The sequence below is a fragment of the Brevibacillus sp. MER 51 genome (genome assembly GCF_023714195.1).
Classification (GTDB): domain Bacteria; phylum Bacillota; class Bacilli; order Brevibacillales; family Brevibacillaceae; genus Brevibacillus.
Map to the genome: position 1 here is coordinate 1 of NZ_JAMAUS010000010.1, position 115,343 is coordinate 115,343.

Sequence of the window (115,343 nt, forward strand, 5' to 3'; positions counted from 1 at the left end):
AGCGCAAGCTGGTAAGACCCCTCATAGACGATGAGGTTGATAGGTTCGGTGTGGAAGCGCGGTAACGCGTGGAGCTGACGAATACTAATCGGTCGAGGACTTATCCACACATTCTTAGCAATCATGCGTATTCAGTTTTGAAGGAACAAACCTTCTATATGGAGCTGTGGTGAAGTTGGAGTTCACGCCGGTCTGTCACACCGGAGGTCGCGGGTTCGAGTCCCGTCAGCTCCGCCATTCTTACTCAAGAATGGCGAACAAAGTATGTGGCTCGGTAGCTCAGTCGGTAGAGCAGAGGACTGAAAATCCTCGTGTCGGCGGTTCGATTCCGTCCCGAGCCACCATGTACGAGCCATTAGCTCAGTTGGTAGAGCATCTGACTTTTAATCAGAGGGTCGAAGGTTCGAGTCCTTCATGGCTCACCAGTTTTTCAATCGGACAAAATATGAATAATTGATAAGATATGCGGACGTAGCTCAATTGGTAGAGCGTCGCCTTGCCAAGGCGAAGGTCGAGGGTTCGAGACCCTTCGTCCGCTCCATTTTTGTTCGTAAACACCACTTGCTATGGGCCAGTGGTGTTTCTTGCTTTATCCGCTGAACACTTTAAAAGACGAGTCAGCTTGTAGGGTGCCGATGCTTCTGGTACGATACTTGGAGTGTAAGCTCCTACGATGTTGGAGGTTTTATGAAACATAACAAAAGTATTTTGAAGAAAACGACCGTCGTTGACTTTAAGCAAGATGCTGCTTTTTTTGTTGACCGGGGAATGCGCTGTTTGAATCGGTACGACTATGATAAAGCATTGCGTTCATTTCGCCGAGCAGTTGAAATGGAGCCGACGAATGCAGAATGCCACTGCCATTTGGCTAGTGCCCTAGCTGAAACCGGACAGTTTGAAGCGTCGAATGAGGTCCTCTATGAAGTCATAGAAAAATGGGACCCATCCATGACAGAAGTGTATTTCTACATGGCGAACAACTATGCCAACTTAGAAGATTACCATATGGCAGAAGAAATGGCTGTTCGTTATTTACAAGAGGATAGTACTGGACCGTATCGGGAAGATGCCGAAGAGCTCCTCGACTATATTTACTTTGAGCTGGACATGCCACCGCGACACTTCCTCCCAAGTGAAAAAGAGGACGTATACAGCAAGCACGAACGAGCTCGTCGCAGCCTGGAAGAGGGACGTTTCCTGGAGGCATTGGATACCTTAAAGGAAATCGTCGAGGCAGATCCTGAGTTTTTGCCGGCGTGGAACAATTTATCTCTCGCTTACTATTATGCTGGAGAATTCCAGAAGGCGATGGAGACAATCGAACAAACGCTGGATAAGGAAGAGGGAAACCTGCATGCACTGTGCAATTTGGCGGTTTTGCTCTCCCATCACAATCAAACGGTAGAGCTGTTGAGCTTGATTGATATGTTGAAAAAGGTCGTTCCGTTCCATCCGGAAAATACCTACAAGCTCGCAACAACAATGGGAGTGCTCGGCCAGCATGACGAAGCGTATTTCCATTACCAGCGAATGCTGCGAAATGGAAGGCCACATGAAGCATGCACGTATCACTATGCTGCGATCTCGGCTTATTTGAGTGGGAAAAAGGATCAAGCGCTGCGCTGGTGGCAAAAAGCCAAGCAGTTAGATCCAGAAGCAGGTATCGCAGATCAATACATTCAAATGGTAAAAAACGAACAAGAAGGGGAGACTATAAAACCGATCCCCTACCAATACAATACGACCCAACGTGATGTTTCTTGGGAAAAGGCTTCGTTCACGGGAGTGGAAGATTTTAAAACAGACCCGATGATCCGTGCTTCCCTCCTCTGGGCATTGCAGCATGGACGTGATGAAGTGAAATTCGCGGTGCTGCAAACATTGTCGCTGATCGGAGACGATGAAGCTGAAACCGCGGTCCGTCAATTTTATTACCAGACAGATAACCAACAGCTGCAAAAGTTGGCTTTGCTGGCTTTGGCCGATATGGGTGCAGACATGCCGGAAGGAACTCCGGATGGATCGAATGGTTCACCGACGGCGGAAGAGCAAAAGAGCAGTATAGAAGAAGGCATAAGCCGTTATTTGCTCGCGCAGGGCAAGCAAGAGGCTGGAGAATGGTGCCTCGATGTATGGCGTAAGCATCATGAACATGCCCAAAGTCAGGTACAAGTGCGAAAAGAAGTAGCGTGGGTCGCAGCATTAGAATATGTATACGGAACGATAACGAAAGAAAAACAGTCACAAGCCCTTCTAGCTCAAAAATATGGCATTTCTGCCGCAACCTTGGCAAAGTGCGTCAAAGTTTTGTCGACACTTGATTTTAAATAGATTATTACTTTATAATTAATTTAAATAAGGAAACAGAACTGTGTGAGATGAGGAGGCAACAAGCATGAGCGACCAAAAAATTTATGATGTCATTATCGCCGGAGCTGGCCCTGCTGGAATGACGGCTGCTGTATATACATCCCGTGCGAACATGAGCACATTGATGCTGGAGAGAGGAATTCCAGGCGGTCAAATGGCGAACACGGAAGATATCGAGAACTACCCAGGTTTCACTTCCATTCTTGGCCCTGATCTCTCTACAAAAATGTTTGAGCATGCACAACAATTCGGTGCAGAGTATGCATATGGTGAGATCAAGGAAATCCGCGATGAAGAGCCGTACAAACGCGTTATCACGGGTGACAAGGAATACTTGACCAAATCTGTTATTGTGGCAACTGGTGCAGAGCATCGTTTGCTCGGTGTACAAGGCGAAAAAGAATTGTCCGGCCGTGGTGTTTCTTACTGCGCGGTATGCGATGGTGCATTTTTCCGCAATAAAGAGCTGGTGGTTGTTGGTGGGGGAGACTCCGCAGTAGAAGAGGCAGTGTTCCTTACTCGCTTCGCTTCCAAAGTGACAATCGTACACCGTCGTGATCAGTTCCGTGCACAGAAAATCTTGCAAAAACGCGCTTTCGATAACGAAAAAATCGAAGTAATCTGGGATACAGAACTAAAAGAGATCCGTGGCGAAGGCAAAGTACAAGCGGTTCTCTTGCAAAACACCAAAACAGGTGAAGAAAGAGAATATCCAGCAGATGGGGTGTTCATCTATGTAGGTATGGACCCATTGACTGCAAGCGTGCGCCCACTGGGCATCACCAACGACGCAGGCTACGTACTGACAGACGAAAAAATGAACACCAAAGTAAAAGGTATTTTTGCAGCAGGAGATGTACGCGAAAAAATGCTGCGTCAAGTCGTGACAGCTACTGGAGACGGTTCGATCGCGGCTCAATCTGCTCAGCATTATGTTGAAGAGCTAAATGAAAAGCTGAAGGAACAAAATGTCACAATCTCTTAACCTGCTTGTAACATGGGTGAAATAATTCAAGAGTAATCTATAGACAATGAATTGACCCCCTTATCTATATAAACAATTGTTGCGTGGCTGGCATTCAGTCACGCATTTTTTTTCTAAATTTGCTTGTACTCCTGTAGAAGACGTCATTGGAAAAACAGGGGAAGCGTTTCAAAAAGGTGCGAATAAGGTCGACAATATGGTATGCTATTGTCAGAATCGTAGGAGGCGAGTTGCGTGACGGAATTGGGAAACGACAAGGCCATGAATCTCCTGATTATTACCGGAATGTCAGGTGCGGGAAAGACAGTTGCTGTACAAAGCTTGGAGGACCTAGGCTTTTTTTGTGTAGACAACCTACCCCCTGTACTGATTCCCAAATTTGCTGAGTTGGTTAAACAGTCTGGTGGGAGTATTGAGCGAGTCGCATTGGTGATTGACTTGCGAGGGCGTGAGTTTTTTGAAAATCTAGCCGTAACCATGGAAAGCCTCAATCAAATGAATGGATTATCTTACCATATCCTTTATCTGGATGCGAACGATCAGACATTGGTTTCTCGCTATAAGGAAACACGCCGCAGACATCCGCTTTCTCCGAACGGTTCGCCTTTGGAAGGAATCCACGCCGAGCGCCGTTTGTTGGAGGAAATGAAGGGCTGGGCGCATCAGATTATCGATACGAGTCAAATGAAGCCAGTTCAGCTTCGAGAAAAAATCATCAACCAATACGGTCAACAAGGATCACCACTTACGATTAATGTATTATCGTTTGGTTTCAAATACGGCGCACCGATAGACGCTGACTTGATGTTCGATGTCCGTTTTTTGCCCAACCCGCATTATGTGGAGGAATTGCGTCCGAAAACAGGATGTGATCCAGACGTGGCAGAGTATGTGATGAAGCACAAGGACACAAAAGAATTCTTAGAAAAGCTTACGGACTTTTTGGGGTACACCCTGCCGCATTACCAGCGGGAAGGAAAAAGTCAACTTGTGATAGGAATCGGATGTACCGGTGGCAAGCATCGCTCGGTCGCCATTGCAGAACATTTGGGAGAAACCTTTGGCAAAGATTTTTCTGTCCGTGTCAGTCATCGAGACATGGAAAAGAACAAATGAGCATAAGATGGCAGGAAAGACTGAAGCGTATATAAAAAGCCACCTGTGGTATATGTATTAGAAATAATGAGGTGACATATGCCTACTAAGGGAGTCGGGAGGCTACAGTCAAGGCCATTACGAGTAGTCGTTATTGGGGGAGGAACGGGTCTGTCCGTCCTTCTACGCGGTTTGAAGCACGAGCCGGTGCATATCACAGCGATTGTTACGGTAGCAGACGATGGGGGAAGCTCTGGACGTTTGCGAGAAGAAATGGATATGCTTCCACCTGGCGACATTCGAAACGTCTTGACTGCTCTGGCCGATACAGAGCCGTTGATGGAAAAAGTCATGCAATATCGTTTTTCCACAGGCACGGGATTAGCAGGGCATAATTTGGGAAATCTATTACTTGCAGCGATGAACGAAATCACTGGAGATTTTGTCACCGCAGTCAAAACATTAAGCGGAGTTTTGGCAGTGCGTGGAGATGTATTGCCAGCTTCCACGCAATCGATTCAGTTGAAAGCGGAAATGACAGATGGATCTCTCGTAATCGGAGAATCCCAAATACCGTTGACTGGCAAAGAAATCAAGCGGGTGTTTCTTGATCCAGAGGACGCTGTTCCTCTGAGTGAAGCCCTGATGGCGATTGCCGACGCGGATGCCATTTTGATTGGGCCTGGCAGCTTGTACACGAGCATCCTGCCCAATTTATTAGTACGCGGGCTATTTGAAGCGATTACACACGCACAAGCCCCGAAAATCTACATTTGTAACGTCATGACACAACCGGGGGAGACAGACGGTTTTTCTGCATCCAAGCACGTGAATGTCATGTATGAACATGTAGATAGACCATTTCTGGATACGATCATTGTCAATTCAGCCGAGCTGCCTGCCCATGTATTGGACAAATACGCGGAAAAAGGAGCAGCTCCCGTCCGATGTGACCTAAAAAGATTGCGCCAACTCGGTCTCCACGTGGTGGCGAAGCCGTTAGTCACATTTGAGGATGGATACCTACGTCATGATGCACATGCTGTCAGCAAGCAGGTTGTGTCACTCGTCAAACGAAGACGGAAGGTGCTGAAGATAGAGAAGGAGTAGTGAAGTCGATGTCATTCGCCGCGCATACCAAAAAAGAACTTACCATGACGGAGGGTGCCGATTGCTGCAGCAAGGCAGAGCTCTCAGCCTTGATTCGAATGAATGGAAGTCTGCAGTTTGGAGCCGGACGACTGGTGCTGGATGTGACGACAGAGAACGCGGCGATTGCCCGACGCATTTACACGTTGATCAAGAGGTTGTTTCAGATACACGCTGAATTGCTGGTTCGCAAAAAAATGCGTTTGAAAAAGAACAACGTCTACATTGTGCGTATTCCGAATAAGGCCAATGAGATCTTGCAAAACTTGGGCATCATGGATGAAAGCCTGTCGTTTATCCCGGGAATCGCTCCTGAGATCGTGAAGAAGTCCTGCTGCCGCGCTGCTTATTTGCGGGGGGCTTTTTTGGCGGGGGGATCTGTGAATCATCCAGAGGCATCCAGCTATCATCTGGAGATTTTCACTTCCTATCAGGATTTTTGCGAAGCGTTGACCAAAATCGCCAATCGATATAAACTAAATGCCAAGTGCATCGAGCGGAAAAAAGGGTATGTTCTCTATATTAAAGAAGGCGAAAAGATTACAGAGTTTTTGAGCTTGATAGGGGCTCATCAGGCGCTTCTGTATTTCGAGGACGTCCGAATCGTAAAGGACATGCGGAACTCCGTAAACCGTTTACACAATTGTGAAATCGCCAACATAAACAAAACAGTGAATGCAGCTACCAGACAAATGGAGAATATCCAGCTCATCGATCAAGAGATGGGATTGGAGAATTTGCCAAAACGTCTGCGCGAGGTCGCGGAGCTTCGAGTGGCTCATCCTGACATCAATTTGAAAGAATTGGGCGAGATGGTGCCAAGCGGAGTAGTAAGCAAATCGGGCATTAACCACCGCTTGCGAAAAATTAACGAAATCGCTGACAAAATACGAGAAAAACAAAATATTTCGATGTAGATGCATGTTATACTAAAGGATAATAGTCTACAAGTAAGGAGGTCCATTCATGGTTCAACAGCAGGTCGTGGTTCAGTTAAAGACCGGTTTGCAAGCTCGTCCAGCAGCCTTTTTCGTACAGGAGGCTAACCGTTTTGCATCGGAAGTATTCGTAGAAAAAGGCAACAAGAAGGTCAATGCGAAAAGCATCATGGGTATCATGAGCCTCGCAATCAGCTCTGGAACGGAAATTACTATTTTGGCAGAAGGGCCGGATGCCTCCCAGGCAGTCACCAGCCTTACGAATCTGGTAAGCAAGGAAGAATAGAGTCACGAGAGACACTTTTCCCGTAAAGGGAGGTGTCTTTTTTTGTTGGTCGTCTTGATGAAAATGTATCAATTTACTTCGGGCAGGGCATTTCTAACCATGTAGATTGCATGAAGGAGGAAATGAGACATGAGTAACCGTGATAAGTGTTACGAAGGCCGCGATTGTTATGACATGGACATTGATCGAATGGTGAACGAGGGACTGGGGGGCGGAGTTGTTTCCGACCAAAATGGCCTGATTGAAGAAACGACTGTAGACACGATGACAGGTGATACTTCAGCCAAGCAAGCTCTTGACGATGATCAATAGAGGGAGTCAGTCACATATGAATGTAACGAGAGCACAAGCCATCATGAAATCCGACGACCACATCAAGGTAGAGTACGAAGGACAAGCCGTTTGGATCGATGCTGTAGACGAAAAAACGTCAACAGCACGTGTGCATGAGGAAAAAAATCCAGGACATAGCCGAACAGTCTATGTCAGTCAGTTAATGGAAGTATCACAATGATCCATGAAAAAAGCCGAGCAAACCAAGGGGAAGCCTCTTGGGGTTTGCTCGGCATACAAAAAACACTCGGCCTGAAATCCAGGCACGAGTGCTTCTTTTTTTACTACCTATCTCTTATTTTTTCGAAGACGGTTCGGAAGTGATGACCTTGTCAATCAATCCATACTCTACTGCTTCAGCGGCAGAGAGGAAGTTGTCACGATCGGTATCCTTTTGGATGCGCTCCAAAGGCTGTCCTGTGCGTTCAGCCAAGATGGTGTTCAGGTGATCACGCATCTTCAAAATACGTTTTGCGGCAATCTCAATGTCGCTCGCTTGTCCTTGTGCACCACCCAATGGTTGGTGGATCATGACTTCACTGTTTGGCAGAGCAAAACGCTTGCCTTTTGCCCCAGCAGCCAGCAGGAATGCTCCCATGGAAGCAGCCATTCCGATACAAATGGTGGATACATCAGGCTTGATGAAGTGCATAGTATCGTAAATTGCCATACCAGCAGTAATAGAACCGCCTGGGCTGTTTATGTACAAGTGAATGTCTTTCTCCGGATCTTCCGCCTGAAGGAACAACAACTGTGCCACAACGATATTGGCTACGGTGTCGTTGATTGGGGTTCCCAGAAAGATGATGCGGTCTTTGAGCAGGCGGGAATAAATGTCGTAAGCACGTTCCCCGCGGTTCGTCTGTTCAATGACGGTTGGAATTAAATTCATATGCATCTAGTCTTCCTCCTCTCTTTGTAACAATATCATACACAAAAGGTCAATGAAGGTCAAACACATAAGTGCGCTCCCTCACTACCATGTTTGCCAATTTCCCTCTGTCTAAACCTACTCGAAAAAGAAAACATTCATTCCTTGGAATTCTCATCGGCCTCGGTTAAATCGACGGCGAGTTTCAGCGTGGCTTTCATCTTTTTCCCCTTGATGATCGTATATTCATCGACTTGTTTGGCTTGCAGCTGATTGATGGCTTCCGCCAGCTCCTGTTGATCTTTGTATGGTTCAATGGTCAATAAGCATTCTTCGTCACTGGCCTCTTGATAGATGAGAAAAAAACGTTCCCCTGCCATGGCAAGCCTCACTTTCGAAAGTTATCCACAATGTTATGCACAGGTTGTGCACAAAAACATTTGTTCGTGGGATATTTATTTTTTTCCTAGTCTTGTCATGTTTGGCGAGAGAATTACATAGGAAATGTATGGGATAAAAAAGAAGGAAAAAGTTGATTCGTGTCGAACCTTACAAAATTGGAATTCATTTCATGATATTTGAGGGGTGTTTATTATGCTTCGCAAGTTTTCGACAATGATGCTGACAGCGGCTCTTCTAACAGGAAGTGTAGCGGCAACGGCTGCTTTCGCCCAAACTGCTCCTGCTCCTGTACAGCAACAAAAAATCAAAGTTCAGCTAAACGGCAAGGAGTTCCCATTCCCACAAGAAATCGTTACTGAAAATGGTGTTGCGTATGTAAATGCGAGCACATTGGCGATTGCTTTGGGTGGTAGTGCAGCATGGGATAGCACGACAAAATCTCTGTTGGTTGCCAAAGACAACAAGTACGCTCTGCGTATGTACGAAAACCAAAACTTTGCTTATAAAAACGGCAAAGAAACCAGTGTAGCAAATCCGCCACGTCCAGTGACCGGAGCAGTGCTCGTGCCTCTCGTATTCATTGCCCAAGAATTGGGTGCAAAAGTAGAATACGATGCAAAAACGCTCACTTACAAGCTGAGCATTCCAATTAATTCCTAATAATCAATGGGATACTTCCCATCAAGATAGCCACTTCTATGCGTAGAAGTGGCTATTTTCCTCAATAATACGCGTATACGCCTCTATTAGCAGACAGCGATAGAGGTTTTTTTGATTGATTCTTCTTTTAATCATTTCTATTGCAAATTTTCTAAAATATCCTACAATAAGATTGTGATTCATAGTTTGCTCATAAATAAAGAGGGGGATGTTTTGCAATGAAAAAACAGAAATCATTGTCGATACTGGCTGCAACATTTGCTCTGAGCACATTGCTCGCGGGCTGCGGCGGAGGTGCGGGGACTGGTGGACAAAGCGCGACACCACAGCCAAGCAATAATAGCGGAGGAAGCACGGGCGGTGCAAGTGGCGCTACTGAGAAGCTCGTCGTTGCTGTAGTTGGTCCGATGTCTGGGCAGTACTCCGATTACGGAAGCACAGCAAAAGCTGGTGCTGAATATGCATTGAAAGAAAAGGCAGAGGCATTCAAAGCACTTGGCTTTGACGTTCAATTGTCTGCGCAAGACGACCAAGCTGACCCAAAACAAGGGGTAGCAGTCGCACAAATGTTGATTTCCAATCCTGATGTAATCGGAGTAGTTGGCCATGCTACAACAGGTGCTTCCATCACAGCAGCAGCGCAATACGAGCAAGAGAAGCTCGTGATGGTATCTCCTTCGGCAACGGGATCAGATTTGACTGAGCAAGGCAAGAAGATCGTACACCGCATTTGTGCGCGTGATGATCAACAAGGCTCCAAGGCTGCTATTTTTGCCAAAAATCAGTTGAATGTAAAAACGGCATTCGTTATGCATGACAAGGCTGCTTATGGACAAGGTCTTGCGGAAGAAGTGAAAAAGCAATTTGAAAAAGACGGCGTACAAGTTCTCGGCTATGAAGGGGTAACAGCAGGCGAGAAGGATTATAGTGCGATTATCACCCAAATCCTCGCGAAAAACCCAGAGATGATTTACTTCGGTGGATACTACTCTGATGCAGGAATCATCGTGAAGCAAGCACGTGAAAAAGGATTCAAAGGTGTCTTCATGGGTGGCGATGGCTATGACTCCGCTGACATGGTGAAAATTGCTGGTGCGGAAAATGCCAATAATGTAGTCTTTACTTCTACTGTTGGCGATATTGGTGCTACCGAAGACGGCAAGAAATGGATTACAGACTTCGAGAGCGCGACTGGCAACAAAGTAGGGATCTTCACTTCGTTTGGTTATGATTCCATGGGTGTTATGCTGAACGGTTTGGAAGAAGCGATCAAAGCAAACGGCGGCAAAAAGCCAACTCGTGAACAAGTGCTGGAAGCTGTTCACAAAACCAAAGATTACAAAGGCAAATTCGTTAACGTAACATTCAATGAAAAAGGCGACAACGACTTTGCTTCCGTATACGTGTACAAGTATGAGGATGGCAAGAAAGTATTTATGGGTGAAGCGAAGTAATCTTCATTATGAACAAGCCATTTGGGACATACTACGTTTGGCATGAATACCAGAATGAAAAGGAAGGGATTCTGATGTCAAACAATCGAAATACGAAGAATGGCGGCAATCAAGGACACAGCAGCAAGACGCAGGGCACCCAAAAGCAAAAGTCCGAAAGAGATCGTAACCTGAATAAACAGGATCCACAATAACAATGACAAAAGCCCACCCGTTTTAGCCAAAGGAGCTCAACGGGAGGGCTTTTGCTTGTTAAATACCTTGCTTGCTAGGCAAACGTTTTTCGGGATGACCGTAGCCCTGATGCTGTCTGCTTCGCAGGTTTTTCGCCTGGGATTCGCGAATTTTGGCCACGAACTCACCCGTGCTCATTTTGGAGAAATCCATAGGGCACCTCCACTGATGATGAGATGTACACCCTTCTAGGATGACCCAATTTGGCCCTGTACAATCGGCAGTGTTATTTCTACCACTGTACCTTCGTGCTCTCTGCTTTTAATTTCCAGGCTGCCATTGTGGTCTTTCATGATTTTGCTGCTGATCATGAGGCCGAGGCCAGTTCCGTTTTCTTTTGTTGTGAAAAAGGGGGCGCCCAGCTTGTGAATCATTTCTTCAGAGATTCCACAGCCAGTATCTGTGAGTGTAATGAGTACTTGATGATTGTCTTTTAAGGCGGTGGCAATATGAATCTCACCATGTCCGTCAATCGCTTCGATGGCATTTTTAATGATGTTGATAAAGACCTGCTTGAGCTGATTTTCTTCTCCCGCAATGATCGGATGGTAAGCAAATGCGGTACGGAAATCGATGTTTTTCAAATTGGCTTCCGACCTCAAAAGTACCAATACGTTTTCCAGCAATGGGATGAGCGGAAGAGGCTTGATTTGAATGCTATGTGGCTTTGCCAAGACAAGCAATTCACTCACAATAAAATTGATCCGGTCCAGTTCAGAGAGCATGATATCGGCGTATTGCTGGTTATCTTTCATGCTCGGATAAAGAAATTGGATAAAGCCCTTTAAAGATGTGAGCGGATTGCGAATCTCATGGGCGATTCCAGCAGCCAGCTCGCCAATCACAGACAGCTTCTCAGCCTTTCGTAATAGTTCCTCGTTATGCCGCCGTTCTGTAATATCCCGCGATACGATGATAAAGCCATCACAATCTCCCGTTTTCGTCAGGATGGGGGCACCCTTTGATTCGAGAACGATCCATTTGTTATTTTTCGTCTGGAAACGGAATTCGCATATCTTTGGTTCTTTGGTCGCCAGCAAATGATGAAAGTGGTCAATAACAGTTTTGCGATCTTCTGGATGAATCTCGGCAAAGGTAAGCTGACGGCAATGTTCACTCGTTTCGATTACGCGTGAATGCGAAGGAGAGAGATAGAGGATATCCCCGTTTTTGTCCGTAATCAGAATCAGATCATCTGTGTATTCTGAGATGATTTTGTTCGTATTCTCGCTTTTAAACAAGGCGGCCTCTGAGTATTTGCGTTCTGTGACATTTCGCGAGACTAACATAATGTTTTGGACGTCTCCTACCGCGCTTAAAATGGGGATACCGCGTGTTTCAAAGGAGACTTCGTTTCCATTCTTATCCATAGAGCGTGTCTCGAAATGAACGGGTTGCTTCGTTGCCATGATCTCTTGAAATTTGTCCCGGAACATAGGGATATCCTCTGGATGTGTGAGCTGTAGATTGTTAGGGGAAGTAACCTCGGCTGGAACAAATCCCAATTGCTCGATAGATGGAGATGCATAGATGCGTCGCATGGATAAATCATAAATCGTCACGATATCCTGAGTATGATCGATGAGAAGACGATATTTGGCTTCAGTTTGACGCAAGGCCTCTTCAATTTTTTTGCGGTCCGAAATGTCACGGGTAATGCAGGAAGCACCAATAATTTTTCCCGTTTCGTCTTTAATTGGAGCAGCCGACAGAATGACATCCATCTTCGTGCCATCTTTTCGCTGCCTGATGGTTTCATAATTCGTTAGTAAGACACCCATGCTCCTGACTGCATCAAATAACTGTTTGGTCTCGCTCTTGTACTCGTCTGGAATAAAGCAGAGCGGTGAAGCGTAAATCTCCTCCATGGACCAACCGTAGTATTGCTCAAAAGCATGATTCACCAAGACGATATTGTTATCGAGATCACTAATGGAGATGGCATCCGTCGTAAAGTGGAAAAATGCTTTTAATATTTGATCGGGAAACAAAACTTGCGTGATTTCCTTTTTTGAACGTTTCTTTTTCCATAAGAAAGGGGTATTAAGCTTGTTCATCAGATTTCCCCCGCATAGTCTATCTAGTATTTGAATGAGATAGTATTGTCGTAACTATTCGAGATATAGGAGCCATTTTCCTATCAAAATTTGGAATAGTTTGTTATTCTATAATGAATTGGTCATGCATGAAGGTTCTGACTCGCATGGAAATCAGCTATAATGAGAGTTAGAAAAAAGTCGGGGGTGTATGCATGACAACGGGTTTTATCGTTGCGTTGGTGCTCATTTTTATCGTCGTCATCGGTGCGACGATTTTGGTTACAAACAAAGCTTATTCGCGTAAACCTGAACAAATAGATCCGATCCTGCCCAGTAAGGATACTGCTGGAAATAAGGAACTCGATCAATAATGCCAGCAGGCAAAAGAAAAGGAGTGGTTATCTCAACCACTCCTGCTTTTTTGACGGTATCGGAAAGTAAATAGCCTACAGTTTGGAGAAGCGTTCCACGATGTCATCAACAAGCAGTTCAGCAGAAAGGATGCCGCCGCCTACGTTCCAGATCACTTCGTCAACTTGGAATGCCTTATTGTTTTTCGCGACATTCAGTTTTTGATAGAGCGGATCTTTCATCCATTCCTCTGTGTATTTATTGGCAGATCCATCACCGGAATAATCGCCGATCCAGTAAAACATGACGTCGCCATCCATTTCAGCCATGAGTTCTTTTGGAATGTCTTTTTTGAACTCATCGATGTCTTGGGAGGCTGGTCGAGCAAAACCGAGCTGGCTCAGAACAACGCCAGAGAAAGTGTCTTTCAAGTAGAGACGAGTTTTACCAGCTACGAAACGAACGACAGAGACTTTCATCTTCGTCTTGTCACCCAGTTTTCCTTTTGCATCCTCAATCTTCTTATCAAAATCAGCCATCAGCTTGTCGCCTTCAGCTTTTTTATTCAACGCTTCGGAGTATAGGGCAAAGTTGATTTTCCATCTGCCTACGAGATCCTCGGAGAAGACGGTTGGAGCAATCGCAGAAAGCTGAGTGTATACTTTTTCTTGCCCTTGGCGTCCTTTTGTTCCCAGAATCAGATCTGGCTTCAGGCTGGCGATCAGCTCAACGTTTGGTTGGTTCTCATCACCCAATTCAACTGCATCCTTCATTTTTTCTTTAATATGTGGATGCCATGGGTCACCAGATTTGCCGAGGCCACTCATGACAGCCCCAACTGGCGTAATCCCTAACGCGAGAACAGCCTCTGTGCTTTCACTGGTGAGAGTGATGACACGTTGAGGAGTCCCTTTTATTTTTGTTGACCCCATAAAGTGTTTTACTTCTCTCTCTTCAGACGCTGCCGGTGCTGATGTATTTGTTGACGCGGCTGGTGTAGAAGAAGATGAGTCGGATGAAGGCGTTGCCTGTCCTCCGCAACCTGTTACGAGCATGACAGCGGAAAGCATAGCCCCGAGCATCAAACGCAGGGAAGTTTTGCGCATGATGGAAAATCCCCCTTTTAACTGATAATGATTATCATTTTTCTTCACTACTGTATATGCATATATGACAATGTGTCAATATATTTTTTGGAATCAGAGGAAAAGTATAGATATTTATGTGCTGAATTTTCCAGTAGTGATAATAAAAATCAATATCATTGACTAGCCCTATCCTCAAGCTTAAACTGATTAGTGGGAGAAACTTACATACATAGGTGGCGAATAAACAGAATAGGTAGAATGCATACGGAAAGAAGGGACCAGGCGTGAATGTGATTTTGTCCAGCCGACTGCAAAAGACTACTGTACTCATAGCAGGACTCGTCGTCCTGGCAGTCGTGATGGTAGCTAGTATCCTTTTCGGAATCAATCGGTATTCGCTCACTACTGCAGTAGGGGCATATACTCAATTTTCCGGTTCGGAGGAACACTTGATTATTACGACTTCCCGAATGCCGCGTACACTGACAGCGGTAGCGGTAGGGAGCAGTCTCGCTGTAGCAGGTGTTTTGTTGCAGGCGTTGACTCGCAACCCTTTGGCTTCACCATCTCTTATCGGTGTGAACGCTGGAGCTGCAGCAGCCATAGTGACGACGATTGCTGTATTTGGCTCGCAATTCCCCGTGTCGCAGATGATGTGGGCGGGCTTTATCGGAGCGGGGGTGACGGCTCTGCTCGTATACGGGTTGGCTTCCGCTGGGCGGGGAGGCATGACTCCGATTAAGCTGACACTTTCGGGTGCAGCGGTTGCCGCTTTTGCTTCGTCTGTGACTTCTCTGTTTATGCTGCTGCAAGAAAAGACGATGACAGAGGCCTTTTACTGGTTAGTTGGTTCTGTGGAGGGAAGACAGCTTGATCATTTTTTTATGATCATTCCTTATTTGCTCGTAGGCTGGTTAGGCGCTATGCTACTGACCGGCTCGTTAAACTTGATGGTACTCGGTGACGATGTAGCGACTGGATTGGGCCAAAAGATTATCTTGGTAAAAGCTACAGCAATATTGATCGTGGTACTTTTGGCAGGTGGGAGTGTCGCGCTCGCCGGACCGATTGCATTTGTAGGCATCATCATACCGCATCTTTGTCGTTTTTTAGTCGGCCTTGATCATCGCTGGTTGATTCCCTATTCGATTGTCTTCGGCGGAGCTTTTCTGGTTTGCGCTGATTTGCTTTCACGCCTTGTGTTGATGCCTATGCGTTTGGAAGTACCGGTAGGCGTAGCAACCGCCATGATCGGAGTGGCTTTTATTATCCCGCTGGTCAGGAGGAGAGCGTATGCATAGATATGTAGTCATACGGACCAAAAAGCCAGCGCTTTCTTTTCATGTAGATAAGCGGGCGTTAGGAATTAATTTCATTCTATTTATCCTGTTATCTGCTCTGATTGTATTGAGTATTGGCTTAGGAAGCTTGCATATTCCGGTGTGGGATGTCATCAAAGCTTTTGTGGGAGCGGGCAGTGAACAGAATGAATTGATCGTGCTCGATTGGCGATTGCCTCGCGTTGTCGTTTCAGTCATGGTGGGGGCTTCCCTGGCAGTATCGGGGGCCATCTTGCAGTCCTTGGTGCGAAATCCGTTAGCTTCGCCTGATTTAATCGGGACTACAGCGGGAGCGACGGCAGCAGCAGTAGCATTTATCACCTTCGCAAAAGATGTGAGTGTGCAATGGATGCCATTGGTGGCCTTGATCGGTGGATTGGTAACCGCGACGCTTACGTATCTCACTGCGTGGAAGGAGGGAGTCTCCCCTTTTCGTCTCGCACTTGTGGGGGTATGTATCTCAGCAGGCATGGGGGCATTAACGATTTTTTTTATGGTGATTACCCAAACCCATAAAGCCTCAAATGCACTCGGGTGGATGACAGGAACCGTGTATGGTATGTCTTGGGTAAATGTGATAACGTTGCTTCCGTGGACCGTATTGTTTCTCGGCGCTACGATTTTACAAATCCGTTATTTGAATGCCCAGGAGCTCGGTGATGATATCGCCAAAGGCATTGGTGTAGCGATTGATAAGAAGCGTTTGCTCTTGATTGCGATCAGTGTGGCATTGGCAGGTGCTGCGGTCGGTGTGGCAGGGGGAATCAGTTTTATTGGGTTGATGGCCCCACACATAGCTCGTAGGCTAGTAGGCTCTGCATATGGCTATTTGCTGCCGGCTTCCGCTGTTTTGGGCGGGATGCTCGTCGTCTTGGCTGATTTAATTGGGAGAACGGTATTTTTACCGCATGATTTGCCAGCAGGGATTTTTACCGCAGCGATTGGAGCTCCGTTTTTTGTTTATCTTTTGTATAAAACGAGGAATCATCAGTAGGAAATTGAAGAGTGATTATCGAGAGTTTAGTGAGAACCCTGAAGAAGAGGAATGCTTCAGGGGTTTTTTGTGCTCACTATCTGTCAATTTATAACAAAATATTACAAGATTCGAATTTACAATACGCTTTAAATATGGTAAAGATTAGTATATATTGCATTTATAATAATTAATGGGATTATTCGTTAACGGATACTTTGCTCATGGGAACCCCTAGTATACGGAGAAAAACAAGAGCGATAATATCAGTCATCATTCGATAAATATAGACTTCATTCTAGCGAAGTCATCAAATAATTACAAAAAATTACAAAGCATATATTTACAATTTTTAGATAAAATGGTAAAACATAATAGTACTACTATCACAGCTTTTGGAGGGATTTATTCGTGAAAAAAGTCGTAGCAAGTCTATTGAGCCTGTCACTCGTATTATCTGCCTCTGTATCTGTACTGGCTGCAGAGCCTGTAAAAATCTCGAAATCATCTCAAAAAGCTGCGGCGGCAAACGATCCTTATGAGCCAAATGATGATCCTGCATTTGCTTCTTATATAAACTCAAATACTTCATATTCGGCAGAGATTGGTCATGTTGAAGATAAGGATATTTTTAAATTTTATGCAAAACCAGGCGAACTGAAATTTTTACTTAACAGCTTAACTGTGGAAAAAGGGCAATTTTGGGTTATTCTACACAAAATTGATGAGCCTGGTTCAGGAACACAGGACTTTTTCGCTGTAAACGGAAATGTTAACTTTACGACTAATATCACTAAAGAAGGAACATATGCGATTTACATATTTGACAAGCGTGTTATGGTAGAAAACCCAAAACCAATTAAACCAGTCCCTTATGCGTTTAAAGCCATTTTTAATCAATAAGATCACTGACTATTTCTACTAGTATATCTGGAGGTATTATTCATGAAAAAAGTCGTAGCTAGCTTATTGACTCTGACAATGGCATTATCACTCTCAGTATCTGCATTTGCAGCAGAACCTGCGAAAAATGTTAATGCTTCTCAGAAAACTGCTTCCACAAATGATCCATATGAACCCAATGATGATCCAGCGTTTGCTACTTATATCAATTCGAATGTTACCTATAATGGTGTGATTTCTCACAACAAAGATTTTGACTGGTTTAATTTTTATGCGAAACCGGGTGAATTCAATTTCGCTTTAAGTAAATTATCTTCACCGCCGGGCGAATTCAACATAATGGTAATTAAACAAGGCGGAGGGATAGTCCATACTTATTGGTCTAAACCAGGGAATGTTAATTTCACATTTAATATTCCGGAAGAAGGAAGTTACAGTATCAACATTAATAGCGCTAAAAAATTTGAATCAACCCCAATTGCCCCAGCACCCTACGCATTCAAAGCCATTTTTAATCAGTAGGATCAATTGGCTACTTGCAGACTATACAGGGTAGCACAACTCTCCATTTTTTTCGAATTTAACGGAAAAATGCAGCCCGTTCTCCATTAGGAGGCGGGCTGCATTTCATTACATAAATTATATTTTAAAGCAGAGGCTCTCGCATCGAGCCTGTCAATTGAAAGGCAAGTCGCCCCATCTCTTTACAGGACTCTTAACGAAGCTATTTGGAACAGCCGGGTAATCTTGGCAGCAAACTTGATGGTGAAGGATATCGAGAAGATCTTTACGGATATCAACTAATAGAAGAGATAGACAAATAAAAAAGGCTGGAAGCATCCAGCCTTTTGGTTAGCAATTATGGTACGCCTGAAGGGAATCGAACCCCCGCACATGGTTCCGGAGACCATTGCTCTATCCACTGAGCTACAGGCGTATAGTGTTTTTTAATGACACTATTTCATTATATGACAGCGAACAGGCAAAATGCAAACTAAAAAACGTGGTTTTAGTGGATTTTTTCATGAATATGAACTCAGTCCATATCTAAAATAGGTAGCAGCATGAGAGAAGGGGCTTTTTTATATGGCCGTGTTCAAAAATGGTCTTTACTGATTATGGGGATCGTGATTCTCGCGTTGGTCATGACGGTAAGCGTACTGTATGGATTGCAAAACTTCCCTCCATCAATAGCCATTGAGGCCTACACTCAGTTCAATGGGAGCACGGAACATCTTATTATTAAAGATACGAGAGTGCCTCGGGCAATTACGGCTGCATTTGTTGGAGGAGGCTTGGCTGTAGGGGGAGTTCTTCTACAAGCACTCATCCGTAACCCGTTAGCTTCCCCATCTGTTTTGGGTATCAATTGGGGAGCGGCTTTGTACATAATCCGATGTTCTCTTTTCATGTGGAAAAACGGACGATGGGCATCTTGGTTCTTTCGGCTATTCTGCTGGTGACTGCTGTAATGATTAGTATCAATGTGGTGTGGGAGCCGCGGCAGGAGGAATCCTAAAGTGACCCTAACCACAAGGGTCACATTTTTGTGCTGGTGTATCATAATTTGGCAGGAAAATTGCATGAGAGAACGAATATAATGAAAATAAAGAGTCATCGAGCAGCATGAGCATGTGCGAAGGAGGCGAGCTTCATGAACATGGGATTGGGGTTATTTCAAGAACAAACACTGAAATTAGTGATGACGCCGGAATTACGCCAAGCGATTACCATATTGCAGTATTCAGCTATTGATCTCATCTCCTATTTGCAGGATCAGGCCAATGAAAATCCTGTTTTCGACCTTGAAGTGGCTGGAGAAGTCGCTTCTGCAAAAGCAGAGAAACCAGCTCCTGAGATTGACTGGAAAGAAATTGTGGGCAATCGCGCGACAGGTGAGTACGGTTCGTCGAAAAATGAAAGCACTTACAATCCGCTGGATTACGTCCAGCAAGGTGCGGAGACGCTGTACGAACATCTGGAGCGTCAACTCGGCTATGTAAAAGGATTCTCGTCGCTGCAAAAACAGATTGCTCTCTTTTTGATCGGGAATCTGGATGAGAAGGGGTATTTGGAAATAACATTGGAGGAAGCGAGTGCGCGCCTAGGCGCTGAAATGCTGGAGATTGAGGACGTGTTGTCCGTTTTGCAGCATTTTGATCCAGTAGGCGTAGCTTCACGCAGCCTGGAAGAATGTCTTTTGCTACAGCTTGAGCATTTGGCACTCGATGATGAAAAGATCGTGCAGGTCGTTCGTAATCATCTGCAAGATTTGGCGGACAATCGCTATCAGCGGATTGCAGACAAAATCGGATGTACACCTCAAGAGGTACAGGCGATGGCAGACCTGATACGTACGCTGAATCCGCGTCCAGGGGCGGCCTTTTCTTCAGTAGAGACAAGATATGTCATTCCAGATGTGACGGTAGAGAAGGTCGGGAATGATTATGTAGTATTGGTCAATGATGTCGCAGCACCGCGGCTGAAAATCAACAGCTTCTATGAAAAAATGCTGAGCCAGCAAAAAAGTCAGGATGAAGCTAAGCAGTTCATTCACGATAAGCTGAATGCCGCCATGTGGCTAGCAAAAAGTCTGGAGCAGCGCCGCCTGACGCTCATGCGTGTAACACAGGCCATTCTCGATATGCAACGGGAGTTTTTTGATCGGGGGATACATTATTTAAAGCCCATGACACAAAAGGAAATTGCAGAGCGGGTCGGCCTGCACGAATCGACGATCAGTCGGGCAACCAGCAATAAATACGTTCAGACACCGCGCGGAATCTTTGAGCTGAAGTATTTCTTTACGTCAGCACTCTCTACTTCCAGCGGGGAAGCGACCTCTTCTGAGAGTGTTAAGCGCAGAATCAAAGCACTGATCGAGCAAGAAGATCGGAAGTCTCCGTTATCAGATCAAAAGCTGGGTGAGATGCTGCTTACAGAGGGGATTGAAATCTCCCGCCGCACGGTTGCCAAGTACCGGGAGGAAATGCTGATCCCATCGTCGGCCAAACGAAAGAGGTTTTAATGAGAATGAATGAAAAAACGTTTGAAATTGTCTTGTATGGACGAAATAAATGTCATTTGTGCGACGAGGTGGAGCTCTACATCCGCAGTCTGGCGGAGGAGTTCCCCCTTCGTATGCGCGTAGTTGATATTGAAAGTGATCCGGTCTTGCATGAAGAAATGATGTTCGTCATACCAGTAGTCGAGATAGATGGAGAGATCGTATTTCGTTCTATTACACATGTAGTGACTCTCGAGGAACTGCGAAACGAATTACAGAGACGTGCCGCTCGGTCATGAGTGGCACTTTTTTATAGGGGCTTTTGGGGAACTTGCAAGATATGGTTAAATATGATACATTCAAGTTGTAGAAAGTGATCTTTTTTTTGCACCAAGCGGGACATAAAATGTATATACAGGGACATAAAGCGTCCCGATCAAACAACTTTTAACCAAGGAAGAAGGTAAAATGCGACGTTTACTGGAACTGCAACAAAAATTGTTGCCTGACTTGATTCAGGTTTTGCGTCAGCGGTACATGTTGCTCCGATCCATCTATCATTTGCAGCCGATTGGCAGAAGAGGTCTAGCTCAAGCCATGGATACCACTGAACGTATTTTGCGGGCAGAAGTGGAACTGCTGAAAGAAACGGGGCTCCTGCATGTAACGGCTGCGGGAATGAGCCTGAGTGAAGAAGGACAACAAGTCTTGGACGACATGGAACCTCTCGTCGGAGAGCTATTCGGCCTTACTGACTTGGCAGAGCGCCTGCAAAAAAAGCTGGGCATAGCAGAAGTCATTGTGGTGCAGGGCAATGCAGACCTATCGCCTTGGGTAAAGGAAGAGCTTGGACGGGTAGGGGCAAGGGTCCTCAAACAGGTCGTGCAAGAAGGAGACATTGTAGCGGTAACAGGTGGTTCATCGATCGCCAGTGTAGCAAGTCATTTGACGCCTTCTGCTTCGTTCAAAAACGTTCAGTTTGTCCCTGCTCGCGGTGGACTGGGAGAACGCGTAGAGCTGCAAGCGAATACGCTCGCTTCCGCCATGGCAGCGAAAACAGGTGCTTCTTATCGGCTTCTTCACGTACCGGATCGACTTCATCCAGAAGCCTTGCAGACATTGGTCAAAGAGCCGCAGGTACAAGATGTGCTATCGCTCTTGGGAGAGACTCGAATCGTTTTGCATGGAATCGGGGATGCCGTCACGATGGCGAAAAGGCGGAATTATTCGGAGGAAGAGCTCGCAGAATTAGTGGAGACGGGGGCTGTTTCAGAAGCATTCGGCTACTACTTTAATGAAGCGGGAGAAACGGTCCACAGAATGCCGACAATTGGTTTACAGCTAGAGGAAGTGCACAAGGCAGAAACTGTGCTCTCCATTGCGGGGGGCGAAAGCAAGGCAAAAGCGATTCTTTCCTTTGCCAAGCAATCGTGTCAGAATGTACTCATTACGGACGAAGGAGCAGCTTACACGCTGTTGTCCGCACGATTGTAACGGAAGGAAGTCGGTCGCATGTCTATCACATCGGTAACACCCATCTTGGCAATGATCGCTGGAATCATTTTGAGCCTATCGCTCGGTTTTCCGATCGCATGGGGGATTGTTTTTGCGATCTTGGTCACACTGGTTAGTGTAAAAAGATTGGGTTATCCGTGGAAGCAGCAGTTCGTGTTTGGCTGGGAAGGTGTCCAAAAGGCAAAGCCCGTCCTTACGATTCTGTTTTTAGTAGGACTCTTGATTCCGCTACTAATGATGGGAGGAACTATTCCCGCCATCATTTATTACGGATTATCGATTGTGAATGTCGAGTATTTGTTCGTTCTTTCTTTTCTGTTGACCGCAGGCGTCAGTTATTTATTGGGTACATCAATCGGTACGCTGAGTACGATTGGGCTATCCCTGATGGGGATTGCACACGCAGCGGGGATATCACCTGCGATCGTAGGAGGTGCGCTCATCTCTGGAGCGATGGTGGGGGAGCGCTTCTCGCCGATATCCAGCAGTCGATTACTGGTGCTTTCCAATGTCGGTTTGACAGAAGAGCAGGAAAGAAGATTACGGCATCCTGCTTTGCTTACGGTAGCGATTTGCGCGTTACTTTTCCTGATCCTTGATCTATTTCGACCTCAGGCGAACTCGACGGATACCATTCAAATGTACCAAGAGCTGTTGGTCAGTCATTTTTCTGTACATTGGCTGCTCATGCTGCCTCTCGTGGTGTTAATTGCTTCTTTTGCACTGAGAGTAAAAGCGGTGAAGGCATTGTTTTTCGGTATCGGAGCCAGTGCGATTCTAGTCGGGATCAATGGGAATTTGGATGTGAAGACGTTTTTTACATCGATGCTAGTTGGATTTGAGCTTCATTCAGGAACGCCGCTGGATCAACTGGTCCATGGGGGCGGGATGTTCGCCATCTTCAGTGTTCTGGCGTTAATCATTCTCGCAGGCTTTTTAAACGGCATTTTGAACAGAGCCAATTTATTAACCCCCATCGTAGACAAAATGATGGGCCATACAAAAAATAAGACGGTATTGGTAGCGAAAGCAGCGGCATTGTCGTTGTTGGTGGTTATCATCAGCTGTAATCAAACCATTCCGATTCTGGTTCTCGGTTCGACTCTTCTCGGACGGTTCTCCCAATGGGAGGGAGGGCGCGAGCTGTTGGGCAAGACAATGCTTGACTCCACAGTTGTCATGCCTGTACTGATTCCGTGGAACGGTCTATCGATGATGATGGCACTCACGTTAAGTGTTTCGACAATCCAGACGTTGCCCTTTGTGTTTTTTCCAATCTTATTACCGATTGTTACGATATTATCAACCCGCTGGTTTTCGCCAGAGGGCAGGTTTCTCGCAATGAAGAATAAAGCTAGCTAATGAGCAGGAGGTATACATTATGGTAAAAGTAGGTATTAACGGATTTGGTCGTATTGGTCGTAACGTATTTCGTGCAGCACTGAACAATCCGAATGTAGAAATCGTGGCGGTCAATGACCTGACAGATGCACACACACTGGCACACCTTTTGAAATATGACTCTGTTCATGGTGTTCTGAACGTGAGCGTTGAAGCTTCCGGAAACACGCTCATCGTTGACGGCAAAGAAATCAAGGTATTGGCAGAGCGCGATCCAGCTCAACTGAAGTGGGCAGATTACGGTGTTGAAATCGTAGTGGAATCGACTGGACGCTTTACAAAGCGCGAAGATGCAGCGAAGCACCTGGAAGGTGGCGCGAAAAAAGTCATCATCTCCGCTCCAGCAACAAATGAAGACATTACAGTCGTAATCGGCGTAAACGAAGACAAGTACGATCCGGCACAACACACAGTGATCTCCAACGCGTCCTGCACAACAAACTGCTTGGCGCCATTCGCAAAAGTTCTGAACGACAAATTCGGCATCGTACGCGGTTTGATGACAACCGTTCACTCTTACACCAACGACCAGCAAATTCTCGACCTGCCGCACAAAGATTTGCGCCGTGCCCGTGCAGCTGCGGAGAACATCATTCCAACCTCTACAGGAGCGGCAAAAGCGGTAGCACTCGTACTGCCTGAGCTGAAAGGCAAGCTGAACGGTTTCGCGATGCGCGTACCAACTCCAAACGTATCCGTAGTGGATCTGGTAGTTGAGTTGAAGGCAGACGCAACTGTTGAAGAAATCAACAACGCCCTGAAGGAAGCGGCAGAAGGCCCACTCAAAGGCATTCTCGGCTACTCCGAAGAGCCGCTCGTATCCTCTGATTACAATGGAAACCCTGCATCCTCCACAATCGATGCTTTGTCTACAATGGTACTCGAAGGAAACATGGTGAAAGTCGTTTCCTGGTACGATAACGAGTGGGGTTACTCCAATCGTGTCGTAGACTTGTGTCATTATGTTGCACAGCGCGGCTTCTAACACGTAAAATAGAACTGTTGTGGAAAAAAGGGAGAGCAATCTCCCTTTTCCCATATCTTTTTTCCGAATAAAAAGCCAATGATTTGGGAGGATCGTTCATGAACAAGAAATCTATCCGCGATGTTGAGCTGGCAGGCAAGCGCGTATTCTGCCGTGTTGACTTTAACGTGCCGATGCAGGACGGGGTAATCACCGACGATACACGCATTCGTGCTGCTGTACCAACCATCCGTTTCATGATGGAGGCAGGAGCCAAAGTAATCCTGGCGAGCCATTTTGGTCGTCCTAAAGGCCAAGTAGTGGAAGAGATGCGTCTTACTCCTGTCGCAGCCCATCTGTCCTCGCTCTTGGGCAAGAACGTGCGTAAGCTGGAGGATTGCCAAGGTGCTGACGTAGAAGCGGCAGTAGAACGGATGGAGTCTGGCGACGTCATTCTGTTGGAAAACGTACGCTTCCATGCGGGAGAAGAAAAGAACGATCCAGAACTGGCAAAAAGCTTTGCGGCTTTGGCTGATCTGTTTGTCAATGATGCATTCGGAACAGCTCACCGGGCACATGCTTCTACAGCGGGAATCGCTGAGTACATACCAGCAGTTGCGGGCTTGTTGATGGAAAAGGAAATTCGCTTTATGGGCGGAGCCTTGTCCAATCCGGAGCGTCCGTTTACAGCGATTGTCGGCGGTGCAAAAGTAAAAGATAAAATTGCTGTCATTGAAAATTTGTTGACCAAAGTCGATCACCTGATTATCGGCGGCGGTATGGCGAATACATTCCTCAAAGCACAAGGTTATGGCATTGGTGCTTCGCTGTGTGAAGACGACAAGCTGGACCTCGCACGTACATTGATGGATCAGGCAAAAGAGCGCGGCGTTCAATTGCTGATGCCAGTTGATGTTGTGGTAGCTGACCGTTTTGCGGCAGATGCGGAAAAGCAGGTCGTGGCAATCGATGCGATTCCAGAGGGCTGGATGGCACTCGATATCGGTCCAAAAACAGTGGAACAATACCACGGCGTCATTGTAGATTCGAAAACGGTTGTATGGAACGGTCCGATGGGCGTATTTGAAATGGATGCTTTTGCAGGCGGCACGATTGGTGTAGCCAAGGCGATGGCAGCATGCAGCGGAACGACGATCATCGGTGGCGGCGATTCCGTAGCAGCTGTGGAAAAAGCAGGCGTAGCTGAGCAGATGACACACATTTCTACAGGCGGCGGAGCGTCCCTGGAATTCATGGAAGGCAAGGAACTGCCAGGCGTAGCTGTGTTGGCAGATAACCAATAAGAGCGAAGAGGGGGAGTTTGCATGCGAACACCAATTATCGCGGGGAACTGGAAAATGTTCAAGACGATGGCCGAGGCAAGAGCGTTTGCGCAGGAAGCCAAGGCTGGCAATAATACTTCCGGAGTACAAAAAGTCATTTGCGCACCTTTTACAGCGTTGGCTGCACTTAAAGAAGAGCTGGCGGGCACGGATATTGCCATTGGCGCGCAAAACATGCATTTTGAAGAGCAAGGTGCTTTTACAGGCGAAATCAGCGCGTCCATGCTAAAAGAAATCGGCGTGGAGTACGTGATCCTTGGTCACTCTGAGCGCCGTCAATATTTCAACGAAACAGATGAGACGGTGAACAAAAAGGTTGTAGCCGCATTAGCAGCAGGTCTCGTACCGATTGTGTGCGTAGGCGAGAGTTTGGAGCAGCGGGAAGCGGGCGAGACAGCTGACGTAGTCCGTACGCAGACTGAAGGTGCTTTTGCCGGAGTGGATGCTGCACAAGTGGCGGATACGGTTATTGCATACGAGCCGATCTGGGCGATTGGCACAGGCAAGTCTTCCACGGCAGAGGATGCCAATGAAACGATTGCAATTATTCGTAGCGTAATCGGTGAACGCTTCGGACAAGCGACAGCTGAGAAAGTGCGCATTCAATACGGCGGAAGCGTTAAGCCGGAAAACATCGCAAGCTACATGGCACAGCCGGATATCGACGGAGCATTGGTTGGTGGAGCGAGTCTCGTAGCGGACAGTTACCTGCAGCTTGTGGCAGGAGCTACGTCGCGATAGGAGGAGAAAGCAATGACACAAAGACCAAAACCGGTTGCCCTATTGATTGTGGATGGTTTTGCTCTGCGGAACGAGACGTATGGTAACGCAGTAGCACAAGCCAGCAAGCCGAATTTTGACCGTTACTGGAACCAATACCCTCATGCGACCCTGGAGGCAAGTGGGCTGGCTGTTGGACTGCCAGAAGGACAGATGGGGAATTCCGAGGTTGGCCATCTCAATATCGGGGCAGGGCGTGTTGTTTATCAGGATTTGACGCGCATTACCAAGTCGATTCAAGAAGGCGCTTTTTTTGAGAACGAAACGCTGATCGCTGCTTTCCGGCACGCGAAGCAAAACGGCAAACAGCTCCACCTGTTCGGGCTTCTGTCCGATGGTGGTGTACACAGTCACATTGACCACCTGTTTGCAATGCTCGAGTTGGCGAAAAAGCAGGACTTTGCGGATGTGTTCATCCACGGTTTTCTCGATGGCCGCGATGTATCGCCTGACAGTGCAGTGGGTTATATCGAACAACTGCAAGCCAAAATTGCAGAGATCGGCGTTGGCCGAATTGCTACCGTACAAGGTCGCTACTATGCGATGGATCGTGACAAACGCTGGGAGCGCGTAGAGAAGGCGTATCGTGCCATGGTGTACGCAGATGCTCCTGCTTATCGTGATCCAATTCAGGCGGTTAAGGAATCCTATGAAAAGTCCATTATGGATGAATTCGTCATGCCAACCGTGATTCTCGATGAAGACGGAAAACCAGTGACGACCGTTCAAAGCGGCGATTCGATTATTTTTTATAATTTCCGCCCGGATCGTGCCATTCAAATGTCGCAGGCATTCACGAATGAAGATTTCCGTGGATTTGACCGCGGAGATAAGCGCCCGCGTGATCTGCATTTTGTGTGCCTGACGCATTTTTCCGAGACGGTTAATGGGTACGTCGCTTACAAGCCTTCCAATCTGGACAACACATTGGGAGAGGTGCTTTCCCAGCATGGCTTGAAGCAGCTGCGCATTGCCGAGACGGAGAAATACCCGCATGTGACGTTCTTCTTCAGTGGCGGGCGTGAAAAGGAGTTTCCAGGCGAGACGCGTATCCTGATTCCTTCGCCAAAAGTGGCGACGTACGACTTGCAGCCGGAGATGAGTGCTCCAGAGCTGACAGACGCTGTTGTCGCTGAGATCGAGGCAGACAATTTTGACGCGATCATCCTGAACTTTGCCAACTGCGACATGGTTGGTCATTCCGGTATGATGGAGCCAACGATCAAAGCAGTCGAGACAGTGGATGCATGCTTGGGCCGAGTCGTCGATGCAATCGTAGCAAAAGGTGGCGTAGCCGTCATCACAGCTGACCACGGAAACGCGGATCTGATGCTGGATGAAGCGGGACGTCCGATTACTTCACACAGTACGTATCCGGTGCCTGTAATCGTGACAAAAGACGGGGCTACTCTGCGCGAAAACGGTATTTTGGCCGACTTGTCGCCAACGCTTTTGGAGCTTTTGGGGGTAGCACAACCGGTTGAAATGACAGGCAAATCGTTACTTGCAAAATAGGCTTCACTGGGACACACTGTAAGGGTAGCTTGACGTTTAACTCGAAATAGATTGTAAGTGCATTTGAAAAAAGGAGATGGACGAGAAATGGCAATGATTACTGACATTTATGCACGCGAAATTATGGACTCCCGCGGTAATCCAACTGTGGAAGTAGAAGTATACCTCGAAGATGGCTCGATGGGTCGCGCAGATGTTCCATCTGGTGCGTCTACAGGTGCGTATGAAGCAGTGGAGCTTCGCGACGGTGACAAATCCCGTTACTTGGGTAAAGGTGTTCTGAAAGCCGTAGAAAACGTGAATGACATCATTGCTCCTGAACTGATCGGCATGGATGCCCTGGATCAAGTTGGCATTGATATGGCGATGATTCAGCTCGACGGCACGCCAAACAAAGGCAAGCTGGGCGCAAACGCGATTCTCGGCGTGTCTATGGCAGTGGCACGTGCGGCTGCAGAATCTCTCGGCGTTCCTCTCTACAACTACCTCGGCGGCTTCAACGCGAGAATGTTGCCAGTTCCTATGATGAACATCCTGAACGGTGGTAAGCACGCAGACAACACCGTAGACATTCAGGAATTCATGGTCATGCCAGTAGGTGCTACATCCTTCAAGGAAGCGCTGCGCACAGGTGCGGAAATTTTCCACTCCCTGAAAAAGGTACTGGGTGAAAAAGGTCTGAGCACAGCAGTAGGAGATGAGGGCGGTTTCGCTCCAAACCTGAAATCCAACGAAGAAGCGATCACAACCATTTTGGATGCGATCAAGGCAGCAGGCTATGAGCCAGGCAAAGACGTGTTCCTCGCGCTGGACGTAGCAGCTACAGAAATGTTCAAAGACGGCAAATACCACTTCGAAGGCGAAGGCGTTGTGAAAACAACAGAAGAAATGATCGCGTTCTACGAAGACCTCGTAAACAAATACCCGATCATCTCCATCGAAGACGGTCTGTCTGAAGACGACTGGGATGGCTGGAAAGCGCTGACTGACAAGTTGGGCAGCAAAGTTCAGCTGGTTGGTGACGATTTGTTCGTAACGAACACCGAGCGTCTGGCTCGCGGAATCGAGACCTCTACAGGTAACTCCATTTTGGTAAAAGTAAACCAAATCGGTACGCTGACAGAAACCTTCGAAGCAATCGAAATGGCGAAGCTGGCTGGCTATACTGCGGTGATTTCCCACCGTTCCGGTGAAACCGAAGACTCTACAATCTCTGATATCGCAGTGGCTACAAATGCAGGTCAAATCAAGACTGGTGCGCCTTCCCGCACGGACCGCGTAGCGAAGTACAACCAATTGCTGCGTATTGAAGACGAACTGGCTGATACAGCTCGTTTTGGCGGTCGTTCTGCATTCTACAACCTGAAGAAATAAGCTCGTATGATTGATAGATAAAAAGTGCACGCGGCAGTCCAGGACGCAAAAAAGTCCGGGACTGCCGCTGTTCTTTTTATAGGATTAAAGAAACATGCCACCGGACGCCTCGATTCGTTGCGCGTTTACCCAGCCCATTTCGTTGGTGCACAATGACGCGACAAGACCACCAATATCATCAGCTCTCCCAACACGGCCTAACGCTGTTTGCGAGCCAATAAAGTCATGTATATCCTGATTATCCCGTACTGCCCCTCCCTGAAAGTCCGTAGCAATCGCTCCCGGGGCGATCGTATTAACCCGGATACCCCGTTTTCCCCATTCCTTTGCCATATATCTCGTCAATACTTCGACGGCACCTTTCATGGCGGCGTATGCTCCATAGCCGTCAAGGGCAAACCGGGTCAATCCAGTCGAAATATTAATGATTCGTCCATCATCAGAAATACGGGGCAATAATTTCTGTGTTAAGAAAAATACGCCTTTGAGGTGCACGTTTACCAAACTGTCAAACTGTTCCTCAGTAGTATCCGAAAGTGGAGCGTTCACTCCAAAACCAGCGTTGTTAATCAGAACATCGAAATGCTCTGTACTCCATTTTTCTTTCAGTACATCGGCAAGGCGGGATGCGAACCTTTCAAAAGTGGATACGTCACCCGCATCAAGTTGGAGGGCGGCAGCTTTTTGACCATTCTCCTCAATTTCTTTGATTACCAATTCCGCTTCTTCCTTGCGAGAATGATACGTCAGGATGACATCAAATCCTTTTCGAGATAGCGCGATAGCTGAATTTCTCCCTAGCCCGCGACTACCACCCGTTACCAGCACGATCTTTTGAGTTTTTTTCATAGCGATTTATCCCCTTTATGTTTTGGTTGGACCACTTGAATGGTAGTAAACATGTGATCTATAGTGAGCATAAAGGTTAAAGTTTACTTTAAGTCAAGGGGGAGTGAAAAGTATGTTTTACACGATTAAGCAGGTGGCTGACCGATTCGGCCTACCCGCTCATACATTGCGTTACTATGACAAAGAAGGCCTGCTACCCTTTGTCTCAAGAGACAAAAACGGCAACCGTCTCTTTAGCGAATTGGATCTCAATTGGATAGCCTTAATCTGCTGCCTCAAAAATACCGGTATGCCCATTAAAGAAATTAAAGAATACAGTGATTGGTGTAAGCAAGGTAGTCAAAAGTTGGAGGAGAGAAAAGCACTCCTAATCGCTCATCGTGAACAAGTGGAAAAGCAAATCGAGGAATTCCAGAAAAACCTTGCACTCATCGATACGAAGATAGCAACCTACGAAGATCCCGAAATGGTTAAAAAAATGGACGAGCAAGCGACATTGGCTTTGCAGCAACCTTCCCGTTAGCTTCATGAAGGACGTTTTTGCTTACAAAAAAAAAAGACTGCCCATACCACTCGATGGACAGTCTTTTTTTGTTTGGAGCTTATGACATAGCGAATGCTTTTTGTTCGGTCTGCACAGTGCCCAGACGGCTTTTACTGTACGGGATGCACATAGGAGTTCCGTACAGGGGGTCTTGCGTAATTTGGCAATCCATATCGAAAACCGTACGGACAAGGTCGGTCGTCAGCACTTCGTTTGGAGACCCTTCTGCCACGACGGTCTGATTGTGAACGGCAACGATATGATGGGCATAGCGGCAAGCGAGATTCAAATCGTGGAGAACCATGACGATGGTGCGCTGTTCCGTTTGATTCAGTTCAAACAACAGGTCCAAAATCTCAATCTGATGCGACATATCCAAATAAGTCGTAGGCTCATCCAGCAAAATGGTTTCGGTTCCTTGGGCGAGCGTCATCGCAATCCAGGCGCGCTGACGTTGGCCGCCAGAGAGACTGTCGACGGCACGGTTAGCCATATCCGTGAGTTGAGTAGCTGCCAATGCTTTGTTGACCATCTGCTCGTCTTCTTCTGACCATTGCTGTAGCCAGTTTTGATAAGGATAGCGTCCTTGTTTGACCAATTGCAGAATCGTCAATCCTTCTGGTGCAGATGGGCCTTGAGGAAGGATGGCAAGACGCTTCGCTACCTCTTTGGTAGAGCGTTTCGCGATCGATTCTCCTTCAAGCAGGATGGCGCCTTCCTTTGGTTTGAGTAAACGTGCCAGAGAGCGTAGCAACGTCGATTTGCCGCTGCCATTACTTCCAATGAAAACGGTGATTTTTCCACGCGGGATGTTTAAGTCTAATGCTTCAATGATGTTGCGTTCTCCGTACGATAACGTAAGCTGTTGGGTTTCCAAAGCTTGCATATGGTCTGGACTCCTTTCAAACGCATAGGAAGTTTAAAAATATATTCAGGGTCGCATGTGGCTGGGGTGGGGAGAAGAATATTTCCAGTCTAGGTTCCAGGCTCCGTCCCACTGGAAGTGTGCACTGTCCGCTTCCGAAGGGATTCGCGGGGAAACGCAAAAGTGGTAGCCGCTTCGTCGTATGGGCACGGTTGCGTTTCTTTTGCCCGCGAATCCCTTCTCCGCTCGGTAGGACTCCACAAGTCGCTACGTCTGGAAATATTCTTCTCTGGCGTTACTGATGACGTTCTTCAATCTTTAAAAACATGGTTAACATGGAAAGCTTGTAGAGGAAACAGGAGAAATAAGCGAAGATCTTTGGGACGCCGACCGAGACGCAATGAAAAAAAGAGAAACGCGCTTTTAGCGTCCACCTCTGCGACACAACGCGAAATGGCAACTTTGGACGCGGGTTTCGCTTTTTTTCATGGAGTCGGGCAGTCCAACCCACAGCGGGTGGGACAAGAATCTGAGCGTTTTCTCCTGTTTCCTCCCCACCACTACAGCGGGACTAAGCTCTTTCCTAGCGATTTCGGTTTTTGTACAGCAAGTAGATGAAAAACGGAGCGCCGATGGCAGAGGTGAATACTCCTACAGGCACTTCGATTGGTGAAAAAGCCATGCGTGCAATCAAATCCGCAAGCAATACGATTATGGCACCCAAGAAAGCCGAGAGTGTCATGGCACCGCCAAAGGACGGACCAATCATTTGTTTGGCAATGTGTGGGGCCAGCAAAGCCACAAAGCTGATATCTCCTCCAACAGAGACGGCTGTTCCCGTCAATGCCGCGCAAATCATCAGTAGGAGGAAACGATCCAATTGCAAGGAACTGCCGAGACTCGTTGCCAGATCATCGCCGAGCTGTTGAATGTTCACGCGTCTAGCAAGGAAGCCGGCTACGAGAATCAGTCCGACGACCCACGGCAAAATCATGAATACGTCGTTCCAGTCAACGCCGTAGATGCTGCCAGTCAGCCAGAGTAATGCCTTATTTTGCAGCAAAAACGGACTGAACATGATCAGCATGGTGACGATGGCACCCGCTGCGATTTTGATTCCCACACCGATCATGACGAGACGTAGCGGCGTGACGCCTTTTTTCCAAGAGAGGGCGTACAACAGGAATGTCGTCAATGTTGCCCCCAAAAAAGCGATGGGAGGAAGCCACTTGATGCTCGCTGTTTCAAATAAGATCAAAAAGCCGACTGCAAAAACAGATGCTCCACCCGATACCCCAAGAATATCCGGGGAAGCCAACGGGTTGCGGACGAGCCCCTGCATGATGGCACCAGCGACGGCAAGTGCAGCACCTACCAGAATGGCAATGACGATGCGAGGCAGTCGAAATTGCTCCACAATCAAAGCATTCTCTTCTGAACCGATTCCCAACAAAACTTTTACCACATCGAGCGAGGCGATTTTCATTTCACCCATTCCGAGACTGACAACCGCTACTGCGATGACGACCATCAAGGAGAGAAGCGAAAACAAGATCGTCCTTTTATGTAGCTGAAACGATGAAAAGCGCTTGCCGATGCGAAGAGACAGGTAGTCTTTCATTATTTATCCAGCCCCTTGCGTGCGACATAGATGAAGAACGGAATCCCGATCAGGGCTGTCATTACTCCAATAGGAACCTCAGCAGGCATTGCAATATAGCGAGCGCCGATGTCTGCTAACAGCAGCAGGATGGACCCAAGCAGACCGCTGTACAAAAGTACCCAGCGTGTATCGATTCCGACGAGATAGCGGGCCAGATGCGGAGTGACCAAACCGACAAAACCAATAGGTCCAGCAACAGCAACTGCGCAACCGGATAAGAGAACAATGACGATTCCGACACTGAATTTGACCAATAATGTACGTTGTCCGAGACCTTTTGCAACGTCATCACCCATTAACAACGTTTGAATCGGGCGTGCGAGGACAAAAGCAGCGATCCAGGCGATAATCATATAAGGAAAGACAGTGGCTAAGTACTCCAGCTTTCTGCCTCCGACTGACCCTGCCAGCCAGAAAAGCACCTCGTCCGTAGCCTTTTCATTCAGGACCATCATGCCGTGTCGGATCGAAGAAGCCAAGGCGGTGATAGCTGCACCCGCTAGGACCAGCTTCACAGGCGAAAGTCCATCTCTGCCGAATGAACCGAGCATGTAGACGATCAAACCTGCTACAGCGGCCCCTAAAAAGGAAATCCATGTAAACTGGGTCAAGGAGCTGATCCCGACAAATGTAACGGCGAACACAACAAAAAGAGAAGCACCTGCATTAAGGCCGAACAGTTCAACATCTGCAACAGGGTTTCTCGTCAAGGATTGAAGCAGCGTTCCGGCCAAACCGAGGCAAAAACCGACCGTAAGCGCATTGAGCACACGCGGTACTCGCACTTCTTTAATGACGATGTGTTCATTGGAGCCGTTAAAATTCGTATAGGCATCAATCGCAGTTTGCCAGCTCGTGTCAATGACGCCAAAGATGAGGCTGGCATAACTGAGGTAAGTCAGAAGGAGAAGGGCGAATACCAGTCCCAGAATTTTACGAAAGTTGCTAGCTAAAAAAGTATTCATGATGGCTACATCCTTATTTCTTAGATGGTTTCATAGTTAAGTGTAGAGCTACATAAAGGAAGTGTCAATGACGTTGATAGTCATTATCATTTTGTGATTGACTTTTGACAAGCAGGGGAGTAGGATAGACTCTGTCATTGATATGAATTCTCATTATAGAAAAGGGAAAGGGGTCCTTTCATCATGTTTTCTCGTACATATCGGACCGTAGGCGGTAAAGCTTTTTTTGCTGTCTTAATGGCGCTCTTACTGGTTGTTACCGGTTGTGGTACTCCGCAAGCAAGCGAACAAAAGCCGGCAGAACAAAAGCCTGCTGACCAAGCAACAGGCAATTCCGAGGGTTCCGGCCAAAGCTACACAGTGAAACACGCGATGGGCGAAACAACCATTAAAGGTACGCCAGAACGCATCGTCATGTTGACTAACCAAGGTACTGAAACTCTGATGGCTCTCGGTGTGAAGCCGGTAGGGGCTGTAGGTGCAGCTAATGATCCAACACAATTCTACGATTTCACCAAGTCTTTCCTTGAGGGTACAAAATCCGTAGGTACAGAAGGACAACCTAACCTGGAAGCAATCGCGGCACTGAAACCTGACTTGATTCTGGGTATGAAATTCCGTCATGAAAAAATTTATCAACAATTGACTGCAATTGCTCCAACCGTATTCGTGGAAGAGCCACGCGGCGACTGGAAAGAAAACTTCTCTTTGTTCGCGGAAGCAGTAAACAAAAAGGCTGAGGGTGAAAAAATCCTCGCTGATTGGAACAAACGCGTAGAAGAGTTTAAAGCAAAAGCGGGCGACAAGCTGAACACAAAAGTATCTGTTGTACGTTTCATGCCTGGCAAAGTTCGCATCTACTACAAAAACACCTTCACTGGCGCGATTTTCAAAGACCTTGGCCTGGCACGTCCAGCTGCCCAAGACAAAGACGATTTCGCAGCAGAAGTAACCAAAGAGCGCATTCCGGAAATGGACGGCGACATCATGTTCTACTTTACGTACGAAACAGGCAAAGGCGAGGCTTCCAAGCTGGAGCAAGAGTGGACAAACGATTCACTCTGGAAAAACCTGAACGTCGTGAAAGCGGGCAAAGCATTCAAAGTGGATGACACCATCTGGAATACTTCCGGTGGCGTAATCGCAGCGAATAAAGTGTTGGATGAGCTGGAAGGCTACATCATCGGTAAATAATGAAAAAAGACGGGACTGATGCTCCCGTCTTTTTTGTGTGGTTATCCCGCCATGTTGTTGAATGTTCCTCGTGGGTAGTAAATGTTTACGTGATCGATGAAGATAGTGTTTGGGTCATCGGTCATGATGCCTGAGAAAATAAATTTCAATTCGTAATCAGGGGTTACCTTGTAGGTGTAGATGGTTTGGCCGCCCGTTGTGGTTTTGCTAGCTGGCTCCCCAAGTGTTTCACGCACCTCGGCAAGTGTAATTGCTTGCAGGCGTTGGTCATAGGAACGAATATCAACGATTTGCATTCCTTTGTTAAAGGCGAAGACTAGGTTGAGATCCCGGTACGTATTGTATGTGATGCCATTGACGAAGGAGACGACATCCGGTTTGCCCAACTGTTTTTCTGCGTCATCGAATACATCTTTTTCAACACGGTACTGACTGCCGAAGGTCTGGCCATTTTTGGCAAGGTCTCGCACGCTCTGCAAAATCTCGACATTGTTCGCGTACAGCATCAGATTTTTGTTTCCTTGGGGGTAATACAGTTGGTATTCAACCAGCGCCAAATCTAAATCTAGCTTTTCAGTTCCTTTAAAAATCAATTTCACCTGATAGCTGCTAGTAACATCGTACGTGTAAATAATCAGATTGCCAAACTCGCTGATCCGGGCTGGCTTTCCCCAGCTCTTTTCAACAGCAGACATGCTGACTTGCATCAAGCGGGAATCTCTATTGCGAATGTCTACGATCTGCATCCCTTTGTTGTAACCGAACACGACCTTATGCTTCCGATAGGCGGAGTAGATCAGACCATTTGCTTCATAGGTTTTTTCAGGCTTGCCCCATTCCTTTTCTACTTCCTCCAGCATTGTTTTCTCCAGTAAGAAGGGGAGAGAAAGTACTTTGCCTTTTTCAGCATCTGAGCGAATTTGTGACAAGAGCTCCTCTGAATGCGGAATAGGCTGTGTTGTCACGCTGTTGTTTGGACCTGGTCCCGGAGAAGCGGTAGGAGAGCCAGGAGCAATAGGCGAAACAGTGTCTGGCAATGTACTCTGTTGTTGGTTCGCAAGGAGTGAGGCACCCAGCCAGACGGTCACAGCAAGTACGCAGCAGAGGGCCAATCCCTTTCCAATCGTAGCGAAACCACGTAAGGAAGCTGTCCTTCCAGATTTGCTCACATTTGTTTGGCGAATTGCAGAAACGATCTCGTGCTTTTTTTCTCCGCTCATTTTCATATCCGGCATCCCTTTCAATTTCTCTAGTAAATCATGGTCTGAATTAGATCGCATCGCCAATCATCTCCTTTTTCTCACGCTCAAGTATTTCCCTGACGGCTTTCATGGCGCGGTGCAGTGTCACGTTTACTTTGTTTTCGGACCACCCCAGTATTTCAGCCGTCTCCTTGGAGGACAGCCCTTTGACTCCACGCAAAATGAGCACCTCGCGAAATGCGGGTTTTACTTCTCGGATTGCATGGTAAAGTGCTTGCTGCTCCTCATGTACGTGCAAAATTTCCTCCGGTGTTTTTTCTTCCGTCTCTACATTCGCCAGCCATTTATCTGGCAGCCAATTACGCAGACGTTGCTTTCGTTTATGATCGATGGCGGTATTTCTGGCAATCGTCAATAGCCATGTTTTCGGTTGCGATCTGCCTTCGAATGCATCCAGAGACCGAAGCGCTTTTAAAAAGACATCCTGAACGAGGTCTTCCACATCGCGGGTTCCTGTGTAGTAAATAAGAAATTTGTAAATATCATCGCCATAGCGCAGGAACCATTGCTCCATTAAACCGTTTTTGTCCATAGCTGAACCACCTTTTGTACGTTCTACATGTAATTTGACGACTCAGGGTGCATTTCATTACAAAAACAAAAAAACTGCCGGAAGCTGTGTCCGACAGTGCTTGTATTTAAGGGTGGAGCATGGAATCTCGTGTAAACCAGAGCTGATAGCTGAGCATGCTGATCAGAACTGCCGAAATGGCCGCTGAGGAGCTAAAGCTGAGCATAATGAGGATTTGGTAGCGAACGGCCTCGATGGGACTGGCACCCGCGACGATCATTCCGGTCATCATCCCTGGCAATTGGACGAGTCCGATTGTTTTCATCGTGTCAAAGGTGGGGATCATGCTCGCTTTGACGGCTCGCTTCAACACCACATGCACGGCTTGGCGTGTAGTCGCTCCCAGACAAAGCAGAGTTTCGATTTCCCCGCGAGAGGCTTCTACTTCTCTGTTCATATGCGTGAGAAAAAGGCTCATGACGATCATGGAGCTGCCAATAATCATGCCGCTCATCGGGATGAGGTACTGCGGCGTAGGAGAAACAAGCCCGAGTACAACCAACAGTCCCATAGTGATGACCTCTGTTATTGCAATTGATATAGAGATCCGCCAAAAGATCCCCGATAAATGCTTGGCTCTGCTGGCAGCGTTCCACGAAGCGACCAAGATCATCATGAGAATGATCAATAATATAAACCAGACACTATCAGCAGCAAAGACAAAATGTAGGACGTAGCCGATCCCGAGCAATTGAACGGTAGAGCGGATGGTGCCAATCAAAATGTCTTTTTCCAAGCCGAGCTTCTGCCAAACGGAGAGCAGGAGGGCAATGAAAACAAAGGCATAGGCAAAGAGTAGCCACATGTATGAATCCGTAAGCGTATGCGTCATCGCTGCACCTCACTGAGGGCAGCGTGGACATTCCCATCTTGCAAAAATTCACGAGCTTCCACGGATTGGGGCGAGTGGAAAAACGCTTCAGATTCAGCGTCTTCTGCGAGCTGGTGGTTCGCCATAAACCAAATGCGCTTGCAAGCGACTCGTGCTTCTTCTAAATCATGCGTGATCCAAATTAAGGTCGTGCCCGTTTGGTGGTGCAAATCGACGAGGAGCCGTTCAGCAGCCTGCTTGCTCTTCGTATCGAGTGAAGCGGTAACCTCATCCAGCAGCAGGACAGGTGGCTGAAGCAACAGGGTACGAACGAGAGCGAGCCGTTGTTTTTCACCGCCGGAGAGTTGAGCCGCTGGTTTTGACCAATCAATCTCTTCCATATATAACTGTTCCATCAAGGCTGAGGCGAGCTTCTTATCAAAAGGACGCTGATGTAGGGTACTTACTGTCCGCAGATTGTCTTCCACGCTGCCTGGCAGCATAACGGCCTGCTGAGCCACATAACTGATTTTCATTCGCCAAGCTTTCGCGTCCCACAGTGTCATTTCTTTATTCTCTAAGAAAACTGTACCGGAGTCAGGCGGTAGAAGACGACCCAAAATACGAAGCAAGGTGCTTTTTCCCTGCCCCGATTTCCCCAGAATGCCAATAATCGTAGGCTCCATAATGCTAGTGTTTACGTCACGGAACAACCATGTACGTGCAGGGGAGTGGATTTGTTTCCCCAAAGCTTCAATCTTGATGATCATATGAAAAGCCTCCCCATTAACGCGGAAAACACCGAAGAGGAAAAGTCTTCGGTGTTTCTTTCTTACAGGCTATCTATGTACTTATTTCTTCTCCGACAGCCACTGTGAAACCGCTTGAATTTCTGGTTGTTTCTTCAGCATTCCAGGGGGCATGCCGCCTTTACCTTCTTTGATGATTTTAGCAATGTCGTCAGCGCTAAGCGTCGCTCCAATTTTTGTCAGGTTTGGACCTGCAATGCCTTCGAGATTTTGACCATGACAGGAAGCGCAATTTTGTTTAAATACAGCAGCAGCGTCAATTTGTGCAGTTGGTGCGCCGCCACCATTTGCTTCTTCGCCATGTTTTGGTGGGAAAATGATTGATCCTACAAGTGCAATGAGAAAAACAAGAAACAAGATACCAAACGAAGTAAAAAAGGCCTTCGCGGAATCAATTACATCGTTTTGATTCATGTCTTTTTTGTTGGACCCAGCCATCTGACAAAGACCTCCCAAAGCAAATTATAAAGTTTCATGGTAATTTTACGGCAAAAGTTTGACAATATCAAGGCGACTACCCAACAAGACAAAGAAAGTACACAATTTGCCATTTTTTCGTAAAAACACGTTGCTCTTATTCTACCTTATAACGGTCAATATTATTTGAAAGAATTTCTCTTATAATGGAAGGGATAGCGGGTTGCTGTTACCAGACAAGTGTGATAAAGTTGTTGTATTGGTTTTTTCCGCCTTGGAAATACGTTTTGAGGTGAATGAAGATGGCATTGGCTGCGAAAATTTTACTTGTGATCGCAAGTATTGGCTTAATTATCGTCGTGTTGCTGCAATCGGGAAAAAGTGCCGGCCTTTCCGGAGCGATTGGTGGCGGCGCAGAGCAACTGATGGGCAAACAAAAAGCCCGCGGGATTGACGCACTTTTAGGGAAACTGACCGTTGTATTTGCGGTTGGCTTCATGATTTTTGCGATTTTGCTCGGGTATTTCTTGAAAACAGGAGCGTAATAGACGAACGGCCGAAAGACAGCGAGTGCAACTTGCTGTCTTTTTCTCTATTCCGATTGCGATATGCGGGAACGGTGAATACTACATAATAGGATGGTCATGGAGAAACGCGGGAATGCCACGCGAAAAAGGAGGTTTGTGAATGGAAGATCAAGAAAAAATACTCGCGTTTATGCGAGAGCAAGCATACCACCCGATGACGGTGAGGGAACTGGAAGAAGCATTTGGAATCAAGGATTCTGCCACGTTCAAGGAGCTTGTGAAAACACTGAATGCACTGGAAGCGAGCGGAGAGGTGATCCGCACCAGAGCGAATCGGTATGGTGTGCCTGAAAAAATGAATCTGGTGCGTGGACGTCTGCAAAGTCATCCGAAGGGCTTCGGATTTGTAATCCCGGAAACACAGGGCGCGGAGGACGTATACGTTCATGCGAATGATATGAACGGTGCGCTGCATGGGGATACCGTATTGGTCCGTGTGGAAAAGGAAGCGGGCGGCAATCGTCTGGAAGGACAAATTATTCGCATCGTCGAGCGGGGAATGAAGCAGGTCGTAGGGACGTTCAAGGACGAGACGTATTACGCGTTTGTCATTCCCGACGAAAAGCGGCTCGGCAAGGATATTTTTATCCCAAAAGAAGCCTATAACGGTGCTGTAGATGGTCACAAGGTAGTCGTCAACATCGTTCGTTACCCAGAGGGGCGAGTGAATCCTGAGGGTGAGGTCGTCGAGATTCTCGGCCATAAGAACGATCCGGGCGTCGATATTCTGTCGATCATCCGCAAGTTCAACTTGCCAGAAGCTTTTCCAGATGACGTGTTAGCAGAGGCTGAGGCTGCACCAGATGAGATTTCCGAGGAGGAGATCAGCGGTCGTCGTGACTTGCGTGAGCGGATGATGGTTACGATCGACGGTGCAGATGCCAAAGACTTGGACGATGCCGTTTCCCTGGAGAGGCTGCCAAATGGAAACCTGAGACTCGGCGTGCATATCGCTGACGTCAGCTACTATGTTCGTGAAAAGTCCCAGCTGGACAATGAGGCGTATCGTCGCGGTACCAGTGTCTACTTAGTTGACCGCGTGATCCCGATGCTGCCACATCGCTTGTCCAACGGCATATGCAGTCTCAATCCGCAGGTAGACCGATTGACGATTTCCTGCGATATGGAGATGGATGCGAACGGAAACACCGTCAAGTACGACATCTTTTTGAGTGTAATTCGTACAGATGAGCGCATGACGTATGCAGATGTACGCAGTATTTTGGAAGACAAGGACGAAGCTTTGATTGAGAAGTACAGCAGACTCGTCCCGATGTTCGAGGATATGAAAGAGCTGGCCTTGAAGCTGCGTAAAAAACGGATGCAGCGCGGCGCTATTGATTTCGATTTCCGCGAAGCGAAAATTTACGTCGATGAAGAAGGAACCCCTACGGAAATCGGATTCCGCACGCGATCGATTGCGGAGCAGATTATCGAGGAGTTTATGCTCGCTGCCAACGAAACAGTGGCCGAGCATTTCCACTGGATGAAGCAGCCGTTCATGTACCGGATTCACGAAGATCCGAATGCTGAAAAACTCATGGCCTTCATGGAGTTCATCACGAATTTTGGCTACTCAATCCGCGGGAAGGGCAATTCTGTCCATCCACGTGCGTTGCAGCAGTTGCTGGAAGAGGTAAAGGGAACGCCGGAAGAAATTATTATCAGCACCGTCATGCTGCGTTCCATGAAGCAAGCGCGCTACGACGCGGAAAGTCTGGGGCATTACGGCTTGTCTACGGAGTTTTATACCCATTTCACTTCGCCGATTCGCCGTTATCCCGACTTAATCGTCCACCGTCGCATTCGCGAATGGATCGAGCTGGGGGATCAAATATCGGAAAAACGTCTGGGGTACTGGGCAGAGCAAATGCCAGTAATCGCGGAGCATGCGTCACAGCGTGAACGGTTGGCTGTCGATGCCGAGCGTGAAACAGACGATCTGAAAAAAGCGGAGTTCATGCTTGAGCGAGTGGGAGAAGAATTCGAAGGCGTCATTTCCAGCGTCACTTCGTTTGGGATTTTCGTCGAGCTGCCTAACACGATTGAAGGCTTGGTGCACGTCAGCTTTTTGACCGACGACTACTATCATTACCATGAGAAAATGTTTGCGCTGGTTGGTGAGCGTACAGGCAAGCAGTATCGGATCGGGGATGTCGTCGAGGTACGTGTAGCCAATGTAAACGTGGATGAACGCACCATCGACTTCGAAATCGTCGGGATGCCGAAGGCTGGATTCCGCGGCAGCCGTGAGCGTACGCCTCGCGTAATAGATGGTCGAGGTGGAGATCGTAAGCCCACACGTGGCAAACAAGATCGTTCACGTACAGGCCGTCCAGATCGTCCAGGCAAACCAGATCGTCAAAAGGACAAAAAGCATCCAGCGGAAATCCGTCAAAAATACAAGGATCGCCGCAAAACGGAAGGGAACAAACCTCCTCGCCGTGCTGGATCGGGCAAAGCATCGAGCGGTGAAGAAGTGCTGCCAATCGGTGCAGGAGAAGGAGATACCCCAGCGAAACGCCAGAAGGGATTCTGGGAGGATCTCGTCAAGTCGAAGAAAAAGAACCGCAAAAATGTAGCCAGTCAGGCGAAACGGAAACGCCGTTAAACAGTTGTTTAAACCCCGAAAAGTACGCGGAACGATCCGTCTCCCTTTTCGGGGTTGGCTATTTACCGGGTAAATGACTTGCCACAATGGGCAAAATTTGCTAGACTAACTGGTACGAAACGCAGTACGTACAAGTGAGGTGATCTCCATGTCAAAAGATAAGACCGGAACCAAGACAATCGCCCAAAACCGAAAAGCGCGCCACGATTACCACATCGAGCAAGTATACGAGGCAGGCATTGAGCTGACCGGTACGGAGATCAAGTCCGTGCGTGCAGCGCGTGTCCAGCTCAAAGACAGCTTCGCTCGTGTGCAGAATGGCGAATTGCTACTGTACAATGTGCATATTAGTCCGTATGAGCAGGGAAATCGTTTTAACCATGAGCCAGAGCGGACTCGCAAGCTGCTGATGCGTCGCTTGGAAATCCTCAAGCTCAATGGTCTGATTCGCGAAAGAGGGTACTCGCTGGTCCCGCTCAGCATTTATTTGAAGGGCGGTTGGGCCAAGGTCGAGCTCGCACTTGTCAAAGGGAAAAAGAACTACGACAAGCGTGAAGACCTCAAGAAAAAAGAGTCTGCGCGTGATATCGAGCGTGCTCTGCGTGAACGCCAAAAAGGTTGATTGGATTGCACTGGCAGGCTTGGCAGCAATCAACGTTGAGTTTTGGTTGTCGCCTGTGCTATATTTAATAAGCAACAACAAGCCAATACACTGTTTAATATAGTCTAGGTGTGGATTTAATGGCTCTTCACCTAGACTTTTTCTCACCTACCTGGGGGCGTTCTGGATTCGACGGGGATGGTAGAGCATGAGAAGCGAGCCGGGGGGCTGCGGACCTCGTCAACAACGCGGAACGCCATTAACTGGCAACAAACAACTTTCTCTCGCTGCTTAATAACCAGTGAGGCGCTACCATTCCATCGCCCATGTGGCATGACTAGCGCTCAACTTTAGTGGGATACGCCGGAGGCTTCCGCCTGGAGCCGAAGGAAGAAGATCAATCAGGCTAGGTAACGGGTCAGCGCGTCACTCCGCGAATCCGGTACCGAAATTTAAATGAGTGACTGCGCTCGGAGATGCTCATGTATCGCTGTTTTCGGACGGGGGTTCGAATCCCCCCGCCTCCACCAATAATAACCTATTACATAAAATAAAGCTCAACACACTCTACTCTTCAGTTATGAAGATAAGAGTGTGTTTTTTAGTATTATTAGGGTTTACTTTCTTAAAGAACTCTAAGTACGGAAGTCAACGTACATAAAAACATTTGGCAATTATAACCTTGTTTTGGTAATTTGTAATAGTAAGTATTTAGCAGGATATAAATTTAAACCGTGGAGGATATAATAAATTATGGTTAGAGATGTTCGAGCTAGATTCATAGCTGCAAAGGTTAATATAAATAGAAATATATTTAGTGCGAATAAAGAAAGATTAATCTCATTAATTCCAGATGCTATAACGCCTAGTCATCAGTACCAAAAAGGTTCGTGGACGTGGAAATTTGCGGATATAAATCCGTTCGTTGAAAATAATGTTGAGTATATTTTCGCTAATTTGGTTAAATCAAGGTATCAAGGAATTGACGTATTAGACGGTGATAAAACTACTAGATATGAGATACCTAAGCCAGTCGCAAATAAAGCAAAGTTCTTATATGATTCCAAGCACGAAATACTAATATTTGAGGAAACAGCAGATATACGTAGGGATGATTTTCTTCAAGTTTTTGAACAACTAATATATGCTGGCAATATTGAAATTGGCCAAATTATTGTGAAACTAATTCCAATTAAGGAAGAAATATTTAGAGAGATAATGTCGATGGAGTTTATATCAAAGGTTGAATTTGAGTTTATACCACCTAATTTTATTGAAAAGAAGACCTATAAAAAAATCAGTGAAATTATCAAAGACGAGAATGCAACACGTATGAAAGTTTCTTTGGAAAATAAAGATGGTTTGAATAAAAATGGTGACCTAATAAATCAAGGAATTGCAATGGTTTCTAATGCGTATGGTGATGTTAAGGCTTATGGATACGATTATCTTCCTAGTAGGTCAAAAAAACTACGTGGAAAAAGGAAACCAAGAAATTTCAATTCAAAAAATTCGATTCATATGAAAAAAATAAAGACAGAGGATGAAAAGTCTTTAATTGAGAAACTCAAGGAATTTGCATCTGAAATGGTAAGTATTATATGGTGATGGAGGTGTAACTAAGATGAGAAGGAGGGAAGAGCGAGTTTCAACAAATAATACGAACTTTTTTTCTCTTTTTAGAGTCGTAGGACTTCGGAATTTTGTCTGGAAGAATTACGGGTTTTACTTTGCATTATGTGTAACAATAATTTTTGGTTGGGTTATTAACCATACTGACAAACTGAAAATTAATGATATCGCAGAGTATTTTGGAGATCCAATTGCGTCTATTTCTGCAACATTACTAGGTATAATTATTGCTGGATTTGCAATTATTTTAGCGGTAGCAAATGGTAAGATACTAAATTTATTATTAGAAGATAGCACGTTACAAAAGTTGTTGTACCCTTTTTGGTTTATCTCATTTTTTTGGGCACTATCTACATTTTTATCAATAGTTATTGTATTTCTGTCTAATCTTGTTAGTGAAAATATAATGAAGTACGTATTTTGTGCAGAAGTTTTTATTTTTACTTATTCACTATGTGGTACAGTTATTTTGATAGGTAATACTGTTGTTCTAACTCTACATCTTGCAGAACTAGAACCACCCGAAGAGAATTAAACATGACTGACTTCCCGTTTCTTAAACATTTTCGAAGTTACATAATTTTAGAATGTAGTGAACAGTTGGCAGAGAGTATATCCTCTGCCAACTGTTATTTTTGTTGTAGCTCTAAATCTATGATTTCAAATATCAAGTGTGCACTAGCATATGGAGAGATTTATTATAATGAATAATTCTGATTGAGATTGAATAACTTTAATTTCTTTTTGACATGTGCAATTGATTTTATTCTACTATACCACTTGTAGTGTAAATTATGGGACTATTGGCATGACTCCTATTTTTTGCTAGTCTTATAGTACGGTATTTTGAATAGGACAGTTTAATAAGGAATAAATCCCATAATTTAAATGACAAAGGGTCGAATAGCTTGGACTGATGCGGTTGTCCATAATCATGAAGAATTAGTATTAATAAAGAATTAGGTTTTTCTATAATAAAAATGAATATTAAAGGTGAGTTAAATGACATTAACAATAAGACAGTCCCAAAAGGTAAAAAATGCATTTGAGTCAATTTTAAGAGCAGATTATATTTCATTGGATCAATTAGACCAACTTCATAATTTGGAGAAATATTATGTTGATTTTTACAATAATGTGAGTAGCTTATTACAAAAACAAGATAATTTTATAAATGGACGAAGAGGTTCAGGAAAAACTGCTTTATTAATAAGAGGTTATTATGAGTGTTTAAAAACATTATCTCCAAGTAACGCGGGTGATGAGAGTCTCTATTTTAGTGAAGAGAAAGTTTTACCTATTTACATTGATTTGAGTAAATCAAGAGAAATTTTTAATCAAGAATTGGAAGATAATGTAGTAGAAATCAATTTTGTTAGACAAATAATAGAATTACTTAGGAAACAATTAGAGGTGATATTCGGAGAAAATTTATACCAGTTTAAAAAGGGGAACTTACCCTTGAATGATTTGGAATATATTGAGAACATCCTTATTACTGGAATGAATAATAATTCTTCTTTAGAGACCTCAAGGAGGGCAAACAATCTATCTGAAACAGATTATAAGCCAGTTAATGTTCAGTACTTTCTTAGTAAAATTAACGAAATTCGCTTAAGAGCTAAAATAGATAGAATTTATGTTTTTATTGATGAATTTTCTGATTTGTCCACAAAAGAACAAGAAAGTTTTTCAATTTTGTTTAAAAAATTCCTTGGATCAAAGGTTAACATGTTTTTTAAAATTGGTGTGATTACTGATCGCTACAATTTTGGTGAAAAAGTTATTATTGGTCGTGATATATTTCCCATTTCACTTGACCTTAATGATTTTGTAGAACGATATGGTGGAATAGTTACAGCTATAAAGAAAATGCAAGATTTCGTTCAGTTGATAGTTGAAAAAAGAATTGAAATATTTTGTCCAGAGTTAAAATATGGGGATATTTTTAAAATTACTAAAGGCACCCTTTATAATAGGTTAGCGAGGCAATCTCTTGGGGTGCCACGGACGTTAGGTCTCATTTTACAGCATGCATGGAATCAATCACAAAGTGGAGTTGAATCTGATAAGAGGATTGGAATACAAGAGATTAATTATGGAATTAGAAGCGTGAGAAGAATGTATTTTAAACAATTCGAAGGAGGAATTAGAAAAAGATTAATTCCTTACTTATACATGGGGATGTGGAATGACATTCTTAGCAAGGCACTTTCAGAAAAAGAAAAATATCCTGATAGACCAGCTAGTCACTTGTTAGTTGATCCAATAAGAAAAGAATATCTAAATGTCTTCTGTGAAAATTTTTTACTTCATATATTAGAAGAAGATAGAGCTTCTAAGTATGGTGGAAAATATGTTCTTTATTCATTAGATTATAGTATATGCATGGAGCAAAATATAAAATATGCTGAAGATAAAGATGAGTTCACAGCTTTTAGATTTGTTTATGATACGGTATTAAATGAATATGACGGGTATTTTATTAAAGAAAAAACAAGAAGTTTTAAATGTAACTCTTGTGGGAAAATTTATGATGAGGAAGAGGTGGCGAGGTTTAAAGTTAAACGTTGTTTTGAAGATGATACACAATTAGAAGAATTAGTATTAAGAGAGAAGCCAAAAACAGAAGGGAATTATACTGAAGTTGAGATAAAAATTTTAGGATTGATAAGTGCTTTATCAGAAGAAGAAGCTATGAGTGCATCAGATATAGCTGATGCTGTAGGTTGCAGTAGACAAAAGGTTTCTTCTTGGGGAACAAGAGTGCTGTTAAGAAATAACTTAATAAATGTAATAGATGCAGGAGATAAAAACTATTATTACGGGGTAGAAGATAAGAACGATGTAGGAACTACAGAAGCAATAGAAGCTACAGAAGACTCCATTGACTAAAGGAAGAGAGTGTGTAAATAATGGACCAAGAAAGAACGAGTCTAATACCATATTTAAAAGATTTAAAAGTTTTAATAGAACAAAGTCAATGGGATTATGTCCAAAAAGTCCACTCTTCCTACAATGATTATTTAGCAGAATACAATGACATACTCATGAAATTAAGGGATCTAGGGCATTTTTGCGAACTAGACATTATTATTGAAGTTCCAAGTGGCCAAAGAGCTTCAGGAAGAGGGGCTCCTGCAGAAGTTGCTAAACATCAAGAGGTTATAACAAAAGCAAAGAAATTAAGTCATAGATTAGAAGATGAGGTAGGGATCTACCAAACTGAAAATGACACAAAATTAATCTTAAAGAATTTATTTGAAAAATTTCACAATGTAGCTCGACAGTTAAGAGGTAGGTACAATAATAGACCAACCTTAGATATAAATGATGAGTATGATGTTCAGGATTTATTGCACGCACTACTTAAAATTTACTTTGACGATGTTCGACCTGAGGAATGGACACCCAGTTATGCAGGTGGGTCAAAGAGGATGGATTTCCTATTAAAGAATGAGAAGATTGTAATTGAAGTGAAAAAAACAAGAAAAAATTTAACTGATAAAGAAGTTGGGGAGCAACTTATTATAGACATAGCTTCATATAATAACCATCCCGATTGTGAATATTTAATTTGTTTCGTTTATGATCCGGAGGGTAAAATTGTAAATCCTAAAGGTTTGGAAAATGATTTATCAAAAACTTCTTCTGAAGGTTTGCACGTGGATGTATATATATATCCCAAATAATATTTTTAAAATTTCCTAGTTTATGGGTAGGGAATTTTACTGGTAAAATAATGATATAGGTGCGATCACAGATAAAAAATGTGTTTTAGTTATTGTTTTTAAAACTCAATCAAGATAATGTTCGGGTCTGTCAAGATTTTTGTGTAAACTCAATCAACCGATATATGAAGAGGTTTCATCCCCCTAATTGGGACATCTTTTTCGGAGCCAACAGGGTCAAGGGCGTAAGGCGAAGCGAACCCTTGATACGTTGGTGTAGAAAAAGACAATCCCTTCGGGGATGAAGCCTTTCTTTATTTGTTAACGGATGTGCGGGCGTACGCGATCCTCAAAGAAAACAGATAGCTTCATGAGAATCTGTCCCCAATTGTGGACTCGTCCAGTCCATTTTCGTAAGACATCCATGGTTACGAGATATAGCATCTTTAGAAGGGAATCGTCCGTGGGAAAAATGGCTTTTCCCTTCGTCACTTTTCGAAGTTGACGATGGTAACTTTCAATAACGTTAGTCGTGTAGATCAGCTTTCGAATCTCTGGCGGATATTTAAAGAAGGTTGCAATCTCATCCCAGTTCGTCCGCCAGGAGCGAACCATCAAAGGATATTTACTCCCCCAAGTTTGCTCAAACTGATCGAGCTCTTCCAGAGCAGCTTGCTCCGTTGGAGCCTTGTAAATAGGTTTTAATTCTGCTGTAACTTTCTTTAAATCCTTATAAGAGACATATTTAATAGAGTTACGGATTTGATGGATGACGCACTTCTGAATCTCTGTCTTTGGATAACATGCTGAAATAGCCTCCGTAAAGCCTCGGAGGTTATCGACACTCGTAATGAGAATATCCTGGACACCCCGGTTTTTCAGTTCATTGAGTACATGGAGCCAGAATTTAGCCGATTCGTTCTCGCCAATCCAGATGCCAAGGACATCTTTATGACCGTCAAGGTCAATTCCAATGACCATATAGGCAGCTTTGTTGACGATAGCCCCGTCCTGTCTTACTTTAAAATGGATCGCGTCTAAGAAAACAACGGCATAGACCGATTGCAAGGGGCGATTTTGCCACTCTTTAATTAGCGGAACGATCTTGTTTGTAACATTAGAAATGAGTGTTGGTGAGACGTCGATGCCATAGAATTGTTGCAGATGGTCTTGAATATCACGTGTTGATACGCCCTTCGCATACATTGCGAGGATTTGATCTTCGATCCCTGTTACATTGGATTGATGCTTCTTTACGATGGCAGGCTCAAATTCACCCTCCCGATCACGAGGGACTTGAATGCCAACTTCGCCATACTCGGAGCGAACCGTTTTTTTGCTATAACCGTTACGGCTATTGGTTGTCCGCTTGTTTTTCATGTCATGCTTTTCATATCCAATAGAGGACTCCATTTCTGCTTCAAGCATTTCTTGGATCGTTTCAGCAAACAAATCCTTTAAGGCTGATTGTACATCATCCACAGATTTCATGTTTTTCTCTTTGATCCACTGATTGATCTGCTCTTTTGACATCATAAAAATCTCCCAACCTTTCTAAGACTAATTGTAGTGTAGAGGTTGAGAGTTTACACAGAATATTTTACAGACTCTAATGTTCTATTTTCCGTTTCCACCAAAATACAATATTTGAATACCATTCAATTAGTGGTATTATTCCTTCATGGTTGAGTGTTAGATAGTCATAATAAGGAAATGACACTGTTTGGAAAAGACACCTGATGAGAGACTGCTGCAAAAGTGGTCATTACTCGAGAATCTAAGTTTTTAAGGGGGCATATGTAAGCGAAACGAGTCCGTTTCTAGAGGCTCGTTTTTCTTTGGCTTTTTTACTTTGAAAAGTGTAGTGCTTGAGATGTGACCCCGTTAGCACTTCAAGATGCAGGCTCTTTCCCTTATGCTAAACTAAAAGAATACTCCCAAAACCAAAGGAGCACCACCATGTCTTCCACTCTACGTAACCTACTAACCATGCTCCTCCTCGGAGCCGCAGGTGGCTTAACGATTTTCTTCCTAGACATAGAACCTACCCCAATCATATGGATCACCTTTTTCATAATCGCTTTCGTCCTTCTCATCGGCAAAGACCTGTACATTTTTAAATTCAGCACCAACATGAAAACAGTTGAACGCTACGTCAAACATTCAAAACAACCCTACTATCGTTTCTTGTACGCCTATCTACACGACAACGAGGCGGAAGCCGAGAAAGAACTAGCCAAAATTACATCCGATAAACTTCGCGCCTACATCACCATAGTGGTAGAACTCCATCGCGGCAACTACGATCTAGTAGAAAAAGCACTCGGCAAGATTGATTCAATCGAGCATCGCCACTATTACTCCGCACATTTAGCATTACTAAAAAACAACCAAGATGCCTACATCCAACACCGCTCCTCGATCAAAAACCGTATCTACCAGTTGTTACTCAATGCTGAAGTGGCTTATCACCAAGGAAACATGGCAGAAGCAGAACAATACGGTCAACTAGCCATTGCCAAATCCAAGGGCGTACAAAAATATTTGCTGATCAAGACACTTGAAAAAAGCAAACGCAGTCTGCATCGGAACTCTTACTTCTAGGTTACTTTCCACGTTAGTTTGCTGATTCCTGGGTGAAAAGCCGTGTCTGACGAATACCGATCTACAAAAAGGACTGTCCCGATTCAACGATCGAGACAGTCCTTCTTTGCTCTACCACTCCAAGCTCATGTTGCGTGACCAAGCAAGCCTATTTCTTCAATATAACCCACTCCACAATAACAAAATTAAGAATAAGCCCAGCCCAAATGTTTACATTCAATACCTCTGCAATGACCGTTTCCATCCCATGCGGAAGTGAAAAACCGTGTAGTATAAAATACAGAAGGAGTAATACTGGCACCAACAGACGCGCGCTTACGGCAACCAGTGTCATTCCAAAACTGCGAATCATCCATTTTCGGTGTTCCTCATATTGCCTGTTGATGGCGGTACGGTACCCTTTCCAGCAAGTGAACAGCCAAGCCAAAGATAAGATCAGGAAGCTTGTTGCCTTCATGAAATCTTCTGCATAAAAGATACTCGCTAAAGAGAGGAGTCCGCTGATAAACACACTGTACACATAAACTCTCCCAAGAAAACGATGTATCCTTGGGTTCTTCAGGCGAATTCGATCGACAAACTGGAAAAAGCCAGTGAGAAGAGCAATGAAAGCAGAAACGATATGAGCAACTAATAAAGGATACTGAACAGTGCCGGGAATAATCGTGATTCGACTGTTTGCAGGATCAAAGGTTAAATAAGGAAACATAAATGGAACGATAACCACTAGAGATATAAGAAATAACACCCACCAAATTTTTGGGAGTCTCATGCCTTCTTCCTCCCTACATTATGAGCATGTTTTACGGTGGTGAGAGAGCCCCAAAAGAGAAATAAGGCAATAACCGGGTGAAGCGCAGAGAGGAGTCCTAAGTGAGAGGAATAAATAACGGTAAGGAACTGCGCAACGATCATGAGGTATAATCCGAGACAAATCCAACGTAGATGTACGGGCAGCTTTCCAAGGAAAGAGAGAACCAACATGCCGACTGGAAGCAGTGCAAAATATTGAGCCAAGGTTCTATGCATTTCCCAATGTTCTCCGTTGACGAACAGCCCAAGACCTGCCAGTGATACCTGAACAATAAGGAAAGCAAAAAACACCCATGCGAGGACAAGAAACATGTACCTCACTATTTTTACACGAGGAGGGGGAAGGGGGATCTTTTTATTCATCTCAAGCATGTAAAAACCGCTCCCATCTGAATCATTTGTCTTACCCCCATCCTAAACGCAAGTTCAAAACAAACCCTAAACGATTTCTAAAAAAAGGATAAAATCTGAATGCCATTGCGGGATATGTATACGTTACATAAAAAAACAAAGACCAGCATAGGAAATATCACCGGTCTTTGACTCATCGTCAGCTATTAATTGGGTTCTAATACAAAGTAATAGGGTTTGGAAAGAAGATTGTGCAAATGGTCGCGTACTTCCACGTTAGGCAATCGGTTTAATGCTTCGCTAATTTCTCGTTTCATATCCGCGTACTGGCTTTCATGCTGCTCTCTCGGGCCTTCTTTTTGTTTCTCCTCGTGAATGACTCTAGCTAAGCGATTTGCTATCTGAAATAGCTCTTGATTGGTCTCACCGTAACCAGATTCATCGGTGCTTGCCAAATAGCCGCGCATTTCTGCCAAACGAGACAGGGTATCACGCCAGTTCCAAACTTGAATATTCTTTTCCCTCGTCTGCGAGCATATCTCATCGAACGGATTTTTTGATAACAAATCCTCTAATGTCCCCCATGAATCTGGCCGCATAGATTCTTCGAGTTTTTGCAGACAGTACGCATCAGGAGAGCGTAACTCTACCACTTCACGAAACGCTGGAATCGAGTTTCGTCGATAGCTTTTGATTCCCCACAAGCTATGTACCTGCAATGCCGTAGCAAATGACTTGCAGTGAGTATCGAGCTCTTCTAAACGTTCCTGATCTAGTTTATGACTAGCAAGAATCCTCGCTTTCACCTCATTATCAGGGATGTTTTCATTAGCTTCGCCTAATTGCATACTTCTTTTGATGTACGTTCGAACTGTGTCTTTTGGTATCGATCTATCTTCTTGAGCACCAAGAATTCCAAAGCGATAAGAGATAAATTCCTCGAAACCTTTACTGCTTCCGAATCCATCATCGATGGCATGCAAATCTGGTTGGACTTCCATCATTTCAGCGAGCACTTGTTCCTCGAGTCCGTAAATGCATGCCTCGATATGTGTCCAGTAGCTTCTACATTCCTCTACGCTCCCTAGCACACGTTGATAGACGTCATGGAAGAAGAGGATATGAGCAATTTCGTGGAAGTAATTTTGAAAAGGAAACTTGATGTGCGTTCCCTCCAAATACGATCCTGCATTTTGATAAATCCGTCCATGCTCCGGTCGGAATAATGTGGGTAGCGTCGAATGTAAATCTAAGTATAATCCAATCCCCTCATTGTAACTATGTGCCCAAACAGCTAAATAGGTTGGGCTTAACAACAAAGCGATGGAGTGATTGGTAATTTGAACGGGCAAGTTGAAATAGCCGCCGTTTATTTGAGGCTGTAAGCTCAACCAGGTCATCCCAACTGCTAGAGCCTGGTATAAAGGGAATTCACCTTCCGCAGATGCATCTCTACAATAATGTTGAAATTGACGTATAGTGCTTACAATTCCATCGTTCTTAAATCCGTAATTACCCTCGAATCGCTCAAGTCCCTCAACAAAATCCTCTGTTGATACCGTTAAAAATACGTTAATTCCATCCACCCAAAGATCGGAACCGATCTCTGATTCTAGCCATGCATCTGCGTCCTCGGCAAGCTCTCTCAACTGATGATATCTTTCCAACAAATGCGCTTGACTCATTATCTGCACCATCCCGTCATGTTTGCTTACTGCATGGAAAGCGAGAACTTTCTACAAAAAATTCAAGAGCACACGAGGTGCTCTTGAACAATTGATTACTTTTTACACGCAAGTGTCATAATTGGATGGAAAAGCAATTTCATTTCTTGAACGTTTTGATTGTTAGAAAGTTGTGCTTTCACTACCTTTTTCATGGGCAATCCCGTCCTTCCTAACTTTTATCATTTTATGGAAAGCATGCATGCCTTTTGGCTCTCTTACAAGCAAACATCAACAACTACGCGCCATTTCAACGCTTTCATTTCTTGCACTTGTTTATTCTTGTTTACTGCTACTTTTACGACTTTTTTCATGTGTTTACACCTCCTTTCCAGAGTAATGGAACTAATAGGTTTGAATGTAATTATAAGGAAAATTGCCAATGTATTTCAAGTTAAGAAAAATAAATATTTTCTGAAATATTTTTAAAGTTTTTGGTGCTTTCTAGGGAAGGTACTTCCAGATGCGATATATGGGTGCTTGTAGTAAACTGTATCAGGGATGTAAATTTGTTTTTTACTCGGAGTGTCTTTCTCTTGCGAGCGGTGCTTTGAGTTATCATGTGTTTGAAAAGAATGTTTATTTGGAGTATAGTATCAGAATGAATAAATGAGGGTTGGGTTAGCAGCCATCTGCATGAGCATGTAAGAATGAGAGATAGAGAATAATTAGGAGGATTGTTGTGTCACAGAAAGCACCAGTTTCTTTTGTAGTTACGATCGGATTCATGTTATTTGCTTTGTTTTTTGGAGCGGGTAATTTAATTTTTCCACCAATGCTTGGCCAATTAGCAGGAACAAATGTATGGATAGCCAATGCAGGTTTTTTGGTTACAGGGGTTGGGTTGCCTTTGCTAGCAATCACAGCCTTTGTTTATTCGGGAGTAGACGACTTGCGTTCCTTAGCCAGTCGCGTGCATCCCGTATTCGGAATGGTATTCACCGTTGTTCTGTATCTAGCAATCGGTCCGTTTTTTGCGATACCTAGATCAGGCAATGTATCGTTTGATATTGGGATAAAGCCTTTCCTATCAGAACAGGCAGGTTCGGCACCGCTGATTCTATTTACCATCGTGTTTTTCACAATTGCCTGCTTCTTATCGCTCAATCCTATGAAAATTATCCATGTAGTCGGAAAAATCTTAACTCCAATTAAATTGACATTTATCGGAATTATTGCAGTAACGGCTATTCTTTATCCAATTGGAGCCCTTCAAGCCCCGCAAGCAGATTACACATCCCATGTATTTTTCAAGGGTTTTCAAGAAGGGTATTTAACATTGGATGCGCTTGTCGCTTTTGTTTTTGGAATGATCATTGTGAATGCGATTAAAGAAAAAGGGGTTACTGCCAAAAAACAAGTTTTGGCTACGTGTGCTAAAGCAACAATGATAGCCGGTTTACTTCTCGCTCTTTTCTATACCGCACTTTCCTTTATGGGTGCCTCTAGTGTAGAAAAGTTGGGCCACTTAGAAAATGGCGCTGAGGTTTTGGCGAAAGTTTCGAATTACTACTTTGGTTCTTATGGTGCCATTTTATTGGGATTAATGATTACAGTGGCATGCTTGACTACAAGCGTAGGGCTTATTACAGCCTGCTCTTCATTTTTTCATTCCTTGTTTCCAAAGATCTCTTACAAAAAATTCGCGGTTATTTTGTCTGTTTTCAGTACACTCGTTGCCAATATTGGATTAACGCAACTCATTAAGGTTTCCGTTCCGATCTTAATGACGATGTATCCGATTGCGATCTCGTTACTCTTCATGACGTTTCTGCACAAAGCATTCAAGGGCCGGCCAGAAGTGTATCAAGGAAGTTTACTTTTGACTTTTCTGATTAGTCTGTTTGATGGCTTAAAGGCTGCTGGACTCGAAAACAGTTTTGCCCATCATTTTTTTACTCAGTACCTTCCAATGTATGACGTAGGTTTGGGCTGGCTGCTGCCTTCTCTAATAGGTGGGGTTTGCGGATACATGATCAGTGTTTTCCGGAAGAATATGTACCACGTTCAAAAACAAAAAGAGGCATGAAAATAGCTTTTCACAGATGCCACTTAGAAGAGTATTTACAAACCCGTCCCTTCCCATATAGGAGACGGGTTTTGTTCATAATGAAGGTGCTTTTTCTATAGTTAAAAATATTTGTGCTTTTCGAAAGTTTGTTGATTGGATTTACCCATTTTATGGTATTCTATTTTTTGCGACGGATGTCATATATATGGGGTGCATAGGGATGATAGGGCACACGACAGGGAAAGAAAGGACGATATTTGACCATACCGGAAATAGGATCAAGACAGAAGATCGAGAGATTCGAATTCTTGCCAAATATGAGGAACCGCTGGTTGTCGTGTTAGGAAATGTGCTTAGTGATCACGAATGCGATGAGCTAATCGAACATTCTCGAGAACGATTGCGACGCTCAAAAATAGGCGAAGATCGTTCAGTCAATTCTATTCGGACGAGCAGCGGGGTGTTCTGCGAGCAGACGGAGACGATTACAAGGATCGAGAAGCGAATCTCTCAAATATCTGTTTTCCCAACGAAAGGCATGGCTGTCTACTTTGAATATTTTTACAGGAATCAGGAATTAAACGAGTTCACTTTGCATGCAGGTGCACAAGTGATCCATGGGGAAAAGTGGGTTGCAACGATGTGGATGAGAAGACAAAGCTTTCGGGTCTCCTAGATAATGTTGTAATACAAACCACCACCTGACAAAGGTGGATTTTTTATGGCCCCAATCCAAGATCGTTGCTTGAACTTTCTTGTATACTTGAAAGTAATATTATCAAGTGTTAGACTATTTTTTATTTATTGCCTAACAGCTATATGCCAAATACAAGGGGGCATCCAATGCCTGTCTTACTAAAAAGAGCAAACCGCCCGAAAAAGATTAGTCTAGTGACACTTTTAACAGGACTAGTCTCTTTATCCGTTGTCTTGACTGTCACCATCCTCCTTATCTCATTCTATCAATCCAAAAAACAGGCACTGATTAACACGACTTTGACCTTAAATCATACGAGTGCAATCAAAATGAGTCATACCCTAGATGCTTTGATTAAATCCATGCGCAGTAGCTTACAGTATTCGGCAAGCATCTTTTCCAATCGGAACGAGATGAATGCGGATGAGGTATATTCCAAGCTTGAGTTGATCCGTCGTACAAACAACTATTTTAATTCGGTTACCGTGGTAGATGAAACGGGGCGTGTTCAAAGTGTGTCTCCCGGATCTATTGGTACAGTAGGAAGCTATGTTAAAACGGAAACGGCGAAAACGGCATTAGCTTTAAAAAAGCCATACATTTCCAAGCCTTACGTAACATCAAGTACGAAGCGACTCATTGTATTGATGAGCGAACCCATATTTGATAAAGATGGGATTTACCGGGGGGTTATCGGGGGAACGATTTATCTTCACGAGGATAACATTTTGAATACGATCTTTGGAAGTAATCCAACAGACGAACTAGGTTCCTCTTTTTACATCGTAGGATCTGATGGTCATTTGTTGTTCCACCGTGATCCAAACCGGATCGGAGAGGATATCAGTGCCAATCCAGCCGTACGCAAGCTGATTCAAGGGAAAAGCGGCTATGAACAGATCGTCAACTTGAGGGGACAGACGGTATTAGCCGCTTACGTAAAGGTTCCGGCGAATGACTGGGGTGTCGTTGTCGTGTCACCTATCAGTGTTGTTCAAGAACAATTAAATCGTGATATTCAATCCGTGTTGTTGTATACGTTGCCTCCCTTTTTATTATTAATGTTAGTTGTGATCGGGCTTGCCCGCAAAGTGGCGAAACCTTTCGTATCCTTGGCCAATCTTGTGAGTAAGGCCGGGAGAGAAGAGGTGGAACTCTCTGAGGGTAGCCAGCATTGGAATCGGGAGGCCGAGCTGTTATCTCGTGCCATTCACTTTGCCTTGAGCGATATCAAAAAGCAGACGGAGCAATTGGCCCATGATGCTCGAACAGATCCTTTGACAGGGCTAACGAACCGAAGGACGCTCGAGGAAACCATGCAAAAATGGATGGCGGAGCAAATCCCTTTTTCTATTATGATGATGGACCTTGATCGATTTAAAGCTATTAATGACACATATGGCCATCCGGCTGGAGATGAAGTATTGAGGCATTTTGCGAAAATCATTTCTTCCTCAATTCGGCCTGACGATGTCAGCTGTCGCTTTGGGGGTGAGGAATTTGTTGTCCTTGTTTCCCATGCTGGCTTGGAGGAGGCCTATCAGGTGGCCGAACGAATACGTCAAGCCTTAGAAACAAGTACAAACCCAATCGGACAGCGGCTAACCGTGTCACTAGGCATTGCGCACTATCCTTCTCATGCTGTTACTGCTGAAGATCTGCTACATGTAGCAGACGAGGCTATGTACAAGGCGAAGAGATCAGGTAGAAATCAAACGATGATAGCGGAAGCGGAGTAATCTATGTTAGAGCGAAGAGGCGAGAGATCGCCTCTTTCTTTTTGAAAATAAATCACGTGTCAGGTGCTAAAAAAGCAAATTCGGAGATATATTATCTCGCTTTTTACATATGCATGTAGCAAATGGATAAATAAGGAAAAATTTTGTTCAAAAATGTGAAGCACATGATTCTTGTATCTCACTTTGAAAGAGGGGGATTGACATGGAGAATGTTGTCACATGGGAACAGTATGAGAGGGCAAAACGCTTGCATCCCACCAATTATTATGACGCCGTATTCAATGCTTTTGTCAGGCCGCGGTGGATTAGCGGGAGTCAGTTCTGGTACATCCGTGAAATACGTCTGGAAAAGGGTACTGGGAGGCAATATGTGATCGTAGATGCTGAACAGAATACGAGTCAGCCAGCATTCGATCACGAACGACTAGCTGTCTGTTTGTCAGATAGTGCAGGCAAAACGTATGATGCAGAAACATTGCCACTTGGGGAACTTATGTTTACCCAGAGTGGATCGGCATTCCAGTTTGAGGTGGGCGGTACTGTTTGGAGCTGTGATTTACAGGAATACAACTGCAAGCCCTTACATCATTTTAAAAAGCCGTCGATGGATGAACTGCCGTCTCCAGATGGAAAATGGGTGGCGTTCGTATATGATCACAACTTGTATGTTCGTTCACTCGAAACCGGAAGGCGTATCAGGCTAACCCATGACGGCAAGGCATACTATGATTACGGAACCCAACCTGAATGTCGGCTCTCGACAGTGGCGGAGCGATTGAATGGCAGTAAGTCTCCTCCAGTGGTGATTTGGTCACCCGATTCCAAGATGCTGCTGACCCACCGTCTTGACCAAAGAAAGGTGCGCGAGATGCACCTGATCCAATCTGTTCCGAAAGGGGAAGGAGTCAGACCGGTACTGCACTCGTACCGTTATCCACTCGTTGGCGATCAACACGTACCTTTGGCTGAGCTGGTCATCTGTCATCTGGAAAGGCGAACCACAGTCCGGATTGAAAGCGAGCCTTTACTGGCATGTCCAGTCTCACCCCTCACTCCGGGGATGCAAATGGCTGGATGGTCATCCGACAGTAAACAGATCTATATCACCCGGATGTCCCGTGATGCCCGCTCTGTCGATTTTTCCGTAGCGGATGCTTGCTCCGGTGAGGTTTGCACGTTACTGCGGGAAGAAAGCGATACGTTTTTGAACCAAGACCTGCATAATCTCGGAGCTTCCAATCCGAATATTCGATTATTGGCCGACGGTTCGTTCATCTGGCATTCAGAGCGTGATGGATGGAGCCACCTCTACCATTGCGATGGCAAAACAGGAGAGATTCGCAATCCGATCACATCGGGTCCCTGGACGGTACGTAGGCTGATGGCAGTGGACGAGCAGCAGGGATGGGTGTATATCACCGGAGGAGGGCTAGAAGAGGGGCGCGATCCTTACTATCAACATCTGTATCGTGTTCGCCTGGATGGAACTGGTCTGTCGTTGCTGACGCCAGAGGATGCAGAGCATGATGTTGTGTTTTCTCCCACTATGAAGTATTTCGTCGATACATTTTCGCGAGTTGATTTACCGCCTGTTACTGTTCTCCGTTCGGTAGATGGTAGCTTGATTCGCGAATTGGAGTACGCTGATGTGGAAATGCTGCTCGAGATGGGGTACCAATTTCCAGAAAGGATTACCGTCAAAGCACGAGACGGCGTTACCGATCTTTATGGGGTGATGCTGCGCCCATTCCCGTTTGATCCTTCCCGCAAATATCCGGTTGTCGATTACATTTACGGGGGACCACAGATCATCAATACACCAAAAGCTTTCGCACTCGATCCCGGCCGAAGCCATGATCCGCTGGGGGGTGGGCAATCATTGGCGCAATTGGGCTTTGTCGTATTGATCCTGGATGGAATGGGAACACCTTATCGTTCGAAAGCGTTCCATGACATCTCAGACGGAAAATTGGAGGAAGCAGGAGGCTTACTTGACCATGTAACAGCGGTTAGGGAATTGGCAGAGCGCTACCCATTTGTGGATGTTGACCGGGTAGGTATCTGGGGATCGTCAGGGGGAGGTTACGCTTCGACAAGGGCCATGCTCTCATTTCCTGACTGTTACAAGGTTGCTGTTTCCGCGAGTGGGAATCATGATCAACGGCTGTATATAGCAGCATGGGCAGAGCGTTATCAAGGGCTGTATGATCCAGTCTTGTACAGAGATCAAGACAATGCTCGTCTAGCAGCGAATCTGGTAGGAAAGCTCTTGTTGGTGAGTGGGGATATGGATGAAAATGTGCATCCTTCCCAAACAATTCGAATGGCGGATGCATTGATTAAAGCGGATAAAGATTTTGACATGTTGATTTTGCCCAACCGACATCACGGATTTTCTTTGGAACCGTACTTTATCCGCAGAAAATGGGAGTATTTTGTACGGCACTTGATGAGAGCAGAACCTCCATGGGGGAATCAGGTAGCCAACAAAAAGGCCAGTGAGGAATAAAAACTGAAAAATGTTTTCTGAGTACCGGGAAGAAGCCACCTGATGAAGGTGGCTTCTGTGTTCTGTCGCTATTTTACCTCGCGAAAACTTGCACTGACCTTTTGCAGTTCTTGCTTGAGGGACTCGAACCTTTTTTCTTCTGTCCAAGCCATGATTTGATGAAAATGCGTAGGCGTTTCGACCAATGTCACAATATAAGCGACCTTAATGCCGTCTACTTCGCCTTTGGCATTGAATTGGGTGGCCACCTGATTGTCGACTACCGTACGAATCTGTTTATCAATGGATACATTTTCTACTGCCTCTTGAAGGTTCGCTTCAATGGCTTGGGCATAATCTTGAAGCGTGAATGAACTATCTAGATCCTGTTTCGATTCTGACAGGACCAATACATACTTTTCGCTAAAACGATTGGAGATTTCTATATCTGCTTCATCGTGAAGGGTGGAATCCTTGCTCCAATCCGAAGGGGCTGTTATTTGAAACTTTTTATCCTTGCTAAAGAAAATTTCTTCGGAAGGCGTTCTTGAAGCGAGACTGATTATCCCAAAAATCATGCCAATGATGGATAAAACGGCTACGATGGAAAAGACAACAGCGAGTACGGTTGTTTGCTTTTTGCTGACGTTGTTCAGATCCTTCACTTTCACGACGTATGTATTCGCTGCCAGATCGCCTAACCGTTGTCTTTTGTCGGAAGCCAACACACAGATACCGGCCGGCAACCCGCCTAGAAGAAATACATTTGCTTCGAATAGACGAATGAGGGAACGGATAAATGATTTCCATAACCCCGGTGGCCGTCCTTCCTCATTGACAGCAATGATGCGGAACGTAAATTTTCCGATCGTATATCCGGTAAGTCCTTCTAACAGTACATAATAAGAACATAGGATAATGGCGGCTAGGATGAAGAAATAGAGACTGTTGGCGTCTTTGGTGATGGAAACCCCAAGCGAGAGAAAGCCGGTTAGAAAACAAGCGAGAAGAATATAATCAAGAACATGGGCTCCCCATCTCGTAAAAAAAATCGTCGCCCTGTCATACGATTTCGATAAATCTCCCATGTTTTTTGGTGGCTCTTGCTGGGCGAGAGGAGAAAACTCTGTCGGTACCGATGATGATGGTGGTTGTTGCTCCAATTTTGTGCACCTCCTGAAGAAATGTAAACATGTTACATTTAACCATTTTGAAAATTGTATTGTCAATTGTTGACGGTTAGAATGGAAAAAGATGAGCAAGGTGTGGCTATCCCATTCCAGGGAGAGGAGAATCGCATATGGAAATCAACCAAATACCCGAGCAATTGCCATTGATCAAACATTCCAAAGACCTCTGGGGCTCTTTTGCATACAGCAAATGTAAGGATGCATACGGTTATGACAAAAACGGGCTGAAAAGATACGCCTTGATCGTTCAGCTTCAATACGATCAGACTGTGACGGAAGCAGACAAGGAGCTCCTGTACTATTTGATGAGCCAAGAGATTGAGATGCATAAGTCTCATCCGTATCAGGGATTTTATGAATCGATGGACATCGTGGCTTATTTGTTGGCGAAATGCAAGGATGTTACCCATATCCCACTTTTTGAACGGGCAAAATTAAGCAATTTTGATACCTACTATGGTTTTGATACCGAGTATATCATTTCGGCGGGGATTGAAGAGGCGATCGCGTATATCGAAGAGAACGATCTGTGCCGAACCAGCTCTTTCTTTCAGGATAAGAGAGAGGAGCTGGCAACGATGTATACGCCTGAACATATGGAGCGATGGTTTCAATCCAAGGCGAGGAATTACCCAGCCAATCTCGAGGATGAGTCCTTGATTACATTAATGGACAGAGCATGCGATTTCGGTAACATGGCAGAAGCCAGAAAATTACTGGAGAAGCTAGAGGAGCAGCTCGGCTCTGACAAAAAGAGTTATTCTCTGCTGTATCATCAGGCAAAACAATTGGAAGAGTACGACAAGGCACTTCACTATCTCATACAAGATCTCCCGGAACAGAAAGATTCGTTTAACAAGGTATTCCTTTGGCTAAAAATGGCCGAAATTCATTTGCTCAAGCAGGATTGGGTCCAGGCTTTTGCGAGCGTCAAGCAGTGCGAACCAGAGCTCAAACTCTTTTCTTCCTGGAGGAGTGCCGGTTTGGGCAGAAGCTTGAGCGAAACCTTGTTGGATATCAGCTTGAAGGCAAAGGATAGTAACGAGACTTTGGCTAGAGAAGCGTACCGCTGGGCTGATCAGATGTTGAAATCGACAAACAATTACAGCAGTAATGTTTTGAGAAAGGCGCACCAGTGTGCCAAGGTGCTGCAACTCAAACAGGATAAAAGGTTGTACAGTAAAAAAGTCGCGATAGAAGCCAGACGAATCAACAGAATGATTAGATGACGCAAAGGAAACCCGACATCTGCGATAGTTGGGTTTTTCTCTGTTTGGATGCAACGTTCATAAAAAAAATACCCACGCAGGGATCACTTTGCTGTATCTTTAATCTGAGCAATATTTCCTATCATAATATGATCTCTTTTTCCCCCGTTAGCCAACCTCATCGCGCTTCCGGTCATCGATAGAAAGGCTACTTTCCATGTTTCCTTCATGAATGTCATTTTACTTCTAGGCAGGAGATGCGTATGGATTTATTAACGTACAGTCCACTTATTGCAACCAAACTTCATGTTCCGAAGTATGGTTCGGACTTGTTACTTCGGCGTCAGATATTGAAAGAAATCGATGAAGCGGGCGCCGCAAGATTGATTCTCGTGTGCGCACCAGCCGGCTTCGGTAAAACGACAGCAGTCAGTCAATGGACGCAAAATTCCGGCAAACCGACCGGTTGGATCTCCCTGGATGAATCAGATAATGATCCCGTGCGCTTTTGGCGATATTTTGCCAGAGCAATTGATATGGCAGAGGAAGGCTCGGGCAAAGAATCTTCCTCGGTGCTTCACCCACAGTACACGGCTTCTGCTGAGCAGTTGATGTCTGTGCTGCTCGAGGAAATTGCGGGGTTTGATCGTGACTTTTATCTGGTATTGGACGATTACCACCTCATAAAGGAGCCTTCCATCCATGAAGGATTGCAGACACTGATCCAGCATGCTTCCTTGTATATGCATGTCGTCCTGATTACGCGGGAGGAACCTCCTTTTGCCCTACACCGTCTACGTGTTCGGAAACAGTTGAAGCAACTGGGCTCAGACACTCTTCGGTTCAATGAGGAGGAGTGCCGGCGCTTATTCCGCGAGCAACTGGGTCTGAGTTTGTCAGAACAAGCCATTGGCTTGCTGAGCAAACGAACGGAGGGATGGGTGGCCGGTTTGCAGTTAGCAGCCTTGTCTATGCAAGGAAAGCCCGAAGCATCAAAGGTCATTCATCAATTTTCCGGTAATGACAAGTATGTCGGGGACTATTTGACGGAAGAAGTATTGAAACGACTTCCAGAAAAGGTGCAGATGTTTTTGTTGAAAACGTCCATACTGCCGCGTCTGACAGGAGATCTATGTGCAGCCGTTACCGGAGAGCCGGACGCTCACGACATCCTTCGTATGCTGGAGAGGACGAATTCATTTGTTATCGCACTTGATGGCGTAAATGAGTGGTATCGTTATCACCATTTGTTCGCAGAACTTCTGCTTTCCCACGTAAGGAAAACATATAACGAACTGCTTCCTGCCCTACATATCTCTGCAAGCTGTTGGTTTGAAAGTCACGGGTGGATCATGGAGGCGACCGAGCATGCGTTTCTCGGAAAAGATTGGAACCGGGCGAGCCGTTTGATCGTCACACATGCACCGTGGATGTTGAAACAGTACGAAAATATTACACTGCGCAGATGGATGAAATACTTTGATGCGTCCTGGCTGGAAAGCAACCCCGAGCTGTGCATTGCTTTTGCCTGGCTGCATGCTGTGTCCAATGAAATTGATCAGGCGGAAATCCTCCTTCAATTGGCTGACGAAGCAACACGGATCAATCATGGGAGCTATGACGACTGTAGAGTAGAAATGTGTGTGCTTCGGGGTTACATCGAAGTGATGCGGGGAAATGTAGACCTTTCCCTCAAATATATGGAAGAATCGGTTCACATGAAGCCCAAATTCAGCCGCTACTTCATCGTCGGCATTGAACTGAATTCGGATGAGCCATACGTCCTGCGCAGTCGTGTGGCCTTGAGCGGGTATTTGTCCAACGTGAATGAATACTATCCAAAACTAAGGGCCATCTGGAAGCACAGTGGTCTTGGTATATTGGCCTATGGTTCTATTGTTTTGGGTGAGCTTTATTATGAGCAAAATGATTTTGAGCAGCTGAAATATTTCGTACCGCGTGCGATACAATTAGGCACAATCTCTTTGAACTTTGGTGTATTGGTCCCGGTTTATCTGACTTTGGCTCGATGGAGAAAAGCAGAGCATCGTAGCCAGGAGATGTGGCTAGCCATGGAGGAAATCACTTCGCTATGCCGCCAGCATGATGCGCCTCCTCATTGGATGGCTTTTGTAGAAACGTTCCGCGTCCGATTATGGATCGAAGAAAATCGACGGGAAGAAATAGAAAAATGGGCCGAGCCCTATACCAAAATGAATGTAGATATTATCGCTTCCCGGCATGAATTTGAGAGAATGACGTTGGCCCGGGTATACATCTATTTAAAAAACGACAGTGCAGCCATCATGCTGCTAACCAGCTTAAAGCACGAGGCGGAAATAAAGGATCGGCTCGGGAGTCGGATTGAAGCCTTTCTTCTCCTCAGTCAAGCTTACATGATCCAAAAACAGCAGCATGAAGCGATAGAGTGTATGCGCATGGCGGTGACGTTAGCCGCGCCAGAAGGCTATGTCCGCACTTTTTTGGATGAGGGTCCCGGTGTTGCCAAAATGCTTTATTCGCTCTATAAAAGCAAAAACGTATCCAAGCAAGAGATGGTTTATCTTTCGATGCTGCTCAAAAGCGTGGAGAAGGAATTTCCTACGCTTGATATTCAAATCCGGGTATCCCCTTCCTTGGAAAAATTGACGGAAAGAGAATCGGAAGTACTGGCACTAATTGGTGAAGGGTTGTCCAACTCGGAGATTGCGGACAAGCTGCATCTCACACTAGGGACGGTAAAAGGGCATGTGCATCAGATTTTTAGCAAGCTCCAGGTAAAAAATCGTGCACAAGCAATCGTCAGATTAAGAGAAAGTGAGCTCGACCATTAGAATCCCCCCGCCGATACGGAGGCCACTGGAAAAGTCCACTCTTTCAAGATCAACAAAATAACGAAAGAAAAACGAGTCTATAGAATCGATTCTAAGGCTCGTTTTGTATGTTTTCAGTGGCCTAAGTTATTTGTTTTCTTTGGAAATCCATCTCATGTACACACAACGGTCACATCAGCCATCTATACTCATCTTGTAAAACCAAGGTTGGCGGTCATGGAATGGTGACGGTGAGAAACGGATTCGTAAATTTCACGATAAATTGGTAATCTATGCAATAAATGCACAACCACGAGTAAGGAGAGCGGAAATGAAACGGAAAGTGTTACTCGTAGAGGACGACGAGCTCATACGTGAATTTGTATCGGATTATTTTAAAAAAGAAGCTTGGGAAGTGTACGAAGCGCAGCACGGTAAAATGGCGATGGAGCTTTTCGCGCTGCACTCTGTCGATTTAGTTGTGTTAGATATCATGATGCCCGAGATGGATGGCTGGTCGGTGTGCAGAAAAATCCGCCAACAATCCGACATTCCCATCATGATCATTACAGCAAGAGTAGACGACGATGACCAGTTGATGGGTTTTGAGCTTGGCGCAGACGAATATGTCACCAAACCGTTTAGCCCAAAAGTATTAGTGGCCCGTGCCAAAGCTCTGATGAAAAGAGCAGAGGGGAGCATCGGGAGGGGAGATGATATCGCTCAGTTTGGAGCATTGACAGTAAACAAACGAGCTCACACCGTTATGGTTGCAGGCGTCCCGATTTCATTGACACCAAAAGAGTACGAGTTGCTTCTGTTCTTCATCAAGCATGAAGGGACGGTCTTGTCCCGAGATAGCATATTGGATGGGGTTTGGGGGATGGACTACTTTGGCGACCATCGCACCGTTGATACCCACGTGAAAAAACTGCGTGCCAAGCTGGACACAGAGCAGCATCTGATTCAGACGATGATCCGTTTTGGATATAAGTTTGAGGCAAAGCGATGAGACGAGTTCGACTAAACGTTGTGACAAAATTATTTGCCGCCACTTTTGTTTTTGTCTTTTTGCTCTACGCTTTGATATTGATAGGGGAAAAGTTTTTCTTTGAACGCTTTTATTTACATGCGAAAGTAAGCGAGCTCTCGCAAGCAATGGCATCTTTCCCAGATGAGTACGCCAAACTCCCTCCCGACAAGCACAAGCTGGATAAGCTGGTGGGTACATTGATGAATCGCACAGATGCCAGCATCGCGATCGTAGATGAGCAGCTCGGGCAATTGAATCTCACTCCCTATTTTCTGGAAATAAAAGCAGCAAATAAAAATCAAGCGATTACCTTACCGCTAAAAGAAATGGAAAGAACCGATCTCCCTGAAGGACTCCATGTTGGAGACACGATTACCATCGACGGAATCTACATGGATGAGAACAATACGATCATGAAGCCGATACGGATTGCAAGGCAAAGTCCATCCACAAATGTGCCCGAAAATGGACTGACCCGGGTTACGGCTGTTATTTCTGAACTCATGCTGCCTAGTCAGCAGCGGGCACATAACCCTTTTTATCAGGATTCTCTCGTAGCGGATCAAATCGGCCCATGGCTGACGGAGCAACACGACGAGATTACACAGATGAAAAGCGGATCATTCATCCAGCGGAAGTGGACTGATCCGTGGAGTGGTGTAAACTATGCCATCGTGATTCATCGATTCTCCTATCTGGGCGGGGCGAATTACATACTGGCGGTGACGACGTTGCAACCAGTGAGCGATGCGGTAAGTATGCTGACCAGCTATTCCCTATACGCGACGCCAGTCATCCTCGTCATCTTACTGCTGCTGTCCTTTGTCTTTTCGAAGATCATCACGAAACCATTAGTTATGCTGAGTCATTCCGCTTCACGCATGGCTAATCTGGACTTCACAGAACTTGCTTCGATTCATTCTCAGGATGAATTCGGTGAGCTCTCTCGCCATCTGAATACGTTAGCTGGCAAGCTGGATCAGACATTAAAAGACCTGAAGAGTGCCAATGTCACTCTTCGCGAGGATCTTGAGCATAAGGAAAAAATGGAGCAGCTTCGCAAAGAATTGATTGCAAACATCTCTCATGAACTGAAGACCCCCCTTGGCATTGTGAAGGGCTTTGCGGAAGGGTTAAAAGATGATGTCGCACATGAAAAGCGGGAGCGATACATGGACGTCATTTTAAGCGAAGTCGACAAGATGAACGAACTCATCATGGATATGCTGGAGTTGTCCAAATTCGAAGCCAAAGCCATTTTGCTTCGTAGACAATCGTTTCCTATATCGGAAATCGTAGATCGCGTAGCCGCTTCCTTTCAACTACAGCTGGCAAACAAGCAGGTACGACTATCGCTCGCCTTACCTGAAGAAGAGATCAACGTATGGGCAGATCCAAGACGTATCGAGCAAGTGATCGTGAATTTGCTCGGCAATGCAGTCAGGCACGCCAATCCATCAAGTGAGATTCGGATTACCGGGGCCCGCGAGCGGGAGTGCATCCGGTTTCGAATTGAAAATGAAGGAGCGCACATCCCAGACGATCAACTAACGCGGATATGGGAGCAATTTTATCGAGTAGATAGCTCTCGCTGGCGGAAATCTGGCGGCACGGGTCTCGGATTGGCGATCTGTAAACATATCCTCGATCTGCATGACAGTGATTATGGTGCAGAAAATACCGTGAATGGAGTCGCTTTTTCCTTCACGTTGATTGAAAATGAAAACAAAGGTGGAAATGACAATGAATTTGAAAAAGAATAAAATGAAAAGCTTACTGGCTGTATTGGTTCTATCACTCGTTACTAGTGCTTGTGGCACACCGCTTCCTTCAGAATCGACTGGTCAAGTACCGCCGCAAGTTCCTCAGGAAAACAAAGAAAACAAGGAGAAACAACCGGAGAACGTTGCACAAGACATGGCCGAAGAACAGCAGGAAAAAGAAATTCTCGTCGTGGTCGACCAGGAACCGAAACCCATCGAGGGGAATAGCTTCGATTTCTTTATCGAACAGCGACCTGCCGGCTATTCATTAGCTAGCATGCAGTGGAAGTCTGAGAAAGCTGACATCGTAACCACGACAGAGCAAGCGATCAAAAACGACACGGAAGGTAACCCTGGTGAGAATCGCTTTGTCATCGGTGGTAGCATGCCGTTATCCAGTTTCTACTACAAAGATGAGTTGAAGGGGGAAAAGGGGAAATTGATCTTGGTCTTTAAAAATGAGCAAGGCAATGAAAAGACATGGGAGAAGGAGCTAACCCTTAAATAACGCCCGATCAATGGGAACGGGACTGACCACCTGTTTATAGGACAGGGATCAAAATACCTTACAAAGTTTAAGCAGCCAGTCGTCGGAATTCAACCGGCGACTGGTTGTTTCGATTGGGAAGAAAACAATCACGAAAAGACATAACTTTAGTTAGTATTTTTTGCAAAAGACTGTTGTTAACATATTTTTGTTTCACCTAGATGTTTTGCTGGGGGAGTGTGTCGACAGTAGGGGGAGTTGAAATGAAGAAGAAAGGAGGACAACGTTATTCATGAAAAGAATAATCGCTCGTTTGTTGGTATTCACTTTGTTGTTTGCAATCGTTCAACCTGCGTTTCTTCAAGAAAAAGTGAAAGCAGCCGATCTTCCAGATGTGATTAGAGTAGAGGCAGACAAGTTCGTGGATGCGTCTGGTGCCTATCCTGACGGCCTGGATTATCAGGGTGTTCCGAATACGCTGATCGTCGGGTATGCGCGAGACAATGCTGGGGATTATGGAGCTGCGAATGCTGCCCTGCGTTTTGACCTGAGCGGCGTGAAAAGTGAGAGGAAAATCGAGTCTGCTGCCCTGAAAATTTATGTGCATAAGGTAGAAGCAACAGGCGGAGATATGCCTTTCATTGATCTATGGGGCTCGTTTGATGACAGCTGGAACGATGATTCTGCGGCTGTGCTGCCCTCGTTTCATGAAAGAATCATAACAAATGAGTTTATTCCTACTAATTTCACAGGGTGGAAATCGTTTGATGTAACCAGCTTTGTCAAGACCAATATTGTAGACAAAAAAGCTACCTTTGTTTTAAGAGGTAGACAAACAGCGCCACCTGTTCCTCTGTTGTATCAGCCACAAATCATTTTTTACGACAAAAGAAATTTCAGCTATGCTTCTCAGCTAGAAATCACTTATGTTCCTAACACTCCACCAACCGATATCCTCTTATCGTCCAATTCGATTCCCGAGAACAATCAAATAGGAGCGGTAGTTGGTACGCTTTTGGCAGAAGATCCTGATCAAGGAGACACCGTTGCGTTCAGTATTCAAAACCCTACGGTTCCATTTACAGTTGAGGGAGATCAACTGAAGGCGACGGAGAAGTTTGATTTTGAAACGAAGTCGACTTACGCTGTACCGATCACTGCAACAGACTCGGCTGGCAATATATTCACCAAGGTGATAACTATCCAGGTGGTCGACGTAAATGAACCACCTACGACAGCGACGGTTACCATCAATGGCGGTGCTGCCGTTACGAATTCATCAAATGTAACGCTCACCATGACCCATGATGATCCCGACGCGGCCAAGCCCGAGTACCGTTTGGCGAACGTAGAAGGTGGTCCTTGGAGCGAATGGAAAACATTTGAGACGTCTGTTACATGGAGCTTCCAGACAGGAGAAGGGGCCAAAACGGTCTTCATGGAGCTGCGTGACGGAACGGGAACTGTCCTGCAAGCGCAGGATAGCATTTTGCTGGATATAACACCACCGACAGGAACCATTGAGATCAATAACGGGAACGTAGCCACTTCATCAGAAAAGGTAGAGCTTACCATTCAGGGAAGTGATGCGAATGGCCCGGTAGAACTGATGCTGTCGAATGATAACAGCTTTACAGGCAGTTGGATGCCTGTCCCGGCCAACAACAAGCTGGAATGGAACTTGGCTAGTGGAGACGGACAAAAAACAGTCTATGCGAAGTTCCGTGATGGTGCAGGGAATTTGTATTATACATCTGATACCATCGTGTTGGACAAAACGCCACCTGTTGTGACGGGGGTTGCGAATGGCGGCGTTTATAAGTCCGATGTCACGCCTGTTTTCAATGAAGGCACAGCGACATTGAATGGCATTCCTTTTACCAGTGGCACGAAGTTGAGTGCAGAGGATAAGTACACGCTGGTAGTAACGGATATGGCAGGTAATACGACTACACTGAATTTTATCCTGGATAAAACGCCACCTGCCGGAAGTCTTTCCATTAATAATGGAGCCTCTCATGCGAATTCCCAGGATGTCACTTTGCAAATCACTGCTACTGACGCAACAAGCACAGTGAAAATGAAGTTTTCCAACGATAACATCACCTGGAGTACGCCAGAACCTGTTGCTACAAACAAGGCTTGGAGACTGACAAATGGAGATGGACCGAAAACGGTCTATGTGCAGTTGGTCGACGAAGCTGGCAACACGAAGGATATGCAAGCTAACATTACGCTCGACACAGTCGCACCTTCTGTAACCGGTGTAGAGAATAACAAGCTGTACAATCAGAGTGTCAAGATCAACTTCAACGAAGGCACAGCAACCTTGAATGGGAAGGTCATTGCTGACGGAGAAACCGTCAATGATGATGGTGCCTATACGCTGACTGTCACAGACGAAGCGGGCAATGTGACTACGCTTCAGTTTTCCATCGATCAGACGAAGCCGTTAGGTAGTCTCAAGATCAATGGGGACGCCAATTATACCAATACACTTGCGACTACATTACAAATTGACGTTACCGATTTCAGCAATGAACTACAGATGCGCTTTTCCCATGATCCGAGCGATCCAGCCAATTGGACTGCTTGGGAAACGCTGACCACAACAAAGGCGTGGAACTTGCTGACGGGGGACGGAACCAAGTCGGTTTCCATGGAAGTAAAGGACAAAGCAGGGAATATAGCCAGCTTTACCGATGAGATCACACTCGATATGACCAGCCCTACGGGGGCTTTTGAGATCAATCAAGGTCAATCGTATACCAACACGAGCAAGGTTACGTTGAGTGTGGAGTCGGCTGATACTCATGGTGTGGAAATGCGCTTGTCGAATGACAACCTGACTTGGAGCGATTGGAAAACAGCGCCGACAAAAGGCGACGTTCCATGGGAACTGAGCGGTGGTGATGGAACCAAAACGGTCTATCTCGAGCTGAGAGATCCGGCAGGAAACCAAGTGGCCCTTCAAAAGCAAATCACGCTGGATTCCACTGGACCAGTCGTCACAGGAGTCGCCCAGGACGGTGTCTATGCGAGCGACGTAACGATTACCTTCAGCGAGGGAACAGCATTACTGAACGGCAATCCGTTTACGAGCGGTTCGGTCGTCACTGCGGAAGGATCGTATGAGTTGGTCGTCACAGATGATGCGCAAAATCGCACGACGATTCGTTTCACGCTGGATAAAACACCACCGGCTGGAACGCTCAGCATTGATAACGGAGCCGAATTTGCGAAAACAGAAGACGTTACACTGCAACTCAATGCGTCGGGAAATCCAGACGACATCGAAATGGCGATCGCTAACGCCGATGACAATTCGGGTACGTGGGAGCGTTTCGCGGAGTCAAAAGCATGGAAGCTGGCTGATGGCAGTACAAACGGCACCAAAACGGTCTATGTCAAGCTGAGGGACAAAGCGGGGAATGTCACAAAGCTAAGTGATACGATTGAACTCGATGTGGTGGCGCCGACTGGATCCATCGCGATCAATAACGAAGACAATTCCACCAAGTCTCGTGATGTTACGCTCACCATCACAGCAAACGACAGTACGAGTGATGTACAAATCCGCTTTGCCAATGGTGACAACGACTGGAGCGATTGGGAGGCAGTAACTGCGACCAAAGCATGGCAGCTGAAGTCCGGTGATGGAACCAAGACGGTCGAAATGCAGATCGCAGACAGGGCAGGGCACATCACAACCGTGTCCGATACGATTGAGCTGGATGCAGATGCGCCCGTTGTTTCTGGAGTTGAGGACAAAGGCATTTACAAAGATGACGTGACAATCACATTCAACGAAGGAACCGCGACGTTGAACGGTGCTCGGTTTGCAAGTGGCGACCGGGTAACAAGTGAAGGCAAGCATGAACTGCGGGTCCTCGATGCTTCTGGAAACGAAACCAAGATCACGTTTACTTTGGATAAAACCGCACCGACAGGAACCTTCGTCATCAACAATGATGATCGTCTAACGTACTCCACCAGTGTGAGACTGCATGTTACTGCTTCGGATAATTTGGGAGATGTCGAGATGCGTATCTCCAATGACCAAGGCAAGTGGAGCAGCTGGGAAAAAGTGACGGAAACAGTACCGTGGAGCTTAACGTATGGCAATGGGATGAAAAAAGTTTTGATCCAGCTTCGCGACCAGGCAGGAAACACCGTCGAACTGGATGATTCCATTGAGCTATACGTAAATAATGTGCCAAATCCGCCAACAGGAGAGCCGGTCATCGGAGTTGAGCTGGAGGAAGAGGAGTTAACGCTGCGTGTGGGTGATACAGAAAGCCTTCGAGCTACTGTAAAACCAACAAATGCTACCAACAAACGAGTCAAGTGGGAAAGCAGCGACTCTGAGATCGTCGAGGTAAATGAGGAAGGCAAGATCAAGGCTGTAGCTCCTGGAACTGCGACGATTACAGTGACGACCGTGGACGGGAACAAAACCGATTCGGTGGAGGTCACCGTTAAGGGAATACCTACCTTCCAGTTGGAAACAAACGAACCGTCCTTCTGGATGAAGCCGAGAGTAACCACAACCTTACGAGTTTATAAGGTAGAAGGCAAAAAACGCAAGGATATCACGAGAGACAAAAATGTTGAATACGACACGGAAAACGGGTTGGTTACCGTCAAGCAGGGTCGCATTACGGCAGGCAAAGAAGAGGGAGAAGTCATCGTTACCGTTCGCTATATGGGCGAGGAACTGGAGATACCGGTGACGGTTTCTAAGAAAACGATTCGTTCGTTGACGACTTCCTTCAAGGATTTGGTGCTGGAGATCGATGAGGAGAAGCAGCTAACGCTGACAGCCGTTTTCAATGACAAGAACACGGAAGAGGTGACAGAGAAAGCGACTTGGTCCTCTAGCGACGATGAGGTCATCGAAGTAACAAAAGAGGGAAAAGTGACAGCGCTGGCTGAAGGGAAGGCTGTCATTACTGCGAAATACGGCGGTAAAAAAGTAACCAATCGCGTGCTCGTCGTAGAGGAAAAGAAAGTGAAGGATTTGCGGGTATCCCGTTCTTCACTGCGCTTGAAGGCAGACAATTCTGGAGAGATCGTCCTGTATGCGGTCTATGAAAATAGATACGAGGAGATCGTCACCAAAGATGCGGAATGGACAGTGGAAGATCCTGAGATTGCGACTGTAGAAAATGGTGTCGTGACCGCACTGGAAGCTGGTAAAACAACCATTACAGTGGAATACGGCGGAGAGACCATTACAATTCACATTACAGTCAGGTAAATGAAAAGGGGCTGTTCGATCTACCGTGGAGGGCAGCCCCTTTTCCATTCTGTTTTAAAAGGTGAAGAAAGATGGAAAATGCACTCATTGCTTTTGCAAGTAGCATCCTGATTGGGGCAATTTTTTTCGGGATCTTATGGTGGGAAGGCTCGTGGTTCAGTCTTCGGTTTACGAAGTGGTACTTTGGTATTTTGTTGGCCGTGTCGTTGGGCGTAGGTGTGTATAACTTTTCCTAGAAATGTATGAGACATTTTTCCTTTTTTGGTGTTAGGTAAGCTGTGAAACGAACCTAGCACAAGGGAGAAAAAATGTCTTATCTTTTTTTGCCTGTATAAATTTCCTAATTATAGTTTCCGATCGAGTGGAGACGACTCTACATTGGTTTATTTACCGCAAAATTCAGATATTTTATAATATCGTTAATATCTGTACCGCTTTCCTAACCAACTACTTATAACCGAGGCAAATACAGAGCAAGTGATAGATGCGCAATGTACCGAAATACAATCCCGTCTTCATCGTATTATGTAAGTGAGAAAATTTTAAATCCTCTCGAAATCAGAAAGAGCAGTTTTCTTTTGCAGCCAGAGTTGGAGTCGATGATGGCCACAGGCTATGATCTGGAAAACACTCCGATATCCTGCAGAAACGATATCCATTTAATTGGGGGGCCTCTATGAGCATGATAAAGACGAGTTCCATTCGTAATTTTCCTCAAAAAACAGACGTAGGAATCGGAGCAGCTAACGGTACTTTTGGGGAGCTTCTGCAGGGTATTCTAGGGGAAAATAATCGGGATTTTCTAGTGACGTTGCCTATAAAAAATGCATCCTATGCTACCTTTTATTCGATTCCAGCCTTACAAGAGATCGTCATCGTACCTCGTTCCAAGCAAAAATCAAAAAAACTCGTAGAAAAAATACTCAAGCATTATGGCTTTCCGGCAGGCGGAATATTGGAGATCAATTCGGAACTCCCAGTAGGAAAAGGAATGGCAAGCTCATCAGCCGATTTGGTGGCTGCTGCAAGAGCGGTAGAAAATTGTTTTCATATAAAAATGGAGCCTACTTTATTGGAGTTGTTTTTATCGACGATAGAGCCGACTGACGGAGTCATGTATGAAGGGGCTGTTGCTTACTACCATAAGGAGGTCAAGCTACGAGAGTATATTGGGGAGCTCCCGCCCTTGTGTATTGTCAGCATTGATGAGGGGGGAACAATCGATACGGTTGAGTTTAACAAGCAAACAAAACCGTTTACGCATGAGGAAAAGAAGGAATACAATCTCTTGCTAGAAAAAATTACGAAAGCAATCAGAGAAAGGGATGTCCACACGATAGGTGCCGTGTCGACCAGAAGTGCGATTTTGAATCAAAAAATTCTGCCCAAGAAACTGTTGCCGAAAGTGATGGAGATCAACGAGAAAATGGGAGGGTTAGGTACTGTTGTGGCACACAGTGGGACCAGCCTCGGTATTTTATTGTTGAAAGAAGAACCTGACTTCCACCAAAAGCTGGAACTGGGGTATAGATGGTTAAGTGAATGGAATAAAGAAGTGTACGTGTACCATACGTAGCGCTACTTAATCTTTTCGCAATTTGTCTTGAATATGGGAGATGGCGTGTATCGATTAGCGCTTATTTAGCTAATGAAGGTGTTGACGGAAAGTCTTTTGTTAATGTCAGTTTTATTGGCAGCGGAGGACCATTCCATGATCATATTCGGATTGTTCGTGGGCGTTTTTGTTGATCGAGGAAATAAAAAGAGGATCATGGTCGTTTCGCATTTATTGAGAGCTGCGCTGATTTTATCCATCGTCCTGTTATTCTTGTTTAACATGCTGCATCCTGAAGCGGCCCGCAAGCTGGGCAAAGAGGCTGCCATTCTCATGCCGAGTGGAACGATGGCCAATCTGGCATCCTTAATGGCGCATTGCCCTCGCGGCTCCAAAGTATGGAGCGGGTATTTCCGTTGGAGCCAGAAGATCCACAATTCGCATTGCCTTCCTTGATCTGCCTGGAAAACCCGCATAATCGGATGGGGGACGTGTCCTGCCGCTGAGATTGCGCGTTATGCCGATTCCGTGCAAATATGTCTGTCGAAAGGGTTGTCAGCACCGATTGGTTCCCTTGTCGTCGGAACAGAAGACTTTATTCAGAAAGTGTATCGTCTGCGCAAAATGCTGGGTGGCGGTATGCGTCAGGCAGGGATTATTGCAGCGCCAGGTTTGGTTGCCTTGCAGCAAATGACGGATCGATTGGCAGTCGATCACGAAAACGCCCTTCGCTTGGCACGTGGTCTGGCGGAGATTCCAGGAATCGTGACTCATGTGGAAGATGTAGAGACCAATATTGTGTTCTTCCGGATTGAACACCCAGTCCATACGTGGCAGACCTTCATAGAAGCAGCGCAAGCACATGGGGTGCACGTAGCGGAGCTCGGTCACGGCAGAATTCGAGCGGTCACTCATTCCGGTATTGAGACAGCGGATATCGACAAGGCGCTAAGCATCATACGTGAACTGTTGCAGTTCCAAACAGTATAGGGCAGACTCGCTCCCCCTTCAGTGGAAGGGGGATTTATTATTAAGGTTTATAAAGGAATATAAAATGATCTGATTTTTTCAAATCTTTTAAAGGGAAAATATTTTCAAATAACAGAAAATTATTTAATATTAAAAAGACAGGCCTTGGGATGTATTGCCCATTATGGAAAAGGCTTGAAAACATGTGAAAGAGGGGGAAATGATTTGAAAAAAGGGAAAGGTTGGTTGAAGCCGTTGGCGTTGCTCTCTTTAACCGGCGCGCTGTTGGTCGGTTGCTCAAGCGGGAACAACGCTTCGCCAGGAACTACAACACCAGCACCAGCAAAAAAACCGGTGGAGCAGGTAGCTCCTCAGGCGACCAGTACGGATGATGAGAAACCAATAGACGGTGGAACGTTCACGCATTCTACCACGTCTGACATCGTCACGATCAATCCGATTTTCGGAAATGACACGGCATCCGGCGACGTTATGGAGTACACCCAAGCGTATTTGTACAATCGGAACCCGTCTTTTGATTTAGCGGTTTACCCTTGGTCCCTTGCAGCTGAGCTGCCAAAAGTAAGCGAAGATGGCTTAACCTACACAATCAAGATGAAAAATAATGCGAAATGGTCGGATGGAACGCCAATCACGGCTGATGACTTGATTTATACCATTAATGCAATCAAAGCTCCTGAGACAGGCGCACCAGGAATAACGAAATACGATAAAGTCAAAGAAATGAAAAAACTCGATGATTACACAGTAGAAATCAAATTGACTCAATTGTACGCTCCATTTGCTTTTGGATTAATGCAGCAGTTGGCACCAGCCCACGTGTTGAAAGACGTACCGTTTAAAGAATTGCAAGCACATTCTTACGGAAAAGATCCAGCCAAGACACCAACTTCCGGGCCGTTCAAATGGTCAGAGTGGAAACAAAAGGAATTCCATGTGCTAGATGCTAACCCAGATTACTGGGGGGAAAAGAAGCCGCATATCCAAAAGGTTGTGTACAAAATCTATGCGGATCAAAACACACAAGTACAGGCTTTGATGAAAGGCGACGTTGACTTGGTAGATTCCATTCCTGTCACGCAGCTCGAAGCGGTGAAGGCGAAAGGAACGATCAACATTTCGACGGAGCCAGGTCCTAGCTATGAATACTTTGCCTTCAACTTCGACAAGAAGAACTTCCCGAACAACTACGGGTTGTTTGAAGGTCAAAAAACGCGTCAGGCCATTGCCCACGCAATCAATCGTCAAGGTATTATCGATAATATCTTGAAAGGAACCGGAAAAATTATGGATGCACCGTTCCTGCCAGGTACATGGGCAGACCCGGGCGATGCAGCAGTCCATTACGAATATAGTGCAGAGAAAGCAAAACAATTGCTGAAAGAAGACGGATGGGTAGCCGGGGCAGATGGAATTCTTGCCAAAGACGGCAATCGTTTCTCCTTTGAATTCATTTTCAACTCGGGGAACAGTCGTCGTGAACAGGCAGCAGTCGTTATTCAACAAAACCTGAAAGAGGTCGGAATTGAAGCGAAGCCAAAGGCATTAGACTTCTCGGCTCTTGTCGATCAGTATGCCAACCCTGGTAAATTCCAGGTTCTGTTACTCGGATGGCAATTGTCTGATCCAGACCCGGATGGCATTTCTACTTTCGGGAAAAAGGCATTCCCGCCTGGCAACAACGCTGGCTGGTACGACAATCCGAAACTGGATGCGCTCTGGGAAAAAGCTGTATCCACGGTTAAACAAGAGGAGCGCGCAGCGATCTATAAAGAAGTCGGAAAAGAAATCTCGACGAATCTGCCATACGTATTCATGTATCAGTACGGAACGCCACGAGGCATGACTTCTCGCGTCAAGTATAAGGATGAGTTTAAACCAGTATCCATGATTCCATATGGGGAGACCTTTGGCTTCCTGAACTGGTGGATCGACGATACCAAAAAATAAGCTCGGCTGGTAGCGGTTAGCAATAGGAAAAGGGGGAAGGGCAGCCTTGTTGTCCCTTCCCCTTTCAAACGAAAGGAGGATGCTGATTGGCTGAATATTTAGTACGCCGCGTACTACAAGCCGTGCTTGTTTTATTTTTGATCACAGTGGTTTCGTTCGGACTCATGCATGCAGCACCCGGAGGACCGCTAAAAGTTATGCTCTCACCGGGAATGTCTCCTGAATCACAGCTCATCCAGATGAAAAATATGGGGTTGGATCAGCCAGTCTATATTCAATACATGAAATGGGTCGGTAATTTGCTGCAAGGAGATTTGGGCCATACCTTTAAAAATAACGTTCCTGTTGGTGATATTTTGTGGCCGACGGTCTGGAATACGTTTGTGCTCATGTCTGTAGCGTGGGGGCTTTCCATGCTGATCGCCATCCCGTGGGGAATCTACAACAGCACAAAGCAATACGGTCTGTCTGACCAGATCGCCTCCATCGTTGCCTATCTCGGATTCGCGATGCCGACCTTCTGGTTTGGGATTATGCTACAACAGTATTTCGCGATGCAGTTGAATCTGCTCCCACTATCTGACATGTACACGATGGGAAAAGAAGGACAGGTAAGCGACCTCATTTTGCACTTGATTCTACCTGTTACAGTGTTAACACTGGTGAACATCGCAGCCTATGTCAAATATACGCGCGCCAGTATGCTGGAGGTTTTGGAGCAGGACTATATTCGGACGGCGCGTGCCAAAGGAATGAAGGAAAGACGCGTGATTTTCCGCCATGCTCTGCGGAACGCATTGATCCCTGTCGTGACGATAATCGGATTGGATTTGCCGACTCTGGTAGCAGGCGCAGCATTGACAGAGAGTGTATTTAACTGGCCAGGCATGGGCCGTCTGTTTGTCGAAATGGCTGTAGCCCGTGAGTATTCTGTGCTGATGTCGATCACGTTGCTGATTTCACTGATGGTGATTATCGGAAACCTGCTCGCCGATTTAATCTACGCACTGGTTGATCCACGAGTGCAGCTTGGACGCAAAGGAGGCAGGGCAGCATGAGTCAAGTACAGCTTCAAGATGACACTGTTGTTGAAACGAATCGACCGGGTGGACAGCTTCCAACAAACCCTGCTGGCGAAAAGCCTCCTGGGCTATGGACAACTGCGGGCAGAAAATTCATGCGCAATCCGTATGCTGTTAGTGGCTTGATCGTGCTCCTGTTTTTTATTGGGATTGCTGTGTTTGCCGATTGGGTTGCACCGCATGATCCGGCAAAGGTTGATTTTATGATTACCAACCTACCTCCTGGAACAGAAGGGCATGTGCTCGGAACGGACGAGCTCGGTCGTGATATTTTGTCCCGCCTCATTCATAGCAGCCGGGTGTCTATGCTGGTCGGCTTCAGCGTTGCTTTTGCTGCGGTCGTCATCGGGACGCTGATTGGGGCCATTTCTGGTTATTTTGGCGGCTGGATTGATACCTGCTTCATGCGTCTCGTGGACGTGATGAATTCCATTCCGAGTCTGTTTTTTAACATTCTGGTTTTGGCTCTCTTCGGAGCGGAATTTGTCTATATGATCCTGATTTTGTCGCTGACGAGCTGGACAAGTGTGGCACGCCTAGTGCGCGGGCAGTTCTTGCAGCTACGGGAAATGCAGTATGTGGAAGCGGCGAGAGCGATCGGCGTATCACACTGGGGCATTATTACGCGTCACCTGGTACGCAATGCAATGGCCCCGATTATTGTGTACGCGACTCTCATGGTTGGTTCGGCCATTCTGTCAGAGTCCGGTCTCTCTTATTTAGGCTTGGGAATTCAACCGCCAGAAACAAGCTGGGGATTAATGTTGAGCAAGGCACAGGAATTCATGCTGGTAGATCCTTTGCAAGCACTTTATCCCGGTCTTTGTATTTTGCTCGTAGTGCTAGCGGTTAACTTCGTCGGAGACGGTATCCGCGATGCATTTGACCCACGGAAGAAAAAGAAGAACCCGAAAAGGAGGCTGAACAAGTGGAACGCAACATCCTCGAAATAAAAAATTTGACCACTTGCTTCTTTACGGATGACGGCACGGTCAAGGCCACGGATCGAGTGAGCATCAACGTTGGCAAAGGACAGACGGTGTGCTTGGTAGGGGAATCCGGCAGTGGAAAGAGTGTGACGTCACTTGCAGTCATGCGACTGATTGATTATGCGGGCGGATTTATTCAGAGTGGGAATGTCATGTTTCACGGACAGGATCTGGCGGCAAAGGATTTGGATGAAATGATGGACATTCGCGGAAACAAAATTGCGATGATCTTCCAAGACCCGATGTCGGCTCTCAATCCGGTATTTACGGTAGGCGATCAAATTGCGGAGAGCTTGATGCTGCATCAAAATATGAACCAGACAGATGCGTTCAAAAAAGCGATCGAGATGCTTCGTCTGGTTGGTATTCCGGCGCCAGAAGTACGAGTGAAACAGTACCCGCATGAAATGTCTGGAGGGATGTGCCAGCGTGTTGTCATCGCGATGGCCTTGGCCTGCAACCCGGAAATGCTGATAGCAGACGAGCCAACTACTGCTCTTGATGTAACGGTTCAGGCGCAAATTTTGGATTTGCTCAGACGGCTGCAAAAGGAATTGGGCATGTCGATTTTGCTGATCACCCATGACATGGGGGTAGCAGCAGAGATGGCGGATCGTATCGCGGTTATGTATGCAGGAACGATTGTGGAGGAGGGAACGGTCGAACGGATATTTGACGAGCCCCGGCATCCTTACACGATTGGCTTGCTGCAGTCCATTCCCGGATTTGAAGGGGAGCGCGGCGGAGAATTGTACACCATCCAAGGCACCATCCCGAGCATTACCCAATTGCCGACGGGCTGCCGTTTTCACCCGCGTTGTCCGCATGCGATTGACAAATGCCGAAAAGAGGAACCAATTTTGCGCGAGGTTGTTACGGGACAACAAGTGGCTTGCTGGTTGAACGAAGATGTCAGCAATCACTTCAGAATAAATCAGCGTGCAAATTCAGTCGCTGGAAGCAAAGCAGAGGTGAACCGCCAATGAACCGGGAATATTTGATCGAAGCCAAACATATCAAAAAGTATTTTCCAATTAAGGCGGGCTTATTGAGCCGTGTCGTTGGTCATGTAAAAGCCGTAGATGATGTGTCTTTCGGAATTCGGGCAGGGGAGACATTTGGGCTCGTAGGAGAATCCGGTTGCGGGAAGTCGACACTGGGGCGTGTCGTGTTAAATTTGCAAAGGGCGACGAGCGGAGAAGTGCTGTTTGACGGAACCAATATCCATCAGGTGAACAGACAAGAGAATTTGAAGCTGAGACGGGATATGCAGATTATTTTTCAAGACCCGTTTGGTTCGTTGAATCCACGATTTTTGGTAAGCGATATTATTGGAGAGCCGTTGCGGGTTCATCTGCGCGCATCTGCAAAGGAAATGGATGAACGGGTAGTCGAGCTGATGAGTCTGGTGGGCCTCGATCCTTCGAGACGGAATCGGTATCCGCATGAGTTTTCCGGCGGACAGCGGCAACGGATCGGGATTGCGCGGTCGATTGCACTCTCACCACGGTTTATTGTGGCGGACGAAGCTGTTTCTGCGCTGGACGTGTCCGTACAGTCACAGGTTTTGAACCTGATGATGAAATTACAAAAAGAGATGGGGCTGACCTATCTATTTATCGCGCATGGTCTGAATGTGGTACGCCATATTTCTGATCGGGTAGGCGTGATGTACTTGGGGAAAATGGTGGAGATTGCACGAACGGATGACTTGTTTGCACAGCCACTGCATCCGTATACAGCGGCATTGTTGTCGGCGATTCCGAAGCCTACTCCGCATCGGCGACAAGAGCGGATCGTCCTGCAAGGGGATGTACCATCTCCGGCCAATCCGCCGTCAGGTTGTCGTTTTCATCCTCGTTGTCCAATGGCGCAGGAGAGATGCAGCAAGGAGATTCCCGAGCTGATAGGGGTTGGGCAGGATCGGCAGGTCGCGTGTCATTTCCCTTTAGCATAGAGAGAAAGAGCCACCTATGACGGGTGGCTTCTTAGTTTTTCCGGACAATCCAAATTAAGGTAGACAAAACGAATTCGTTTTGGTACATATAAATCAGTGTTGCCGGATGTACTTTATTAGGCCATGAACGGGAGCGATGCATGGTGCAACATAAAGGGAAATGGATGATCACCATTGCGATGACAGTATGCCTGATTGTAGTTCTTGGCTTTGGTAATCAGCAAACAATGGCGACTGCGCCAACAAAAAAACCAATGATAAACGTTTTTGGCAGCGATCCTGTCAATATCAATTCACACCGAAGCTTTGTCGCCGTTCAAGGAGAGTGGATTTTTTATAACAACGATGGCTTATACAAAATCAAAAAGGATGGAAGCTCTCTTCAAAAGTTGAGCAGTGATTGGGCCCATAATCTGAATGTTGTAGGTGACTGGATTTACTATACGCGCAATAAGCCCTTGAAAGAAATCTATCAGCTTGAGATGCCCAATTACGAGATCAGTTATACGTATGAAGATACGATGGAGCTCTTTAAAATAAAGACAGATGGCAGTTCGAAAACAGTTATCAAAAGTGGTAGTCTTACTGAAGGGGACCCCAATAACGTACACCGATTGTACGTGGTGGAAGATTTCATCTTTTTTTACGATGAACAAGATATATTCAAAGTGAAGATAGGCGAAAACAAAGTGGAAAAGGTAACCCTAAAGGCGAAGTAAGGATAAAAAAAGCCACCCCAGGCGGGTGGCTTTAATGTTATGGGCTAATTCTCGGGGGACTTTTTCTCTCCCGCTTTTTGTACATGAGCACGGAGCCAAACATGAATATAGAGGCTTGTGAAGAGATTCATAGACAACGACGAGAATGGGAATAGCTACTAACTGTGGGTAATCAGCCATCCAACATAAACCAATCCATGCGAAAGTCACAATCAAGAACACGAGCATATACTGATACGGTATCTTCACTTTCTTCTCCAGGCCGCCATTCAGTTTGAAGGCGAGAACGCCAAGCATGAAAAAACCATTCAACCGCATTCGTGACCAGAGGTAATAAGCCAGTGGCATGGGATGGTTCGAGGTAGGGCAAGTCTACTTGATCTATCGAAAATCCGCGCGATGGCAATGATGTAGGAAAGAATGGTTTCATTCTTCGCTCTTATTGAATTCATTCTGACTAACTCCTTTTCGCTTGGATTATCCTTTATTATGGAAAGGATTGTGGATGTCAATTGTGCCAATGGGAGCAACATTGTCTGTAACAAAACCGTCACTAACAGTGGAAAAGCAGCACCCAGAAGAGGGGTCTAAACAAAATCAGAACGGCATAATGTATGGGGTATTACCAAGACGGATGAAGGCCATGATGAGCATTTCGTGTTTGATAGAGGTGAAAAATGGGCAGACCAATAAAGGAGCGTTCTGCTACGAAGTACACCCAGTATACCGATAGGGGGAATATGCAATTGTTGAGTTCATTTAAACCGTTAAAGAGAATCGAAGAAAACAGCAAGATTGTACAGCAGACGATACAGTACATAGGTAATCAAAAAGTGAGTACGATTACGATAGAAACGCCTAAAAAACTACCTAAATGTAGGTAGTTTTTTCCTATTTGTAGAATCTGAATAAAATGTTAAAATAATGTAAAACTTTACCAGAAGGAGAGGTTTACAGGTGCTAAAGAATCTCGTGCAGAGCCATGTAAAGATCGTGTTTTCTGTTCTTGGCATCTTGTTCGTTCTGGTCTCATGGCTCGTATTTGAATTGTTGAAAGGTTTGCTGCCAGATTTGATAGCAGTCATACATAAGTGGATGTTTAAACCGATCGAATGGCTGTTTATCCTAGCACCGCCACATGAGGAAAACAAACTAGCTTCGTTAGGCTCTGTTCTAGGCTTGTCTATCTTGTATTCCGCTATTTTGGCGGGAATGATATTCATCGTTTTGTTCATCTGCAACAAGGTTAGAGGAAACGAGATCGAGTTCCAGATGGAAGTGAAGTATTGTGAGAAAGAATTGGCCAATGCGATTTACAGCTTGGATGGAAGTGGTCAGTCATCAGCTATTATTAATGCGAATGCGATCACTTTTATGAAGGCATTTGAAATGGAAGTAAAGACGATTTATGGATTGAAACCGGACGAGCTATGCTGCTATTGGATCGTCCCTACGAATAATGACAAGCAGTTTGAAGTGTTTTACTTAACCGAGTTGAAAGATTTTGACACCGTACGTACGCTACTACTGTCTTCCATGCTTCAAGAGGATTGCAGAATTGCCGATAAACAAGTAAAGGGACGTATTCAAAACACGGACATTGAACAATTTGCCATTGTAAAAAATTTTGGCAAGTTCAGGCTTGGATTTGCGGTCGCTGTTTACAAGAATGACACATTTACTCCCGAAAATATGCAGGAGTTCGAGCGGTTGACTACGTATATGTTATTATTAGGATTTGTTACCAAGTTTGTGAACAAGGTCAAAACCTTAAAGAGAGCTAGTTAGGAGTGGGATACGATGAAATTAGCTGAGTTCTTCGCGAAAAGAGGCAACGAAACTGCTGTTTACTCGAAAAATCTCTCTTCCAAGAAGAAGATTCCCAACAGCAAATTTACTCCTGGCTTCGCTAGCTTAAAACAGATTGTAGATGAGCATAGTCCAAATGAGCGACATGATAATAAAGTGGTTGGAGGAAAATGACACTGCCTGTGAGCAGTGTTATTTTTTGTTTTGAGGTACTTGGAATAGAGAAAAAGCCACCTGATGAGGGTGGCTTTAGTTTTGGGAGATCTCTACACGGTGTTTGTTCTTTTTGTGGGACCATATCAGGACAGGGACTAGCAACAGCGATAATGCGCCTCCAGCAAGGGAAAGCGTTGCGAAGCTGGCATTGGCGACGACCATACCGGACAGGGCACCACCGGATGCGCCAGCCAAGGCAATCAAGACATCAACTGTTCCCTGAGTTTTCGCACGAGTGGCGGGCTGCGTTGCATCCACGATGAGCGCTGTGCCGCTAATTAGTCCAAAATTCCAGCCCAGTCCGAGCAGCACAAGAGCGGTGATGAGTAGCGGCATCGAATCGACTGGCGCAAAAGCAGCAGTCAGGCTGGCTGCAAGCAGTATGACACCAGAAGCATAGGCCATGGTGGAGCGACCGATCTTGTCAACGAGAACACCTGTCAAGAGCGAAGGGAGGTACATCGCACCGATATGAAAACCGATGACGATGCCTACTTCAGAGAGACCATGTCCGTGATGCTTCATATGTACAGGTGTCATTGTCATAATGGCGACCATGACGATCTGCGTCAAAATCATGACGGTGGCTCCCACGATGATTCCCCGGTTGTTGCTTGCAAGCTGGTTCTCATTCAGATAGGATGGGGAGCTCTGATCCACCTGTTTCGCTTCGGCGATTGCTTTCGAAACGATGAACGGGTCCGGACGAAGCAGTACCCAAAATACGAGACCTGCGAGGATGAAGGCAGCGGCACCCAAGATGAAAGGACCAGCAAGTGCGGGGACACCGATGGAAGTAGCGAATCGTCCCATGACTTCCACCAGGTTTGGTCCTGCAACAGCTCCGAATGTAGTGGAGACCATGGCAATACTCACGGCAGTCGCACGCTGTTTAGGCTTTGCCAAGTCTGTGCCTGCATAGCGGGCCTGCAGGTTAGTAGCGGTGCCAGCCCCATACAGAATTAAGGAAGCAAACAGAAGGACAATACTGTTTGCGACAGCTGCGATAACCACCCCAATTGCGCCAATCCCTCCGGCTAAGAAGCCGCTAGCGAGACCCAAACGGCGTCCAAAGCGTTGAGAGAGCCGACCCACCAGCAATGCAGCCACAGCAGAGCCAAGCGTGAGCAATGCGGAAGGGATGCCCGCGAGACTTTCCGAACCGAGCATATCCTGGGCGAGGAGAGCCCCTACGGTGACACCTGCCGCAAGTCCTGCACCGCCGAAAATTTGTGAGATGACGACAATCCAGAGCGTTCGTTTGTATAGTCGTTGCTGTTTATCTGGGGAGTCGATGTAGCTTTGTAAATTTTCAGGTTTGAGTGACATCTGATCCACCTTTCTATTGAATGCAAGCTTTCGTGAAGTTATGAAATTTCAGTCATTCCTGCCGGTGGAAATGACTGGGGAATTTGCATTCAGTATAGTATTGGCGACGGGTAAACACAAGGGGAATTCAGCTTCATAAACACTTTGCAAAAGAAAAAACACCGGACATTTTCTAGCCGGTGTTTTTCGTTCATTTTCCTGCGATAAGCAATAGCTCACGGAGATTTTGGATGAGAATTTGATTTTCTTCCAGCGTACCTACACTGATTCGAATATGCTCCGGTAATCCCCAAGTGTCTCCGTACCGCAAAATGATTCCTCTTTCCAGCAACTCTTGATAAATCCTACCGGCATTTGGCCCGAATTTTGCCAAGATAAAATTAGACATACTCACGGTGTAAGGAATATTCATTTCATCGAATGCATCGTAGAGCTGCTTGCGGCCTTTGGTGTTTTCCGTAAGAGATTTTTCAAAATGCTCTACGTCTCCAAGAGCGGTAATGGCGGCTATTTGTGCCAAGGAATTGACGTTAAACGGTTCTTTTACTTTCAGGATTTTTTGGATCACCGAGGGGTGAGCGACACCAAATCCGATGCGAATACCTGCAAGCGCGTAAATTTTCGAGAAGGTTTGCAAGACGAGAACAGGGTATCCTTGGCGGACAAATTCAATACCTGTTGTGTAATCGTCAGCCGTTGCATAGTGACTGTAAGCAGCGTCGAGTACAACAAGCACCCCATCTGGCAATTGGTCTAGCAATGCCGTCAAGTCCTGATGAGTCAAATAGGTGCCTGACGGGTTATTTGGGGAACAAAGGTAGACAAGCTTTGTTCGATCTGTGATCGCTGCCAAAATTGCTGAGACGTTGAATGCGTAATCGGTCTCAAGCGGAACCGTTTTGATGACAGCTCCCATGAGATGCGCGCCGAATTCATATTCAGAAAAGGTCGGTGAAGGCACGACGATTTCGTCCTCGGGCTCCAGATAGGTCTCGGAGATGAGCTTGATCAGTTCGTCGCCGCCATTCGTGATGATTAAATGCTCCAGACTTAACTCAAGATGATCTGCCAAATGCTCTTTCAGCGTCGTTGCATGGGCATCCGGGTAACGATGCAGCTCCGGGAGCGCACCGAGAATGGCGCGGATGATCTTGGGGGATGGGCCGAGTGGATTTTCATTTGAGGCTAATTTCATGATAGGAGAGAGTCCGTACATTTTTTTTATCTCCCAAATCGGCATTCCAGGTTGATAGGGTTGTATCTTTTCTAGTGTTTTGCGTGATGGGATCGTGGGCAGCTGTTTCATCTATATGGCCTCCAAAACTTCATGGTAGCAACACTGTAAGTGAAATCTCCGGCACTGTAACCAGCCAATTTACGAAAGATGAAACAGACCAATTACGAGGAAGGACACAAATTGGATGGTTCATAAAAGTCAAGATTGGATCATGAAGGAAGGAGCCGCTTCCTTTATAATCAGCCCAGAAACACCACTCATTCAAACAACACGGAAGGATAGTGAGGTGGGAAAAATGTTGATTCAAGGGCAAACGCCGCTCTTTAACGGGCTGAGAAAGCATGCCCAGAAGAATCCAATCCAATTCCATATACCAGGTCATAAAAAAGGGAAAGGGATGGATCCTGAATTTCGATGGTTCATGGGAAAAAATGCACTTTCCATCGATTTGATTAACATTGAACCATTGGACGATTTGCATCAACCAAAAGGGATTATCAAACAAGCGCAGGAGTTGGCTGCTGAAGCCTTTGGCGCTGATCACACCATATTTTCTGTTCAAGGTACGAGCGGAGTCATCATGACCATGATTATGGCGGTTTGTAATCCCGGTGATAAGATCATCGTGCCACGGAATGTACACAAATCTATCATGAGCGGAATTGTTTTATCCGGTGCGACTCCTATCTTTTTACATCCAGAAATAGACCCTGTCTTCGGGATCTCACATGGAATTACACCACAAGCTGTGGAAAAAGCATTGGAACAGCATCCTGATGCAAAGGCAGTTCTCGTCATCAACCCGACCTATTTCGGAATTGCTGGTGACTTGAAGGGCATCGTTCAAGTTGCGCATGCCAGAGGGGTGCCTGTACTCGTAGATGAAGCGCATGGCTCACATGTTCACTTCCATCCCAAGCTCCCACTATCGGCGATGCAAGCTGGTGCAGATATGGCAGCAAGCAGTATGCATAAATTAGGAGGCTCCCTAACGCAAAGTTCGTTGTTGAACATTCAGGGAAATCTCGTTTCGATTCAGCGTGTACAAGCTATTTATAGCATGCTCACGACGACATCCACTTCCTATTTACTGCTTGCTTCGCTCGATGTAGCGAGAAAGCGGTTGGTTACATCGGGGAAAACGCTATTGGATCAAACGATTCAATTGGCAAACGAAGCACGGGCACAAATCAATAAAATTAATCATTTGTACTGCATTGGGAGAGAAATTATCGGGACAAATGGAGCGTTTGCTCATGATCCGACCAAGCTGGTCATCTCGGTAAAAGACCTCGGCATTACGGGATATGAAGCTGAAAAATGGCTCCGCGATCGCTATAACATAGAGGTAGAGCTATCTGACCTGTACAACATCGTGTGTATTATCACACCAAGTGATACGAAAGAAGATTTGCAAATCCTTGTCTATGCCTTGGAGGAGCTGGCTGCCGGGTCCGAGGATCAAGGAAACAGAAAAGCTCGCCCGAAAATGCAGCTTCCCAAAATACCGGTACTCGCTGTCACCCCACGCGATGCATTTTACGCACCGACAGAGATGATTCCCGTCGAACAATCCGTGGGGAGAATTATCGCGGAGTTTGTCATGGTATATCCACCAGGTATTCCGATCTTTATCCCGGGGGAAATCATTTCGGAAGAGAACCTCATCTATACGAAGAAAAACATCGAGGCAGGTTTGCCTGTTCAGGGCTTCGAAGACCCCACGCTACAGACCATACGTGTCATCAAGGAATAACCAAATAATAGGAGGAAGGGCCGCCTTGGGGTGGTCTTTTTCTTTTTATGTCTAAAAAGTGTCCAAAATGCAGCGGATTCTTGAACATGGCTGGTTGATCCACTTTGTCATTGGCTGGTGACACTCCATCGGTCCGGCTTTAGAGTAAGACTTGTTTCAATAGTACCCCGTGCATGGTGATAGGAGATGAGGACAAGGACATGAAGACGTCCAAGACAGTACGCTGTATGTCATTTTTGTTCATGTTCATCCTGCTGTTCTTGACGACCGGTTGCGCTGATAACTATATCGTGCTCGATCCGAAAGGACCCATTGGTGAACAGCAAAAGGACTTAATGATTTTATCCACGCTATTAACGCTAATCGTGATTGTTCCTGTACTAATTCTTACTTTTGTCATTGTATGGCGATACCGTGACAGAAAAGGAAGAAAGGCGAAGTACACGCCTGATTGGGAACACAGTACGAAACTGGAAATCATTTGGTGGGGCATTCCCATCATCATTATTACGTTAATTGGGATCGTGACAGTTCGGTACACCTATTCGTTGGAGCCATCCAAGCCGTTGGAATCCGAAAAGAAACCGATCACGATTCAAGTGACGAATTTGGATTGGAAGTGGCTGTTCCAATATCCTGAACAAGGCATTGCCACTGTGAACTATGTGCAGTTCCCAGAGGATGTGCCGGTACGTTTCGAAGTGACATCTGACGCTCCGATGAATTCATTCTGGATTCCACAGCTTGGCGGTCAGATTTATGCCATGTCTGGCATGTCTATGACGCTCTACCTGCAAGCAGATGAACAGGGTGAATACATGGGATCAGGTGCGAACTTTACCGGAAAAGAATTTGCGAAGATGTTCTTCACAGCGAATGCGACTTCCCAAGAAGACTTTGATCAATGGGTGAATCAGGTGAAACATACTTCCCCTGAACTCACACTGGATGGTTACAAAGAGCTGACCAAACAAGGAACATCGGATGTGCGTTATTTCTCCGCTTTCCCTGAAGGGTTGTACGAGATGACTGTGACCAAGTACGCTGCTTCACACAATCACGGCTTATCTACGAGAGTGCAACCGCCAGCGAGGGTGAGAGAATAGTCGGTTGAATTGGAAGAGGGAGGAGAGAAACAACGATGTGGGAGAGTGTGAAAGAATTCGCCTCTGAATTTTTCGTAACAGGCGATCCACTTATTTACGGTGCGGACGTCAGCATTGTGCTCAGTATCATCGCAATCGTATCAGTGCTGACTTACTTTAAAAAATGGGGATGGCTCTGGCGCGAATGGCTGACAACTGTCGATCACAAAAAGATCGGTATTATGTACATTCTCGCTTCCGTTCTCATGCTGTTTCGAGGAGGGGTAGATGCTCTCCTGATGCGGGCACAGCTCGTCATGCCTGAGATGCAGTTTTTGAGTGGGGATCACTACAACCAGATTTTTACGACGCATGGTGTCATTATGATTCTGTTTATGGCGATGCCGCTTATGTTTGGTTTGTTCAATGTCATCGTGCCGCTGCAACTCGGTGCACGTGACGTAGCCTTTCCGTTTCTGAATGCGCTCAGCTTCTGGCTGTTTTTCTCAGGGGCGATGCTGTTTAACTTGTCCTTCGTCATTGGGGGTTCTCCTGATGCAGGTTGGCTGGCTTATCCGCCGTATTCGGAGCTAGCCTTTAACCCGGGACCGGGTCAGGATTTCTACATTTGGGGGATTCAGATCTCAGGTATTGGTAGTTTGATGACCGGGATTAACTTTATCGTCACGATCTTGAAAGTGCGTGCTCCAGGTATGACTTTGATGAAAATGCCGATGTTTTCCTGGTCAGTTTTGTCGAGTTGTATCGCAATCGTTTTCGCATTCCCAATCTTGACGGTAACATTGGCACTGCTGTTTATCGACCGCTATTTGGGTGGGCACTTCTTCACCTTGGATGGCGGCGGTAATCCGATGATGTACATCAACCTGATTTGGATGTGGGGTCACCCGGAGGTTTACATTATCGTTTTGCCAGCGTTCGGGATTTTCTCCGAGATCGTTGCGACGTTCTCACGCAAAAAGCTGTTTGGCTACAAATCCATGGTATTCGCCATGATCATCATTAGCGTTCTTTCGTTCCTCGTATGGGCGCACCATTTCTTCACAATGGGCTCCGGTGCGGACGTCAATGCATTCTTCGCCGTCACGACGATGTTGATTGCGATTCCGACTGGTGTAAAAGTGTTTAACTGGCTGTTTACGATGTTCCGAGGAAAAATTACGTTCGAGACGCCGATGCTGTGGACGGTCGGGATTATCCCGAACTTCGTCATTGGTGGGATGACGGGTGTACTTCTCTCAGTGGCACCTGCTGACTTTCAATATCACAACAGCTACTTCCTCATTGCACACTTCCACCAAGTAATTATTGCGGGTGTCGTGTTTGGATTCTTCGCTGGCTTGTACTACTGGTGGCCGAAAATTTTTGGCTTCAAGCTGAATGAGCGGATTGGCCGTTGGGCTTTCTGGCTGTGGAACATAGGGTTCTACCTGTGCTTCATGCCGCAATACGCATTGGGCTTGATGGGGATGACACGTCGTCTTTACACGTACGGCTGGGACAAAGGCTGGTTCGAAATGAACCTGGTATCGACGATTGGTGCCGTAATCATGGGTGCTGCATTCCTTGTCCAAATTTGGGACATTGCACACAGCATCAAACACATGAAGAGAGGTACAACAGGCGACCCGTGGAATGCTCGTACATTGGAGTGGTCGATTCCTTCTCCCGCTCCGTTCTATAACTTTGCCGTCATGCCGCAGGTAACGTCTCAAGATGATTGGCATGAAAGAAAGCTGCGCATCGAGCAAGGCTTGGAAAAGCCGGCGAAAGTAGAACTGGAACCGATTCATATGCCGAAAAACTCCGGTATTCCGATTGTGATGTCCATGTTCTGGTTCTTTGTCGGATTCGGTTTGATTTTTGATTGGTTATGGATGGCTGTACCAGGGTTTATCGGTGTGATTGCATGTATGGTTGTTCACTCGTTTAACTACGACACGGACTACTACGTCACGGTTGAAGAGATTGAACGTACAGAGGCGGAAGCAGGGAGGGTGATTACGTAATGGCTAATGTGAATGCTGGACATCATGATCATCATCCAGACCAAGAGGAATTGCGCACGTTTGCCTTTTGGATCTACCTCATGACGGATGTCATCTTGTTCGCTACCTTGTTTGCGACTTATATCGTACTGCAAGGAAGCACGGATGGTGGTCCAGGTCCAAAAGATCTGTTCCAGATGAATGGGATTTACGCGAGTACGTTTATTTTGCTGACCAGTAGCTTTACGAGCGGTCTTGCGATTCTCGCTATGAATAAGGGAAATCGTCTTGCTTTGATGAACTGGCTGGGAGTTACCATATTTTTGGGAGCATCCTTCTTGTTCCTGGAAATCAACGAGTTCATTCATATGGTTAGTGAAGGGGCAACGATTGGAACGAGCGCATTCCTGACTGCCTTTTACACATTGGTAGGAACGCATGGTTTGCACGTGACGCTCGGTATGGGGTGGATGATCATCGTCATCATGCAAATCGCGAAGCACGGCATTACACCCGTAACGAAACGAAAAGTTAACATCATCAGCTTGTTCTGGCATTTCCTTGATGTGGTTTGGATTTTCGTCTTCACCATCGTGTATGTGATGGGGGTGAATTAATTGAGCAAGCAATCTGTGCATGGCACGACAGAACAACACGGCGGTCATGGTTCTTTGAAATCGTATGTGATTGGTTTCGTCTTGTCGCTTGTATTCACAATCATTCCTATTCTGGCACTAGAAAACGGTTGGCTGGATAGTGATAAGCGACTCATCATCTATTTAGGAGCGGCTCTGTTCCAGTTTATTGTCCAGTTATTCTTTTTCATGCACCTGAAAGAAGAGGATAAACCACGCTACAACTTGATGTCGCTCTTACTCGGGTTGTTTATCGTATTCCTCATCGTGATCGGCTCTATCTGGATCATGATGTACAACATGGTCGCGCTATAAACATGAGCGAATTTAATCGGGGGCGTACTGCTGTACGCCCTGATTCTCGGTCTAGCGGATACAGCAGGCCGTCCCTTTTTGTAAGGTAACGGTATTCCCGTAGGAAAGGCAGGGGATTTCTGTGAAAGCCATCAAGTATCTCTTCATTGGTTCGCTGTTCCTGGTTGCAACTGCATGCAGCAATGGCGCGACGGAAGGGCAAACAGAAGTTGCAGATGTAGATAAAAGTGCGATGAAGCTATACAAAAATAACTGCATGAGCTGCCACGGTAACGATTTATCCGGTAGGGTGGGTCCAAGCTTGCAGCAAGTTGGCTCGAAAATGACGGAGGAAAAACTCGTTGAAATCATTACGGTCGGCGCAAATGGCATGCCTGGTTATGAAAATGTACTTAGCGCAGAAGAAATCGGCCAGTTAGCGAAGTGGCTCTCTGAGAAAAAAGAATAGGAGAGGGGTGGTACAATGAAAAAAACAGCTTGGTTGATCATGCTCAGTATCCTGATGGTTTTGGTAACTGCGTGTGGTCCAGCAAGATATGATTACAACTATCCGGTCAATGAATTTGCTTATACGGATCAGGAAGGGAAGCCTTTTTCATCAAAAGATCTGGAAAATAAGGTATGGGTTGCTAACTTTGTCTTTACGTATTGCGGAACCGTTTGTCCTACGATGACAGCAAACATGGCTGAATTGCAGAAAAAAGCAAAAGAAGCTGGTGTGGATGTGGAGTTTGTTTCTTTCTCGGTTGATCCAGAAAGAGATACGCCAGAGGCATTGAAGTCCTATCTGGGTAAATTCAATGCGGATTTCTCCAATTGGCATGCATTGACTGGCTATGGATTTGAAGAGATCAAAACATTTATTCTCAAATCATTCAAGACTCCGATAGAAAAGGACCCTAATTCCGATCAAATCATCCACGACACGTTTTTATACTTGGTCGATCAAAAGGGAACAGTGGTTAACCGTTATGAAGGAATGACGGACGTGCCTTACAATCAAATTATCGAGGATATAAAAGCGTTGCAGGAGTAGGGGAGCAAGTCGGGTACGCCGAATAATAGGAAAGCAAGGCAGATGCTCTATTTGGGAGGGATGTAACATGTCAATCCAGCAACATAACGTACGAGTAGCCGTTGTTCAAGCTGCTTCGGTCATAATGGATCGTGAGGGAAGTACGGAGAAGGCAGTTTCACTGACATTGGAAGCAGGCGAAAAAGGAGCGAAAATCGTCGTTTTTCCCGAAGCTTTTATCCCTGCGTATCCGAGAGGCCTTGCTTTTGGAGCAAAAGTAGGCAGTCGTTCCGCTGAGGGGCGTAAAGACTGGTTTCGTTATTGGGACAATTCGATTGTCGTCCCGAGTGAAGAGACAGACAGGCTCGGGGAGGCAGCGCGCAAGGCTGGCGTGTATCTCGTCATTGGTGTGATCGAGAAAGACAATGAAAATAGCGGCGGCACCTTATATTGTTCCGTCTTATTTTTCGGACCAGATGGTGAGTTGCTCGGCGTGCATCGCAAGCTGAAGCCGACTGCATCCGAACGGTTGATTTGGGGCGAAGGGGACGGAAGTACTTTGCCGGTATTTGATACTCCTTACGGTAAGATCGGGGCCCTGATTTGTTGGGAAAATTATATGCCGTTAGCGCGAGCAGCGATGTATGCAAAAGGCGTTCAAATCTACATCGCACCTACAGCAGACGCGAGGGATGCGTGGCAAGCTACCATCCGGCATATCGCATTGGAGGGCAGATGCTTTGTTTTATCGAGCAATCAGTACGTAACAAAAGATATGTATCCGACTGATTTGGCCTGCTACGACGATCTGGTCTCTTCACCAGAAGAGATGAGCAGAGGTGGAAGTGCGATTGTAGGGCCATTGGGTGACTATATCGTCGAGCCTGTTTTTGGTCGGGAGGAGATTCTCTACGCTGATCTGGACATGCGCGATATCGCTTATAGCCAATTCGATTTTGATGTCGTTGGACATTACTCGCGACCGGATGTTTTTACATTGTTGGTAAATGAAGAGAAAAAAGAGAATGTGAAATGGATGAAGTAAGTCCTTTGGTAAAATGCAGACGACCTCCATTGCTTGATAAAAGCCGTGGAGGTCGTCTTTTATAAGTTGCTGTGGTGGGGGAAGAAGCGCATTTCCAGTCTACGCTTCGGCCTACGCCTCGAAAGGGGGAATGCGCTTCTACCTACGCAGCTATTTAATAATTAGCCGAATGTAACCCCCGACGACAATCGTTCGTGGACAACCATCTTTATGACAAAACAGCCTTCAAGGCATCCGCAAATTTAGCGACACCAAGCGTAATTTCCTCTTCTTTTGGTCGCGCAAAGGTAAAGCGAATGTAGCCGGAGTCTGAACCATACACACTCCCCGGCACAAAAACCACGCCCCTGCGAAGGGCTTCTTCAAATAATTGGTTGTCGTTCACATCCAGGTTAATTTTACACCACAAGTGTAATCCGCCTTGGGGAATGGTGAATGAAAGCTCATTGGGCAATTCTTTTTGCAATGCCTCCACAATCAAATCTCTTCTGTACTGTAAATGCATACGTAACCGCTCTAAATGCGGCAGGAAGTTATCAGAATGCAAAAACTGGGCCGCGATTTTTTGTGGCACCACGCTCAGGCCAAAATCCATCTGCTGGCGGGCATCTGCCAAACGCTCGACAACGGAATGAGGGGCCACCATCCAACCGACTCGTAAGCCGGATGCAGCAATTTTGGAAAAGGAACCGATGTAGAGAACGGAGCCAAGCTGATCCAATGATTTGAGTGGCAGTGGAGGCTTGCCGTCATAGGAAGTGAGACTGAAAGGATCGTCCTCTACAATCGGAAGACCGAGCTCGCTTGCTACATCCAACAGCTGCGCGCGTCGTGCGGGATCAAGACAAACCCCTGTAGGGTTTTGAAAAGTAGGATTGATAAAGATCATCTTGATCCGATGCTTTTTATACAAAACGCGAATATCTTCTGGGTTCATTCCGTTAGTGCTGACGGGAAGGCGGAACAGACGAAGACCAGCAGATTGAAACATAGGCAACGAATAACAATAAGAGGGATCTTCGATGGCAACTGCATCGCCGGGTGCAAGCAGACACTGGGTGATCAAATACAAAGATTGTTGAGAACCCGACGTGATCAGAATGGAAGAGTCCGTTGTCTGCACATTGCGGTATCGTGACAAATACGAGACCAGCTCTTCACGCAATGGCGTAAAGCCTTGCGGATTGTCGTAACCCAAATATTCGGTGAAGGGGTTTTCCTTCATCTGGGTACTGATCTCCTTGCCTGGTGAGAGCTGGGAAGACAATTCTCCACTCGCAAAATCGATGAGGCTGCTGTCTTTTTGCAAGGCTTCTCTGATCCGACGCAGATAAGACAAATTCGGGAGGAATTGACCACCTTCTACATATCGATGCCAATTCGGTGTATGCTTCGGAGTTGCCTCCCATTTATTTTTACACACACGAGTACCGCTTCCTGTTCTGCTCTCAATGATGCCTAATGCCCGAAGTTCCTCGTACGCCAGAATAACAGTGCTTCGGTTTACTCCTAATTGCTCAGCCAGTTTTCTCTCAGAAGGGAGCAGGCTCCCAGGGGGGAACTCTCCATATGAAATTCTGCGTTCAATCTCATCGGCTATTTGGTGGTATAAAGTTTGACTGCTCGACCGATCAGGCTTCCAAATGATAATCACAACCTTGCACATATTCATTGTTTGTTATATGGGGGAATCCATTTCATCATAACATTGTTAAGAAAAATACATGTGACAAAACCGTTCCAAACTGTTGAACATGGATGGGTAAAAAAATCATGAATGGGATGGTTCCATTTCTGAATAAGTATAAGTAGGTTGCCATCTAGTGGAGATGAATACTCGTGATAAAAATAGATAGATTTTTCTTGCAAAGAGAGAGGGGGTGATCGTGTACACGTTACTCTATCATGGCGGATTATGAAAGAAGTGGGGAAAAGAGGCGTGAACATCATTGAGTAATTTGACGTTACGGTATTTGAAGGTTTTGGTGGTAGCATTATCCGCAGCATTCGGGACGTCCATTTTCTTGGGGAATCTTATGGACTATCATTCCAATTATCAATTTGTCCAACATGTTCTGTCCATGGATACCACGTTTGAGGGGAACGCACTTATGTGGCGAGCAATTACTGATCCTACTGCTCACACCATAGCGTATATCGGAATCATCATTGCGGAAGGGTTGTTCTCACTTTTTGGTTGGATCGCCGCAGGAAATATGCTACGTAATGTAAAGAAGGATGCGAAAACGTTCAATAACTCGAAAACATTCGCGTACATCGCTTACATGGTTGCCTTTTGCATCTGGTTTTTCGGATTTGCCATTGTGGGTGCAGAGTGGTTCGCCATGTGGCAATCACAAGTATGGAATGGTCAGCAGGTAGCGTTTAACATAACAGAGGTGATGATTGGATTCGTTATTTTGGTTTCCTTACGAGATCGAGAATTAACAGATAGCTAATACAAGAGCCACGTTCCTTTGAGAGCGTGGCTTTTTGTTAAATATGCGAGGGAATCACGAATGTCGGGTTATGCTGGTTCAAAATATCTTCCATTCGCTGGCGCACCGTTTCTTTATAAGAGGGATCCGGCAGAATATAAAAGCGATTGCTCTTGATCGCCAGGAAGGTGTGGTCAGCTACCTCTTTTGGAGAAATTCCTTGCTCGACACCTGAACGAATGAACTGGTCGATGGCGGTAGTCATTGGTGAAGGCTCTACGATATCTCCTGGCTTGCTGTACTCGGCTGGCCGATTGCGATAAGCGTCACATATTTGTGTCTGAACAAAGCCGGGGCATAAAACGGAAACACCGATTTTGGATTGGATCATTTTCAATTCGTGATAGAGGGTTTCCGACAGACAGACTAACGCATGCTTGCTTACACGATAAATTCTATTCCCAGGTCCAGTATCAAGGCCAGCGAGAGAGGCGGTGTTCACGATGTGGCATTCAGTCCCTTGTTTTAACATCGTGGGAACGAAAATTTTTGTAGCGTGAATGGCCCCCCACAAGTTCACATTCATGACCCATTGCCAATCAGCGAGGGTGCTTTGCCAGATTGTCGAGCCTCCACCAACCCCTGCATTGTTGAACAATAGATGGACAGAACCAAACGAGTCTAGCGTTTTTTGTGCGAGCGTCTGGATATCTGTTTCTTTGCTAACGTCCGTTACAACGGCGAGGACAGTTGCTCCTGCTGTCTTTAACTCCTGCTCCACTCTTTGGAGTGCTGCTACTTCCACATCGGCAAGAACAACCTTCATCTGCTCGTCAGCACAGCGCATTGCCAATGCACGACCGATACCGCTGGCCGCTCCGGTAATGACCGCTACTTTATTTTCAAACTGATTCATGATAGGCCTCCTTCAAAGGGAATGCAAACGTATTGAAATGATGTTTTGATTATAGTGGACATTTAGTAATAATGTCTATTAAATTTTCGTACAAGTGCTATCAAGGATACTGCGAGCATGTTGTGAAAAAAGGAGCATATATTTTTGTTGAGACTTGAAAGATGGGTGAGACCAATATGAAGCGAATCGGAACGCAGCATTGGAGCGCCATAAACAGCTTGATCCCTCCTACGTCAGAACTAGTGGTCATGCCAAAGCCGCACGATCAACCAGCGGTTATCGTCGCTGATCTCGATGGAGATAATCATCAGGAGATTGCCTGTGTTTATCGCAACAAGGGCGAAATGTACGTCATGGTCGCCAAGCAGGATGAGGATCGCTGGCACCCAATCGGCAATTTCAAAGGACAAGGCTATACGGTTTCCGAATTAGTGGCTGCTCCGATTGTCAACGCCCACATGAATAGCTTATTGATTGGGTGGCAGATAGGCGGGGTATGGTCAAATATAGACATTTTGCAGTGGTCAGCGAATGGATTTATGCACATGCTCCATCAAGAGACACGAACAAGCAGGGTAGAGGTGGAGGACATGCCGGGGGTTAATGGAATGGATGGCTACGCAGAGCTTGCGCTGTGGCTACATGATAGCGGAAAAGCGTTTCAAGTAGAGGTGTATAGGTGGGACGCAGGAAATCTGGTAATCGCAGACGATGTCTATCCCTATTATTTTCAGAAGATGGTTGCCTACTATGAGTCTGTCCTCGAAGAGAGCGATTTGGCGAAGTATTGGTACTACTTGGGAGACGCGCAAAGAAAAGCAGGGATGCATGCTCAAGCTTTTCAATCTATTGAGCAAGCATTGCAGTTTCCCAATCCGTATTCTTATCGGGAGGCTTTGCTTCGTTGGAAAAAGGAGTTGGATGGAGCAAACAGGAAAAGCTAAAAAAGCACCCATTGGCGGGTGCTTTTACTCTGTATGAGAGGGAATCGTTGTTTCCTTATTGCACTTTATAAGACATCAAAATTTCTTGTGCGAGTGGCTTCCACTCTTCCATTTGTGCCTCGGTGCAATTGAAAGTGGTCATCAGCATTTTGCCGTCGAGCTCTGTAAAGAAAATGAGGTTGTAAATTTTCGTATCAGCAGCAGGAGTCAGCAGTTCGAACACACCAACGTTTTTCCCGTTGATTTGGATTACTTCATCGCGATACCAGGTCGCATCTTTGTACATATTGGAAAACGCTTGTTTCATCGGGTCCTTCAGGTCTTTGATGAGGCTGTCCTCCTGAATAGGAGTTTCTGTATGACTAAACGCAATGTTAATGGAACCTTTTTCATCGGTATAAATCAGGGTAGGACGATTTTCCATCGGGTATTTTGTTTTTGCCATCTCTTCGGACATGACAGTAAAGCCTTTTGGAATCAAGATTTCCACTTTGTCATTCAGAACCTTTTTTGCTTCCAGCTTGTCGTTTGTTGTTGCAGTTGGAGCTGGTGTAGCAGAATCTGTTTTTGGAGCTTCAGTTGTTTTAGCAGCTTCTGTGGTTTGTGCTGCATTTTGCTCAGCTGGCTTTGTATCAGCTGGTTTGTTCGAACAAGCAGACACAGCCAACATGGAGAGCAGCAAAGCTACGGATACTAGTTTTTTCATCTGAATTGATCCACCTTTTTATACATAATTGGAAATGTGCGGAATTTCCTTTCCGATTCTATCATGAGGTGTATAATATTGGGAATACGGGAGGTTGATTGCGAATATTCGAATAATACCACCCTCTCTTACATACCCAAGGGAACTAGGATAAAATACACCTATTTAAACTGTAGTAAAATGAGTAAAATTACCTATTTTCATATATTTTTTGTCGTAATATAACGGTTGCGAACCTTCTCTCTCAAATAATTTAACGCAAAACGCAAAAATGCCCCGTTCCACCCCATATAAATTCCGAAATTGTTTAGCTGTGCAACATGACCGAGCATGACAAAGCGCTTGAAACGGGCATTCCGACCTTTTGGCGCTTGCAGTCTGCCATTGATGCGTAGCGTACTCCATCCCCACAAATGGGTGAAGCAATAATGTAGAGCCTCAGATGACAGCTCCACATCACAATCGAGTGGATCGCATGGGGATTCGATCAACCCATCTGCTAGGGAAAAGCGAAATGTCTTTTGATAGTCTGACAAATAAAAGGTAACGGGCCTAACGATAGAGAGAAACAGCGAATGATTATTTTTTCGAATCTGTTCCTTGAAGTCCAAGCCTGCCTCGAGTAGCATGTCCCATTCGATTTTAACCGAAGAAAGAAGAGTAGGAGAGGAAGCCATCTTCTCATAGTCGCGTGCGTAGAGGGCGAGCGACTTCGCAGGATCATGCGCTTCATGTGGCGTCCACGTATCCCCGGGGTACAAAATAATTGGTTCGGCATCCGTTTCCTCCCGCAATAGGCGGTACACACTGTCTACTTTATTGATCGCATCATTCATGTAATAGTTTTCGTCGTGACAAAACCAGGCGAAGCTGGCGAAGGGAATCACGTAGAGAGGTTGAAGGACTTCCACCTGTTTTTTCACCCGGGCGAGCTTTTCCATAGCACGTTTTTTGCGGAGCAGGAAGTCTTCCTTGTTCCCAGCCCATCCCGCATACGAGAATTGCGTCCATACTAGATCGATGTCACCAACACGGTTCAGGATATCCTTGGCTTCTTGTGTGGTGCTGACCTCGCAATCGTTCAGGTTCAGGATTGTCATATCAGCTGTCTTGATGCACAGCCAGGAATCGCCGACAGGAAACGGCCGACATAAAACAGAGATATCGTCGGACAAGGAGTACCATTTGTCCGGGGAGAGCTCAATGACTTGCTGAAAGCCAAAGGCACGGCACCAATCGATCACTTTTTTATCGGTTGACTGCTGGTAGAGGATCGTAATTCGCTTGCGATACTCCTCGGGTATGGTTCGCAGGCTCTGTGGATGAAAATGATCTGGATGCTCATGAGAAAACCATATATGCGTAATCTCGGCAAAATCCTCAGATGTGAAGCGGGTTTTGGCTAATAAGCCCCAGCCGTTATCAAAGGCAGTTCCCGTAAACCAAGGATCGGTCAATAATTTGATGGAATCGTGTTCCCATAGAAACGAAGCGTGGTTGATCATTTGAAATTTCATGTGGTTTGTCTCCCTATGTATACTAGCGATTTGCTAAAAGGGATGATCCTGCCGGGGAGGAAAACGTTACAGGAATTTGAAAAATATATTTTTTCTGGGGGATGTGTCACAAGCTGTGCATGAGGAGGATCGTAACAAGTGAACAGCAATCAACGAGTCGAAAGGATGAACTGACATGAAAAAGCAAGCACTTGTTACCGTTAGCATGGTAGCACTCCTTCTCTCAGCAGTATCCCCATTCGGGATCGCACAGGCACAAACCAACATGGTAGCCGCTGCTAATAAAGCACAAGCGATCACTTTTGATCAGCTCGTCAAAGAAATGGATAAAAAACAGCCTGTCTCCATGTACATCGAATCCACGCACACATCGAAAGTGAAGCAGGGCACCCAGACCCAAAAGGCAAAAACATGGGATAACACGATCAAAGGAGAATGGAGAGAGGAAATCTCAGATGGGAAAAGGGTTCAGCATGCCGTAGGGAAGGCGGGACAGGTGGCAGCGTATCAAGAAGGCGGCAGAGGATTTATCCACTCCGCAACGATTGGCACATACGATAATGAAATCAACAGGACGAAGCGAGAGCTAAGTCGATTGAAAGTGGCGCTGCCAGATTCGAAGGTAGCGATCACTGTGAAGGAAGCACAACTGTTGAATCGAGCTGTGTATCACGTCGCGAAAAAAGAAGAGGCGAAAATCATTGGCAAGCCTCATCATTACCAGGATGACCTGTGGATCGACAAAGAAACAGGGCTGCTTCTCAAACGCACCTTCTCTCACAATCAAGCACAAGCATTTTCGTACACCGTAGACAAGGTGGATTTCCAACCCGTTTTTGATGAGAAAACATTCGAAGTGAGCATTCCAGCAGGTGTGGAGCAGAGCAAGTTTTCCCCTGAGGTGGAAAAGGGAGTAGCCGAGGTGACGAAGCTTTTCCCGGACACGGCACAGTTTTCCGATTATGATGATTACGGCATCGAAGGTAACTGGCAACTCTTGAAAATGCTTGAAGCACAAAAACGAGTGTACAGTCCGACCCCTCGCGCAGAAGCTTACGTTATCATGGATGCCCGTACAAACGAATTGGGCAAAGTCATGATCCAAAATCCAGATTGGGTTTCGAAAAAGCTCCCTGCCGAGAAGGTGGCAAAAGAGAAAGCAGCCGCTTTCCTGAAACAGCTGGTGGGCGATCAAGCAAGCCAGTATAAAGTAGAGGCAAAGGTGCAGCGGGGCGGTGGCGGTGTCAGTTTTGAAGACTATGACTATAGCTTTGTGACAGCAGACGTGACGTTCCGTCCAGCCACAGGTAAGGGAATCACGATCTCCGTGGATGAAGCAGGGCGCATCGTAGGTTTTCAGTATACGGATAAGTAAGGAAATCGGTAGGGAAGAGAGTCGCTTGCTTTTGCGGGCGACTACTTTTTTTGTCAAGATGAACGCCAAAAAGCATTCGGAATACGAATGCTTTTTACGTGTAACCAATCCTGAATTTTAACCGATAAAACGAATAATCTCTTCTTTCGCTTGTCGGGTTTTCGCACGAGGTTCATTTTTCCGATAGCCAAAAGCCACCATGCAAGCGACGCCGAAGCGCTCTCTGTCGAGGAGCCCCTCCGCCGCAAGGATATCCTCGACCTTTTCTTTTGCAAAGCCTTCAATAGGGCAGGAATCAATGCCGATCATCGCAGCAGACGTCATCATATTGCCAAGCGCGATGTAGGTCTGTCTGGATGCCCATTCGAACATGACTCGCTCGTCTTCAAACAGGGCGAAATCGTTTTTCAGGAAGTGATCGTAAGCAGCGCCTTTTTGTTGTACGACGTTTTCCGGCAAGTCCTGCGTGTCTTTCATCATATGCTGGATATATTCGGAATCCGCGGCCATTTCTTGTTTGGTCCGCGCCAGTACGATGACGAAATGGCTTGCGGTCGGCAGTTGCTTTTGCGCACCCCATGTTACCGGTAACAGCTTCTCTCTAAGAGTCGGATCTTGCAGCACGAGGAAGTTCCATGGTTCAAAACCAAAGGAGCTGGGCGACAGGCGAGCTGTCTCCATAATAAAGTCAAAGTCTTCAGCCGTAATTTTTTTAGCTGCATCAAACTCCTTGCAGGCATGTCTGAATTGATAAGCTTCTATAATTTGATCTTTACGCATGATGTCATTCCTTCTTTCGCATAAGTTTATGAAACCGTTGATAGAAAATGGGGGATTTTCCTCGATGAGGTCTCTCCCTTAAAAGTGTTTTACAAAACTGAGCATACCGAATACACTAAGGAAAAGTAAGTACGCACTTTTTCGGTTAATACTTACGAAAAGGGAAGTGAGTGGGATGAAGAAGAAACCAGCGATGAGGTACCTATTAAATGGCAAGGAATATCCTTGCCCGATCGAGCTTGCCGTCTCGGTTTTTGCGGGAAGATGGAAGGTATCAATCATTTGTCAGCTGTTCAAAGGGAAAAAAAGGTACGGAGAGTTAAAGAAAAATATAATTGGTGTGAATCATAAAATGCTGGCAGAGCAATTGCGAGAGTTGGAGGAAGCAGGGATCGTCAAGCGTGAAGTGTATCCGGTCGTTCCGCCAAAAGTAGAGTACGAATTGACTGAGCTAGGGCAAGGCTTGGGACCTGTCATTGAGTATTTGCGAGAATGGGGAGAACATTTTCATACAGAGGCACCAGATGAGTCTCTATCTACTGCTCACGGGTCATGAAAATCGCCACCTGAAAGGGTGGTTTTTTATTTTGTAACCTCCCGGTGGTTTTTCCGACTATTACATAGGACAAAAAACAAACACAAAATTCCTTGGGAGGGAACAACTGTGAAACATACAAAGAAATTGGCAAGCACGTTATTAATGGCAAGCCTGTTGGCGACAACTCCGTTATGGCTGCAACACCCGAAGATGACCGTACAAGCTGCGGACAATCAAGGGCAGGTGAAGCTCTCACCAGCAGCAGAAAAAACACTCCAGACGCTCTACGCCATCCAGCTAGAATTAAAAAATATGGACAAAAAGATGAACGGGCCGAAAAACGGTGTGTACGAGCTGCGCTTTGGCAAAAGAATAGCCCCAGACAAGATGGAGCTGTATGCCATGGTGGGCTTGGATGCAACGACTGGTGCCTTGCATAGCTACGAAAACGAACAGGAAATGCAGAAGCAAAACAATCAGCCATCGGAAGCGGTGGCCAAACAAAAATCTGCGGCATTTTTGCAAAAGCTCTTGGGAGATGATTTCAAAAAGTACAAAGCCACTCAGACAACAAAAGGTGAATGGGATGCTGTTACCTACACGCGCCATGAGCATGGTATACCTGTTTTCACCGATCGTTATGTCGTTGGCGTCAACGGTTCGAGTGTCATGTACGTCAACACGTTTGAAGGCGCCCCGCTCCGAGCAGCCTCTTCCTTGTTTGCCAAGCCAGGAAAGGTAATGTCCAAAGAAGAAGTGACGGGGAAAGTAGCTTCGCTCATGGAGCTCACGTATTCCGCGCATAAAAAGGAGACCGGAAAGCCGGCTTTGAAATACTCGCTAGAGTCGACCGGATACTTGGATGCTGTGACAGGAGAAGAAATCGAGAGTGCCTTTTCCCTTAAAAGCCGTTACTCGGATGTCATTGCTGTCAAGCCAGGCGGCAAAAAGCTCACAGCCAGTAATGCCAATGAAGCTATGAGAGTGCTGACAGAAGAATTTCAAATCCAGATGGATGGAATCACGTTAGAGACGGATACGCATACCCCGGCGGAAATGAAAGGGGAAGGGGAAACGATTTACAGGTCCAAGGGAAGAGATGGCAGAATCACAGTCTATACGAACAACAACGAAGTGACCGGCTTCCAGGTCCGCGGGAAAGTCGAGATGGCCAATGCCATACAGCATGGCAACAAACCGGCAAATGCCCAGCTTTCGTACGAGCAAGCCAAGGAAAAAGCGGTGCAGTTTTTACAGCCGTACCTCGACTCTAGTGTGAAAGAGCTGAAGATCGATCAAAAAGAGATCAGGATGCCATCTGCAACGTCATACAGCTTCAGCTTCTACGCGCTGCATGACGGCGTGATTGTTACAGACCAGAATTACCTCGTCAACGTAGACGGACAGACTGGGGAAATCGTGAATTACATGAACTCCTTTACGAAGCCATCTGCTCCGTTCCCGGACAAAAAGACCGCCATTTCCAAAGAAGCAGCCGCCAAGCACTTTTTGAAAGACCGTCCTGCTGTGCTCGGGTACATGTTCCCTGTTCAGAATGAGAAGGTGCTAACAAAGCCAAGTTTGGTTTATTCCATCGACACGGTTTCTTACTTCTTGCTTGATGCTGTAACAGGAAAGTCATTCAAATAATTGTATTCGATCCCGCTTCCCACCATGAGGGGCGGGATTCCATCATGTAGACATGTCCTGTCGCGAGAAGAGGAGGAAGCAGCCTTGGATGCTCGAGAAGATCGAGGTCTGCAAGACATATCAGGGATATACAGGATGTATTCCAAAGAAGTCTATCAGTATCTCTATCATTTTATCGGAAGTCGGGAAGCCGCAGAGGATTTGACCCAAGAAGTGTTTGTACGTGTCATTAAATCCTTGCACAGATTTGAGGAGCGCTCGAGTATGCGCACTTGGATTTTGCATATTGCCAAACATGTTGCTATCGATGAATACAGAAAGAAACGGCTGCAAACGATTTTTGCCGGGACCTTGCTAAAGCTGTTGCCCAGCTCGGAGGGTTTGCCGGAAAAGGAGCTGCAGGATAAAGAGGAACGTACTCATTTTGAAAAAGCGCTGCTGCAACTGAAGCCCAAGTACCGAAACGTCATCGTATTGCGGGGAATCAGAGAGTATACGGTGAAAGAAACAGCGGAAATTCTCGGCTGCACAGAGGCGAAGGTCAAAGTAGACTTTCACCGCGCGATGAAGATGGTAAAAGAAACGGCGTTACACATTTATGAAAAGGGGGCTGGTGTGCATGAAATTTCCTAGCGATGAAGAAGTGTTACAGGAATTTCGGAACAGACCGGATGCAGTCCCCCGGAGCGAGTTTTTGCACACATTAGAAAGAAAGCTGGTCGAGGTCGATCAACAGCATCGAAGCAGAAGCAAAACGCGACGCACGGCAATTCGACTGGGATTATCCGCAGCCGTACTGTTTGCAGTCTTTTTGCTGGCGCCGATTTTTCCCCGGCTGATTACCAATCCGGAATCCATCATGACGACGCAGACAGAAGCTCCACTCGTGTTGAAGGGTCAGCAGTTGAAGCTGGCGGAAGTATCCCCTGCCGCGAAGCTAACATTGGAAAAGCTGTTCAATCTCGTTCCGGAACTAAAGACGATGGAACCCAAAGTCATCGGAAAAGAAGATGGAATCTATGAGATTGTCTTCTATCAAAAGGAGCAAGGAAGGGAACAGCGGTACGTATCTGTAGAGATGGTAGCAGTCACGGGGAAAATGAGCCGTTACGAAAATGAGAAAACGATGAATGAAGGAGCCCCTTCGCCTACAGAAGAGCAAGCGAAGCAAGTATCTGCTGCCTTTTTACAAGCGCTGTTGGGAGACGAATTCAAGCAATACCAAGCGAGTCAGACCAGCGGCAATGATTGGGATGCGGTGACCTATACGCGCTATGCAAATGGGCTGCCCATTTTCTCAGACCGATATGTCGTTGGCGTCAATCGTAATGGTGTGACGTATGTCAATACGTTCGAAGCCGCGCCACTGCAAATATCTGCGGGGGAGTTTGCCGAACCAGACGCTGTATTGTCCGAAGAAGAGCTCTCAGAGAAAGTGGCGTCGCTCATGGAGCTTACCTATTTTGCGAGTGCGAGACATACTGGGAAGCCATCGCTGGCGTACTCTCTTCAAACGACTGGATACGTGAATGCGGTGATAGGAGAAGAGGTATGGGGGGAAGCGTCGCATAAAAGCCGGTACTCCGCTCCCATCCCGGTAACGCCTGGAGGCAAGAAGGTCGCTGTGCAAATGGAGGAAGAAGTGGCGAAGGCTATGGCGGAACAGTTTCAGGTGAATCTGGACGAATTTATCCTCACTGGTGGTAAGAAGACGATGGAGGGCGAGCAGATGACGACCTACAAGGCCAAGAAAGGGCTAGGCAGAGTCACCGTCTACTCAAACAACGGGGTAATTACAGGTTTTCAGGTGCGTCGTGGTACAGAGACGGCCAGATCTACACAGCATCAGAACAATCCAGTAAATGCTCAGCTTAGCTATGAGGAGGCCAAGGAAAAAGCCGTTCAGTTTTTGCAGCCTTATCTGGACAGTCGTGTGAAGGAGTTGAAGACCGACGAAACCCAGATGTCGATGCCTTCCGCAACGGCGTACAGCTTCACCTTTTACGTCCTTCATAATGGGGTGATTGTTGCTGATCAGCAATACCTCGTCAATGTGGATGGGCAAACTGGGGAGATCGTCAATTTCATGGACTATTTCACGAGTCCGACTGAATCCTTCCCGGAATTGGATACAGTCATATCAAGGGAAGAAGCAGTCAAGCGATTTTTGCAGAGCCATCCGGTTGAATTGGGGTATGTGCTACCGATAGCAGATGGGAAGCTGCAACAAAAGCCGCTTCTGGTTTATACGGTGGACACGATTTCTGGCTTTAGGCTGGATGCAGTAACAGGAAAGGAATTCAAATAAGCATAGGTGATCCCGCTTCTCATCAAGAGGGGCGGGGTTTTTTGTGGCTCGGGGGAAGTAAAATAGCAATCCGTATTTACCCAAGAGCTAATGGATTATATGAAAAAAATGGAATAATATGTAACATGAAAAATTGCCCCTCCGTCTTACCATTGGTAAGGTCAAACAAATTGACCTGGAGCTGGTCTACGTGTGGGAGCAGTATGATGGTCAAAGAGCTCCCGAACCGCAACTAGTCTATCAACGCAAATGGAAGAATGGCTATAGCTTTATCGATGCTTCGTCAGGGGAGCTCGTCAAGGTGTCCCGCCAATAAATGACATAACTAACAGCCGATTTGCTCTCGGAGCAATATCGGCTTTTTTAGTGCGCCTAGCATAGGCGTCGTCTCTAGGGTGAAAGTCCCGAGCGGGGGCGTTTATTAGTTAATGATAAAAAAAAATCCTCGATTTATAGAAAAAGTTAACATGTTACCAAAAATTTCCAATAATGTAGGTAAGGGCATTCTGGTAGTTCTGTATAGATGATCTGTCGATTCATTCTACGTATGAATCAGGTCCATTTATCGACGGAATATTCAGCATGCCATTAAAAAAAGGGGGCGATCTTCATGAATCTATAGAGGAAACCATTCCAACAGGATAACAACTTCTAAATCGGGAGGAACATTTATGCAAAGAAGTTTTAAAGGCCTGTTCACGTCTGTTTTTTCTTTGATTTGTGTTTTGTACTTTCAAACGGATGTTTTTGCCGCACCCGCATACGATGGAGTTGTCAAAATGAAGCAACCCTCTGGTGAATCGTTTCAAGCCGTGATGCATGGGGATGAATGGTTCCATTGGGCAAGTACAAAGGATGGTGATGTACTTTTACAAGATCAGGAGGGATATTGGAATTACGCTGAACTTACATCAGATGATCTGCAATCGACGGGGATAAAATATAAAATTGACGAAAAGCCTTCAGAAGCGGTAAATGAGAAAAATTTGATGGAATGGATAAATGAGTACGACCCTCAAGCGACTAAAAAACAGGAGTTCATGAATGAGCTTCAACAAGAATTTTCGGGATCGCCAGAAAAAAATATTGACGGAAGTATCACGCCAGTTTCAGGAACCCAAAAATTGCTTGTTTTGTTAATTGGATTTACAGATGTTGATATCGCCTATATCGATAACGATTGGAGCAACAAATTCTTTTCTGCAAATCAAAAGTCGATAAAGAATTACTATAATGAAGTGAGTAATGGAAAAGCACAGATCACCCCAGCATCCGAAATATATGGTACGCAAAATGATGGAGTTGTGAAAGTAAGATTAGATTACGCTCATCCGGATACATCGGGAAAAGACATTAGGACGGTTATAACAGATGCACTGGATAAAGCGGATCCTGTGGTGAACTTTGCTAGTTTTGATACCAATAATGATCAAGTCATCGACTCTAAAGATAGCTTCTACATTGTAACTGTTCTTGCTGGTAATGAAGAGGCTAGTGGTGGTGCAGCGCCAAATATTTGGGCACATCAGTGGTATGCTCCCAACACCAATCATGATGGTGTTACAGTATCAGGTATGTATACGACGCAGGGTGAAAAGCAATTTGGTCATATGGCAACGATGGGTATCACTGCTCATGAATTGGGTCATTCCTTGGGCCTTCCGGATCTCTATGGTGCTAATAATCATGTGGGTGGTCTAAGTATAATGGCAAATGGAACCTGGAATAATCTCCAAGGAGAAGAACCTGGAACGACACCCACTCATATGGATGCCTGGTCAAAAGCAAAATTAGGATTTGTAACACCAACTGTAGTAAATGCCACAAACAATTTTACGTTACAAGCCATCCCGAATAATTATAATGTTTTAAAGGTTCCTTTAAAGGATAATACGTATTTTTTAGTTGAGAATCGTGAAAAAGTTGGATATGATGCTAGCTTGCAAACAGTTTCTGGAGGCATCGCGGTTTGGCACATTGATGAATCCATGAGTAATAGCACGAATGATCCTCATCCTTTCATTGACATAGAGCAATCAGTGAGTGAATACCAAGACCCATTCTATTACACGAATAATAATCATGCTGCTACTTTTAGTCCAGACACCAATCCGAACAGCAATACCTACACGGGAGAAAAATCGGGAGTAACGATTACGACGACAAGCACAAGTAATTCTGCCATGAATGTGGCAGTCACAGCAGGAGAAGCCGGTCAGATTCCGAAAACGAATTGGGCGCTAAAATACGTAGACAGCGATGAATTGTACAATGAAGCTCCGAAAGCCTTTGATGGAAACAACAGCACGTTTTGGCACACGAAATGGAGCCCTGTAGCTCCAATGCCCCACGAGATTCAAATTGACTTGGGTGCAACGTATAGCATTTCCAAATTTAGTTACCTGCCCAGACAAGATGGTCAAGTGAACGGAACGATCAAGAACTATGAGTTCTACGTCAGCAGTGATGGAGTGAATTGGGGAACAGCTGTAGCCACAGGTACCTTTGCAAATGATACCACGTTGAAAGAAGTCAGCTTTGCAGCCAAGACAGGTCGCTACATTAAACTGCGTGCCTTAAGCGAGGTAAACAATAACCCATGGACAAGTGCTGCTGAACTCAATGTATTTGGGCAATAATGTATTGTGAGGGTAGCTATCGCAATCAGGGATACGCTACCCAAAAAGGTTATCATCTGCTGAAAGTTTCATTCGGCATTTGATAACCTTTTTATTCGATACCAATCCACAGTGTCGAGACAACAAAAAACAGTCCCCGCAGAATGTATTCCGCAGAAACTGTTTTCAAACTTCATGCTTCCTTCATAAACTTCGCTACCCCGTTAAAAATCCAACTTGCACCATCTCCCGTAGAGTGCTGAAGCAATTGTTCAGACCCATGTATTTCTGCATACTGCTGTTCCTCCGCAGTAATCGGAATCATCCATAATAGATTCACAGAATCGCCCGCCATGATTGGAAACGGAATGGTCGGTGCATCCTCAGGTTTTGCCAGCAGCATAGAGTAGAAGCGGCTATTAATCTGACTGATTTCCTGGCACGGAATGGTGTGACCTTGTGCGAGGAAGGTCATATACGACCACGGCAGAGAGGTTTGGCCGCTGATGTAGGCCAGCAATTGTTGTTCGTTTTGGGCGAGCCATTTGGTTTCGCAGGCAAAGGCCAGCTCGAATCGTCGCAACTGCTCCGGTTCTTCTGTATACTGCTCGACTTTTGGCTGCCGCAAAATGGATACGCCGAGGGTCATCGCATAGGTAACGTCGCCTTTTTCGATGGTCACCAATGCTTTCGGGGGCCAGCGTCCGCCGTCGATGCCGTAATACTGTTTAATTGGGCCAAGAGTCGAGGTAATCGCGTCCATGAACTGGTGCTGGATGTCAGGCCAAGGGTTGCCATCCCAGCTCGCCCAAAAATACTGGGCAGCCTCGATGCGGGCAAACATGGCGTTCGTTTCTGGTGTTCCCAGCGGAAAGCATAAATCAGATTCTCCGGTGCAATCTCGCGCATACGAAGGATAGTGCGAGCCGTCCGGGGAAGGACCAGCCCAGCCAGGAATTACACACAGCACCTCATCCTCATACAAAAGTGCCGCTGCATCGCCTTCCTCCAGCCAAACGATCGAGAGCTGCTCCGGGTCCAGCCTCTCTGCTCCATCCGGATGAGCGCAGCAATCGCGTGGAAGCATGGGAGCTTGACCATCCTCCATGGCAGCGAAATCCATCGAGTCCGGTGCAGGTCCGTAATTTCTTACCCAACAAGAGCGAATGCTGGCATGCTCCTCACCGGGATAATCCCACAAATAAAAAAAGACGCCGTTCTCATCCTCTTCCACAAAAGCTTGAATCGGACAAATGGGGGAAAACTCCTCTAATAGGATGTTTTTCAAAGGTTCCACCTTCAATCGTCGTGATAGATTTGCCGATAACTAAAAAGATTTGTGCTTGATTAAACAGGGTTAGGATACCATAATTGACTATTGATTACAAAATTCAGCACTTTAGAAATGTTTGCCCAGCAAAGGAGGTTGCCAGATGAATCAATGCACCATCTATGTCTCCATCCAACAATGCGAGAAAGTTGTCGCTGCCATTGTCGAGGCTTTTCGTGATCAATTGGTAGAGGTATCCGCAGACGAGCGGGCCGTGACCGTGACCGATAAAAAATGGTTTAGCAAGAGCAAGATTACTTTCAATCTTATGCGCGAGGACGATGACCAAGAAGAGTTTCTCCAGATGAAAAAAGGGATGTACGGCTACTTCGCACAGATTGAAACAACCCACGAGAAGGTCCAGCAAAAGCTGTTGTACCAAATTACAGCGCTTAATGTGGCGGTAGGAATCGTGGCGAGCAAGGAAATCGATCAGAAGACGTTTGCGTCCATTATGGCGATTGCCGAAGAAGTACATGGGATCGTCTTTCTCCCTACCGGAGATATGCTCGATAAACAAGGAAGGCTGATTCTCAATACAGCAGGAGAATCCGAAGTAGACGATTTTCTGGTGACGGTCAGTGTAGACCTGATCGATGGACATATTCAGCCCTCCCAGTCAGGAGAAGCGCGCAAGGAGCGGAGCATCAAGCTATTGCAGGAGCAAGGCATTCCGTACATCCCGCATCTTCCTGTCATCGTAGGGGATGAGGACGCTGTCATCAGGAGCAAGGATGAGATTGTTCAGCGAGCGATTGCCCTGTGCTTGATTGCGGTATATGCCGGAGGGATTGCCGAAAACGGACAACTCAAGGAAGAGCGGGAGTTCATCGAGGGCATTATTGAGCAGTTTGGCGCTGCTGAATTTTTTACGGAAAAAGAGAGAGACTTCTTGAATGATCCACAGCCAGACCGAACCGATATGATTCAGATGGTGTGGATGTACGAATGCTACTGGGTACTGCTGTGGGCACTCGGCTATGTGGACGAGCTCCATTTCCCGGATGAGATTTGTGATGTGAATACGGCGATTGACGCTCTCAGAAGCGCAGGTGACTATGACACCTTCTACAGCAATGCGGTTGTGAGGAGCAAGCAAGAGATTCTCGACCAGGCAGATTTAATCTATCGCTATGACTGGGCATGTGTGGATGCGCGTATCAACAATTGTGTGGTTGCAGGCGGTTTGAATGACGAAGTAGTTGTGGAAAGACACAGAGCATTGAATTGGCTGGTTCGTTACATGGAGGACGACTGGGATCATGTCTCGATGGATACATAGGCTGTATTCGCGAAAAAGTGGGAAACCTAGTGTGATCTTCCTAGCAGGAATGGGCGATAGCGGTGAGACATGGAAGATCGTTCAAGACCGCATCTCGCAGCGGGCATTATATTCATCACGATGAACCGGAAATGGTGATTGAGGAAATTTTGATTATGGTAAGGGGGATGAACACATGAGCGATACAAGAACCCAGCTTGTGCTGGATCTGCAAAGATTAGAACAGGAACAATACCAGCTGCGTGAAGGGGAACAACTGGAGGATTTCGTCGGACGATTGTTGCAATACATTGGGGACCCTGACCCGGAATTGCGGGATAATCTCATCTACCCGGCATTTTATTATTGGATTCTCGACGAGGACAAGCTGACGGAGGCGCAATTGCGCAGCCTCCTGCGAGAGCTGACCGACGAAAAGCATTTGTTCTATCAGATCGGCAGCGAGGGTGATCCAGCTGTATTTACGAGGACATTCTCTGCATTGCCGATTGCCTTGATTTTACGCCGTCACAGGCAGAAGCCCTTTTTGGAGCTTGCCGATTTCCAGCACGTCAAAAATGCTATGCTCCGCTATTTTGAAGAGGAACAGGATTTGCGTGGCTATTTGTCCGAGGGAGGCTGGGCTCACAGTACTGCGCACGGTGC

Annotated in this window: 101 protein-coding genes, 5 tRNA genes, 1 rRNA gene, 1 other RNA gene and 2 pseudogenes (1 of these 110 running past the window's edge); 81 read left to right on the plus strand and 29 right to left on the minus strand. The window is 45.9% G+C overall.

Features of this window, described 5'->3' with window-relative positions; genetic code table 11:
- From M3630_RS20345 to M3630_RS20405, 13 genes are all read left to right on the plus strand, one after another.
- Positions 1-108: ribosomal RNA gene (locus M3630_RS20345) — 23S ribosomal RNA — on the plus strand; the annotation flags it as partial.
- A 52-nt stretch (positions 109-160) separates the two neighbouring features.
- A tRNA-Asp gene (locus M3630_RS20350) sits at positions 161-237 on the plus strand.
- A 31-nt stretch (positions 238-268) separates the two neighbouring features.
- Positions 269-344 (plus strand) — tRNA-Phe (locus M3630_RS20355).
- A 5-nt stretch (positions 345-349) separates the two neighbouring features.
- A tRNA-Lys gene (locus tag M3630_RS20360) sits at positions 350-425 on the plus strand.
- Between the two features lie 40 nt (positions 426-465).
- Positions 466-541 (plus strand) — tRNA-Gly (locus M3630_RS20365).
- Between the two features lie 146 nt (positions 542-687).
- Positions 688-2,331 carry a tetratricopeptide repeat protein gene (locus M3630_RS20370; RefSeq protein WP_251253304.1) on the plus strand — a complete coding sequence of 548 codons (1,644 nt, stop codon included), beginning with the start codon at positions 688-690 and terminating at the stop codon, positions 2,329-2,331.
- A 64-nt stretch (positions 2,332-2,395) separates the two neighbouring features.
- Positions 2,396-3,355 (plus strand): thioredoxin-disulfide reductase, encoded by a 960-nt coding sequence (gene trxB, locus M3630_RS20375; protein ID WP_221868247.1) that lies wholly within the window; start codon positions 2,396-2,398, stop codon positions 3,353-3,355.
- A gap of 234 nt (positions 3,356-3,589) precedes the next feature.
- Entirely contained in the window at positions 3,590-4,471 is an 882-nt protein-coding gene (gene rapZ / locus M3630_RS20380) for an RNase adapter RapZ (RefSeq protein ID WP_173611012.1), read from the plus strand.
- A gap of 78 nt (positions 4,472-4,549) precedes the next feature.
- Positions 4,550-5,560 carry a gluconeogenesis factor YvcK family protein gene (locus M3630_RS20385; RefSeq protein WP_173611013.1) on the plus strand — a complete coding sequence of 337 codons (1,011 nt, stop codon included), beginning with the start codon at positions 4,550-4,552 and terminating at the stop codon, positions 5,558-5,560.
- 8 nt (positions 5,561-5,568) lie between these two features.
- A complete protein-coding gene (whiA, locus tag M3630_RS20390) occupies positions 5,569-6,516 on the plus strand; it encodes a DNA-binding protein WhiA (RefSeq protein ID WP_251253305.1) in 948 nt (315 codons plus the stop codon).
- A 49-nt stretch (positions 6,517-6,565) separates the two neighbouring features.
- A complete protein-coding gene (locus tag M3630_RS20395) occupies positions 6,566-6,823 on the plus strand; it encodes an HPr family phosphocarrier protein (protein WP_048034964.1) in 258 nt (85 codons plus the stop codon).
- Positions 6,824-6,952: 129 nt separating this feature from the next.
- Entirely contained in the window at positions 6,953-7,135 is a 183-nt protein-coding gene (locus tag M3630_RS20400; RefSeq protein ID WP_173611015.1) for a hypothetical protein, read from the plus strand.
- Between the two features lie 16 nt (positions 7,136-7,151).
- Positions 7,152-7,337 (plus strand): H-type small acid-soluble spore protein, encoded by a 186-nt coding sequence (locus M3630_RS20405; protein ID WP_088909644.1) that lies wholly within the window; start codon positions 7,152-7,154, stop codon positions 7,335-7,337.
- Positions 7,338-7,451: 114 nt separating this feature from the next.
- Here the strand turns inward: M3630_RS20405 and clpP are convergent, their stop codons facing one another.
- Together clpP and M3630_RS20415 are read right to left on the minus strand one after the other, a co-directional pair.
- Positions 7,452-8,054, minus strand: coding sequence for an ATP-dependent Clp endopeptidase proteolytic subunit ClpP (clpP, locus tag M3630_RS20410; RefSeq protein ID WP_007720441.1), 603 nt, complete (start codon positions 8,052-8,054; stop codon positions 7,452-7,454).
- 131 nt (positions 8,055-8,185) lie between these two features.
- Positions 8,186-8,407, minus strand: coding sequence for a hypothetical protein (locus tag M3630_RS20415; protein ID WP_026043328.1), 222 nt, complete (start codon positions 8,405-8,407; stop codon positions 8,186-8,188).
- 214 nt (positions 8,408-8,621) lie between these two features.
- On the opposite strand from M3630_RS20415, the gene M3630_RS20420 reads away from it, so the two are divergent.
- Both M3630_RS20420 and M3630_RS20425 read left to right on the plus strand, forming a co-directional pair.
- Positions 8,622-9,089 carry a copper amine oxidase N-terminal domain-containing protein gene (locus M3630_RS20420; RefSeq protein WP_173611016.1) on the plus strand — a complete coding sequence of 156 codons (468 nt, stop codon included), beginning with the start codon at positions 8,622-8,624 and terminating at the stop codon, positions 9,087-9,089.
- Between the two features lie 218 nt (positions 9,090-9,307).
- A complete protein-coding gene (locus tag M3630_RS20425; RefSeq protein WP_173611017.1) occupies positions 9,308-10,543 on the plus strand; it encodes a branched-chain amino acid ABC transporter substrate-binding protein in 1,236 nt (411 codons plus the stop codon).
- Between the two features lie 252 nt (positions 10,544-10,795).
- Here M3630_RS20425 and M3630_RS20430 read toward each other — a convergent pair whose 3' ends face one another.
- The gene (locus M3630_RS20430; protein WP_173611018.1) at positions 10,796-10,930 is read right to left on the minus strand and encodes a DUF4023 domain-containing protein; all 135 of its coding nucleotides are present in this window, start codon (positions 10,928-10,930) and stop codon (positions 10,796-10,798) included.
- A gap of 35 nt (positions 10,931-10,965) precedes the next feature.
- A complete protein-coding gene (locus M3630_RS20435; RefSeq protein WP_251253306.1) occupies positions 10,966-12,834 on the minus strand; it encodes a PAS domain-containing sensor histidine kinase in 1,869 nt (622 codons plus the stop codon).
- A gap of 194 nt (positions 12,835-13,028) precedes the next feature.
- Between M3630_RS20435 and M3630_RS20440 the strand changes: the two genes are divergently transcribed.
- Complete coding sequence (locus tag M3630_RS20440) at positions 13,029-13,187, plus strand: hypothetical protein (RefSeq protein WP_173611020.1); 159 nt, start codon at positions 13,029-13,031, stop codon at positions 13,185-13,187.
- Positions 13,188-13,262: 75 nt separating this feature from the next.
- Here M3630_RS20440 and M3630_RS20445 read toward each other — a convergent pair whose 3' ends face one another.
- Positions 13,263-14,273, minus strand: a complete 1,011-nt coding sequence (locus tag M3630_RS20445) for an ABC transporter substrate-binding protein (RefSeq protein ID WP_221868249.1) — start codon at positions 14,271-14,273, stop codon at positions 13,263-13,265.
- 266 nt (positions 14,274-14,539) lie between these two features.
- On the opposite strand from M3630_RS20445, the gene M3630_RS20450 reads away from it, so the two are divergent.
- The 4 genes from M3630_RS20450 (at position 14,540) to M3630_RS20465 (ending at position 17,993) form a co-directional block, all read left to right on the plus strand.
- A complete protein-coding gene (locus tag M3630_RS20450) occupies positions 14,540-15,556 on the plus strand; it encodes a FecCD family ABC transporter permease (protein WP_251253307.1) in 1,017 nt (338 codons plus the stop codon).
- Complete coding sequence (locus M3630_RS20455) at positions 15,549-16,589, plus strand: FecCD family ABC transporter permease (RefSeq protein ID WP_251253308.1); 1,041 nt, start codon at positions 15,549-15,551, stop codon at positions 16,587-16,589. The genes M3630_RS20450 and M3630_RS20455 overlap by 8 nt, the downstream gene beginning before the upstream one ends.
- A gap of 390 nt (positions 16,590-16,979) precedes the next feature.
- Positions 16,980-17,471 carry a hypothetical protein gene (locus M3630_RS20460; RefSeq protein WP_173611024.1) on the plus strand — a complete coding sequence of 164 codons (492 nt, stop codon included), beginning with the start codon at positions 16,980-16,982 and terminating at the stop codon, positions 17,469-17,471.
- A 42-nt stretch (positions 17,472-17,513) separates the two neighbouring features.
- Positions 17,514-17,993, plus strand: coding sequence for a hypothetical protein (locus M3630_RS20465; protein ID WP_251253309.1), 480 nt, complete (start codon positions 17,514-17,516; stop codon positions 17,991-17,993).
- Between the two features lie 340 nt (positions 17,994-18,333).
- On the opposite strand, the gene M3630_RS20470 is transcribed toward M3630_RS20465, so the two are convergent.
- Positions 18,334-18,408, minus strand: a tRNA-Arg gene (locus tag M3630_RS20470).
- 127 nt (positions 18,409-18,535) lie between these two features.
- On the opposite strand from M3630_RS20470, the gene M3630_RS20475 reads away from it, so the two are divergent.
- The 10 genes from M3630_RS20475 to eno all read left to right on the plus strand — a co-directional run bounded on the left by M3630_RS20475 (position 18,536) and on the right by eno (position 29,370).
- A complete protein-coding gene (locus M3630_RS20475; protein ID WP_251253310.1) occupies positions 18,536-18,934 on the plus strand; it encodes an iron chelate uptake ABC transporter family permease subunit in 399 nt (132 codons plus the stop codon).
- Between the two features lie 191 nt (positions 18,935-19,125).
- On the plus strand, positions 19,126-20,499 hold the full coding sequence (rpoN, locus tag M3630_RS20480) for an RNA polymerase factor sigma-54 (protein WP_173611026.1): 1,374 nt from the start codon (positions 19,126-19,128) through the stop codon (positions 20,497-20,499).
- A complete protein-coding gene (locus M3630_RS20485; RefSeq protein WP_173611027.1) occupies positions 20,499-20,777 on the plus strand; it encodes a glutaredoxin family protein in 279 nt (92 codons plus the stop codon). Before rpoN ends, M3630_RS20485 begins: the two co-directional genes overlap by 1 nt.
- Positions 20,778-20,946: 169 nt before the next feature.
- The gene (locus tag M3630_RS20490; protein ID WP_237899486.1) at positions 20,947-21,972 is read left to right on the plus strand and encodes a sugar-binding transcriptional regulator; all 1,026 of its coding nucleotides are present in this window, start codon (positions 20,947-20,949) and stop codon (positions 21,970-21,972) included.
- 18 nt (positions 21,973-21,990) lie between these two features.
- Positions 21,991-23,355 carry a Na+/H+ antiporter NhaC family protein gene (locus M3630_RS20495; protein ID WP_251253311.1) on the plus strand — a complete coding sequence of 455 codons (1,365 nt, stop codon included), beginning with the start codon at positions 21,991-21,993 and terminating at the stop codon, positions 23,353-23,355.
- A gap of 19 nt (positions 23,356-23,374) precedes the next feature.
- Positions 23,375-24,379, plus strand: a complete 1,005-nt coding sequence (gap, locus tag M3630_RS20500; protein WP_251253312.1) for a type I glyceraldehyde-3-phosphate dehydrogenase — start codon at positions 23,375-23,377, stop codon at positions 24,377-24,379.
- 98 nt (positions 24,380-24,477) lie between these two features.
- Positions 24,478-25,662 (plus strand): phosphoglycerate kinase, encoded by a 1,185-nt coding sequence (locus tag M3630_RS20505; protein ID WP_251253313.1) that lies wholly within the window; start codon positions 24,478-24,480, stop codon positions 25,660-25,662.
- A gap of 21 nt (positions 25,663-25,683) precedes the next feature.
- Positions 25,684-26,442 (plus strand): triose-phosphate isomerase, encoded by a 759-nt coding sequence (gene tpiA, locus M3630_RS20510; protein WP_173611031.1) that lies wholly within the window; start codon positions 25,684-25,686, stop codon positions 26,440-26,442.
- Positions 26,443-26,454: 12 nt separating this feature from the next.
- On the plus strand, positions 26,455-27,996 hold the full coding sequence (gene gpmI, locus M3630_RS20515; RefSeq protein ID WP_251253314.1) for a 2,3-bisphosphoglycerate-independent phosphoglycerate mutase: 1,542 nt from the start codon (positions 26,455-26,457) through the stop codon (positions 27,994-27,996).
- A gap of 87 nt (positions 27,997-28,083) precedes the next feature.
- Complete coding sequence (gene eno, locus M3630_RS20520) at positions 28,084-29,370, plus strand: phosphopyruvate hydratase (protein ID WP_237899483.1); 1,287 nt, start codon at positions 28,084-28,086, stop codon at positions 29,368-29,370.
- Positions 29,371-29,454: 84 nt separating this feature from the next.
- Here the strand turns inward: eno and M3630_RS20525 are convergent, their stop codons facing one another.
- Complete coding sequence (locus M3630_RS20525; RefSeq protein ID WP_251253315.1) at positions 29,455-30,219, minus strand: SDR family NAD(P)-dependent oxidoreductase; 765 nt, start codon at positions 30,217-30,219, stop codon at positions 29,455-29,457.
- A 112-nt stretch (positions 30,220-30,331) separates the two neighbouring features.
- Between M3630_RS20525 and M3630_RS20530 the strand changes: the two genes are divergently transcribed.
- Positions 30,332-30,742, plus strand: a complete 411-nt coding sequence (locus tag M3630_RS20530) for a MerR family transcriptional regulator (protein WP_173611034.1) — start codon at positions 30,332-30,334, stop codon at positions 30,740-30,742.
- Between the two features lie 79 nt (positions 30,743-30,821).
- Here the strand turns inward: M3630_RS20530 and M3630_RS20535 are convergent, their stop codons facing one another.
- The 3 genes from M3630_RS20535 to M3630_RS20545 all read right to left on the minus strand — a co-directional run bounded on the left by M3630_RS20535 (position 30,822) and on the right by M3630_RS20545 (position 34,256).
- A complete protein-coding gene (locus M3630_RS20535; protein ID WP_173611035.1) occupies positions 30,822-31,649 on the minus strand; it encodes an ABC transporter ATP-binding protein in 828 nt (275 codons plus the stop codon).
- A 562-nt stretch (positions 31,650-32,211) separates the two neighbouring features.
- A complete protein-coding gene (locus M3630_RS20540; RefSeq protein ID WP_251253316.1) occupies positions 32,212-33,249 on the minus strand; it encodes a FecCD family ABC transporter permease in 1,038 nt (345 codons plus the stop codon).
- Positions 33,249-34,256 carry a FecCD family ABC transporter permease gene (locus tag M3630_RS20545; protein WP_251253317.1) on the minus strand — a complete coding sequence of 336 codons (1,008 nt, stop codon included), beginning with the start codon at positions 34,254-34,256 and terminating at the stop codon, positions 33,249-33,251. Before M3630_RS20545 ends, M3630_RS20540 begins: the two co-directional genes overlap by 1 nt.
- 183 nt (positions 34,257-34,439) lie before the next feature.
- Between M3630_RS20545 and M3630_RS20550 the strand changes: the two genes are divergently transcribed.
- A complete protein-coding gene (locus M3630_RS20550; RefSeq protein ID WP_251253318.1) occupies positions 34,440-35,450 on the plus strand; it encodes an ABC transporter substrate-binding protein in 1,011 nt (336 codons plus the stop codon).
- Between the two features lie 41 nt (positions 35,451-35,491).
- Here M3630_RS20550 and M3630_RS20555 read toward each other — a convergent pair whose 3' ends face one another.
- The 5 genes from M3630_RS20555 to M3630_RS20575 form a co-directional block, all read right to left on the minus strand.
- On the minus strand, positions 35,492-36,730 hold the full coding sequence (locus M3630_RS20555) for a YjgB family protein (protein WP_251253319.1): 1,239 nt from the start codon (positions 36,728-36,730) through the stop codon (positions 35,492-35,494).
- On the minus strand, positions 36,720-37,244 hold the full coding sequence (locus M3630_RS20560) for an RNA polymerase sigma factor (protein WP_221868257.1): 525 nt from the start codon (positions 37,242-37,244) through the stop codon (positions 36,720-36,722). The genes M3630_RS20555 and M3630_RS20560 overlap by 11 nt, the downstream gene beginning before the upstream one ends.
- A 106-nt stretch (positions 37,245-37,350) precedes the next feature.
- Positions 37,351-38,115: an ABC transporter permease gene (locus M3630_RS20565; protein WP_251253320.1), complete on the minus strand. Its 765-nt coding sequence runs from the start codon at positions 38,113-38,115 to the stop codon at positions 37,351-37,353.
- The gene (locus tag M3630_RS20570; RefSeq protein ID WP_251253321.1) at positions 38,112-38,864 is read right to left on the minus strand and encodes an ABC transporter ATP-binding protein; all 753 of its coding nucleotides are present in this window, start codon (positions 38,862-38,864) and stop codon (positions 38,112-38,114) included. Before M3630_RS20570 ends, M3630_RS20565 begins: the two co-directional genes overlap by 4 nt.
- Positions 38,865-38,945: 81 nt before the next feature.
- Positions 38,946-39,341: a YqzM family protein gene (locus M3630_RS20575; protein WP_047069673.1), complete on the minus strand. Its 396-nt coding sequence runs from the start codon at positions 39,339-39,341 to the stop codon at positions 38,946-38,948.
- A gap of 281 nt (positions 39,342-39,622) precedes the next feature.
- Here M3630_RS20575 and secG point away from each other — a divergent pair, with 281 nt between their 5' ends.
- The 8 genes from secG to M3630_RS20615 all read left to right on the plus strand — a co-directional run bounded on the left by secG (position 39,623) and on the right by M3630_RS20615 (position 48,443).
- On the plus strand, positions 39,623-39,865 hold the full coding sequence (secG, locus tag M3630_RS20580) for a preprotein translocase subunit SecG (protein ID WP_047069672.1): 243 nt from the start codon (positions 39,623-39,625) through the stop codon (positions 39,863-39,865).
- Between the two features lie 142 nt (positions 39,866-40,007).
- Positions 40,008-42,518 (plus strand): ribonuclease R, encoded by a 2,511-nt coding sequence (gene rnr, locus M3630_RS20585; RefSeq protein WP_237899477.1) that lies wholly within the window; start codon positions 40,008-40,010, stop codon positions 42,516-42,518.
- A 148-nt stretch (positions 42,519-42,666) separates the two neighbouring features.
- Positions 42,667-43,140 (plus strand): SsrA-binding protein SmpB, encoded by a 474-nt coding sequence (gene smpB / locus M3630_RS20590; RefSeq protein ID WP_251253322.1) that lies wholly within the window; start codon positions 42,667-42,669, stop codon positions 43,138-43,140.
- A 153-nt stretch (positions 43,141-43,293) separates the two neighbouring features.
- Positions 43,294-43,649, plus strand: a transfer-messenger RNA (tmRNA) gene (gene ssrA, locus M3630_RS20595).
- A gap of 223 nt (positions 43,650-43,872) precedes the next feature.
- Complete coding sequence (locus M3630_RS20600; RefSeq protein ID WP_251253323.1) at positions 43,873-44,727, plus strand: DUF4747 family protein; 855 nt, start codon at positions 43,873-43,875, stop codon at positions 44,725-44,727.
- Positions 44,728-44,743: 16 nt separating this feature from the next.
- Entirely contained in the window at positions 44,744-45,286 is a 543-nt protein-coding gene (locus M3630_RS20605) for a hypothetical protein (protein WP_251253324.1), read from the plus strand.
- Between the two features lie 467 nt (positions 45,287-45,753).
- Positions 45,754-47,646 carry a winged helix-turn-helix domain-containing protein gene (locus M3630_RS20610; RefSeq protein WP_251253325.1) on the plus strand — a complete coding sequence of 631 codons (1,893 nt, stop codon included), beginning with the start codon at positions 45,754-45,756 and terminating at the stop codon, positions 47,644-47,646.
- Positions 47,647-47,666: 20 nt separating this feature from the next.
- Complete coding sequence (locus tag M3630_RS20615; RefSeq protein ID WP_251253326.1) at positions 47,667-48,443, plus strand: PD-(D/E)XK nuclease domain-containing protein; 777 nt, start codon at positions 47,667-47,669, stop codon at positions 48,441-48,443.
- Positions 48,444-48,743: 300 nt separating this feature from the next.
- On the opposite strand, the gene M3630_RS20620 is transcribed toward M3630_RS20615, so the two are convergent.
- Positions 48,744-49,958, minus strand: coding sequence for an IS256 family transposase (locus M3630_RS20620; RefSeq protein WP_251253327.1), 1,215 nt, complete (start codon positions 49,956-49,958; stop codon positions 48,744-48,746).
- 423 nt (positions 49,959-50,381) lie between these two features.
- Here M3630_RS20620 and M3630_RS20625 point away from each other — a divergent pair, with 423 nt between their 5' ends.
- Positions 50,382-51,026, plus strand: a complete 645-nt coding sequence (locus tag M3630_RS20625) for a hypothetical protein (RefSeq protein WP_251253328.1) — start codon at positions 50,382-50,384, stop codon at positions 51,024-51,026.
- A gap of 148 nt (positions 51,027-51,174) precedes the next feature.
- Here the strand turns inward: M3630_RS20625 and M3630_RS20630 are convergent, their stop codons facing one another.
- The 3 genes from M3630_RS20630 to M3630_RS20640 all read right to left on the minus strand — a co-directional run bounded on the left by M3630_RS20630 (position 51,175) and on the right by M3630_RS20640 (position 53,875).
- A complete protein-coding gene (locus M3630_RS20630) occupies positions 51,175-51,798 on the minus strand; it encodes a DUF2306 domain-containing protein (RefSeq protein WP_251253329.1) in 624 nt (207 codons plus the stop codon).
- Positions 51,795-52,211, minus strand: a complete 417-nt coding sequence (locus M3630_RS20635; RefSeq protein WP_353057253.1) for a DUF6220 domain-containing protein — start codon at positions 52,209-52,211, stop codon at positions 51,795-51,797. Before M3630_RS20635 ends, M3630_RS20630 begins: the two co-directional genes overlap by 4 nt.
- Positions 52,212-52,396: 185 nt before the next feature.
- Entirely contained in the window at positions 52,397-53,875 is a 1,479-nt protein-coding gene (locus M3630_RS20640; protein WP_251253331.1) for a hypothetical protein, read from the minus strand.
- A 721-nt stretch (positions 53,876-54,596) separates the two neighbouring features.
- Here M3630_RS20640 and brnQ point away from each other — a divergent pair.
- The 4 genes from brnQ to M3630_RS20660 all read left to right on the plus strand — a co-directional run bounded on the left by brnQ (position 54,597) and on the right by M3630_RS20660 (position 60,870).
- A complete protein-coding gene (brnQ, locus tag M3630_RS20645; protein WP_251253332.1) occupies positions 54,597-55,943 on the plus strand; it encodes a branched-chain amino acid transport system II carrier protein in 1,347 nt (448 codons plus the stop codon).
- Between the two features lie 202 nt (positions 55,944-56,145).
- Positions 56,146-56,601 carry a hypothetical protein gene (locus M3630_RS20650; RefSeq protein WP_251253333.1) on the plus strand — a complete coding sequence of 152 codons (456 nt, stop codon included), beginning with the start codon at positions 56,146-56,148 and terminating at the stop codon, positions 56,599-56,601.
- Positions 56,602-56,768: 167 nt separating this feature from the next.
- Entirely contained in the window at positions 56,769-58,361 is a 1,593-nt protein-coding gene (locus M3630_RS20655; RefSeq protein ID WP_237899457.1) for a sensor domain-containing diguanylate cyclase, read from the plus strand.
- 202 nt (positions 58,362-58,563) lie between these two features.
- Positions 58,564-60,870 (plus strand): S9 family peptidase, encoded by a 2,307-nt coding sequence (locus M3630_RS20660; RefSeq protein ID WP_173611089.1) that lies wholly within the window; start codon positions 58,564-58,566, stop codon positions 60,868-60,870.
- Positions 60,871-60,938: 68 nt separating this feature from the next.
- Here M3630_RS20660 and M3630_RS20665 read toward each other — a convergent pair whose 3' ends face one another.
- Positions 60,939-62,012, minus strand: a complete 1,074-nt coding sequence (locus tag M3630_RS20665) for an RDD family protein (RefSeq protein ID WP_251253334.1) — start codon at positions 62,010-62,012, stop codon at positions 60,939-60,941.
- Positions 62,013-62,149: 137 nt separating this feature from the next.
- Between M3630_RS20665 and M3630_RS20670 the strand changes: the two genes are divergently transcribed.
- The 15 genes and pseudogenes from M3630_RS20670 to M3630_RS20745 all read left to right on the plus strand — a co-directional run bounded on the left by M3630_RS20670 (position 62,150) and on the right by M3630_RS20745 (position 83,845).
- On the plus strand, positions 62,150-63,268 hold the full coding sequence (locus M3630_RS20670; protein WP_251253335.1) for a hypothetical protein: 1,119 nt from the start codon (positions 62,150-62,152) through the stop codon (positions 63,266-63,268).
- A gap of 242 nt (positions 63,269-63,510) precedes the next feature.
- On the plus strand, positions 63,511-66,081 hold the full coding sequence (locus M3630_RS30985; protein ID WP_285861609.1) for a winged helix-turn-helix domain-containing protein: 2,571 nt from the start codon (positions 63,511-63,513) through the stop codon (positions 66,079-66,081).
- Positions 66,082-66,391: 310 nt separating this feature from the next.
- Positions 66,392-67,072, plus strand: coding sequence for a response regulator transcription factor (locus tag M3630_RS20685; RefSeq protein ID WP_251253336.1), 681 nt, complete (start codon positions 66,392-66,394; stop codon positions 67,070-67,072).
- Entirely contained in the window at positions 67,069-68,856 is a 1,788-nt protein-coding gene (locus tag M3630_RS20690; protein ID WP_251253337.1) for a sensor histidine kinase, read from the plus strand. The genes M3630_RS20685 and M3630_RS20690 overlap by 4 nt, the downstream gene beginning before the upstream one ends.
- The gene (locus tag M3630_RS20695; RefSeq protein WP_251253338.1) at positions 68,837-69,364 is read left to right on the plus strand and encodes a hypothetical protein; all 528 of its coding nucleotides are present in this window, start codon (positions 68,837-68,839) and stop codon (positions 69,362-69,364) included. Before M3630_RS20690 ends, M3630_RS20695 begins: the two co-directional genes overlap by 20 nt.
- Before the next feature lie 271 nt (positions 69,365-69,635).
- Positions 69,636-74,603 carry an Ig-like domain-containing protein gene (locus M3630_RS20700; protein WP_251253339.1) on the plus strand — a complete coding sequence of 1,656 codons (4,968 nt, stop codon included), beginning with the start codon at positions 69,636-69,638 and terminating at the stop codon, positions 74,601-74,603.
- Between the two features lie 71 nt (positions 74,604-74,674).
- Complete coding sequence (locus M3630_RS20705) at positions 74,675-74,839, plus strand: hypothetical protein (protein WP_251253340.1); 165 nt, start codon at positions 74,675-74,677, stop codon at positions 74,837-74,839.
- A 440-nt stretch (positions 74,840-75,279) separates the two neighbouring features.
- Entirely contained in the window at positions 75,280-76,179 is a 900-nt protein-coding gene (locus tag M3630_RS20710) for a GHMP family kinase ATP-binding protein (RefSeq protein ID WP_251253341.1), read from the plus strand.
- Between the two features lie 264 nt (positions 76,180-76,443).
- Positions 76,444-77,148, plus strand: a pseudogene (locus M3630_RS20715) (beta-eliminating lyase-related protein); the annotation flags it as partial.
- A 204-nt stretch (positions 77,149-77,352) separates the two neighbouring features.
- Positions 77,353-79,098, plus strand: a complete 1,746-nt coding sequence (locus M3630_RS20720) for a peptide-binding protein (protein WP_173611106.1) — start codon at positions 77,353-77,355, stop codon at positions 79,096-79,098.
- 86 nt (positions 79,099-79,184) lie between these two features.
- Positions 79,185-80,156: an ABC transporter permease gene (locus tag M3630_RS20725; RefSeq protein ID WP_173611107.1), complete on the plus strand. Its 972-nt coding sequence runs from the start codon at positions 79,185-79,187 to the stop codon at positions 80,154-80,156.
- Positions 80,153-81,133 carry an ABC transporter permease gene (locus M3630_RS20730; RefSeq protein ID WP_173611108.1) on the plus strand — a complete coding sequence of 327 codons (981 nt, stop codon included), beginning with the start codon at positions 80,153-80,155 and terminating at the stop codon, positions 81,131-81,133. The genes M3630_RS20725 and M3630_RS20730 overlap by 4 nt, the downstream gene beginning before the upstream one ends.
- Positions 81,109-82,155: an ABC transporter ATP-binding protein gene (locus tag M3630_RS20735; protein ID WP_221868286.1), complete on the plus strand. Its 1,047-nt coding sequence runs from the start codon at positions 81,109-81,111 to the stop codon at positions 82,153-82,155. Before M3630_RS20730 ends, M3630_RS20735 begins: the two co-directional genes overlap by 25 nt.
- Entirely contained in the window at positions 82,152-83,126 is a 975-nt protein-coding gene (locus M3630_RS20740; RefSeq protein ID WP_251253342.1) for an ABC transporter ATP-binding protein, read from the plus strand. Before M3630_RS20735 ends, M3630_RS20740 begins: the two co-directional genes overlap by 4 nt.
- 140 nt (positions 83,127-83,266) lie before the next feature.
- Positions 83,267-83,845: a DUF5050 domain-containing protein gene (locus M3630_RS20745; protein ID WP_251253343.1), complete on the plus strand. Its 579-nt coding sequence runs from the start codon at positions 83,267-83,269 to the stop codon at positions 83,843-83,845.
- A 102-nt stretch (positions 83,846-83,947) separates the two neighbouring features.
- Here M3630_RS20745 and M3630_RS20750 read toward each other — a convergent pair.
- Positions 83,948-84,239 (minus strand): annotated as a pseudogene (locus M3630_RS20750) (hypothetical protein); the annotation flags it as partial.
- A 563-nt stretch (positions 84,240-84,802) separates the two neighbouring features.
- Between M3630_RS20750 and M3630_RS20755 the strand changes: the two are divergent.
- Positions 84,803-85,633 (plus strand): hypothetical protein, encoded by an 831-nt coding sequence (locus M3630_RS20755; protein WP_251253344.1) that lies wholly within the window; start codon positions 84,803-84,805, stop codon positions 85,631-85,633.
- Between the two features lie 12 nt (positions 85,634-85,645).
- Positions 85,646-85,828 (plus strand): hypothetical protein, encoded by a 183-nt coding sequence (locus M3630_RS20760; RefSeq protein WP_007723975.1) that lies wholly within the window; start codon positions 85,646-85,648, stop codon positions 85,826-85,828.
- A 75-nt stretch (positions 85,829-85,903) separates the two neighbouring features.
- Here M3630_RS20760 and M3630_RS20765 read toward each other — a convergent pair whose 3' ends face one another.
- Both M3630_RS20765 and hisC read right to left on the minus strand, forming a co-directional pair.
- Entirely contained in the window at positions 85,904-87,199 is a 1,296-nt protein-coding gene (locus tag M3630_RS20765) for an MFS transporter (protein WP_251253345.1), read from the minus strand.
- A 190-nt stretch (positions 87,200-87,389) separates the two neighbouring features.
- Positions 87,390-88,505: a histidinol-phosphate transaminase gene (gene hisC / locus M3630_RS20770; protein WP_251253346.1), complete on the minus strand. Its 1,116-nt coding sequence runs from the start codon at positions 88,503-88,505 to the stop codon at positions 87,390-87,392.
- A gap of 229 nt (positions 88,506-88,734) precedes the next feature.
- On the opposite strand from hisC, the gene M3630_RS20775 reads away from it, so the two are divergent.
- The 8 genes from M3630_RS20775 (at position 88,735) to M3630_RS20810 (ending at position 96,296) form a co-directional block, all read left to right on the plus strand.
- Entirely contained in the window at positions 88,735-90,192 is a 1,458-nt protein-coding gene (locus M3630_RS20775) for an aminotransferase class I/II-fold pyridoxal phosphate-dependent enzyme (RefSeq protein ID WP_173611210.1), read from the plus strand.
- 200 nt (positions 90,193-90,392) lie between these two features.
- The gene (gene cyoA / locus M3630_RS20780) at positions 90,393-91,298 is read left to right on the plus strand and encodes a ubiquinol oxidase subunit II (RefSeq protein ID WP_251253347.1); all 906 of its coding nucleotides are present in this window, start codon (positions 90,393-90,395) and stop codon (positions 91,296-91,298) included.
- A gap of 35 nt (positions 91,299-91,333) precedes the next feature.
- A complete protein-coding gene (locus M3630_RS20785; RefSeq protein ID WP_251253348.1) occupies positions 91,334-93,307 on the plus strand; it encodes a cbb3-type cytochrome c oxidase subunit I in 1,974 nt (657 codons plus the stop codon).
- Positions 93,307-93,903 (plus strand): cytochrome o ubiquinol oxidase subunit III, encoded by a 597-nt coding sequence (gene cyoC, locus M3630_RS20790; protein WP_173611115.1) that lies wholly within the window; start codon positions 93,307-93,309, stop codon positions 93,901-93,903. The genes M3630_RS20785 and cyoC overlap by 1 nt, the downstream gene beginning before the upstream one ends.
- Positions 93,904-94,236, plus strand: a complete 333-nt coding sequence (gene cyoD / locus M3630_RS20795; protein WP_142498141.1) for a cytochrome o ubiquinol oxidase subunit IV — start codon at positions 93,904-93,906, stop codon at positions 94,234-94,236.
- A 121-nt stretch (positions 94,237-94,357) separates the two neighbouring features.
- Complete coding sequence (locus M3630_RS20800) at positions 94,358-94,684, plus strand: c-type cytochrome (RefSeq protein WP_251253349.1); 327 nt, start codon at positions 94,358-94,360, stop codon at positions 94,682-94,684.
- Positions 94,685-94,699: 15 nt separating this feature from the next.
- A complete protein-coding gene (locus tag M3630_RS20805) occupies positions 94,700-95,272 on the plus strand; it encodes an SCO family protein (RefSeq protein WP_173611117.1) in 573 nt (190 codons plus the stop codon).
- 67 nt (positions 95,273-95,339) lie between these two features.
- Positions 95,340-96,296 (plus strand): carbon-nitrogen hydrolase family protein, encoded by a 957-nt coding sequence (locus tag M3630_RS20810; RefSeq protein WP_251253350.1) that lies wholly within the window; start codon positions 95,340-95,342, stop codon positions 96,294-96,296.
- A gap of 208 nt (positions 96,297-96,504) precedes the next feature.
- On the opposite strand, the gene pdxR is transcribed toward M3630_RS20810, so the two are convergent.
- Positions 96,505-97,968: a MocR-like pyridoxine biosynthesis transcription factor PdxR gene (gene pdxR / locus M3630_RS20815; protein WP_251253351.1), complete on the minus strand. Its 1,464-nt coding sequence runs from the start codon at positions 97,966-97,968 to the stop codon at positions 96,505-96,507.
- A gap of 277 nt (positions 97,969-98,245) precedes the next feature.
- On the opposite strand from pdxR, the gene M3630_RS20820 reads away from it, so the two are divergent.
- Positions 98,246-98,755, plus strand: coding sequence for a DUF2165 family protein (locus tag M3630_RS20820; protein ID WP_251253352.1), 510 nt, complete (start codon positions 98,246-98,248; stop codon positions 98,753-98,755).
- A gap of 37 nt (positions 98,756-98,792) precedes the next feature.
- Here the strand turns inward: M3630_RS20820 and M3630_RS20825 are convergent, their stop codons facing one another.
- Entirely contained in the window at positions 98,793-99,650 is an 858-nt protein-coding gene (locus M3630_RS20825) for an SDR family NAD(P)-dependent oxidoreductase (RefSeq protein WP_251253353.1), read from the minus strand.
- A gap of 176 nt (positions 99,651-99,826) precedes the next feature.
- On the opposite strand from M3630_RS20825, the gene M3630_RS20830 reads away from it, so the two are divergent.
- Entirely contained in the window at positions 99,827-100,594 is a 768-nt protein-coding gene (locus M3630_RS20830; RefSeq protein ID WP_251253354.1) for a hypothetical protein, read from the plus strand.
- Positions 100,595-100,649: 55 nt separating this feature from the next.
- Here M3630_RS20830 and M3630_RS20835 read toward each other — a convergent pair whose 3' ends face one another.
- Together M3630_RS20835 and M3630_RS20840 are read right to left on the minus strand one after the other, a co-directional pair.
- Positions 100,650-101,300 carry a hypothetical protein gene (locus M3630_RS20835; protein ID WP_173611123.1) on the minus strand — a complete coding sequence of 217 codons (651 nt, stop codon included), beginning with the start codon at positions 101,298-101,300 and terminating at the stop codon, positions 100,650-100,652.
- Positions 101,301-101,500: 200 nt separating this feature from the next.
- On the minus strand, positions 101,501-102,817 hold the full coding sequence (locus M3630_RS20840; protein ID WP_251253355.1) for an MBL fold metallo-hydrolase: 1,317 nt from the start codon (positions 102,815-102,817) through the stop codon (positions 101,501-101,503).
- A gap of 175 nt (positions 102,818-102,992) precedes the next feature.
- Between M3630_RS20840 and M3630_RS20845 the strand changes: the two genes are divergently transcribed.
- Positions 102,993-104,192 carry a hypothetical protein gene (locus M3630_RS20845; protein ID WP_173611125.1) on the plus strand — a complete coding sequence of 400 codons (1,200 nt, stop codon included), beginning with the start codon at positions 102,993-102,995 and terminating at the stop codon, positions 104,190-104,192.
- Positions 104,193-104,309: 117 nt separating this feature from the next.
- On the opposite strand, the gene M3630_RS20850 is transcribed toward M3630_RS20845, so the two are convergent.
- On the minus strand, positions 104,310-104,972 hold the full coding sequence (locus M3630_RS20850; RefSeq protein WP_251253356.1) for an NAD(P)H-dependent oxidoreductase: 663 nt from the start codon (positions 104,970-104,972) through the stop codon (positions 104,310-104,312).
- Positions 104,973-105,147: 175 nt separating this feature from the next.
- Here M3630_RS20850 and M3630_RS20855 point away from each other — a divergent pair, with 175 nt between their 5' ends.
- The 6 genes from M3630_RS20855 to M3630_RS20875 all read left to right on the plus strand — a co-directional run bounded on the left by M3630_RS20855 (position 105,148) and on the right by M3630_RS20875 (position 112,107).
- Entirely contained in the window at positions 105,148-105,528 is a 381-nt protein-coding gene (locus M3630_RS20855; protein WP_173611127.1) for a winged helix-turn-helix transcriptional regulator, read from the plus strand.
- A gap of 108 nt (positions 105,529-105,636) precedes the next feature.
- Positions 105,637-107,160: a YcdB/YcdC domain-containing protein gene (locus tag M3630_RS20860; RefSeq protein ID WP_251253357.1), complete on the plus strand. Its 1,524-nt coding sequence runs from the start codon at positions 105,637-105,639 to the stop codon at positions 107,158-107,160.
- A gap of 84 nt (positions 107,161-107,244) precedes the next feature.
- On the plus strand, positions 107,245-107,793 hold the full coding sequence (locus M3630_RS20865) for an RNA polymerase sigma factor (RefSeq protein WP_251253358.1): 549 nt from the start codon (positions 107,245-107,247) through the stop codon (positions 107,791-107,793).
- Positions 107,780-109,468 carry a YcdB/YcdC domain-containing protein gene (locus tag M3630_RS20870; RefSeq protein WP_251253359.1) on the plus strand — a complete coding sequence of 563 codons (1,689 nt, stop codon included), beginning with the start codon at positions 107,780-107,782 and terminating at the stop codon, positions 109,466-109,468. Before M3630_RS20865 ends, M3630_RS20870 begins: the two co-directional genes overlap by 14 nt.
- Before the next feature lie 190 nt (positions 109,469-109,658).
- On the plus strand, positions 109,659-109,784 hold the full coding sequence (locus tag M3630_RS30990; protein ID WP_285861628.1) for a hypothetical protein: 126 nt from the start codon (positions 109,659-109,661) through the stop codon (positions 109,782-109,784).
- A gap of 355 nt (positions 109,785-110,139) precedes the next feature.
- Positions 110,140-112,107: a M6 family metalloprotease domain-containing protein gene (locus M3630_RS20875; RefSeq protein WP_251253360.1), complete on the plus strand. Its 1,968-nt coding sequence runs from the start codon at positions 110,140-110,142 to the stop codon at positions 112,105-112,107.
- A 172-nt stretch (positions 112,108-112,279) separates the two neighbouring features.
- Here the strand turns inward: M3630_RS20875 and M3630_RS20880 are convergent, their stop codons facing one another.
- On the minus strand, positions 112,280-113,374 hold the full coding sequence (locus M3630_RS20880) for a suppressor of fused domain protein (RefSeq protein WP_251253361.1): 1,095 nt from the start codon (positions 113,372-113,374) through the stop codon (positions 112,280-112,282).
- Between the two features lie 145 nt (positions 113,375-113,519).
- On the opposite strand from M3630_RS20880, the gene M3630_RS20885 reads away from it, so the two are divergent.
- Positions 113,520-114,698: a DUF4272 domain-containing protein gene (locus tag M3630_RS20885; protein ID WP_251253362.1), complete on the plus strand. Its 1,179-nt coding sequence runs from the start codon at positions 113,520-113,522 to the stop codon at positions 114,696-114,698.
- 175 nt (positions 114,699-114,873) lie between these two features.
- Positions 114,874-115,343: the 5' portion of a DUF2785 domain-containing protein gene (locus M3630_RS20890; RefSeq protein WP_251253363.1), read on the plus strand. The gene runs 376 nt beyond the window's last position; only the first 470 of its 846 coding nucleotides appear in the window; it begins with the start codon at positions 114,874-114,876; its stop codon lies off the right edge, out of view.

Coding starts and splice junctions, on each gene's coding strand:
- M3630_RS20465 (WP_251253309.1), top strand. CDS start 17,514: ATGAAAAAAGTCGTAGCTAGCTTATTGACTCTGACAATGGCATTATCA.
- M3630_RS20495 (WP_251253311.1), top strand. CDS start 21,991: ATGTCTATCACATCGGTAACACCCATCTTGGCAATGATCGCTGGAATC.
- cyoC (WP_173611115.1), top strand. CDS start 93,307: ATGGCTAATGTGAATGCTGGACATCATGATCATCATCCAGACCAAGAG.
- M3630_RS20830 (WP_251253354.1), top strand. CDS start 99,827: ATGAAGCGAATCGGAACGCAGCATTGGAGCGCCATAAACAGCTTGATC.
- trxB (WP_221868247.1), top strand. CDS start 2,396: ATGAGCGACCAAAAAATTTATGATGTCATTATCGCCGGAGCTGGCCCT.
- gap (WP_251253312.1), top strand. CDS start 23,375: ATGGTAAAAGTAGGTATTAACGGATTTGGTCGTATTGGTCGTAACGTA.
- M3630_RS20600 (WP_251253323.1), top strand. CDS start 43,873: ATGGTTAGAGATGTTCGAGCTAGATTCATAGCTGCAAAGGTTAATATA.
- M3630_RS20610 (WP_251253325.1), top strand. CDS start 45,754: ATGACATTAACAATAAGACAGTCCCAAAAGGTAAAAAATGCATTTGAG.
- gpmI (WP_251253314.1), top strand. CDS start 26,455: ATGACACAAAGACCAAAACCGGTTGCCCTATTGATTGTGGATGGTTTT.
- M3630_RS20405 (WP_088909644.1), top strand. CDS start 7,152: ATGAATGTAACGAGAGCACAAGCCATCATGAAATCCGACGACCACATC.
- eno (WP_237899483.1), top strand. CDS start 28,084: ATGGCAATGATTACTGACATTTATGCACGCGAAATTATGGACTCCCGC.
- M3630_RS20870 (WP_251253359.1), top strand. CDS start 107,780: ATGAAATTTCCTAGCGATGAAGAAGTGTTACAGGAATTTCGGAACAGA.
- M3630_RS20535 (WP_173611035.1), bottom strand. CDS start 31,649: ATGCAAGCTTTGGAAACCCAACAGCTTACGTTATCGTACGGAGAACGC.
- M3630_RS20400 (WP_173611015.1), top strand. CDS start 6,953: ATGAGTAACCGTGATAAGTGTTACGAAGGCCGCGATTGTTATGACATG.
- M3630_RS20415 (WP_026043328.1), bottom strand. CDS start 8,407: ATGGCAGGGGAACGTTTTTTTCTCATCTATCAAGAGGCCAGTGACGAA.
- M3630_RS20650 (WP_251253333.1), top strand. CDS start 56,146: ATGATAGGGCACACGACAGGGAAAGAAAGGACGATATTTGACCATACC.
- pdxR (WP_251253351.1), bottom strand. CDS start 97,968: ATGAATATGTGCAAGGTTGTGATTATCATTTGGAAGCCTGATCGGTCG.
- M3630_RS20530 (WP_173611034.1), top strand. CDS start 30,332: ATGTTTTACACGATTAAGCAGGTGGCTGACCGATTCGGCCTACCCGCT.
- M3630_RS20575 (WP_047069673.1), bottom strand. CDS start 39,341: ATGGCTGGGTCCAACAAAAAAGACATGAATCAAAACGATGTAATTGAT.
- M3630_RS20845 (WP_173611125.1), top strand. CDS start 102,993: ATGAAAAAGCAAGCACTTGTTACCGTTAGCATGGTAGCACTCCTTCTC.
- M3630_RS20835 (WP_173611123.1), bottom strand. CDS start 101,300: ATGAAAAAACTAGTATCCGTAGCTTTGCTGCTCTCCATGTTGGCTGTG.
- M3630_RS20655 (WP_237899457.1), top strand. CDS start 56,769: ATGCCTGTCTTACTAAAAAGAGCAAACCGCCCGAAAAAGATTAGTCTA.
- M3630_RS20670 (WP_251253335.1), top strand. CDS start 62,150: ATGGAAATCAACCAAATACCCGAGCAATTGCCATTGATCAAACATTCC.
- M3630_RS20565 (WP_251253320.1), bottom strand. CDS start 38,115: ATGACGCATACGCTTACGGATTCATACATGTGGCTACTCTTTGCCTAT.
- M3630_RS20620 (WP_251253327.1), bottom strand. CDS start 49,958: ATGATGTCAAAAGAGCAGATCAATCAGTGGATCAAAGAGAAAAACATG.
- M3630_RS20640 (WP_251253331.1), bottom strand. CDS start 53,875: ATGAGTCAAGCGCATTTGTTGGAAAGATATCATCAGTTGAGAGAGCTT.
- M3630_RS20850 (WP_251253356.1), bottom strand. CDS start 104,972: ATGCGTAAAGATCAAATTATAGAAGCTTATCAATTCAGACATGCCTGC.
- tpiA (WP_173611031.1), top strand. CDS start 25,684: ATGCGAACACCAATTATCGCGGGGAACTGGAAAATGTTCAAGACGATG.
- M3630_RS20545 (WP_251253317.1), bottom strand. CDS start 34,256: ATGAATACTTTTTTAGCTAGCAACTTTCGTAAAATTCTGGGACTGGTA.
- secG (WP_047069672.1), top strand. CDS start 39,623: ATGGCATTGGCTGCGAAAATTTTACTTGTGATCGCAAGTATTGGCTTA.
- M3630_RS20475 (WP_251253310.1), top strand. CDS start 18,536: ATGAGAGAAGGGGCTTTTTTATATGGCCGTGTTCAAAAATGGTCTTTA.
- M3630_RS20385 (WP_173611013.1), top strand. CDS start 4,550: ATGCCTACTAAGGGAGTCGGGAGGCTACAGTCAAGGCCATTACGAGTA.
- M3630_RS20625 (WP_251253328.1), top strand. CDS start 50,382: ATGTCTTCCACTCTACGTAACCTACTAACCATGCTCCTCCTCGGAGCC.
- M3630_RS20705 (WP_251253340.1), top strand. CDS start 74,675: ATGGAAAATGCACTCATTGCTTTTGCAAGTAGCATCCTGATTGGGGCA.
- rpoN (WP_173611026.1), top strand. CDS start 19,126: ATGAACATGGGATTGGGGTTATTTCAAGAACAAACACTGAAATTAGTG.
- M3630_RS20730 (WP_173611108.1), top strand. CDS start 80,153: ATGAGTCAAGTACAGCTTCAAGATGACACTGTTGTTGAAACGAATCGA.
- M3630_RS20695 (WP_251253338.1), top strand. CDS start 68,837: ATGAATTTGAAAAAGAATAAAATGAAAAGCTTACTGGCTGTATTGGTT.
- M3630_RS20805 (WP_173611117.1), top strand. CDS start 94,700: ATGAAAAAAACAGCTTGGTTGATCATGCTCAGTATCCTGATGGTTTTG.
- hisC (WP_251253346.1), bottom strand. CDS start 88,505: ATGAAACAGCTGCCCACGATCCCATCACGCAAAACACTAGAAAAGATA.
- M3630_RS20560 (WP_221868257.1), bottom strand. CDS start 37,244: ATGGACAAAAACGGTTTAATGGAGCAATGGTTCCTGCGCTATGGCGAT.
- M3630_RS20690 (WP_251253337.1), top strand. CDS start 67,069: ATGAGACGAGTTCGACTAAACGTTGTGACAAAATTATTTGCCGCCACT.
- M3630_RS20875 (WP_251253360.1), top strand. CDS start 110,140: ATGCAAAGAAGTTTTAAAGGCCTGTTCACGTCTGTTTTTTCTTTGATT.
- M3630_RS20885 (WP_251253362.1), top strand. CDS start 113,520: ATGAATCAATGCACCATCTATGTCTCCATCCAACAATGCGAGAAAGTT.
- M3630_RS20710 (WP_251253341.1), top strand. CDS start 75,280: ATGAGCATGATAAAGACGAGTTCCATTCGTAATTTTCCTCAAAAAACA.
- M3630_RS20435 (WP_251253306.1), bottom strand. CDS start 12,834: ATGAACAAGCTTAATACCCCTTTCTTATGGAAAAAGAAACGTTCAAAA.
- clpP (WP_007720441.1), bottom strand. CDS start 8,054: ATGCATATGAATTTAATTCCAACCGTCATTGAACAGACGAACCGCGGG.
- M3630_RS20525 (WP_251253315.1), bottom strand. CDS start 30,219: ATGAAAAAAACTCAAAAGATCGTGCTGGTAACGGGTGGTAGTCGCGGG.
- M3630_RS30985 (WP_285861609.1), top strand. CDS start 63,511: ATGGATTTATTAACGTACAGTCCACTTATTGCAACCAAACTTCATGTT.
- M3630_RS20855 (WP_173611127.1), top strand. CDS start 105,148: ATGAAGAAGAAACCAGCGATGAGGTACCTATTAAATGGCAAGGAATAT.
- M3630_RS20765 (WP_251253345.1), bottom strand. CDS start 87,199: ATGTCACTCAAACCTGAAAATTTACAAAGCTACATCGACTCCCCAGAT.
- M3630_RS20440 (WP_173611020.1), top strand. CDS start 13,029: ATGACAACGGGTTTTATCGTTGCGTTGGTGCTCATTTTTATCGTCGTC.
- M3630_RS20740 (WP_251253342.1), top strand. CDS start 82,152: ATGAACCGGGAATATTTGATCGAAGCCAAACATATCAAAAAGTATTTT.
- M3630_RS20485 (WP_173611027.1), top strand. CDS start 20,499: ATGAGAATGAATGAAAAAACGTTTGAAATTGTCTTGTATGGACGAAAT.
- rnr (WP_237899477.1), top strand. CDS start 40,008: ATGGAAGATCAAGAAAAAATACTCGCGTTTATGCGAGAGCAAGCATAC.
- M3630_RS20540 (WP_251253316.1), bottom strand. CDS start 33,249: ATGAAAGACTACCTGTCTCTTCGCATCGGCAAGCGCTTTTCATCGTTT.
- M3630_RS20425 (WP_173611017.1), top strand. CDS start 9,308: ATGAAAAAACAGAAATCATTGTCGATACTGGCTGCAACATTTGCTCTG.
- M3630_RS20605 (WP_251253324.1), top strand. CDS start 44,744: ATGAGAAGGAGGGAAGAGCGAGTTTCAACAAATAATACGAACTTTTTT.
- M3630_RS20455 (WP_251253308.1), top strand. CDS start 15,549: ATGCATAGATATGTAGTCATACGGACCAAAAAGCCAGCGCTTTCTTTT.
- M3630_RS20550 (WP_251253318.1), top strand. CDS start 34,440: ATGTTTTCTCGTACATATCGGACCGTAGGCGGTAAAGCTTTTTTTGCT.
- M3630_RS20420 (WP_173611016.1), top strand. CDS start 8,622: ATGCTTCGCAAGTTTTCGACAATGATGCTGACAGCGGCTCTTCTAACA.
- M3630_RS20745 (WP_251253343.1), top strand. CDS start 83,267: ATGGTGCAACATAAAGGGAAATGGATGATCACCATTGCGATGACAGTA.
- M3630_RS20635 (WP_353057253.1), bottom strand. CDS start 52,211: ATGCTTGAGATGAATAAAAAGATCCCCCTTCCCCCTCCTCGTGTAAAA.
- M3630_RS20760 (WP_007723975.1), top strand. CDS start 85,646: ATGAAATTAGCTGAGTTCTTCGCGAAAAGAGGCAACGAAACTGCTGTT.
- cyoA (WP_251253347.1), top strand. CDS start 90,393: ATGAAGACGTCCAAGACAGTACGCTGTATGTCATTTTTGTTCATGTTC.
- M3630_RS20615 (WP_251253326.1), top strand. CDS start 47,667: ATGGACCAAGAAAGAACGAGTCTAATACCATATTTAAAAGATTTAAAA.
- M3630_RS20700 (WP_251253339.1), top strand. CDS start 69,636: ATGAAAAGAATAATCGCTCGTTTGTTGGTATTCACTTTGTTGTTTGCA.
- M3630_RS20490 (WP_237899486.1), top strand. CDS start 20,947: ATGCGACGTTTACTGGAACTGCAACAAAAATTGTTGCCTGACTTGATT.
- M3630_RS20660 (WP_173611089.1), top strand. CDS start 58,564: ATGGAGAATGTTGTCACATGGGAACAGTATGAGAGGGCAAAACGCTTG.
- M3630_RS20505 (WP_251253313.1), top strand. CDS start 24,478: ATGAACAAGAAATCTATCCGCGATGTTGAGCTGGCAGGCAAGCGCGTA.
- M3630_RS20825 (WP_251253353.1), bottom strand. CDS start 99,650: ATGAATCAGTTTGAAAATAAAGTAGCGGTCATTACCGGAGCGGCCAGC.
- M3630_RS20810 (WP_251253350.1), top strand. CDS start 95,340: ATGTCAATCCAGCAACATAACGTACGAGTAGCCGTTGTTCAAGCTGCT.
- M3630_RS20395 (WP_048034964.1), top strand. CDS start 6,566: ATGGTTCAACAGCAGGTCGTGGTTCAGTTAAAGACCGGTTTGCAAGCT.
- M3630_RS20430 (WP_173611018.1), bottom strand. CDS start 10,930: ATGGATTTCTCCAAAATGAGCACGGGTGAGTTCGTGGCCAAAATTCGC.
- M3630_RS20685 (WP_251253336.1), top strand. CDS start 66,392: ATGAAACGGAAAGTGTTACTCGTAGAGGACGACGAGCTCATACGTGAA.
- M3630_RS20570 (WP_251253321.1), bottom strand. CDS start 38,864: ATGATCATCAAGATTGAAGCTTTGGGGAAACAAATCCACTCCCCTGCA.
- M3630_RS20445 (WP_221868249.1), bottom strand. CDS start 14,273: ATGCGCAAAACTTCCCTGCGTTTGATGCTCGGGGCTATGCTTTCCGCT.
- M3630_RS20840 (WP_251253355.1), bottom strand. CDS start 102,817: ATGAAATTTCAAATGATCAACCACGCTTCGTTTCTATGGGAACACGAT.
- M3630_RS20370 (WP_251253304.1), top strand. CDS start 688: ATGAAACATAACAAAAGTATTTTGAAGAAAACGACCGTCGTTGACTTT.
- whiA (WP_251253305.1), top strand. CDS start 5,569: ATGTCATTCGCCGCGCATACCAAAAAAGAACTTACCATGACGGAGGGT.
- smpB (WP_251253322.1), top strand. CDS start 42,667: ATGTCAAAAGATAAGACCGGAACCAAGACAATCGCCCAAAACCGAAAA.
- M3630_RS20630 (WP_251253329.1), bottom strand. CDS start 51,798: ATGAGACTCCCAAAAATTTGGTGGGTGTTATTTCTTATATCTCTAGTG.
- M3630_RS20785 (WP_251253348.1), top strand. CDS start 91,334: ATGTGGGAGAGTGTGAAAGAATTCGCCTCTGAATTTTTCGTAACAGGC.
- M3630_RS20555 (WP_251253319.1), bottom strand. CDS start 36,730: ATGCGATCTAATTCAGACCATGATTTACTAGAGAAATTGAAAGGGATG.